This is a genomic window from Microbacterium sp. GXF0217 (genome assembly GCF_054798195.1).
This window is the reverse complement of sequence record NZ_JBSJZG010000001.1, coordinates 56,207-170,169: the sequence shown is the minus strand read 5'-3', so window position 1 is coordinate 170,169 and position 113,963 is coordinate 56,207. Positions and strand designations below refer to the sequence as shown.

Sequence of the window (113,963 nt, the reverse complement as noted above, 5' to 3'; positions counted from 1 at the left end):
GCCGGGGCGGGCGCCTCGACGATGACCTCGGCATCCGGAGTCTCGGACGGGACGGCACGCGTGGAAGCCGCGATCTGCGCGAGCGCCGACTTCGCACCCTCGGGGATGCTGTGCGTCGCGCCTGCCGCTGCCGGAGCGCTCTGCTGTCCCCCGCCGCGCTGACGGCGGTTCGACGGGGTCCCGCCGCTGCTGTTCGAGCGATGCTTGACGACCGGGTCGTGGTGCACGATGACGCCGCGGCCGGCGCAGACCTCGCACGGTTCGCTGAAGGTCTCCAGCAGACCGAGGCCCAGCTTCTTGCGGGTCATCTGCACGAGACCGAGCGAGGTGACCTCGGCGACCTGATGCTTCGTACGGTCGCGGCTGAGGCACTCCACCAGACGGCGCAGCACGAGATCCCGGTTGGACTCGAGGACCATGTCGATGAAGTCGACGACGATGATGCCGCCGATGTCGCGCAGACGCAGCTGGCGGACGATCTCCTCCGCGGCCTCGAGATTGTTCTTCGTGACAGTCTCTTCAAGGTTGCCGCCGGAGCCGACGAACTTCCCGGTGTTGACGTCGACGACGGTCATCGCCTCGGTGCGGTCGATCACGAGCGAGCCACCGGAGGGCAGCCAGACCTTGCGGTCCAGCGCCTTCTCGATCTGCTCGGTCACGCGGAACGCGTCGAACGGATCGGACTCGTCCTCGTAGGCCTCGACGCGCTCGAGGAGGTCGGGGGCGACGCTCTCGAGGTAGGCGCGGATCGTGCGCTGCGCCTCTTCACCCTGGATGAGCATCTTCGTGAAGTCCTCGTTGAAGACGTCGCGGACGATCTTGACGAGCAGGTCGGGCTCGGCGTGCAGCAGCGCGGGCGCCTGCTGGCTCTCGACCTGCTTGCGGATGTGCTCCCACTGGTTGGTGAGACGCTGCACGTCGCGCGTCAGCTGGTCCTCGGTGGCGCCCTCGGCAGCCGTGCGGACGATGACGCCGCTCGACTCGGGGAGCACCTCCTTGAGGATGCGCTTGAGGCGGGCGCGCTCGTTGTCGGGGAGCTTGCGCGAGATGCCGTTCATCGAACCGTTCGGCACGTACACCAGGTAGCGGCCGGGGAGCGAGATCTGGCTGGTCAGACGGGCGCCCTTGTGGCCGACCGGGTCCTTCGTGACCTGGACGAGCACGCGGTCGCCCGGCTTGAGCGCGAGCTCGATACGGCGCGGCTGGTTGCCCGTCTCGACGCCGTCCCAGTCGACTTCACCCGAGTACAGCACGGCGTTGCGCCCGCGTCCGATGTCGACGAACGCCGCCTCCATGCTGGGCAGGACGTTCTGGACACGGCCGAGGTACACGTTGCCGATGAGCGAAGCGTCCTGGTTGCGGGCCACGTAGTGCTCGACGAGCACCTTGTCCTCGATGACCGCGATCTGCGTGCGACCGTTCTTGGAGCGGACGATCATGTTGCGGTCGACGGATTCGCGGCGTGCGAGGAACTCGGCCTCGGTGACGACGGGGCGACGACGTCCGGCATCGCGGCCGTCGCGACGGCGCTGCTTCTTGGCCTCGAGACGCGTGGATCCCTTGATCGCCTTCGGCTCGGTGATGTACTCGACGACGCGCTGACGCTGACGCGGCTCCGAGCGCTGCTCGTCTTCGCCCTCAGCGCTGCCGCCGCGCCGGCGACGACCGCGGCGCGCGGACGAACCGGGCTCTTCCGCGTCCTGATCTCGGTCACGATCACGATCGCGATCGCGATCGCGGCCAGGGCGCGCCGGGAGCGGAGCGACCTCTGGTGCGTAGAAGTGCAGCTGCGTCGAGACGCGCGAGACGAACGTCTCCGGGATCAGCCCGAGGCTCACCGCCGTGATCGGCTCCGGCGTGGCCACGGGCTCTGCTTCGGGCTCCGTGGGCGCGGCGTTCGTGGGCTCGGCGACCGCGGCGGGGGCGTCGGACGGCGCGGCGGGTGCGTCGGACGGCTCGGCGGGAGCGTCTGCCGGAGCGGAAGCCTCTGCGGGAGCATCGACCGGCTCAGCGGCCGGCTGCTCGGAGGGCTCCGTCGCTGCCTCGGCATCGGCCGTCACGGACTCGTCGCTCGACTCGATCTCGGGCTCCGCCGATGCGGGCTCCGCCTCGGCGGGCTCGGGCGCGCCTTCCTCGACATCCGCAACGGATCCGTCCGCGACGTCTGCGGCCGGCGCATCCTCGATCCGGCCGTCGGCCGGTTCACGAGTCTGCTGCGTCGCGTCTAGCGCGAGCTCTGCATTCTCATCGTGGGTCGGCGTGTTGTTGTCATTGTTGTCATCGGCCATCTCTGGCGTACTCCCTGCACGGGCACTGTGTGCTCCGCGAAATCTCATGCGGCACGGGCCGCGAACTCACTCGGCATGCGATCGGCTCTTGTGCTCTGATCGCGTGGGGCGTGTGCCCCCAAGTCTTCGTCGATGCCTGTCTGCAGCGGCGCCGCGAGAAGCATCACAGGTCATTATCGCATCATGCGCGGGATATCGCGGCATCCGACGCATCGATTGTCCCGGCCGCCTCACGCGCGACCCATAGCAATCGCTGAGATACTGACGATATGACGGAGCAGCGCCCCCGCGACATCGGGTACGGAATCTGGTTGATCATCGCCAGCGTGATCGGGTGGTGGGCCGCATTCCAGCTCACGGTCGAGAAGTTCATCCTGCTCGAGAACCCCGGTGACCCGCTCGCCTGCGACATCAGCCCGTTCCTGCAGTGCAGCACGAATCTCGGCTCCTGGCAGGGTGCCGTGTTCGGATTCCCGAACCCGCTTCTCGGCCTGACCGGATGGATGGCGCCGCTCGTCGTCGGCGTCGCGATGATCGCCGGAGCGCGCTTCCCGCGCTGGTTCTGGGCCTTGTTCGGCGCCGGCATCACCTTCGCCTTCGGGTTCGTGTGCTGGCTGATCGGGCAAACGGTCTTCGAGCTCTTCGTCCTGTGCCCCTGGTGCCTGGTCACGTGGGCCGTCACGATCCCCACGTTCATCGCGACGATGGTGCATCTGCTGCGCAACGGCACGTTCAGTCGATCCGAGAAGGCCATGGCGCTCGGCCGGAAGCTCATGGCGTGGGTGCCGCTGGCCTCGATCGTCGGCTTGGCCTTCGTGATCTTCCTGCTCCAGGTGAACCACATGGACTTCCTCGGCGCTCTCGCCGACCTCTGGTTCTGACGCACCGGACGACGAAGGCCGCTCCCCTGCAGGGAGCGGCCTTCGTCGTTCGAGCGGTATCAGAACCAGATGCCGAGCTCGCGTGCGGCGGATTCGGGGCTGTCCGAGCCGTGCACGAGGTTCTGCTGAACCTTGAGACCCCAGTCGCGGCCGAAGTCGCCGCGGATCGTGCCCGGCGCGGCCGTGGTCGGGTCGGTCGTGCCGGCGAGCGAGCGGAATCCCTCGATCACACGGTTGCCCGCGAGGCGGATCGCGACGGACGGACCGGAGAGCATGAACTCCAGCAGCGGCTCGTAGAACGGCTTGCCCTCGTGCTCGGCGTAGTGCTCGGCGAGCAGGTCGCGGTCGGGCTCGACGAGACGGATGTCGACGAGCGCGTATCCCTTGGCCTCGATGCGCGCGAGGATCGCGCCCGTGAGTCCGCGAGCGACACCGTCCGGCTTGACGAGGACGAGGGTTTCTTCGGTGGCCATGTCATTCACTCTCTGTCGAAGAATCGGTTTCGGGCTGCGTCGGACGTCGTGCATCCACGCGAGCCCCCATGATCGTCGCATACGTCCACATGCCACCGAAAACCAGCACGACCATGAGCATCGCGGGCACGAGGAACGCGGACAGCGCGACGATCACCTGAACGACCCATCCCGCTGAGATCGCCCACGGCTTGGTGATGAGTCCGGCGATCGCGATGCACGCCAGTGCCACGACCGCGCCGCCGACGATCGCCCACCAGTCGGCGACGCCGTCCGGCAGGACGCGGAGTCCGAAGATCGTGAGGCCGCCGAGGAACACCACGATGGCCTCGAATCCCAGCACGATCGGCGCGAGCTTCTGCACAAGCGTGCGCTGCGCGCGCGGCCGGCCGTGCGCCGGCTGGGCTTCGCTCATGCGCGCCACCCTGATTTCCAGTCATCGTCCTCGGCGAGGGCGATGGCCTCACCGGCGAGGACCACGGACCCGGCGATCACGACGGCGCGACGTTCGGACGACGCCGCCCACTCCCGCGCGGCGTCCGCGGCCTCCGCGAGCGATGGATGCACGGTGGCGCGATACCCTGCCTGCTCGACGAGATCGGCGATCGCGTCGGCGTCGCTCGCGCGGTCGGACTCCGGGGCAGTGGCGAACACGTGCGCGGCGGTCGGGGCGAGCACCGAGACGATGCCGGCGGCATCCTTGTCGGACAGGATGCCGAGCACCAGCCCCCACTCGTCGAAGTCGAAGCTGTCGTCCAGCGCCTGAGCGAGCGCCTGCGCGCCGTGCGGGTTGTGCGCGGCATCCACGATCACGGTCGGTGCGATGCCGAGCAGCTGCAGGCGGCCGGGCGACGTCGCGCCCTGCAGCCCGTCGGTGATGATGTCGCCGGCGATCGGCTGAGAGCCGCCTCCGATCAGCGACTCGACGGCCGCGACCGCGAGCGCGGCGTTGTGGCCCTGGTGGGCACCGTACAGCGGGAGGTACTCCTCGACGTACTGACCGGCGATACCGCGGATCGTGAGCAGCTGCCCGCCGACGGCGAGTTTCTGCTCGGCAAGACCGAAGTCGGCCCCTTCGAAGGCGATCGTTGCGTTCTTCTCCGCGGCCACGCGGCGCAGCACCGCTGCGGCCTCGTCCGGCTGCTGCGCGGAGACGACGGCAGCGCCGTCCTTGATGATGCCGGCCTTCACCCCGGCGATCTCCGCGATCGTGTCGCCGAGACGGTCGGCGTGATCGATGTCGATCGGCGCGAAGACTGCGACATCGCCATCGGCGGTGTTGGTGGAATCCCACGCGCCGCCCATGCCGACCTCGAGCACCAGGACGTCGACCGGAGCATCCGCTGCCGCCACGAAGGCCAGCACGGTGAGCAACTCGAAGAAGGTCAGCGCCGCGTCTCCCGCCGCCTCGAGCTCCGCGTCGACGATGCCGACGAAGGGCTCGATCTCGTCCCAGGCATCCGCGATCGCCCCGTCGTCGATCGGCTCGCCGTCGATCATGATGCGCTCGGTGAAGCGCTCCAGGTGCGGGCTCGTGAACAGGCCGGTGCGCAGGCCGTGCGCCCGCAGCAGGCTCTCGATCATGCGCGCGGTCGAGGTCTTGCCGTTCGTTCCGGTGATGTGCACGACGCGGTACGTGCGCTGCGGGTCGTCCAGCAGGGTGAGGATGCGCTCGGTGCGCTCCTTGCGGGGCTGGACCCAGCGCTCCCCCGCGCGGGAGAGGAGCGCCTCGTAGACGGCGTCCGCTCGGCTGCGATCATCCATGCTCAGGCTCCGATCCGGGTGACGGCGATCGTGAATGCGCCGCGGTTGGCGTACGTTCCAGCGGCGACTTCCGCCTCGAACTCGGGTTGCCCGGCCTGCTCGCCGTCCTCGAGGAGGACGGCGCCGGCCGATCGTACGCTGTACGACAGCGCGAGGGTCTCGCCTGCCACCTCCGCGGTCTCGAATGCCGCGGCGACGGCTGCGGCATCCTGATCGTCCTGGAACGTCAGGGCGAGCCGGATGCGATCGCTCACGTCGAAGTCGGCGTTCTTGCGCGTCTCCTGCACGGCGCGGATGACATCGCGCGCCAGCCCTTCGGCTTCGAGCTCCGATGTCGTGGCGGTGTCGAGCAGGACGAACCCGCCGGTCGGGACGATCGCGAGCGCCTCCCCTTCCGGTCGACCGGTGGTCTCGAGTGCGAGCTCGTACTCGTGCGGCTCGAGTGCGATGCCGTCCGCGGTCACGACTCCGGCCTCCTCGGTCCAGAACCCGTCCTTCGCCGCACGGATCACCCGCTGCACCTCCTTGCCGAGGCGCGGACCGGCGGCGCGCGCGTTGACGCTCAGCCGGTGGCTGATGCCGTACTCCGCGGCAGCGGTGTCCGTGAGCGGCACGAGCTCGACGGTCTTGACGTTGAGCTCCTCGCGGAGGATGTCCTCGAACTGTCCGAGCGAATCGGCGAGAGGCGACACGACGGTCAGGCGCGCGAGCGGCAGGCGCACCCGCAGCTTCTCCTTCTTGCGGAGGGCGTTGCCGACGCTGGACAGCTCGCGCACGGCATCCATCGCGTCGCGGATCTCGTCCGCGGCGGGGAATGCCGAGGCATCCGGCCAGTCCTGAAGGTGGACGCTGCGTCCGCCCGTGAGTCCCTGCCAGACGCGCTCGCTGATCAGCGGGACCAGCGGGGCCGCGACGCGGCACAGCGTCTCGAGCACCGTATAGAGCGTATCGAACGCCTCGCGGCTCTTCGGGTCGCTCGTGACGCCGGTCCAGAACCGATCACGCGAGCGCCGGATGTACCAGTTCGTGAGCGTCTCGGCGAAGTCGCGCAGGCGCCCGGCAGCGGTCGTGGAATCGAGTCCTTCGAGGTCGACCTGGACCTCGCGCACGAGATCGCCCAGACGCGCGAGGACATAGCGGTCCAGTACATCCGTCGAATCGGTGCGCCAGGATGCTTCGTACCCGTCACCCGACGCGTTCGCATACGTCGCGAAGAAGTACCACGAGTTCCACAGCGGGAGCAGGAACTCGCGGACTCCCGAACGGATGCCCTCCTCGGTCACGGCCAGGTTTCCGCCGCGGAGCACGGAACTGGACATGAGGAACCAGCGCATGGCATCCGAGCCGTCGCGATCGAGCACCTCGGACACGTCGGGATAGTTGCGCAGGGACTTCGACATCTTGTATCCGTCGCTGCCGAGCACGATGCCGTGGCAGCTCACCCCCGTGAACGCCGGACGATCGAACAGGGCGGTCGAGAGCACGTGCATGACGTAGAACCAGCCGCGCGTCTGCCCGATGTACTCGACGATGAAGTCCGCCGGCGCGTGTGCGTCGAACCATTCCTGGTTCTCGAAGGGGTAGTGCACCTGCGCGTACGGCATCGAACCGGAGTCGAACCACACGTCGAAGACGTCCTCGATGCGGCGCATCGTGCTCCGGCCCGTTGGGTCGTCGGGGTTCGGGCGGGTGAGGTCGTCGATGTACGGGCGGTGCAGGTCGATCTCGCCCTCGGGGTTGCGCGGCAGCGCGCCGAAGTCGCGCTCGAGTTCCTCCAGCGAACCGTAGGCATCGACGCGCGGGTACTCCGGGTCGTCGCTCTTCCAGATCGGGATCGGCGAGCCCCAGTACCGATTGCGGCTGATCGACCAGTCGCGCGCGCCCTCGAGCCACTTGCCGAACTGACCGTGCTTGACGTTCTCGGGCACCCAGGTGATCTGCTCGTTGTTCGCGAGCATGTCGTCCTTGATGTCCGTGACGCGGATGAACCAGCTCGATACGGCTTTGTAGATCAGAGGGTTGCGGCAGCGCCAGCAGTGCGGGTACGAGTGCTCGTAGCTCTGCAACCGGATGAGCTTGCCCTGCTCGCGCACCAGGCGGACCAGCGGCGTGTTGGCGTCCATCCAGAGTTCGCCGGCGACGTCGGTGACGTTCGGGAGGAAGCGCCCTCCGTCATCGAGGGACAGGATCGTCGGGATGCCGGCGGCGGTCGTGACGCGCTGGTCGTCCTCGCCGTAGGCGGGTGCCTGGTGGACGACGCCGGTGCCGTCCGAGGTCGTGACGTAGTCATCGACGAGGATGCGCCAGGCGTTCTCGGTGCCGTATGTCGCGGCATCCGTGTAGTACTCGAAGAGCGGCTCGTAGCTCACGCCGGACAGCTCCGCGCCCGTGACGGTGCGCTCGACGGCGTCGGATGCGGCGGCGGCGTCCTCATAGCCGAGATCCTTCGCGTAGCCCGCGAGCAGATCCACGGCGAGCAGGTACCGGCCGGTGCTGCCATCCGCCGCGCCGTCGGGACCCGCCGGGAGCACCGCGTAGGAGATCGACGGCCCCACGGCGAGCGCCATGTTGGTCGGAAGGGTCCAGGGGGTCGTCGTCCAGGCGAGGACGCGAACGCCGTCGAGGCCCTTCGCCACGGCATCCGGCCCTGTCAGCGGGAAGGCGACCGTGACGGACGGGTCCTGACGCATCTGGTACACGTCGTCGTCCATGCGCAGCTCATGAGCGCTCAGCGGCGTCTCGTCGCGCCAGCAGTACGGCAGGACCCGGTAGCCCTCGTAGGCGAGGCCCTTGTCGTACAGCGTCTTGAACGCCCAGAGCACGCTCTCCATGTAGCCGAGGTCGAGCGTTTTGTATCCGCGGTCGAAGTCCACCCAGCGCGCCTGGCGGGTGACGTAGTCCTGCCACTCGCGCGTGTACGCCAGCACCGAGTTCTTCGCCTTCGCGTTGAAGACGTCGATGCCCATGTCCTCGATCTCGCTCTTCTCGGTGATGCCGAGCTGCTTCATCGCCTCGAGCTCGGCGGGAAGACCGTGCGTGTCCCAGCCGAAGACGCGGTCGACCTTCTTGCCGAGCATCGTCTGGAAGCGCGGGAAGAGGTCCTTCGCGTATCCGGTGAGGAGGTGCCCGTAGTGCGGCAGGCCGTTGGCGAACGGCGGTCCGTCGTAGAACACCCACTCCTCGGCGCCCTCGCGCTGCTCGATGGACGCGCGGAAGGTGTCGTCCGCCGTCCAGAACTCGAGGATCTCCTGCTCGATGGCCGGGAAGCGCGGGCTGGGCGTGACGGGTGCCTGCCCTGAGCTCGTCGAAGGGTCGGCGGCGGGACCGAAGGCGGAGGGGCGTGGATAGGTCATCGTGACTCGCAGTGTTCGTCGTGGCGGATGCTGCTGCGAGGACGATCCCGTCGTGCGAAGGACCGCGGTACCACCCCGCGTGCTCCGCCTCACGGCGGGGCCACTCTCACTGCGGCGATGACGGGCCTGCCCCGCTCGGTTCTAGTGACTTCTGCTTGCGAAGCGTTCTTCCGAGAGCTCCCCGGTGATGGCCGGATCAGTGCTTTGGGTCCATTCTACGCGGCCCCGGTGCATACGCGCGCGTCGATCGCCTGCACTTCGCTCGAAGATCGCGCGTTCGTCGGAGAGAAATGGTCGATCAGGTCCGACTGGCATGTTCTCCGACGCACGCGCGGCGGGATCACCCCTCGCGGTGGTAGCCGTGCAGGTGCTCCTGCACGCCGTTGATCCAGATCTCGTCGCCACCGTCGGGATCCGGGATGCGAATGGTCCGCGCGAACGCCTCGTCGACGACGGATGCGTCGAATCCGGCATCCCGCAGCCGCGCGGCGAGAGCATCCAGGTCGCCGCGTGCCTCGAAGCCCAGGCCGTTGCGGGCAGCTCCCGTATGGAGTCCGACGGTCCCGCCTTCCGCGCGCAGCTCGACCCACCCGCCCCGGTCCGCCGCGAGGCCGGCGCGAAGGCCGAGCGCCTCGAGGATCGCGCGCGGCTCGGCGAGATCCTCCTGGAACCAGATCGGCTGGACAGCGCTGTCTCCCGCAGCTCCTGTCGCCTGCTCGACCGCCTCAGGGCAGGAGCACGTCACGGCGGCTCCGGACTCCGACCGCACCGTGAGCATCTCGCCGACGCCGTCCATCCTGTCCCTTCTTGCACGCCCTCCGATCGCAAGTGTCGGCGGCGCCCCATACGCTCGACGCATGGCACGCTCCCGCGAATCCCCCGCCGCTCCGCGCGTCTCGCCTCCGGACCTCCCCGATCTGCTGACGCCGGCGGAGCCCGCTCGGCGCGCGGATCTGCTCGCATCGCGACTCGCTCTGATCGACGACGTGGACCTGGCGCACGCGACCCTCGAGCAGTGCGTCGTGACCGCCGACGCGGACACGATCGATATGACGGGTGCGGATGTGATGGATGTCGATATCACCGGCATTCGCGCCGCATCGTTCACGCTTCGAAATGCCGGGATCCGTCGGGTGCGGATCTCGTCAGGACGCATCGGCACGCTCGATCTCAGCACCACGCGGATCGCCGAACTGGAGTTGCGGGATCTGCACATCGACTACCTCACGCTCGGAGCCGCGAAGGCGATCGACGTCCTCATCGCCGACTGCACGATCCGCGCGCTCGACGTGCCCCAGGCGCAGCTGACGCGTGTGCGCTTCGTCGACTGCCGGAGCGATGAGGTCGATCCGCGGGGTCTGCGTGCCAACGACGTGGATCTTCGCGGCCTCGACGCATCGGCGTTCATCGACACCAACAGTCTGCGCGGCGTGACCTTGACGACGTTCCAGGTGCAGCAGCTCGCACCGGTCCTCGCCGCAGGCGTCGGCATCGAGGTGCGCGACTGACCGTGCGCTTCGCTTCGGGTGGCGCCCCCGCATCCCGCAGTGGATTCTTCATCCTGCAGTGCGAGTTCGCGCCCGGAACTCCTGCAGGATCGCGAATCCCCTGCAGGATGCGGGGCTCACACGACAGCCAGGCCCGCGAGCATCACCTCGCGGCCGCGAGCAGCTCCTGCGTGAACGGATGCTGCGGCGCGGCGAAGACCTCCGCGACTCTCCCCTGCTCGACGACCGCACCGTCCTTCATCACCAGCACGTCGTCCGCGACAGCGGCCACGACGTCGAGGTCATGAGAGATGAACAGCATCGTGAGGCCGCGATCGCGCTGCAGGCGCAGCAGAAGCGCGAGAACGCGCTCCCTGACCGTCGGATCGAGCGCGGACACCGGTTCGTCGAGCACGAGCACATCCGGATCGGCGGCCAGCGCCCGCGCGATCGCCGCGCGCTGGCGTTGCCCTCCCGACAGAGCCGCAGGGCGGCGGGCGGCCAGCTCCGGGTCGAGGTCCACCTCGGTCAGCAACCGGGCGATATGCGCGGCCCGCTCGCCGCGTGGCACTCCGGCCGCTTCGAGCGCCTCCCTGAGCGACCGCCCGATGCTCCACCGCGGATCGAAGGCCCCGAGCGGGTTCTGATGCACGTATTGAACGCGGTGTGCTCCGTACCACGTGAGCGATCCGGCATCCGCGTGCTCGACGCCGATGATCATGCGGGCGAGCGTCGTCTTCCCCGAGCCGGACTCTCCGACGATGCCGAGCGTGCGACCTCGCGGCACCGCGAACGACGCGTTCGACACGGCCGGGATCCCATCGAACGCCTTCGACAGTGCCGTGGCCATCAGCAACGGCTCCTCGCTCCCGTCCGGAACCGGTCGCGGTTCGTGCCGTGTCGCCGCCACCAGCGCCTTCGTGTACTCCTCACGCGGGGCGTCGAGGATCTGCGCGGTGTCGCCCTCTTCCACGACCCGGCCGCCCCGCATCACCACGACGCGATCCGCCACACGGCGCACTGCCGCGAGGTCATGACTGATGAACAGCACGGCGGTTCCCGAGTCCGCGATCTCACGGAGCAGATCGAGCACACGAGCCTGCACCGTCGCATCCAGGGCAGTGGTGGGTTCATCGGCGACGAGGACGGCCGGTGATCCGGCGAGCGCGGAGGCGATCAGCGCCCGCTGCCGCAGCCCGCCGGAGAGCTCGTGCGGGTACTGCCTGGCGCGGCGGTCCGCATCCGGCATCCACACGCGTCCCAGCAGACCGAGCACGCGCGACCGCAGCGGGTCACCGCGCAGACCGCGTTCGTGCAGGCGCAGCGGCTCGGCGATCTCGGAGCCGATCCGCTGCAGCGGATCGAGCGATACCAGGGCGTCCTGCGAGACGAGCGCGATCCTGTCTCCGCGCAGCCGGCGCCAGGAGCGTTCGCCCAGACCACGCGCATCGAATCCGGCGACGTCCAGCTTCTCCGCCTGCACACGCGCCTCAGCGGGTGTCAGCCCCAGCATGGCCCGCGCCGTGAGGGTCTTGCCCGCTCCGGACTCGCCGACGACAGCGACGCATCTCCCCGGCTCCACAGCGAAGGAGACGCCGTCGACGACGACACGTCCGTCGAACGCGATCCGCAGCCCCCGCACCTCCAGTGCCGTCATGCCCGCCGCCCTTCCGCACTCGCCCGCAGAACCCGGCCGACGACGGTCACCGCCATCACCGTGACCGTGATGGCGATCCCGGGGAAGACCGATACCCACCAGGCCTGACCGAGCACGTTGCGCCCACCGGCGAGCATCAGCCCCCACTCCGGGGTCGGCTCCGTCGGCCCGAGTCCCAGAAAACTCAGTCCTGCTGCGGCGAGGATGCTGGAGCCCACCCCGATCGTCGCGAGAACGCTGAGGGAGCCGAGCGCAGCCGGCAGCACGTGCCGCGTGAACGCCCGCACGCGAGGCACCCCGAGGATGCGGGCGGCCTCGACGTGCTCGGCGAGACGAAGCGTCCGCGTCTGCACCCTGGCGAGCCGCACGTACACCGGAATCGCGGCGAGGGTCACCGCGATCGCGACGTTCACGGGCCCCGGACCGAGGATCGCCACGACGACGAGTGCGACGAGGAACTCTGGGAAGGCCATCAGCACGTCGTTCACGCGCATGAATCCCGCGTCGATGACGCGCGGCGACGATCCGGACAGGGCACCGATGAGGAGTCCGACGCCGAGCGCGATCGCGGTGGCCAGCAGACCGACCCCGACCGACCGCGCCGTCCCGTGGACGACCCGCGCGTACACGTCGCGGCCGCTCTGGTCCGTGCCGAAGAGGTGCTCGGCGCTCGGCGGCAGCAGCGTCGAACGCACATCGACCTGGAGCGGATCGTGGCCGGCCAGCAACCAGGGCGCGACGGCGGCGAGCGCGATCACGACGAGCACGGCGACAGCGCTCGCCAGCAGCACGGCGCGTGCGGCCCTCATCGCCTGCTCCTCGCCGGACGCAGTCGCGGATCGAGGACCGGATGCAGCAGTTCGACGATGAGGCTGACGATCACGAAGACGAGAGCGCTGAGCAGGATCACTCCGGTGATCACCGGGAGATCGCGGTCGGTGATGGCCGCCAGCGTCACGCGTCCCACGCCGGGGCGCGCGAACACCGTCTCGACCAGCACCGCGCCGCCGAGGAGCGAACCGGTGAGGTACGCGGCGAGCGTGAGGGCACCGGCGGCACCGTGCCGGAGGCTGTGCCGGAGGGTGAGCCACGTGGGACCAGCCCCGCGGGCGCGCACGGTGTCGGCGAACGGCTGACGTTCGGCCGTCGATATGCCGTCGCGCAGCACCTGTCCGAGCAGCGCTGCCACGGGAAAAGCGAGCGTGATCGCGGGCAGCACGAGCGTCGCGGGATTGCGGGAGCCGGTGACCGGGAACCAGCCGAGCCCGAACGCGAACACGCTGAGCAGCACGATGCCGATCCAGAACACCGGGGACGACAGGATCACCAGCTCGATGCCGGTCGCGATCGCGCCCGCGACGCGGCCCCTGGCGAGCAGGGCGACCGCGAGTGCGAGGACCACAGCGATGACCAGCGCCGCCGCCGACAGCTGCAGCGTCGCGCCGAGCTGTCGGCCGATCACCTCCGACACCGGCATCCGCAGCTGGTACGACTCCCCCAGGTCGCCGCGCACGAGCCCGCCCAGGTAGGTCAGGTACTGCTCGAACGGCGGTCGATCCAGCCCCAGTTCCGCACGGATCGTGTCCTTGACGCTCTCGCTCACCTGCGCCTGAGGCCCGAGCATCACCGACACCGGGTCGCCTGGGATCACCCGGAACGCGAGGAAGGCGAGCGTCGCTGCGCCCCAGAGCACGAGGACAGCGGATGCCGCGATCCCCGCGATCCGGATCACGAGCGGAGTCCGCTCCGCCTTCTCACTCAACGAGCGCGCCGGGTCAGTCGACCGTTGTGCCGTAGAACAGCGGTCGACCGTACAGGTCGTACTCGAGACCGTGCACGGTGTCGTTCACCGCCGTGATCAGCGACGGACTGTACAGCGGGACGATGGCGGTGTACTCGGCGTTCCACTGCTGCAGCTGCTGGTACGCCTCCGTGCGGGCATCCTGGTCCGTCGTGGCGACGCCCTGTTCGAGGAGCGCATCGATCTCGGCATCCGACACCTGAGAGGCGTTCTGGAATCCGTCCGTGTGCAGGTGGCTGCGCAGCAGATCGGGGTCGACACCCGAGAAGCCCCAGTCCGTGAGATCGAACGTCTTCGGACCGTACTGCTCGTTGTACGCACCGGGTTCGAGCACCTCGCGCTGCACCTCGAAGCCGATCTCCGCCAGATCCGACTGGATCGCATTGCCCAGCGCCGCCCTGTCGTCGGGCACAGGGGTCCAGGCGATCCAGCGCACCGAGAGGCGCTGGCCGTCCTGCATGCGGATGCCATCGCTGTCGCGGTCGGTCCAGCCGGCCTCGTCCAGGAGACGGTTCGCCTCGTCCTGATCGAACGGCCAGCTGCCCTCGAGCGAGGCATCGTACGTCGGCGTCGTCGAACCGAGGATGCTCCATGCGCGCGGGAACTGTCCGAAGAAGATCTCCTCGACCGCGGAGTCGATGTCGATGCCGCGAGCGAACGCCTGTCGCACCTTCTCGTCCGCGAACACGCCGTACTTCTCATTGAGGTACAGCGAGTACGGCAGCCCCGGGTACTCGAGCGACTCGACCGTCAGAGTGTCCGGCAGACCGGCGGCGATGTTCGGCGGAAGCTGGCTCGCGAGATCCGCCTCCCCGCTCTCGACGACGCCGGCGCGCACGGATGCCTCGGGCAGGATCGAGACGCGCAGGGTCTCGAACTGCGCGGTACCGGCATCATCCGGCCCCCACGCGTAGTCCTCGTTCCGCGTGTACACGATCTCCTGATCAGGCGTGTAGTCGGTCAGCTCGAACGGCCCGGTGCCGACTGTGATGCCCGGCCCACCCGCTTTGAACTGGTCGGCGGAGGATTCGAGCACCGCGGGCGAGTAGAACCCGAGCAGCGGCGTGCTCGCCGCCTGCAGGAACGGCGCGTACGGCTGGCTGAAGTTCACCTGCACCTCGTAGTCTCCGAGCACTTCGGTGCCGGCGTACCACTCGCCGCCGAGCATGCTCGCGGCCTGGGCGGACGCGGTCTCAGGATCCGCGATGCGGTCGAAGTTCGCCTTCACGGCCGCGGCGTCGAACGGCTCGCCGTCGTGGAAGGTCACGTCGTCGCGGAGCTGGAACGTGTAGCTGGTGGCGTCATCCGACACCGTCCACTCCGAGGCCAGCCACGGCGTGAACGAGCCGTCCGCTTCTTGGAACACGAGCGAATCGAACACCACGCGCTGCACCATGCTCGCCACATCGAGCTGGCTGGTCTGCGGGTCCATGTGCCCGGCCGAGAGGTTGGCACCCTCAATCGCCCAGACCACTTCGCAGCCATCATCCGCGGAGCCGCCGCCCGGTGCGGCGCACGCACTCAATGCCAGGGCTGTTGCGGCTGCGAGTGCGGCGAGTGGCAGGATTCGACGGGTGAGAGCGGCAGGCATGCGGATCCTCAGAACGAGCGAAGGGGGACATATCAGTCTACGTCCGATTCTTGGACCGGGTCGATCTACGCCGTCGGCGCGCTCTGCGAGCAATCGGTAGACTGTCTGCACCACCCCACACTCAGGCACGCATACACCGTGCCGTATACATCGCTCGAGGAGACCTCCTATGTCCGTGATTCCCGACAAGCCCGCACTCGAAGGCCTCGAAGCGAAATGGGACGGCGTCTGGTCCGACCAGGGCACCTATCTGTTCGACCGTCTGCGCGCTGCAGAACTCGGCCGACAGGGCGTCTACTCGATCGACACTCCCCCGCCGACGGCATCCGGCTCGCTGCACATCGGACACGTGTTCTCGTACACCCACACCGATGTGAAGGCCCGCTACGAGCGCATGCGCGGCAAGGCCGTGTTCTACCCGATCGGATGGGATGACAACGGCCTGCCCACCGAACGGCGCGTGCAGAACTACTACGGCGTGCGGTGCGACCCGACGCTGCCGTACGACGCCGCGTTCGTCCCGCCGTTCCAGGGCGACGCGAAGAGCCTCAAGGCCGCCGACCAGATGCCCGTGAGCCGACGCAACTTCATCGAACTGTGCGAGAAGCTCACGGTCGAGGACGAGAAGCAGTTCGAGGATGTCTTCCGCCAGATGGGACTGAGCGTCGACTGGACCCAGACCTACCGCACCATCTCGGACGAGACGATCCGCCAGAGCCAGCTCGGCTTCCTGCGCAACGTCGACCGCGGCGAGGCCTATCAGGCGCTCGCGCCGACGCTGTGGGATGTGGACTTCCGCTCGGCGATCGCGCAGGCCGAGCTCGAGGACCGCGAGCAGCCCGCCGCCTTCCACCGCCTCGCGTTCCACAAGAGCGACGGCAGCGGCGACATCGAGATCGAGACCACGCGACCCGAGCTGCTCGCCGCCTGTGTCGCACTCGTGGCGCACCCCGATGACGAGCGCTACCAGCCGCACTTCGGCAAGACGGTGCGCACTCCGATCTTCGACGTCGAGGTCCCCGTCATGCCGCATCACCTCGCGCAGCAGGACAAGGGCTCCGGCATCGCGATGGTCTGCACCTTCGGCGACGTGACCGACATCATCTGGTGGCGCGAGCTGGATCTGCCCAACCGGACGATCCTCGGCCAGGACGGCCGCGTGATCGCCGAGGCGCCGGATGCGATCGCCTCCGCGGCCGGCAGGACCGCATACGCCGAACTGGCCGGCAAGACCGTGTTCAGCGCGCGCAAGCGGATCGTCGAACTCCTCGAGGCGTCCGGCGAACTGCTCAATGTCTCCAAGCCGTTCAACCACGCCGTGAAGTTCTTCGAGAAGGGCGACCGGCCGCTCGAGATCGTGTCGACGCGTCAGTGGTACATCCGCAATGGCGCCAGGGATGCCGAGCTCCGCGACCAGCTCATCGCCAATGGCCGCGAACTGGCCTGGCACCCCGACTTCATGCGCGTGCGCTACGAGAACTGGGTCGGCGGGCTCACCGGCGACTGGCTGATCTCGCGCCAGCGCTTCTTCGGCGTCCCGCTGCCGGTCTGGTACGGGCTCGATGAGAACGGCGACCGCGATCACGATCGCGTGATCTTCCCCGATGCCGCGGCGCTGCCGATCGATCCGACCTCCGATGTCCCTGACGGCTACACCGCCGAACAGCGCGGCGTGCCCGGTGGCTTCGAAGCCGAGACCGACATCCTCGACACCTGGGCGACGTCGTCGCTCACTCCGCAGTTGGCGGGCGGCTGGCAGCGCGACGAGGAGCTGTGGAACCTGGTCGCGCCGTTCGATGTGCGCCCGCAGGCGCAGGACATCATCCGCACCTGGCTGTTCTCGACCATGCTGCGCTCGACGCTCGAGGACGGCCGCTCGCCGTGGGCGCACGCCTCGATCTCGGGCTTCATCGTCGACCCCGACCGCAAGAAGATGTCCAAGTCCAAGGGCAACGTCGTCACGCCGGCCGACATCCTGGACAAGCACGGATCGGATGCCGTCCGCTACTGGGCCGCGTCCAGCCGCCTCGGTGTGGATGCCGCGTTCGATCCGCAGAACCCGACGCAGATGAAGATCGGCCGCCGCCTGGCGATCAAGATCCTCAACGCCGCGAAGTTCGTGCTCGGTTTCCCGGTTCCCGAAGGCGCCACCGTGACGCACGACCTCGACGCGTCGATGCTCGCCGCGCTCGACGATGTGGTCCGCGAGGCCACGAAGGCGTTCGACGCTTTCGACCACGCGCGGGCTCTGGAGCTCACGGAATCGTTCTTCTGGACGTTCTGCGACGATTACCTCGAGCTCGTCAAGGAACGCGCATACAACCAGTCAGACGTGGGCCAGCCCTCCGCCGCGCTCGCGCTGCGGATCGCACTGTCGACGCTGCTGCGTCTGCTGGCGCCGGTGGTCTCGTTCGCGACCGAAGAGGCGTGGAGCTGGTTCGAGGAGGGCTCGATCCACACAGCGGCATGGCCCGAGGCTCGGGATGCCGGTGGCGACCCCGCTGTTCTCGCAGCGGCCAGCGCGGCCCTCATCGGCATCCGTCGCGCGAAGACCGAGGCTAAGGCGTCCCAGAAGACCCCGGTCGCCCGTGCAGTCGTCGCCGCTCCCGCTGCGACGATCAGCGCGCTGCGCGCCGCCGCCGGAGACCTTCAGGCGGTCGGCCGTATCGCGGAGCTGTCGCTCGTGGAGGGCGAGGAGCTCGCCGTCACGGAGATCGAGCTGGCGCCGGTGGAGGAGAGCTGATGCAGCTGGGTACGCGCTGGGCAGCCAAGACTGAGCCGCCGGCGTCGGTCCCGGCGTCCCTGCGCCCCGGCATCGCCGCGGTCGAGGCGGATGGCCACACGGGATCGTGGACGCTGACCTGGCTCGAGGGCCGTCCGATCGCCGAGCTGGATGCCGGATGGGAAGTGCTCGCCACTGCATCCGGTGAGGTCGTCGTGCGGCCGTTCCAGGACTGACGCCGACCAGTACTGCGAAAACCCCCTGTCGCTGATGCGGCAGGGGGTTGTCGCGTCCGGCGGTCAGCGTCGCGGCAGTCCCAGCTGCGCGAGCATGTGGTCGACGGCCCTCGGGTCCTGCCGCCTGGCCTGCTGCTCACGCAGGAGGTCGAGGGCGAGTGCGCGCTTGCGAGCACGACGCTGGATGCGGTGCTGCACGAAGGCGGTGAGGAGTTCGGCAAGCCCCAGCAGCCTCTGTTCGGTCTGCGTGGGAGCGATGAGATGGATGGTCGCGCTGGTCATGATCTCTCCGTGTTCTCGTCTGCGTCATCGGACAGCACCGGGCCCGATTCCGGAAGGTCGAAGAGCTCGGTGCGCATGGACACCCGGCGCACATCCGGTCCGGTCTGCCCTCGGTAGCGGTCCACGGCCGCGTCCACCACCGCCATGAGCTCGGCCTTGAGATCCTCCATCTGTCCCGGCGTCATCTCGAGCATCGTCGTGGCAATCAGGCCGGTGTCCTCCCAGCCCACCGGCACGTCCGAGGTCGACCGATTCACCCACGCCATCAAGGTCTCGTGGCGCAGTCGGAAGAATTCGGAGGAGACGATCTGCGCTGCGGCGCGATTGGCCGGCGACATCGCATCGTTCGGCCCCGGGATGTCGATGCGCCCCTGCGGAAGCTCCCACCAGCGCTCACGCGCAGTCCCCCGACCCTCGACCTCCCTGATGAGGTCATGCGCGGAAAGCGTGCGCAGGTGGTAGCTGGTCGATCCGGAGGTCTCCCCCAGCATCGTCGCGAGCGAACTCGCCGTCTGCGGACCGTGGGCGCTCAGCAGATCGAAGATCCGCACCCGGAGGGGATGCGCGAGCGCCTTGAGGGCCCCTGGATCCAGTCGTCGCATTGCTTCGTCGTTCGCCATGCATGCAAATATACATTTGCAAAGGTATCTTTGCAAGGGTTTCTTTGCATGAAGTTGCCTTCCCACCACGCGTAGGCTCGATCCATGACCGACGACGCCAATCCGCTGCTCCTGCCGTCCACGCTCCCCTACGCGCTGCCGGACTACGCCGCCATCCGCCCAAAGCACTATCTACCGGCATTCCGGGCCGCGTTCGCCGAGCATCTGACGGAGATCCGGCGCATCACGGCATCCGAGGCCGAACCGACCTTCCAGAACACGATGCTGCCGCTGGAGCAGGCGGGCGGGATGCTGGAGAGCGTCGCGCACGCCTTCTACACCGTGAGCTCAGCCGATGCGACGACGGAGATCCAAGCGATCGACGAGGAGCTCGCGCCGCTCATGGCCGCGCATCAGGACGCCATCGGGCTGGACGCCGCGCTCTATGCGCGCATCGCGCGCCTCCATGAGAATCTCGACGAGCAGGGGCTCATCGGTGAGGACCGCTACCTTGTCGAGCGGCACTATCGCGAGATGACGCACGCGGGTGCGGCGCTCGACGATGAGGCGAAGACGCGCCTGACGGCACTGAACCAGAAGCTGTCCACGCTGACGAACACCTTCGAGAAGAATCTGCTCGCGGACACCAATGAACTGGCGGTGCTCTTCGCCGATGAGGGCGAACTCGACGGGCTGTCGACGGGCGAGCTCTCCGCCGCATCCCTTGCCGCTGTCGAGCGAGGTCTGGAGGGATGCCTCGTCACGCTGCCGCTCTTCACCGGCCACCCGTACCTCGCCTCGCTGACGAACCGCCACAGCCGTCGTCGCATCATGGAGGCGTCGCGCTCGCGCGGTTCCCGCGGGAACGCCAACGACAACCGCGCCGTGCTGACCGAGATCGTCCGCCTGCGCGCCGAGCGCGCGGCGCTGCTCGGCCACGATTCGCACGCGGCCTACGTGACCTCGGATGAGACCGCGGGGACCCCGGAGGCCGTGTCCGACCTGCTGCACCGCCTCGCCGTGCCGGCAGCCGCGAACGCCCGCCGCGAGGAGGCCGCGCTGCAGCGGATCATCGACGAGACCGAGGACGAGCCGTTCGCTCTCGAGGCGCACGACTGGGCGTTCTACACCGAGAAAGTGCGCTCCGCCGAGTACGACATCGACACCGCGGCGCTCCGCGCGTGGTTCGAGGCGGAGCGCGTCCTGACGGACGGCGTATTCTTCGCGGCCACTCAGCTCTACGGGGTCACGTTCGCCGAGCGTTCGGATCTCGTCGCCTACCACCCGGGCGCGCGGGTGTTCGAGGTGTCGAATGTGGATGGCGCACCCCTCGGGCTGTACATCCTCGACCTCTACACGCGCGATTCCAAGCGCGGAGGCGCATGGATGAACCCCATCGTGAGCCAGTCCCGGCTTCGGGGTACGGCGCCGGTGGTCGTCAACAACCTCAACGTCGCGCGGCCGGCGGCCGGAGAGCCGACACTGCTGACGCTCGACGAGGTCACCACCCTGTTCCATGAGTTCGGGCACGCACTGCACGGACTGTTCGCCACCGTCACGTACCCGCATTTCGCGGGAACGAACGTGTTCCGCGACTTCGTCGAATTCCCGAGCCAGGTCAACGAGATGTGGATTCTGTGGAACGAGGTCCTGGAGAACTACGCCCGCCATCACAAGACGGGTGAGCCCTTGGACGCCGGGGTCGTCGAACGGCTGAAGGCGACCGAGACATTCGATCAAGGGCACTCGACCAGCGAGTATCTCGCGGCCGCCTGGCTCGACCAGGCCTGGCATCGGCTCGGCGCGTCGGATGCCGTCGACGATGTGTCGGGTTTCGAAGCGGGCGCCTTGGCCGAGATCGGTTTGGACAACCCCGCCGTTCCGACGCGCTACTCGTCGACGTACTTCGCCCATGTGTTCTCGGGCGGTTACAGCGCCGGATACTACTCGTACATCTGGAGCGAGGTGCTGGATGCGGACACCGTGGAATGGTTCCGGGAGAACGGCGGCCTGACGCGAGAGAACGGCGATCGGTTCCGTTCGCGGCTGCTCGGCGTCGGCGGATCCGAGGATCCGCTCGAGGCGTATCGCGACTTCCGCGGGAGGGATGCCGAGATCGCGCCGCTGCTGAAGCGCCGCGGGCTCGAGGGATGAGCGCGGCCGCGGGTCGTCCAGCGCCTTGCGCTCATCATCGGTGCCGAAATGCGCGTGCGTCACGAGGATTCCCGCGACCTGCTCCGGATGCTCAGCCGCGATGAGATCACTGACGTTGGCCGATATGTCCTCGCCGTAGAACAGATACGTCTGGGGGCCGAGAACATCCGTCATCAGCTCGTGCATCATGTCCGCCATGACCTGTCCGGTCATCGTGCCGTCGTACGGCCGCGTCCGTCGACGCTCAGTAGCCGAGTTCGGGCTGCGGCGGGATCGGCTGCGGGATGACGAGCGAACCGTCGAGCAGCTCGCGGTCGCCGAGGGGCTCGGAGAGTTCGACGGTGAAGGATGTCGGCGGATTGCTCTGGCAGTTGAACGCTCCCTGCTGCGCTCGGACGCCGACGCGGATGATGACGGCGTCGGTCGTTTCCTCGAGCGACAGGAGGTCGATCCGCCCCTCGGCGTCCTGTCCGCTGTTGCACTCCCGCTCGGTGACCAGCAGCGCGACGCTCGTGCTGTCGGCGGCCGGCTCCGCGGACGGATCCAGTGCGACATTGGCCGAGGTCAACGGCGAGGGGTCGAGCGCGAGCGCGCACGATGCGCTGCTGGTCAGCATCCAGCCCGGCTCGCCGGTAGCAGGAACCTCGTCCATCCGATCGAAGATGACGACGTCGTACTCGCCTTCCACCTCGAGAGGATGCAGCAGCGTGACGCTGTCATCCTGCTGCACGGCGACGATCCACGAGGAGAGGTCGTCGGTCATGGCGCCGTCACCCGCATCATCGACCGCCACGGCAGTGCCCTCGACATCCTCTTCCGGCAGCTGATCCGCTGTCATTCCGTCGGCGTACGTCTCCGGATCGACGAAGCGGCCGTTGCACTCGTAGGCGTCCGCATCCGACGTCGTCGAGGTCGGAGCCGTGGCGCCCGAGCATCCGGCCAACAGCGCAACCGACAGCACCGCCGTGCCGAGCACGAACCATCGCTTCTGCGTCGTCGTCATACCCTCGAGTGTCGCCGGTGGGGCGTTCGTCTCAGGCCCGGGTCAGGCGCTCTTGCGCTTGCGCTCCATGATCACGGTGGGCGGCGCGCCCTCGTCGACCGCTGCGCGGGTGACGATCACCTTCGCGACGTCCTCGGCGGACGGGATCTCGAACATGATCGGCCCCAGGACGTCCTCGAGGATGGCGCGGAGCCCGCGGGCACCGGTCTTGCGCTCCACCGCGAGGTCGGCGATCGAACGCAGCGCGTCCTCTTCGAACTCGAGCTGGACGCCGTCGAGTTCGAACATGCGCTGGTACTGCTTGACCAGAGCGTTGCGCGGTCCGGTCAGGATGTCGATGAGGGCATCCTGATCCAGCGGCGAGACCGAAGCCACGACGGGCAGGCGTCCGATGAACTCGGGGATCAGACCGAACTTGTGCAGGTCCTCGGGCAGCACCTCGCTGAAGAGGTCGAGGTCCTTGGACTTGTCGTGAAGCGGGGCGCCGAATCCGACGCCGTGCTTGCCGACGCGCGACGAGACGATGTCCTCGAGACCGGCGAAGGCACCGGCCACGATGAACAGCACGTTCGTCGTGTCGATCTGCAGGAACTCCTGGTGCGGGTGCTTGCGACCGCCCTGCGGCGGAACGGATGCGACCGTGCCCTCGAGGATCTTCAGCAGCGCCTGCTGCACCCCCTCGCCGGACACGTCGCGCGTGATCGACGGATTCTCGGCCTTGCGGGCGATCTTGTCGATCTCGTCGATGTAGATGATGCCCTGCTCGGCGCGCTTCACGTCGTAATCGGCTGCCTGGATGAGCTTCAACAGGATATTCTCGACATCCTCGCCGACGTAACCGGCCTCGGTGAGCGCCGTGGCGTCGGCCACGGCGAACGGGACGTTGAGGCGCTTGGCGAGCGTCTGGGCCAGGTAGGTCTTGCCGCAGCCGGTCGGACCGATCATCAAGATGTTGCTCTTGGCGATCTCGATGTCCTCAGCCCGCTGCTCAGCGGATTGGAGCGTGCTCCGCGCGCGCACGCGCTTGTAGTGGTTGTAGACGGCGACCGACAGTGCCTTCTTCGCCGGCTCCTGACCGACCACGTACTCCTCGAGGAACGAGAAGATCTCGCGCGGCTTCGGCAGATCGAACTCGGCGACGCCGGAGGCCTCGGACTCGGCCATGCGCTCTTCGATGATCTCGTTGCACAGCTCGACGCACTCGTCGCAGATGTACACACCGGGGCCAGCGATGAGCTGCTGGACCTGCTTCTGGCTCTTTCCGCAGAACGAGCATTTGAACAGGTCGGCGCTCTCACCGATACGAGCCATGCGCATCCTCCTCAGGATCCGGAGATCTTCCTGACGAGCCTAACCCGTGCATCGGACACCGAGCCGCATTGCCACGATTCGGTGTCTGACGTCATCACACGAGACTCTTCGTGTGCCACACGGTCTTCGTCTCCGTGAACGCGGCGATGCGCGCCGGCGACGCGTCGACCGGCCCAGGAGGCAGCACGCGCTTGAGCGTGTCAGCCGCGCTGATCTCGAGATCGACCCAGTCGAGCGCGCCGGCACCGGCGAGATCGAGCGCATTGACGTCAGCGTGCGATGCCAGCCACGGAGCCATCTCGGCTGCTGAGCCGGTGAGGACGTTCACCACTCCGCCCGGCACGTCGCTCGTGGCGAGCACCTCGGCGAGACTGATCGCCGAGAGCGGGAAGCGCTCGCTGGCGAGTACGACGACGGCGTTGCCGGCGACGAGAGCGGGAGCGACCACGGAGATGAGGCCCAGCAGCGCCGAGTCCTGCGGCGCGACGATCGCGACGACGCCCGTGGGCTCCGGCACGGTGATGTTGAAGTACGGCCCGGCGACGGGGTTGGCATTGCCGGCGACCTGCGCGTACTTGTCGCACCATCCGGCGTACCAGACCCACAGGTCGATCGCGTCGTCGACCTGGGCGCCCGCCGCAGCGGCAGACACCCCTTCCTGTTCCACGATCTCGTCGATGAACTGCGCACGGCGACCCTCGAGGACCTCGGCGACGCGGTACAGCACCTGCCCGCGGTTGTAGGCGGTCGCGCCGGACCACCCCTTCACCGCTGCGCGCGCGGCGACCACGGCATCCCGAGCATCCTTGCGCGACGCCTTCGCGGCATTCGCGAGGAAGGCGCCCTTCGCCGAGACGACCTCGTAGGTGCGGCCGGACTCGCTGCGGGGGAATGCTCCGCCGATCGCGAGCTTGTAGGTCTTGGGGACGGAAAGCCGCTTGCTCATGCGGAGGCTCCCTTCAGGTAGGCGGTGAGCCCGTGACGGCCGCCCTCGCGACCGTAGCCGGACTCCTTGTAGCCGCCGAACGGACTGGACGGATCGAAGCGGTTGAAGGTGTTCGCCCACACAACACCGGCGCGCAGACGGTCGGCTACGGCCAGGATGCGGGAGCCCTTGTCGCTCCAGATCCCGGCCGAAAGCCCGTACGGCGTGTTGTTCGCCTTCGCGATCGCCTCGGCAGGCGTGCGGAAGGTGAGCACCGACAGCACCGGCCCGAAGACCTCGTCCCTGGCGATGCGGTGCGATGCCTCGACCCCGGTGAAGATGGTCGGTGCGAACCAGAAGCCCTTCTCGGGGATCGCACAGTCCGCTGTCCAGCGTTCCGCCCCCTCGGCCTCGCCGATGTCGCTGAGCTCGCGGATGCGGGCCAGCTGGGCTGCGGAGTTGATGGCCCCGATATCGGTGTTCTTGTCCAGCGGGTCGCCGAGCCGCAGTGTGGACAGACGGGTCTTCAGACGATCGATGACCTCATCGTGGATCGACTCCTGCACGAGCAGGCGGCTGCCTGCGCAGCAGACGTGGCCCTGGTTGAAGAAGATGCCGTTGACGATGCCTTCGACGGCCTGGTCGATCGGTGCGTCGTCGAAGACGATGTTGGCCGCCTTGCCGCCGAGCTCGAGCGTGAGCTTCTTCCCGCTGCCGGCGACGGCGCGAGCGATGTCGCGTCCGACTCCGGTCGATCCGGTGAACGCCACCTTGTCGACATCCGGATGCCGGACGAGATGCGCTCCGGTCGATCCGGCACCGGTGATGATGTTCACGACCCCGGCCGGCAGGTCGGCCTGCTGGAGGATCTCGGCGAAGATCAGCGCCGTGAGCGGCGTCGTCTCGGCGGGCTTGAGCACCACGGTGTTGCCCGCCGCGAGTGCCGGAGCGATCTTCCATGCCAGCATCAGCAACGGGAAGTTCCAGGGGATGACCTGGCCGGCGACACCCAGCGCTCGCGGATCGGCCCCGAGTCCGGCGTAATCGAGCTTGTCCGCCCACCCTGCGTAGTAGAAGAACCAGGCCGCGACCAGCGGCACGTCGACGTCGCGGCTCTCCTTGATCGGCTTGCCGTTGTCGAGGCTCTCGGCGACGGCGAGTTCGCGAGCCCGCTCCTGCACGAGCCGCGCGATGCGGAACAGGTACTTCCCCCTGTCGCGACCGCTCATCTTCGACCAGGTCTTCTCATAGGCGCGGCGGGCGGCGGCGACAGCGCGATCGACGTCCTCGTCCGAGGCGCCGGCGATCTCCGCGATGTGCGATTCGTCCGCCGGTGAGATCGTGGTGAAGCTCGCGCCCGAACTGTCGACGAACTCGCCGTCGATGAACAGCCCGTAGCTGTTCTTGAGGTTCAGGACCGCCTTCGACTCGGGTGCCGGAGCGTATTCCAGGAATGACATATCTCGTCCTCAGTCGATCGTGACGTAGTCGGGGCCGGAGTAGTGACCGGTGGCAAGCTTCTGACGCTGCATGAGCACATCGTTGAGCAGACTCGATGCGCCGAATCGGAACAGGTGCGGCTGGAGCCACTCCTCCCCCGTCGTCTCGGCGACCGTCACGAGGTACTTCACGGCATCCTTCGACGAACGGATGCCGCCAGCCGGCTTGACGCCGATCCGCTCGCCGGTGGCACGATGCCAGTCGCGCACGGTCTCGAGCATCAGGAGCGTCGTCGGCAGCGTCGCGGCCGGCTGCACCTTGCCCGTCGACGTCTTGATGAAGTCGCCTCCGGCCAGGATGCCGAGCCACGAGGCCCGCTTGATGTTGTCGTACGTGTTCAGCTCGCCGGTCTCGAGGATCACCTTGAGCGAGGCGTAGGTGCCGTCCTCGCGGCGGCAGGCCTCCTTCACACGGGCGATCTGCTCGAATACCAGGCCGTAGCGTCCGGAAAGGAACGCCCCGCGGTCGATGACCATGTCGATCTCGTCGGCACCCGCAGCAACCGCCTCAGCTGTGTCGGCGAGCTTGATGTCCAGCGACGACCGCCCGCTCGGGAAGGCCGTGGCGACCGCCGCGACCGAGATCCGGCCGTCGTCCGGGTCGCCATGGAGTCCGCCGAGCGCGTCGACGGCGTACGGAACCATATCGCCGTACACGCAGACCGCGGCGACGAGTGGTGTCGATGCATCCGCGGCATCCGGAGTCTTCGCCTTCGCGACCAGCGAGCGCACCTTGCCAGGGGTGTCCGCGCCCTCGAGCGTCGTCAGGTCGATGAGCGAGATGATCTTGTCGAGCGCCCATGCCTTGGATGCCGTCTTGATCGAGCGCGAGCCCAGGCCTGCGGCCCGCTGCTCGAGCCCGACGGCGTCGACTCCTGGCAGCCCGTGCAGGAAGCGGCGAAGCGTGGCATCGTCGGGTTCGGCCCCGAGCACGTCCACCGCCGTTCTGCGGGTGAGTTCCTTCGTGGTCACTGTTCCTCCAACAATGCTCTGGCTGTGGGCTCGTCGGTCACCAGCACGCGGCACAGGCCGCTGGTCACGACTGTACGCGCGATGTCGTGCTTGGCGGCACCCGCGGTGACGAAGACGGTGTGCTCGGCGGCGCGGATGCGGTCGAGAGAGACGCCCACCGTTCGGGCGTCGAGTTCAGGATCGACGACGTTGCCCTCGGCGTCGACATAGCGACCGAGAACGTCGCCGACGGCGCCGCGCCTGGCGAGCTCGGTGACGTCATCGACGTCGAGGTACCCGTTCTCGACGTGCGCGGACGTGTGGTCGCAGGGGCCGGCGCTGAAGAGGAACGCCTGCGCGTTCGCGGCTTGTTCCAGGACACCGGCGACGGTCCGATCGGACTCGATCGCGCGCTTGGTCTCGATGCGCTCGAGAATCGCGGGGCTCGGCAGGAGCGCGACCTGACCCCCAGCGCGCTGGGCGATCGTGGCGGCGAGCTGCGCGGCACCTCCGGATCGACGGCTCAGGCTCACGCCGCCGTTGAGCTGGACGACGGTCACGCCGTGCGCCCAGCCGTCGACGAGCGCCTCGGCCACCGCCGTGAGCGTGCGCCCCCAGCTGACGCCGAGAACACGCGGCACCGGCCGCATGGCTGCGAGGTGATCGGCAGCGCCCTGCGCGACTCGGTCGAGCGTTGCCGCGTCGTCGTCCGCCGCGGGCACCACGATGGCGTCGGCCAGGCCGAATCGTTCGGTGAGCAGGCGCTCGACGCTCAGGCGCCTCGCACGCGGATGCACGATCTCGATGCGGACGATCCCGCGCTCACGCGCCTGGGTCAGAAGGCGCCCGACCTTCCAGCGGGAGATCTTCAGGATGCCGCCGATCTCGTCCTGGGTCCGGTTCTCGTCGTAGTACAGCTCGGCCACGCGCACGGTGAGCAGATCGTCGTCCACGGCATCCTCCCTTCGTCTTCAGGCTATCGAGATGTCGACGCATGCGCACTTCACTGCTCACATGAGCACACGGATGCCGCAGGCATGCGCATCCGCGGCCATCTGTCGTTCCCCGTTCGTCGGAGAAGTCGCTCGCGTCGCAGGGGATCGCGCACACGCGGCATCCGCACGCACGAAGGGGCGACCCGGCGTGATGCCGGATCGCCCCTTCGAGCAGAATCGCTCAGGCGCGCTTGCGCGTGGTGAGCACCTGGTCGACGATGCCGTAGTCCTTGGCCTGGGCAGCCGAGAGGATGTTGTCGCGATCGATGTCGCGGTTCACCTTCTCGACAGGCTGACCGGTGTGGTGCGCCATGGTCTCCTCGAGCCAGGTGCGCATGCGGAGGATCTCCGCCGCCTGGATCTCGATGTCGGATGCCTGGCCCTGACCGGCCTCCCCCATCGCCGGCTGGTGCATGAGCACGCGGGCGTTGGGGAGCGCGAGACGCTTGCCCGGTGCACCGGCGGCGAGCAGCACGGATGCCGCCGAAGCCGCCTGACCGAGCACCACCGTCTGGATCTGCGGCGCGACGTACTGCATCGTGTCGTAGATCGCCGTCATCGCCGTGAAGGATCCGCCGGGCGAGTTGATGTACATCGTGATGTCGCGCTCGGAATCCTGGCTCTCGAGCACGAGAAGCTGCGCCATCACATCATCGGCCGAAGCGTCGTCGACCTGAACACCGAGGAAGATCACGCGGTCTTCGAACAGCTTGTTGTACGGGTCCTGGCGCTTGAAGCCGTAGGCCGTGCGCTCCTCGAACTGCGGGAGGACGTACCGGCTGGAGGGCAGGTTTCCTGCGGAGCGGAAAGTGGGAGTGTGCATGGGAATCCTTTCGCTTTCCGCTTACTTGTTGTCCGGCTCGGTGCCGCCGCCGCCGATGACGTCGGTCGCGGACTCGCGGATGTGATCCACGAATCCGTACTCGAGCGCCTCTTCCGCCGTGAACCAGCGGTCGCGGTCGCCGTCTTCGTTGATCTGCTCGACCGACTTGCCGGTCTGCGAGGCGGTGATCTCGGCGAGGCGCTTCTTCATCGACAGGATGAGCTGCGCCTGCGTCTGGATGTCGCTCGCGGTTCCGCCGAAGCCGCCGTGCGGCTGGTGCAGCAGCACACGGGCGTTGGGCGTGATGTAGCGCTTGCCCTTGGTGCCGGCGGTCAGCAGGAGCTGACCCATGGATGCCGCCATGCCGATGCCGACGGTGACGATGTCGTTCGGCACGAACTGCATGGTGTCGTAGATGGCCATGCCTGCCGTGATCGATCCACCGGGCGAGTTGATGTAGAGGTAGATGTCCTTCTCAGAGTCCTCTGCGGCGAGAAGAAGGATTTTCGCGCAGATCTCGTTGGCGTTCTGGTCGCGCACCTCTGAGCCGAGCCAGATGATGCGGTCCTTCAGCAGCCTGTCGAAGACGCTCGTCGCGACAAGGGGTTCTGCAGCCATTTCAGCTCCTGTTTCCGTGTTCGATGATTCGAATCTACCGGCGACGACGCGGCACTCAGGTCGTGTTCGCCGTCGGCATATCAGGTGTCGAGCTCGGCGATCTCGTGCGCGTATGCAGTCATCGAGCGGTGATAGCGCGGAAGACGCGGGATCAGCGCCAGCAGAGCGACCGACAGCCCGCGTGCCGGGGCGCCCGAGCTGGCGAGCACGAGTGCCTGCACGACCGCGACCGCGTCGCGGTACGCCGAATCGGGGTGCTCGCGCTGCTCCTCCGCGAGCAGGGCGAGCGCTTCATCGTGTTCGCCGATGTTCCGCAGCGAGCTCGCGAGCTGGATCACCGCCTGCGGACGATGCTCGTCGTCGAGCCCGAGCTCCAGCGCGCGCCGGTAGAACCCCACGGCCTCGGCTTCGCGTCCGGCCGAGTCCCTGGCGCCACCGCGTTCGAACTCGGCCCTGGCGTCCTCCGCTCCGCGTTCCGCCGCTATCGCGTCGATGCGCGAGATGACGTCCTCATCCGCGAGAGTGTTGCTCGCCGCCCACACGCCCCCGATGCGCTCTTCCCAGGTGTCCATACCGCTCTTCTCACGCAAGAAGGCGGATGCCGAAGCATCCGCCTTCTCGTCAGGATCGTCTCGCGATCACTCGGCCGTGGCGGCCTCGTCCTTCTTGGCGGCCGTCTTCTTGGCCGGTGCCTTCTTCGCGGCCGGCTTCTTGGCAGCAGGCTTCTCGGCCTCGGCCTCGTCAGCGTCCGCCGTCTTGGCCGGAGCCTTCTTCGCGGCGGGCTTCTTCGCGGGAGCCTTCTTGGCCGGCTTCTCCTCGGCGGGCGCCTCTTCGGCAGCCCCGTCCTCGTCGTCGACGGCGATGAAGTCGCTCAGGTCGACAGCCTTGCCGTTCGTGTCGACGACCGTGACCTTGCCCAGGGCGATCGCCAGAGCCTTGTTGCGGGCGACCTCGCCGACGAGCGCCGGGATCTGGTTCGACGACTGCAGCGCCTCGACGAACTCCTGCGGAGCCATGCCGTACTGGGCGGCCGACTGGATCAGGTACTGGGTGAGCTCGTCCTGCGAGACCTGAACGTCCGCCTGCTCGGCGATCGTGTCGAGCAGCACCTGCGTGCGGAACTGCTTCTCGCTCGCCTCGGTGACCTCGGCGCGGTGCTCGTCGTCCTCGAGGCGGTTCTCGGACTCGAGGTGGTTGTGCACCTCGTCCTCGATGAGCTGCGGCGGAACCGGGATCTCGATCTTCTCGAGCAGCGCCTCGACGAGCTGGTCGCGCGCCGCAGAACCCTGCGTGAACACGCCCTGCTGGCTGACGCGCTCCGCAACGCTGGCGCGCAGCTCTGCGATGGTGTCGAACTCGCTGGCGATCTGAGCGAAGTCGTCATCCGCCTCGGGAAGCTCGCGCTCCTTGACAGCCTTGACGCTGACGGAAACCTCGGCCTCGCTGCCGGCGTGGTCGCCACCGACCAGCTTGGAGCGGAACGTGGTGTCCTCACCGGCGGTGAGCGACTCGATCGCGTCGTCGATGCCCTCGAGCAGCTCGCCCGAGCCGACCTCGTAGGAGACGCCCTCGGCACGGTCGATCTCGGCGCCGTCGATCGTGGCGACGAGGTCGAGCTCGACGAAGTCGCCCTTCGCGGCGGGACGGTCGACCGGGATCAGCGTGCCGAAGCGGCCGCGCAGACGGTCGAGCTCCTCGTCGACGGCTGCCTCATCGGTCTCGATGGCGTCGACGGTCAGTGTGATGCCATCGAACGACGGAACCTCGATCTCGGGGCGGACGTCGACCTCGATGTCGACGAGCAGGTCACCCGTGAAGTCCTTCTCGTTCGGCCACTCGATGATCTCGGCCGACGGACGACCGACGATGCGGATCCTGTGCTCGCTGGCGGCGGCGCGGAAGAAGCCGTCGAGGCCCTCGTTCACGGCGTGCTCGATGACCGCGCCACGACCGATGCGCTGGTCGATGATCGGCGCGGGGACCTTGCCCTTGCGGAAGCCCGGGATCTGGACGTCCTGAGCGATGTGCTCGTAGGCGTGCTTGATGCTGGGCTTGAGGTCCTCGGGGGTGACCGTGATGCTGAGCTTGACCCGGGTCGGGGTCAGCTTCTCGACGGTGCTGTTCGCCATGCTGGTTCGTTCTCCTTGTGGTTCCCGCGCGGAAGCGCGGCGTGAAGCGTGTGGGACAGAGTCGGGGCGACAGGATTTGAACCTGCGACCTCCCGCTCCCAAAGCGGGCGCTCTACCAAGCTGAGCTACGCCCCGGGGAATCCGCACGCAGATTCAGCCCTAGGAAGTCTAACGGACATGAGAGCCCTGAACTGTCCGCTATGCTTGACCAGTCGGTTCCCGGCCCGCTGTACGGGCCGGATCCGGGGCTGTAGCTTAATGGTAAAGCCTCTGTCTTCCAAACAGATGACGCGAGTTCGATTCTCGTCAGCCCCTCCACTCCTGGAGTCCCCTAGAGGAGGTGCCGTGACCTGGCAGCACCTCGGTGGGGATCACGAACTCCCCGCGATTTTCTCCAGCCCGCCTGCGCCGTCCGCTCCCCCGGTTCGTCGGCGTCGCATCGCCTGGGTCATCTTCGCCGGAGCGCTCATCCTGGCTGTCGGAGCAGGACTCCACCTTGCCGCGAACCTGCACTACGACGACGCCCTCACCGCGTTCCAGGATGCCGAGACGTCCACCGAGAAAGAACAGCGCGATCTTGCAGCCGATGCCGAACAGCTCGGCACGGACGCGGCGACCGCGAGCGACATCGCCGCCGCCGACTCCGCGGTGCTGATGCCGGCCGCCGCACGCACGGACCTGGATGCCGCGATCGCCGCCGTGGAGCCGACACTGTCGGATGCGGAGGAAGCGAGCTCGGCATCCCTTCCCTCCGCCGGAGAGAAGCCGCAGTGGGCCTGGGAGCTGTTCGCGGAAAGCGGACGGCTCGCCGACGACACGCGCGATCTTGAGGACCAGGAGGCGGAACTGCGTGCGCTCAGCGACGACGTTGCGGAGCGCACGACGGCGGTCGACGAGAGCGCCGTCGAAGCCGTGCAGACGTCCGCAGCCGCTGCGGCCGACTTCGAAGCCGCGCATGTGAACGCCCGCAATCCCGAGATCATCGCGCTGCGCACCGCGGCCGCGGCCGCAGGTTCGATCTCCGACCTGGATGCCGAAGCCGTGCAGCAGTTCGTGACGCTGGAATCGGCGGCGGCGGGCGCGTTGACGAGCGAGCAGGCGGAGCTGGCCGAGAAGGCCGGAGCGCTGTACGGTCCGCGCGTCGAGATCGAGGCCTTCGCGCGTTCACTCGCCCCCGGCGTGCTGATCGATTTCGACTGGGCACCGACCGTCCCCGGCTACGACCGGCCGTCCTATGGCGGCTGGACCACCTGGTGGTACGGCGATCCCGGCTACTCGACCATCGCCCTGTCCGACTACATCGCGGAGTCCTGGCCGGCTGAATGGGCGAAAGCACTGGTCGCGCACGAGGTCGGACACGCCATCAGCGTGAAGTGCGAGTCGCTGTACGACTCGTCGGACCAGGACACCATCGAGGCCTGGGCGACAGCGTGGGCGATCAGCATGGGATTCACCGACAGCGGCAACGGCACCGACGTGTACGGTGCGCCTCCGCAGTCGATGATCGACGCAGCCGCGAACTGCCGCTGACGCGATCCGATATTCCGGTATCCAAACTCTTCAGAGCGCATTACGCTTGCGCAGAGGACGGGCGCGCCCCAGGCGCTCGATGGAGAGGGGCACTCATGAACAGCACCATCACGCGACCGGCGAATTCGCGGCGCACGAAGATCTACGCAGTCCTGGCGGGAGGCCTCGTCCTCGGCGTCGGCACCGCCGTGACGCTCGCGGCCTGGAACGACTCCGAGTTCGCCAGCGTCGACTTCGCGGCCGGAACGTTCGTCTTCCAGGGATCGACGGATGGCACCACATTCGCCGATCATGAGTCGGAGGCAGGCGCAGCCGAGCTCACGTTCACGGCGCCCTTCGACAACCTGAGCCCGGATGATGTGGTGTACGCGCCCTACGCGCTTCAGCTCGACGCAACCGATGCGGCCGATCTCACATCGGTCGCACCCGTGGTGACCGGCACGCTGAACGGCGACCTGACCTTCGCTGCCGTCGAGACCGCAGCATTCGGCTGCGACGAGGACTCGTTCACCGCCGGTACCGCCGTGCCGACCACAATCGCTGATGGTGAGATCATCAACCTCTGCCTCCAGGTGACAGCCGCATCCAGCATCGAGCAGGGTGAAACCGGCACCGCGGTGTGGCAGTGGAACGCCGTCTCGCAGTAGGACCGGTGCCCGAGGGCCGACGCCGCACGCGTATCGCTGGGCGACGCCGCCTGCGCTCCCTGCGCGTGCGCGCGGTGCTCGCTGGCGCCCTGGTGCTCGGAGTCGGCGGTTCGGCGACCCTTGCGGCCTGGACCGATCAGGAGCTCGCCTCGACCACCGTGACCGCCGGCACCTTCGCGCTCGCGTCACGGACCTCGACGAGCGATCCGTTCGTCTCGCACGGGGGCGGTGCCGAGGGCACGGCTGTCATGACCTTCAACGCAACCGGGCTGTACCCCGGTCAGGTCCGCTCCGCCTGGATCCAGATCCAGAACACCGGTTCGATCGCGGGCACCGTGAACCTCACGACGGTGGGCGTCACCGCATCTGGAACAGCGAGCACAGCCTTGCGGGACGCCGTGCAGGTTCGATACGTCCCGGTCGCCGCACCAGGAGACATGGCTTCCTGCACGACGAGCACCACGGGCGGAACGTCTGTGACGGGCCTCGCGAGCGTTCCCACTCTGACTGCACTGCCCATCGCGGCGGGGGCGACAGTCGGCTACTGCATCGTACTGACGCTGCCGACCACGACGCCGACGGGGGCACAGGGCGGCTCCGCTGTCCCCACCTGGACGTTCACCGGAACCACGGGGTGACACGCATGAGTACCGTCGCGGCGCGACTACTGGGGAGGGCCCTGCGAGAGACAGCCCTCACGCTCGCCGCGCTCGGCGGCGTGGTGTGCATCGTGCTCGCCGTGCTCGCCTTCAGCGGCGGATACACGCTGATCATGTTCAAGACGGGCTCGATGTCGCCGACGATCCCGGCAGGCTCCGTCGCGCTGGTTCAGCGGGTCCCGGCGTCCGATCTCGTCGTCGGGGACGTCGTCACCGTCGACCGGCCGAATGCCCTTCCTGTCACGCACCGCATCACCGGCGTGGCGGAGGGCAGCTTCGTCGATGAGCGGATCATCACCTTGAAGGGCGATGCGAACGAGAGCGAGGATCCCGCACCGTACGCCGTGACGGAGGTGCGGATCGTGCGCGCGTCCGTCCCCCACCTCGCGAATGTCCTCGTCTGGTTCGGCAATCCGATCGTCCTGGGGTGCCTCACGGTCGGCGCAGCCGCACTCGTCACGTGGGCGTTCTGGCCCAGGGGCCGGCAGAAGCAGGACGAGGGGAACGCCGTCGAAGATGCCGCCGGAGGTTCTGAGACGGACGAGGCACCGACAACTCGTCGTGGGCGTCGCGCCGCCCGAGTCCTCGGCGTGGTCGCGCTGATCGCTGCGGCGACATCGCCCTTCGTCTCGCCTGTGCCGGCGCACGCGGCCGGCACCCTCCGCCTCTCGTCGGACCTGTCCGGTACGCAGACACTGGATGCCGTCGATCCACTCAACTGGCACCTCGACGTCGATGGATCGAGTCTGCCCGCCGAGGGAGTTCTGACGATCGCACTCTCCGGTGCACAAGCGCAGCCGGGACTCCAGATCTCGGCCGAGGTCCGCTCATGCGCCTCGGCGTGGACGCCAGACGGCTGCGCGCGCGGCGAGAAGCTTCTGCGTCCAGCGTCGCCGGTCACATTGGACGGCACATGGGAGCGGGTCCATCGCATTGCGACCCCTGTGAGTGTCCACCTGCGGGTCCTGCTCACCGCCCCTGAGAATCGAACGGACTCCGCTTCGGCGACGCTCACCATCCGCGCGAACGCAGCGGGACAGACGGCGGAGGAGACCGTGAACGGCGAGGACGGCCTGGCAGACACGGGCGGCGTCTCCTGGGCGCTCTATGCTGCTCCCGGCGCCGTGCTCATCGGCCTCGGCATCGCCATGACGGCCCGTGCCCATCGCCGGAGCAGCCGATGAGAGCCGCGGTGCGGAGCACCCGACTCGGCGCCGCGGTGCTGGGCGTCGGTGTGCTGCTGCTCGGAGGTTCGCTGACGCCCGCACCGACCGAGGCCGCCTGGACGGATGCGGAGCTCGGCAGCAGCGCCGCCGTGACAGCGGCCGCTCTCGCTGTGCCGACAGCCACGACCTGTACGGCGCGCAGCGTGGTGGTCCTGGGGCTCCAGGACTTCACCCTCACATGGACGTCGGATCGGCCGGGCGCGCAGATGGTCCAGCTCACCCGTGGCACCACAACGGGCACGGACGTCCAGGGCGCATCGGGCAGCGTCATCACGCAGACCGGGAGCACGGGTGGCAAGTACCAGTATCGCGCGATCTACACACAGGAGAAGCTGCTGGGACTGCTCGACCTCGCAAACCTTCTCGGTGGTTCCTACGAGGTGCGCATATACAACGGCTACGCCGGGAGCTCCTGGGTTTCCGCGCCGGTCCGGTACAACCTGAACGTCGTGCTGCTCGGTCTCGGCTCGAGCTGCACCTTGGTGCCGTGACGCGGAAAGACCGCCGCGACTGAGACGTCACGACGGTCTTTCCGAGAAGAACTCGAGCTACTGCCCGCGGCGCTCGCGCAGCTGCGAGAGCGCGTCCTCGAGAAGCTGCTCCGCCTCGACGTCGGTGCGGCGCTCCTTCACGTACGCGAGATGCGTCTTGTAGGGCTCCGTCTTCGACAGGGCAGGCGGGTTCTCCTTGTCGCGCCCGGCAGGAAGACCGGAGTGCGGGTGATCGATGGTGTCCGGGATCTCCTCTTCGGGGAGACCGGCCGCGAAGTACCGCACGGTCTCGTTGCCGAGCCCGTCCCAGTACGACACCGCGATGCGGTCGGCGTGGTAGCCGTGGTCCTGTTCGCCCATCGGGCCGGAACCGACGCGGGTCCCTCGGATCGCATTGCCGCCGGTAGCCATCAGAGCGCCTCGAATTTCGTGATGAGGCCCAGTGCCACGATGGCGACGAACCAGGTCAGAGCCAGAACGACCGTGAACCGGTTGAGGTTGCGCTCGGCGAGACCGGAGGAGCCGACAGCCGTCGACATCCCGCCGCCGAACATATCGGACAGACCGCCGCCACGACCCTTGTGGAGAAGGATGAGGAGAGTCAGCAGGACGCTGGTGATACCCAGCACGACCTGCAGGACGAACTCGAGAACTTGCACGTGAAATGCCTTTCGCTCGGGCCGAAATGCCCGCGTAACGGTCAAGTATACGGTGCGGCGGGGCCGGAGCCCCGCCGCACACTCATACTCCGACGTGCTTCTGGAACCGGATGATCGCCGCGAACTCGTCGACGACGAGGCTCGCCCCACCGACCAGAGCGCCGTCCACATCGGGCTCGCGCATGAAGCTCGCGATGTTCGAGGACTTCACCGAACCGCCGTACAGGACACGCGTGCGTGCCGCGGCATCCGCATCGAGCACCTCAGCCAGCACACCGCGCAGCGCGGCGCAGACGTCCTGCGCCTGCTGCGGCGTGGCGGCCTGGCCGGAGCCGATGGCCCAGACCGGCTCGTACGCCACGACGATGTCGGCGGATGCCGGCACACCGTCGAGAGCAGCCTTGAGCTGACCAGCCGGAACCGCGCTGGCCCCGAACTTCTCCAGGTCCTCTGCCGTCTCGCCGACGCAGATCACCGGGACGAGACCGTGCTTGACCGCAGCCTTGACCTTCGCTGCGACGACGTCGTCGGATTCGGCGTGGTACTCGCGCCGCTCCGAGTGGCCGATGATGACGTACTTCGCGTCGAGCTTCGCCAGGAACGCTCCGGACACCTCACCGGTGTACGCACCGGAGTCGTGAGCCGAGACATCCTGCGCGCCGAGCGCGAACGGGATCTTGTCCGCATCGATCAACGTCTGGACGCTGCGGATGTCGGTGAACGGCGGGAAGACGGCCACCTCGACCGAGTCCCCTTCGTGTCCGGCATCCTTCAGGGTCCAGTGCAGCTTCTGCACCGTCGCGACCGCCTGAAGGTGGTCGAGGTTCATCTTCCAATTGCCCGCGATCAGCGGGGTACGGTTGGTCACGCCCATCCGAGCACCTCCAGGCCGGGGAGTTTCTTGCCCTCGAGGAACTCGAGGCTGGCCCCACCACCGGTGGAGATGTGGCCGAACTGGTCATCTGCGAACCCGAGCTGCCGAACGGCGGCGGCCGAGTCGCCGCCACCGACGACGCCGAGGCCGTCGACCTCGGTGAGCGCCTGTGCGACGGCCTGTGTTCCGTTGGCGAACGCGGGGAACTCGAACACGCCCATCGGCCCGTTCCAGAACACCGTCTTCGACCCGCGGATCGCCGAGGCGAAAGCGGCGGCCGTGTCCGGGCCGATATCCAGACCCAGGCCGGCAGCTCCGGCAGCCGTGCTCTCGATGGCGTCGACCGCCACCGTCTCGTGCGCAGCGTCGGCGGCGAAGGACGCCGCGACCACGACATCCGTCGGCAGGACGATCTCGACACCGCGCTCGGCGGCTTCGGCGATGTAGCCGCGGACCGTGTCGAGCTGGTCCTCTTCGAGAAGGCTCGATCCGACCGCATAGCCCTGCGCCTTGAGGAAGGTGAAGAGCATGCCGCCGCCGATGAGCAGGCGGTCGACCCGCGGAAGCAGGTGCGAGATCACACCGAGCTTGTCGCTGACCTTGGATCCACCGAGGACGACCGTGTAGGGCCGCTCCGGTGTCTCGGTGAGGCGGTCGAGGACGCCGAGCTCGGTGGCGATCAGAAGACCAGCCGCCGACGGCAGGATCTGGGCCAGATCGTAGACGCTGGCCTGCTTGCGGTGCACGACGCCGAATCCGTCGGACACCAGCACGTCGCCGAGACCGGCGAGCTGCTGCGCGAACGCCTGACGCTCTGCTTCGTCCTTCGACGTCTCCCCCGGGTTGAACCGGAGGTTCTCGATCACGGCGATACCGCCGTCCTCGAGAGCGGCGACCGCTTCGGAGGCCGACTCGCCGACGGTGTCTCGGGCGAAGGCGACCGGCTTGCCGAGCAGCTCTGAGAGACGCTGGGCGACCGGCTCGAGGCTGTACTTCGCATCGGGCGCGCCGTCAGGGCGGCCGAGGTGCGAGCAGACGATCACACGGGCGCCGGCGTTGAGCAGCGCGTTGAGGGTCGGCAACGAGGCGCGAACACGGCCATCGTCCGTTATGACGCCGTCCCGAAGGGGGACGTTGAGGTCACAACGGACGATGACGCGCTTGCCCTCGAGCGACCCCAGGGATTCCAGGGTGCGCAGAGACATGTTCGGTTCTCAGAGACGCTCTGCGACGTACTCGGTCAGGTCGACGAGACGGTTGGAGTAGCCCCACTCGTTGTCGTACCAGCTCGAGACCTTGACCAGGTTGCCGCTGACGTTCGTCAGCGTGGAGTCGAAGATCGAGGAGTGCGCGTTGTGCTGGATGTCGCTCGACACGATCGGGTCGGCGTTGTACTGCAGGTAGCCGGCGAGGCTGCCCTCGGAAGCGGCCTTGGCGTACGCCGCGTTGATCTCATCGACCGTCAGGTCGGTGCGGTCGGTGACCAGCGTCAGGTCGACGATTGAGCCGGTGGGAACCGGAACGCGGTACGAGGAGCCGCTCAGCTTGCCGTCGAGCTCGGGCAGGACCAGGCCGATGGCCTTCGCCGCACCGGTCGAGGCCGGGACGATGTTGATCGCCGCAGCGCGTGCGCGGTGCAGGTCGCCGTGCGGGCCGTCCTGCAGGTTCTGGTCTGCGGTGTAGGCGTGAGCGGTCATCATGAAGCCGCGCTCGATGCCGAAGGCGTCGTTGAACACCTTGGCGAGCGGGGCCAGCGCGTTCGTCGTGCAGGACGCGTTGGAGATGATGTGGTGGTTGGCCGGGTCGTAGGACTCTTCGTTCACACCGACGACGAAGGTGCCGTCCGCACCGGTCGCAGGAGCCGAGATGAGAACCTTCTTGGCGCCGGCATCGATGTGCTTCTTGGCGAGCTCGGCCTTGGTGAAGAAGCCGGTCGACTCGATGACGATGTCGACACCCAGCTCGGCCCAGGGCAGGTTGGCGGGGTCGCGCTCGGCGAACGCCTTGATGGTCTTGCCGTTGACGGTGATGCTCTCATCGTCGTAGCTGATCTCTGCGTCCAGCACGCCGCCGACGGAGTCGTACTTCAGCAGGTGTGCGAGCGACTTGTTGTCCGTGAGGTCGTTGACGGCAACGATCTCCAGGTCTGCGCCCTGCGCGAGAGCCGCGCGGAAGTAGTTTCGTCCGATGCGGCCGAAGCCGTTGATGCCGATCTTGACAGACACTCAGGTCTCCCTGTTTCTCGTGCGCTTGCGCGCTGTATTGATAGAGAATGCGTGGACAGCGGCGTCCCGACGGGCTGATCGTCCGTCGGGACGCCCGTCTTGTTTACGACAGTACCAGCAGGCCGTTCGTCTGCTTGCGGGCGATGTCGAGACGCTGGGCGACGTTCTCCCAGTTCGCGATGTTCCATGCCGCCTTGACGTAGTCCGCCTTGACGTTGAGGTAGTCGAGGTAGAAGGCGTGCTCCCACATGTCCAGCTGGAACAGCGGGATGGTCCCCTGGGCCGTGTTGGACTGCTGGTCGAACAGCTGCTGGATGATCAGACGCTGACCGATCGAGTCCCAGCTGAGCACCGACCATCCGGAGCCCTGGATGCCGAGGGCGTTGGCGGTGAAGTGCGCCTGGAACTTCTCGAACGAACCGAAGAACTCCTCGATCGCCGCCTTCAGCTCGCCCTCGGGCTCACCGCCGCCGTTCGGCGACAGGTTCGTCCAGAAGATCGAGTGGTTGACGTGGCCGCCCAGGTTGAAGGCGAGATCCTTCTCGAGCTTGTTCACGTTCGCGAGGTTGCCGCTCTCACGGGCCTCGGCGAGTCCGTCGAGCGCAGCGTTCGCGCCGGCGACGTAGGTCGCGTGGTGCTTGTCATGGTGCAGTTCCATGATCTTGCCGCTGATGTGCGGCTCGAGTGCTGCGAAGTCGTAGGGAAGGTCGGGAAGCGTGTATGTCGCCATGTCGATTCAATCCAATCCGCGCCGCGCCGCGGCGCTTTCCGGTCCTCCGCGATGCCGAGATGCAGCGCGGAGCAGACGGTTTCCATCCTAGTGACGGCAACGCGTCACGGCAGGGGAACCTTCCCCGGGATGGCGAAGATTTCCCTAAACGTCGAGGCCGGCCGGCACCGCGGCCTCGGTACCGGGGATGCCCTCGACCTGCGCACGCTTATCGGCCATCGCCAGGAGCCTGCGGATGCGTCCTGCGACGGCATCCTTGGTCAGCGGCGGGTCAGCGTGATGGCCGAGCTCGTCCAGACTCGCATCGCGATGCGACAGACGCAGTTCGCCTGCGACCTTGAGGTGATCGGGCACGTCTGGGCCGAGGATCTCCAGTGCGCGCTCGACGCGCGCGCACGCCGCGACGGCGGCCTGCGCCGAACGGCGGAGGTTGGCGTCGTCGAAGTTCACGAGCCGGTTGACGCCCGCGCGCACCTCGCGGCGCTGGCGCATCTCCTCCCACGCGGTCGCGGTCCCTGCCGCGCCCATCTGGGTGAGGATCGAGCGGATCGCCTCGCCCTCGCGGACGACGACCCTCGGCATCCCGCGGACCTCGCGCGCCTTGGCCGCGACGCCGAGGCGGTGTGCAGCGCCGACGAGAGCCATGGCGGCTTCGGACGAGGGGCAGGCCACCTCGAGCATCGCCGAACGGCCGGGTTCGGAGAGCGAACCGGCGGCGAGGAACGCGCCGCGCCAGAGGCCAGCGATCTCTTCACGCGACCCGGTGGTCAGGCGGTTGGGCAGCCCGCGGACGGGGCGCCGACGCTGGTCGAGGAGCCCGGTCTGGCGCGCAAGCGTCTCCCCCGCGCCGATGACGCGGACGGCCCAGCGCGCACCGTCGTTCGAGCTCGAGGACTGCACCTGAGCGATTTCGGGGCGCACGCCGTAGATCTCGGCGAGGTCCCTGGCGACACGACGCGCGAGCAGCTCGGCATCCACCTCGGCTTCGACGGCCACGCGGCCCGCGATCGAATGCAGACCACCGGCGAACCGGAGGATCGCAGTGACTTCCGCGACGCGCACCGTGGGTGGCGCGTTCCGGATGCTGACCAGCTCAGCCTTGACGTCGGTGGTTAGTGCCACGACACTCCTTCTCGCTCTTCGCGCCGGATCGCGGCGCGAAGGACTAGCCTACTCGGCTCCGTCGATCTCTACTCGCGGCCGAGGTCGCGGTGACGCACGTTGACGGCCACGCCTGGCACCTGCGCGAGGCGTTTCGCGAGCTCTTCGGACATCGCGACCGAGCGGTGCTTGCCCCCGGTGCAGCCGATCGCGACCGTCGAGTGGCTCTTGTTCTCGCGCTGGTAGCCCTCCAGAACGGGCACGAGCGCCTTCGCATACGCGTCGAGGAACTCCTGAGCGCCCTCGCGGGAGAGCACGTATTCGCGCACGGCCTCGTCCTGGCCGGTGAACCCGCGGAGCTCCTCGTTCCAGAACGGGTTCGGCAGGAAGCGCATGTCCGCGACGAGGTCGACGTCCGTCGGCAGCCCGTACTTGAAGCCGAAGCTCAGCAGCGTCAGCCGATGCCTCGCCGCTCCTTCTTCCGAGAAGAGCTCGTTGGTCTTCGTCGCGAGCTGATGGATGTTGAGGTTCGACGTGTCGATGACGATGTCGGCTGCTTCCCGCACGAGCATGAGCCGGGAGCGTTCGAGCCGGATGCCGTCCAGCAGCGTCCCGTCGTCCTGCAGCGGGTGCGGGCGGCGGACGGCCTCGAAGCGGCGGACGAGCACGTCATCCGAGGCATCCAGGAACAGCACCTGAACCGAGCCGCGCGAGCGCAGTGTCCTGGCGACATCGGGCAGGTCGTCTAGCAGGTTGCGGCCCCGCACGTCGACGACCGCCGCGACCTTGGGCAGCGCTCCCCCGCCGAGGTCGGTGAGATCGAGCAGCGGGCGCAGCATCTGCGGAGGCAGGTTGTCGACGACGTACCAGCCGAGATCCTCGAGCGCATTGCCGACCGTGGTGCGCCCTGCCCCGGACATGCCGGTCACGATCAGGAACTGGCTCTGGTCCTCGCCTGTCATCGGTTCTCCTCCCGTGGAACAACCCTATCGACTGGAGAGGTGCGCGTGGATTCCCTGCGCGAGGGCCGGCCCGATCCCAGGGACCTCCTCGATCTCCGCCGTGGTCGCTGCGCGCAGCCGCGTCACGGATCCGAAGTGCTTGAGCAGCACCTTGATGCGCGCGGCCCCGAGCCCCGGTACCTCGGCGAGCGTGCTCGAGATGTCGCGCTTGCGCCGTTTGCGCTGATGCGTGATCGCGAATCGGTGCGCCTCGTCCCGCAACCGCTGCAGCAGATACAGCGCCTCGCTCGTGCGGGGCAGGATCACCGGGAAATCGTCATCGGGGAGCCAGATCTCCTCGAGTCTCTTGGCGATGCCGCACAGCGCGATCTCGGTGTGCCCGGCATCCTTCAGCGCGCGCGCCGCCGCAGCGACCTGCGGCTGGCCGCCGTCGACGAGCAGCAGCTGCGGCGGATACGCGAAGCGGGGGCGACGACGCGTGGTCGTGACCTCCCCCTCGGCCAGCGGATCTGCCACGGCGTCGTCATCCTCTTCCGGGGAGTCGAGATGGGCCAGCCGTCGGCGCAGCACCTGATACATCGAATCGGTGTCGTCCGTCGTCTCGGCGATGTTGAACGAGCGGTACTGGTCCTTGCGAGGCAGGCCGTCTTCGAAGACGACCATCGACGCGACCACGTTCGATCCCTGGAGATGCGAGATGTCGTAGCACTCGATCCGCAGCGGGGCCTCCTCGAGGCCGAGCGCGTTCTGCAGATCGGTGAGCGCCTGCGTGCGCGCGACGTAGTCGCTCGTGCGCTTGGTCTTGTGCCGGATTAGCGCCTGCTGCGCATTGAGGGTCGCCGTGCGCATGAGCTCGGCGCGCTGCCCGCGCTGCGCCACGGCGATCTCCAGCTTGCGTCCGCGCCGCCCGCGCAACCACTCCTCGAGCTCGGTCGCATCGTCCGGCAGAGTCGGAACCAGGATGCGGCGCGGGATCTCGCCGTCGGCCGCTTCGCCGTAGACGCGCTGCAGGATCTGATCGACGAGCTCGCCGGAGGAGACATCGATCTCCTTCTCGATCGTCGACGCGCGCACACCACGAACGCGCCCGCCGCGGATCACGAACTGCTGCACCGCTGCGGAGAGCTCATCCTCGGCGATGCCGAAGAGGTCGGCATCCTCGTCCGCCGGTAGCACGAGCGCGCTCTTGCCGAGGACGGCATCGATCGCGGAGAGCTTGTCCCGGTACTTCGCCGCGGACTCGTAGTCCATCGCCGCGGATGCCTCGCGCATGCGCCTGGTCAGCTCGCGCGTGAACCGCTCGTCGCCCCCTGCCATGAAGGCGACGAAATCGTCGACCATCGCGCGATGTTCTGCGATGGTGCAGGTCATCGAGCACGGGCCCCCGCACTTGCCGATCTGGCCGGGGAAGCACGGGCGCCCGGTCTGCATCGCCCGTTTGTAGCTCGCGTCGCTGCAGGTGCGGATGGGGAACGCCTTGACCATCAGATCGATGGTCTCGTGCACCGCCCACACCTTCGGAAACGGGCCGAAGTAGCGCGCGCCGGGGATCCTGCGATTGCGCGTCACGATCACACGCGGGGCCTCGTCGGCCAGCGTGATCGCCATGAACGGGTACGACTTGTCGTCCTTGTAGCGGACGTTGAAGGGCGGATCGAACTCCTTGATCCACATGTACTCGAGTTGCAGAGAGTCCACGTCGGTCGGCACGACCGTCCACTCCACGGACGCCGCCGTCGTCACCATCCGACGCGTGCGCTCATGCAGCGTCCGCAGCGGTGCAAAGTAGTTCGACAGGCGCTGGCGGAGGTTCTTCGCCTTGCCGACGTAGAGCACCCGCCCCTGCGCATCACGGAAGCGGTACACCCCCGGATCGGTCGGAATCTCCCCCTGCTTGGGCTTGTACGGCAGGACGTCCGCCATCAGCCGGCCTTCCGCGCCTGGCGCCCTCCACCGAGGATCTCGGCGAGGAACTGCCCGGTGTGGCTGCCCTCGATCGCGGCGATGTGCTCCGGCGTCCCCGCCGCCAGGATCTCACCGCCTCCTGAGCCGCCCTCCGGGCCGAGATCGATGACCCAGTCCGCCGACTTGATCACGTCGAGATTGTGCTCGATCACGATCACCGTGTTGCCCTTCTCGACCAGGCTGTCCAGCACCTCGAGCAGCTTGCGGACGTCCTCGAAGTGCAGACCGGTCGTCGGCTCGTCGAGCACGTAGATGCTGCGACCGTTGCTGCGCCGCTGGAGCTCCGTCGCGAGCTTGACGCGCTGCGCCTCACCACCGGACAGCGTGGTGGCCGACTGCCCGAGGCGCACATAGCCGAGGCCGACGTCGACGAGCGTCTTCATGTAGCGATGGATGGCCTGGATCGGCTCGAAGAACTCGGCGGCCTCCTCGATCGGCATCTCGAGCACCTCGGCGATGTTCTTGCCCTTGTAGTGCACGGCGAGCGTGTCACGGTTGTACCGCTTGCCGTGGCACACCTCGCAGTCGACGTAGACGTCTGGCAGGAAGTTCATCTCGATCTTGATCGTGCCGTCGCCCGAGCACGCCTCGCAGCGCCCGCCCTTGACGTTGAAGCTGAATCGCCCTGGCTGGTATCCGCGTACCTTCGCCTCCGGCGTCTCGCTGAACAGCGTGCGGATGCGGTCGAAGACGCCGGTGTAGGTGGCCGGGTTCGATCGCGGAGTGCGACCGATCGGCGCCTGGTCGACGTGGATGACCTTGTCGAGGTTGTCGAGGCCGGTCACGCGCGTGTGCTTGCCCGCGAGCGAGCGGGCGCCGTTGAGCTTCGAGGCGAGCACCCGGTAGAGGATGTCGTTGACGAGCGAGGACTTGCCCGAACCGCTCACGCCGGTGACGGCCGTGAGGACGCCGAGCGGGAACTCGACGTCGACGTTCTTGAGGTTGTTCTCCCGCGCGCCGACGACCTTGAGCATGCGCCGCTTGTCGAGCTTGCGGCGCTTGCGCGGAGTCGGGATCTCGCGGCGTCCGGCGAGGTAGTCGCCGGTCATCGATTTCTTCTCGCCGAGCAGCGCCGTGTACGGACCGGAGTGCACGACGTCGCCGCCGTTGACGCCGGCGCCCGGTCCGATGTCGACGACCCAGTCGGCCGCTTCGATGGTCTCCTCGTCGTGCTCGACGACGATCAGCGTGTTGCCGAGATCGCGCAGAGTGAGCAGCGTTTCGATGAGGCGCCGGTTGTCGCGCTGGTGCAGTCCGATGGACGGCTCGTCGAGGACGTAGAGCACGCCGGTGAGTCCCGAGCCGATCTGCGTGGCCAGTCGGATGCGCTGAGCCTCACCGCCGGACAGCGAACCCGCAGACCGGCTCAGGTTCAGGTAGGACAGGCCGACCTGCAGCAGGAAGTCGAGTCGCAGTCGGATCTCGCGAAGCACCTGCGCTGCAATCTTCGCTTCGCGCTCCGTCAGCGTGAGCTCTTCCATGAACGCTCGCGCATCGGCCAGGCTGAGATGGGAGACCTCGGCGATCGAATGACCGTGCACCTGGACGGCGAGCACCTCCGGCTTGAGCCTGTTGCCGTCGCACACCGGGCACGGCACCTCGCGCAGATACTCGCCCCATCGTGCACGCTGGGTGTCGGTCTCGGCCTGCGCGTACTGCCGCTCGATGTACGGAACGACGCCTTCGAAACCGGACGCGTACCGCATCTCACGGCCGTACCGGTTCTTCCACTTGACCGTGACCTTGTAGTTGTCTCCGCGCAGGATCGCGTCCTGGACGTCGACGCGCAGGTCGCGCCATGGAGTGTCGAGGTCGAAGTTGAGGTCGCGCGCGAGTCCTTCGAGCAGGCGCTCGTAGTACTGGAACAGTCCCTTGCCCTGCGTCGTCCAGGGGATGATCGCGCCTTCGCGGATCGACAGCTGCTCATCACCGAGCATGAGCTCGACGTCCACCGACATCCGTGTACCGAGTCCGGAGCAGGACGGGCAGGCACCGAACGGGGCGTTGAACGAGAACGTGCGCGGCTCGATCTCGGTGAGCGTGATCGCGTGCCCGTTGGGGCAGGCCAGCTTCTCGGAGAAGGACTGCCACGCGGCATCCCCCTCCTCGTCGACGAAGTTGATCTGCAGCACGCCGCCGGCGAGACCGAGCGCGGTCTCGACCGAGTCGGTCACGCGCCCGAGGATGTCATCGGAGGCGACCAGGCGGTCGACGACCACGGCGATGTCGTGCTTGTAGCTCTTTTTGAGCGTCGGCGGCTCTGCGAGCTGGATCAGGTCGCCGTCGACGATCGCTCGCGAATAGCCCTTGGCGCCCAGCTCGCGGAAGAGGTCGACGAACTCGCCCTTCTTCTGCGACACCACGGGAGCCACGATCTGGTAACGGGTGCGGTCGGGGAGCTCCATGAGCTGGTCGGCGATCTGCTGGACGGTCTGCCGCTGGATGCGCTCTCCGCACTCCGGGCAGTGCGGGATGCCGATGCGCGCCCACAGCAGACGCATGTAGTCGTAGATCTCGGTGATGGTTCCCACTGTCGACCGCGGGTTGCGGTTGGTCGACTTCTGATCGATCGAGACCGCGGGGCTCAGACCCTCGATGAAGTCGACGTCCGGGCGGTCGACCTGACCGAGGAACTGACGCGCGTACGCGCTCAGCGACTCGACGTAGCGGCGCTGACCTTCGGCGAAGATCGTGTCGAACGCGAGGCTGGACTTGCCGGAACCGGACAGCCCGGTGAAGACGACGAGCGAGTCGCGCGGGATGTCGATGTCGACGTTCTTGAGATTGTGGACGCGCGCACCGCGAACACTGAGTTTTCCTGGGCTGGAGACGGGGACAATGGGCACCGGTCAAGTCTAAGAGGGGCCACGGACATTGGCTCCGATAGCGCTCTCAGGCTGGGCTCCGCAAGATGCTCACCGCCGCACGTGGCGCAGCAGCAGCACGGCAGCAGTCGCGACGGCGACCGCTCCGATCGGAGCGAGCCAGGCGACTCCGGTGCCTTCGGCGGACGGCAGCAGCACGGCGACGACGGCGACGGCCTGCGCGATCGCCTGGACCCAGACGAAGCGCACCCCCGTCGGCCGCAGCGCTCGCAGCGCGACCCGCGCCCGCAGGGGAATCGACAGGCTCATCGTCGCCAGTACGTGACCGAGGTGCACGATCAGCACGGCGAGGCACGCGCGCGCGGGATCCTCGGGCTGCGTGATGAGCGCGAACGGCACGACGATCAACGCGAACCAGGCACCGCCGGTCTGCGGCAGGACTGCTCCGGCGACGACGAGGATCAGGGCGATGCTCTGCCAGACGATGCCCGGCTCCAGCATCCATGCGCCGCCCGCAACTACCACGACGAGGGTGATCCGGATGAGCACCGCAGGGACCGCTGCACCGATGTCGAGTGCGTCGTCGCTCACCTGGGGCCGCCTGTCCTGGCCAGGGCGAGAGCGCCGATCTCGCCGGCGGCCGCGGCGTCCCACCGCACGATCTCGACCCCGGCGGCCCCGAGGTCGTGGAACATGTCGTCGCGCTCGGCGAGGACGATGCGCAGAGCGAGATGCTGCTCGCCGGACAGCCGCGCGCTGTCCAGCGTCGGAAGCGTGTCGATGGCGAGTACCCGATGCCCTGAGGCGCGCCACATCAGTGCGAGCTCGGCCGCGGCGCCGTCGAAGAACGTCGACAGCACCGCGATCACGGACCCGTGGGGCACCGGCGGCGTGCGCCGGTAGCGACTGTCGTCTCCTGCCTGACCCGTGCCTGATATCTCGGCGACGACCCGAGCGAGGTGTCGCGCGCCGGTTCCGCTGCGCAGCGACCGTCCACCCTGCACGAGTACGTGATAGGCGACGCGATCCCCCACCGAGATCGCGGCCGTCGCCAGTGAGCGCGCTGCCTCACGGGCGTTGTCGAGCGATGTCTTCCCGCTGCGCTCGAGGTCCCCGCTCCCCCACGTGGCGACGACTTCACCGAGGTCATCGGCCGCGTCGACGGCGATCACGACCGAGGCATCGCTGAGCGAATTCGTCCGGCGGACGAAGAGCTCGCCGGGTCGGCGGGCCGCTCGTGCGGTGGCGCGCCAGTCCACGCGCCGCAGCTCGTCGCCGGGGGCGAAGGGATGGATGTCGCGGAAGTCGCCGCCCTGCCCGGCCCGCGACCCTTCGTGCGCGCCGTGCAGCCCGGTCAGACGGGGAGCCGTCGGCAGCGCGGGCAGGTCTCTGGATGCCGGAGCCACCGCGCGACGCTGGATGACCGTCCCCCATGCTCCGCCAGTGAGGGCGCCGTCACCGCCGAGGCTGCGTCCGCTGACGCGGACGGCGTCGATCGGACCGGAATGCCGAGTCCGGCTGTGCGCGCGGATCGTCCCCCGGCCTGGCACGAACACGCGACGCCTGCGCCGTGCGGACTGCACGATGAAGAGCTCGGCGATCTCGGCATCCGTGTCGACCGTGATCACGTCGTCCAGCGCGCCGGCCGTCGCGTCCGTTGCCGCTCGTATGCTGATCGGAGCGTCCTCCCGGGCTGCGGGTCGGCGGCGTTCGCCATCCGCCGCCAGCAGCGACCAGATCGCCAGCGGAGCGGCGAGGGCGATCACGTCGGGGCGCGACAGCGCGAGACCGAGACCCGCCAGAACCACCGCGGCTCCGATTCCGATCAGGAACGCGGGCGTCCGCTGCCACCGGCGTGCAGGAGTGCGCTCGTCGTTCATGGTGCGGCGCTCACCGTCGGCGGGACCGCGACCTCGGAGAGCACCCCCTGCACGATCCGCGCCGGCTCGATGCCCTGGGCCCAGGCCTGTGGAGTGAGCGTGAGCCGGTGCGCGAGGACGGGAACCGCGATGCGCTTGATGTCGTCCGGGCGAACGTAGTCTCGGCCGTCCAGCGCCGCCAGGGCACGGCCGAGCAGCAGGAGCGACTGCGATCCGCGCGGCGATGCGCCGACCGCGACGTTCTGCGCCGTCCGCGTCGCGCGCGCCAGGTCGACGCAGTACCGCGCGACATCCGGATCGACGTGGATCGCCTCGACCGCTGCCTGGACCTCGCGCAGTCGCGCGGCGTCGATCACGGCATCCACGCTGGTCTCCTCGCGCTGCCGGCGCACCCGGCTGAGCAGGATCTCGGTCTCACCCGCAGGCTCGGGGTAGCCGACCGACAGTCGCACCATGAAGCGATCGAGCTGCGCCTCCGGCAGGGCGTAGGTGCCCTCGTACTCGATCGGGTTCGCGGTCGCGATCACATGGAAGGGGCGCGCGAGCTGATAACTGTTCCCCTCGACCGTGACCTGCCGCTCGGCCATGGCCTCGAGCATGGCCGACTGCGTCTTGGGCGTCGTGCGATTGATCTCGTCTGCCAGCAGCAGACCGGTGAAGATGGGGCCCGGTCGGAAGACGAAGTCGCCGGTGTCCGGCGCGTAGACATACGAACCGGTGACGTCGCCGGGGAGCATGTCGGGCGTGCACTGCAGCCGCCGGAAGTCGAGGCCCAGCGCCGAAGCCAGACTGCGTGCGGCCAGCGTCTTGCCGAGACCCGGCACGTCCTCGAAGAGGACATGCCCGCCGGCGAGGATCGTCGCGAGTGCGATCTCGAGAGTGTCGTCCATCCCGACGACGACCGTGCGGACGGCATCGAGGACACGCCGCCCGGTCTCCGCGATCTCAGTGGTGTTCGTCATGCGCGCTCCTGCTTTCTGGTCGTCGGCTGGGTGGGGCCTGTCGACGCGACCCCGGTCGATTCCTGCGGAGAAACGGATGCCGCGACCAGCCGATCCGCGGCATCCAGTGCACTCCTGATGTCGGCGTTCTGCACCTGGCGCCCGTTCAGTCGCTGCCAGAGGCCGACGCCGAGCACCCCGTTCACGCGCGCGGTCTGAGCCGGGTCATCGACGTCGATGCCGCGCCGCGCGAGCCGCCGACGCAGCAGAGCGCGGACGCGTCGACTGACGATCTCGCCTGCGACGCCGGTGCGAGGGTTGAACGCCCAGGCGAGACGAGAGATCTCCGATCCCCGCGTCGCCGGTGCACGTTCCTCGCGCGGCCCCTCCTCGCTGACGGCTTCTGCTCCGCGCAGCGCCGCCAGCAGAATCACCGCCCCCGCCAGCACCCCACCACTCAGGGCGAAGACGGGCTCCAGCCCGAAGAAGATCAGCGCGGCGCTGGCGGCGACAGTGACGACGCCGGCCGTGATCCATCGTCGCAGCGTCATCGCCAGCCCTCCTGGATCGCGGCGAGCGTCTGTCGCGCCTGCGCGCGATCCGCTTCGTCCGCGGTGCGGCCCGCGAATCGCACTCGTTCGTACAGGCCCAGCAGCGTCCGTGCGTCCGCCGCCACATCCGCGCGGTGGGTGATGACCCGCAGCGTGAACTCCGCCGGTGTCTCGGTTCGACCGCGGGTGATGCCCGCCTCCGCGGCGCTCTCCTCCAGCCCCACCCACGCCGCAATGATGGCGTCCGATGGCGCGGCGTGCTCGTCGATCACGCGCAGCGCGGCCGCGATGCCGCGGCGGATCGCCGGCGCCGCCGTCTCTGGATCGGGATCGGACGATACCGCGAAGCTCTCGTCGCCAGCCTGATCGACCTCGCGACGCGGGATCCGCGCGGCCCACGCCCGCAACAGTGCGCGGATGACGAGGAACAGCAGCAGTGCCCCGACGACAGCGGTGATCACCAGGAGAATGATCGAGACCACGGTCGCAGCAGTCTCGTTGGTCGACAACGGCGTCTGCGTGGGCAGCGGCAGCGGAGTCTGCGCCGGATCATCCGCCATCGTCGGCAGCGGAGCCGGTGCCGCGTCGAAGTCCGGCGGTTCGAACCGAGCGTGCCCCTGCAGGGATGCCGCGACCATCACGACCAGCAGCAGCGCGACGATGGCGCCGATCCCCAGCACTCGTCTCATGCGTGCTCGAGACGGAGACGAAGCGCGGGCATGACTCCACCCTAGAAGAAGGACGGTCCGGTCGACCGGCCTGTGGACAGGTCGGATGCCGTGGCGCGGCGGCCCCCTAGGGGCGCCGTCCGGCGAAAGGCTGCAGAGCGTCACGCAGGGCCGCGATCTGCGCGATGTCCATCCCCACCGCATCCATGACCTGCGGCGGGACCTCGAGCGCCTTCTCGCGCAGGGCGAGACCGGCGTCGGTGAGGAGGATGTCCAGGCGACGCTCGTCCTCGGGGCTGCGGCGACGGGCGAGGAGACCGTCTGCTTCGAGCCGCTTGACCAGGGGCGAGACGGTCGCCGGCTCCAGCGCCAGGTCGGCAGCCAGGTCGTTCAGGCTCCGCGGCGCCCGTTCCCACAGCGCGAGCATCACGAGATACTGCGGATGCGTGAGTCCGAGCGGCTCGAGGATGGGCCGGTAGATCGCGACGACGTTGCGCGCCGCGGTCACCAGCGCGAAGCAGAGCTGGTTGTCGAGCTGGAGCAGATCATCGGCATCGGTCACGGCTCGATTATACGAGTGCACGAATACTTAGTACACTAAGCTCTATGACCAGGAAGCCCGACCGCCCTCCGCTTCGCACCCGCATCCGCGAGGCCGGAGGGCTGTACGCATGGGCCAACTCGAACCTCATCCGCTTCGCCGGCCCCGCGTCGGTCGGCCCGTACGAGCCGACGCCCCCACCGAGTGCGGCTGAGCGCGCGGAACGCGCATGCCCGCTGTGCGGGGCCCCGATGACGCAGCACGAGATCGACCGCTCCGGTCCGAAGCCGCTGATCCACTGCCCCTGACCCCGTCTCGCCCCCGAAGCGATGCGCGGCGGATTCAGGCGTGCCCGGCGTTCTCCATCGCGCGGAGTTCCTTTTTGAGGTCTTGCACCTCGTCCCGCAATCGCCCGGCGAGTTCGAACTTCAGCTCTTCCGCCGCGGCGAGCATCTGATTCGACAGGTCCTCGATCATCGCCTCGAGCTGTTCGGCGCCCTCGGCAGCGATGCCCTCACGGCGCAGGTTCGGCGTCGGCGACTTGCCCTTGCCGCTCTTGCCCGCCTTGGTGCGCCCTGAGCGCATGTCGGCCGTGTCGGCCGCCTCGCGCGCGAGCACCTCGGTGATGTCGGCGATGCGCTTGCGCAGCGGCTGCGGATCGATGCCGTTCTCGGTGTTGTACGCGATCTGCTTCTCGCGTCGGCGATCGGTCTCCTCGATCGCCTTGGCCATCGAATCGGTGATGCGGTCGGCGTACATGTGCACCTGGCCGGACACGTTTCGCGCCGCTCGACCGATCGTCTGGATCAGTGATGTGCCCGACCGCAGGAACCCCTCTTTATCGGCATCCAGGATCGCGACCAGCGACACTTCGGGAAGGTCGAGACCCTCGCGAAGCAGGTTGATGCCGACGAGGACGTCGTAGACACCGGAGCGCAGTTCGCTGAGCAGTTCGACGCGGCGCAGCGTGTCGACGTCGGAGTGCAGGTAGCGCACTCGGACGCCGTGCTCGCCGAGGAAGTCGGTGAGCTCTTCGGCCATCTTCTTCGTGAGCGTCGTGACGAGCACGCGCTCGTCACGGGCCGCGCGCAGCCGGATCTCCTCGAGCAGATCGTCGATCTGGCCCTTGGAGGGCTTGACGACGATCTCGGGGTCGACGAGTCCTGTCGGGCGGATGATCTGCTCGACCACCCCGTCGGCGATGCCCATCTCGTACTTGCCCGGGGTTGCGGACAGATACACGGTCTGGCCGATGCGGTTCTTGAACTCGTCCCAGCGCAGCGGCCGGTTGTCCATCGCGCTCGGCAGCCGGAAGCCGTGCTCGACGAGGGTGCGCTTGCGCGAGGCATCCCCTTCGTACATCGCACCGATCTGCGGCACAGTGACGTGCGACTCGTCGATCACCAGCAGGAAGTCATCGGGGAAGAAGTCCAGCAGTGTGTGCGGCGGCTCACCCGCCTCACGGCCGTCCATGTGCCGCGAGTAGTTCTCGATGCCGGAGCAGAAGCCGAGTTGCTGGAGCATCTCGAGATCGAAGGTGGTGCGCATGCGCAGCCGCTGGGCCTCGAGGAGCTTGCCCTGGCGCTCGAACTCGGCAAGACGCTGCTCGAGTTCGGTCTCGATCGTCCCGATCGAGCGCTGGATGACGTCGGTTCCGGCGACGTAGTGGGAAGCGGGGAAGATCGGTACGGCGTCGAGGCGCTCGATCACGTCACCGGTCAGCGGGTGCAGCGAGTACAGCGCCTCGATCTCGTCGCCGAAGAGCTCGATGCGGATCGCGTGCTCTTCGTACACCGGAATGATCTCGATCGTGTCGCCGCGGACGCGGAAGTTGCCCCGGGAGAAGTCGACGTCGTTGCGGTTGTACTGCATCGCGATGAAGTGCCTGATCAAGGCGTCGCGGTCGTACCGCTCCCCCACCTGCAGCGCCACCATCGCACGCAGATACTCTTCCGGCGCACCGAGACCGTAGATGCACGAGACCGTGGAGACCACCACGACGTCGCGCCGCGACAGCAGCGAGTTGGTCGTGGAGTGCCGCAGCCGCTCGACCTCGGCATTGATGGACGAGTCCTTCTCGATGAAGGTGTCCGTCTGGGGGACGTACGCCTCTGGCTGGTAGTAGTCGTAGTACGAGACGAAGTACTCGATGGCGTTGTTCGGCATGAGGTCGCGGAATTCGTTGGCGAGCTGCGCGGCCAGCGTCTTGTTGTGCGCGAGCACGAGGGTCGGACGCTGCACCTGCTCGATGAGCCATGCCGTGGTCGCCGACTTGCCGGTACCCGTCGCACCGAGCAGCACGATGTCGGTCTCACCCGCGTTGATGCGCGCGGCGAGATCGGCGATCGCCTTCGGCTGATCGCCGGCCGGAACGTACTCGCTGACGACCTCGAAGGGTCGGACGCTGCGGGTCGGTTGCATGCTTCCAGCGTAGGACGCCCATCGGACATCGGGGGCTGAGCGGGCGATCGCCCCTCGCGGCGGCGTCGCCGCCCCGCCCTAGAGTGGAGCCGTGCTCGAGTTCCTGATCGGCTCCACCCTCGCCGCATCCGCAGGGCTGAATGCCTGGATGCCGCTGTTCCTGCTCGGTCTGGCTGATCGTTTCCTGCCCGCGGTGGAGCTCCCGACCGGGTGGTCATGGCTGTCGAGCGACATCGCGCTGTGGATCCTCGGCGCGATGCTCGTGCTCGAGATCATCGCCGACAAGATCCCTGCGCTCGATTCGATCAACGACGTGATCCAGACCCTGCTGCGCCCGGCATCCGGCGGCATTGTGTTCGGCGCCGGCGCGAGCGCTCAGACCGTCGCGGTCGACGACCCGTCCGCGTTCTTCAGCGAGAGCACCTGGATCCCGATCATCGCCGGTGTCGTGATCGCGCTCATCGTGCATGCGACCAAGGCCACGCTGCGCGTCGCCGCGAACACGATGACCGGCGGTCTTGCGGCACCGGTGCTGAGCACTGCTGAGGACGGCGCATCCTTCACTCTCGCAGCCCTGGCGATCCTCGTTCCCGCGCTCGCCGTACTCGTCCTGATCGGCCTCGTCGTCGTGGTGATCGTCTTCTTCCGCCGCCGCTCGATCCGCACCCGCACGGCGTCACCACGCCTGCCCGCTGGTCCGCCGCCCGCCGCACCCTGACTCCCGACACAGATCCTCAGGAAGACCTGAGGCGATCCTGAGGTGGTCCTGACCGACGGCTGAGGTCGGCTCCATACGTTCGAGGCATGACATCGAACACGACTGAAACCGCACCAGCCCCGCAGCGTCGCCGCCGACCCTTCGTCGCCTTCGGCCTCGCCGCACTCGCCATCGGCGGCATCGGCGCCGCTGCCACGAGCGCCGCCTGGACCGACAACACCTTCTTCGCCGCACCGGCCGTCGCCGCGACCTTCGACCTTCAGGGTTCGCTCGACGGCGCAACCTGGACCCAGTCCTCGACGGCGGACGCCATCCAGCTGACCGTCCCGGCCAGCACCTTCGCCGACCTGCTCCCTGGCCAGACCCGCACGATCGACCTGTGGGTGCGCAACGAGAGCTCGGTCAAGGCCGCTCTGACCTCGACGGCCGCCTTCGCCTCGGGAACCACGTTCACCGCACAGCCCTCCGTCGCCATCTCGGACCTCGCAACCTCGCTGACACCGGCTGGAGGCACCGCCGCCAAGGACAAGTTCCAGCTGACCATCACCACGCCGTCGGACTGGGCCGCATCCAACCAGGGCAAGACCGGAAACGTCGTCGTCACGATCTCCGCGACCGCGACGTCCTGATCCACCCGAACCGCGAAACGAGCAGGACTCACCACGATGCACATCATGCGCAACCTCTCCCTCATCGCCCTCTGGGCGCTCGCCGTCGTCGGCGGCGCGTGCGGCGTGATCTGGGGCGCGACCGCGATGGGCATCATCAAGCCGCTGGTGGTGATCTCGGGCTCCATGGAGCCCGAGATCATGACCGGCGACCTCATCATCGACACCAGGGTTCCCGCGGAAACTCTGGTGGTCGGCGATGTCATCAGCGTTCCGAGCGAGCTCACCGGCGACCTCGTGACGCACCGGATCGAGGCGATCGTGCCGGATGGGAGCGCCGGATACACGATCACCTTGAAGGGCGACAACAACGCCTTCTCCGACGCGCTGGACTACACGGTGTCAGGAGACGTCTGGCAGCCGTCGCTGCAGTTGGCCGGTTGGGGATCGGCCATCATGCGGATGACGACTCCCGCCGTCGCACTGCCGCTGCTCGTGGGTCTTCTCGGCCTGCTGGGTCTGGCGACGTGGGCACCCGGGCAGATCCGGATGCCTCGGAAGGCGGTCGCCGCATGAGGACCGGGCGCGGTATCACCTGGTCACTCGCACTTCTGATCGGCGGCGCGCTGGGGATCGTCGCCGCCGGTCAGGGGTTCATCGGCACCACGTCGGCCGCCTGGTCGGATCAGGTGAACGTCACCGCCACGGCAACGGCCGGAACCTGGCAGACACCGACCACCGGAAGCACCTGCATCGCCTACGGACAGAACGGCGCCGCACTCGCCGGCTGCAAGGTGAGCCGCATCGACTACTTCGGATGGGGCCCTTCCGGAAACCAGACACGCAACTACTACCTCTCGTTCGCGACGCCGTTGGGGACCCGCTCGGTGAGCTTCGACGTCGATCTGACCGGCGCAACCGGAAACGGCGGGTCCTGGTCCTGGGAACGCGCCGGAGTGCTTGCCGGTGCGCAGTTCAGTGCACGGGACGGCTGGAACTGCGGGCAGCTGCCGCGCGTGCGCGGCACGGGCGCCGACTGGCAGACCACGACGGTGTTCTTCCAGGTCGTCGAGAAGCGCAACAGCGCGGGGATGCTGTGCTCGTGAACACGGCTCACACGACGGGGAGGCACGATGCCCGGTGAGGCGTTCACGCGTGTCTTCTGCGATATCATCTCCGAAGTTCCGCCGACCATCGGCGGACTCGGAGCACCGGAGAGTGAGGGGCAGCCGACTATGCGCGTCGCCGTGGTCATCGAGGATGAACCCGACATCCGCTCGTTGCTGTCCGACATCCTGGAGCAAGCCGGCTTCGTCGTCCACTCCGCCGGCACAGGACTCGACGGCGTCGAACTCGTTCGGACCCATGATCCTGTGGTCACGACCCTCGATGTGAGCATGCCCGGCATGGACGGGTTCGAGACCGCGAAGCGCATCCGCGCGTTCAGCACGACCTACCTGCTCATGCTGACCGCGCGATCCGACGAGATCGACACCCTCCAGGGTCTGCAATCCGGGGCGGATGACTACGTCACCAAGCCGTTCCGCCCTCGTGAGCTGCGCGCAAGGATCGAGGCCATGCTGCGTCGACCCCGAGCGGTGTCCGATGCGACGACCGCCCTTGCGCCATCACCTGCTCCGCCGACAGAGCCGAATCACGACGAATGGCAGGAGCACAAGGGCCTTCGAGTGCACCCCGGCATGCGCATCGCAGACGCGAACGGCAGCACTATCGATCTCACGCGCAGCGAGTTCGACATCCTCGCCGAACTCCTCGACGCGGGACGGCGGGTCATCAGCAAACGCGAACTCGCACTCGTCGTTCGCGGAGAGCGCGGAATGGCGAGCGACTTCATCAGCGAGCACGATGTCCGCGCCATCGAGGTGCACGTCGCGAATCTGCGTCGCAAGCTCGGCGAGTCGCCCGCGGACCCGCGGTGGATCGAGACGGTGCGCGGCGTGGGCTACCGCCTCACCGCCTGATTGACGCTGGACGCTCAGTCCGCGACGACGACGCTGCTGTCTTCGCTGATCGCTGCCTCAGCGGCGGCCGCCCTGGCCGCGAGAACGAGATCCGCCGGGCCCCGATCGGAAGCGTCGCTCATCACCACTCCCACTCCGATCACCGGAATGACGCTGCCGTGCACCGCCTCGAGGGCTTCATGGACCCCCCGGCGCAGGCGCTTCGCGATCCGCCGGGCTCCGGTGGCGTCGGCGACGACCGAACTGACTACCAGTCCCCCGGCGCCGTCGTCGCCGATCCACGCCTGAGTCGGGACGCTGGTGCGCATGGCCTCCCGCCAGGCCGATCGGAGCTCGTCGGCCTCCTCCGCCCCGAACGCGGTCGACACCTGGTCGAGATCGTCGATGCGCACCGAGATGACTCCGATTCGCTCGCCGTGCAGTTGCGCTCGACGCACGGCGTCCCGCAGGAAACGCTGGAACGAGCGGGCCTCCAGCACCGCTCCACCGGTGAGGACCGGAGCCGTGAGCGTCTCGCGTCCTCGAAGCCCCGCTCTTTCGGCGCGCAGCACGGATGCGACGACGACCGCGACCACCATCAGCGTGATCGTGACGATGCTGGTCGACACCGTCCCCCACCAGGTCGTGAACACATCACTGTCGGTGCCGAACACCAGCGACACGATCGTGCGTCCCAGGTAGTAGAGACTCTGCATCCCCAGCACCAGAGTGAACCCGAGTGTGGTCTTGATCCGCCCCAGCTGGCCGCGAAGAGCTTCGATCGCGGCGGCCCCCGGCAGGACGAACAGCGAGACGAACATGACGTTCGCACCCGCCCATGCTCCGCCATCAGGACCTTCGATGATGACGGTGACGCACGCAGCGGCCGTGAGGAAGCCCACGACGCCCAGCGGCCAGCCGATCGCCCTGTCGTTGAACGCGCGGCATCCGAGCCACATGAAGCCGCCGCTGGCGACGAAGGCGGCGTTCCCGATCGCGACGGCCCACCAGGTCTGCGGCGCGAGAGCCCAGATCATGTACGCGAGCGATGTCAGGATGCCGCTCAGGAACGCGAGCGACCACAGCCGACTCACGATGTCATCCTCCCTGAGCAGGGTCTCTGCGATGAACACGACTCCGGCCACGACCACGACCAACGAAGTCAGGGCCGAAACGGTCACGAGATCGAATTCCATCAGCTGCGTCTCCCTTTGCCCTGCAGCGGCAACCGGACGACGAATGTCGCCCCCTTGCCGAGCTCTGATTGCACGGTGATCTCGCCTCCGTGCGCGCGCACGATGTCCCTGCTGATCGACAGACCGAGTCCGCTGCCGTGCATCGATGTACGACGGACCGCGTCGGCGCGGAAGAACCGCTCGAACAGGCGCGGAAGCTCGGTCGGCGAGATGCCTGGGCCGTGGTCGCGGATCACAATCCAGGCATGGTCGCCGTCGTGGGTCGCGCCGATCTCGACACGACCGCCGTCCGAGTTGTACTTCACCGCGTTTCCGATCACGTTGTCGACCACCTGCCTGATGCGGAGCGGATCCGCGATGGCGGTGACCTCCTCGATGCCGCTGCCGTCCAGCTCGATCCGGCGTTCGGACGCGCGTGCCTCGAGCGCCTCGATGGCAGACCGGACGATCTCGTCGATGCGCACCTGCTCCGGCGCGATCGACAGGACGATGCCGCCGTGGTCGTCTGCAGCGACCGAAAGCAGATCGGCGATGATGTCGAGCAGTCGACCCGCGTTGCGCTCGGCGACTTCGAGGCCGCGCCGCGCCCGCGGCGAAAGGTCGTCGGTGTCCAGCACGAGCTCCAGGTAGCCGAGGATCGACGTCAGCGGAGTCCTCAGTTCGTGCGACACCGACGCGACTAGGTCGTCTCTCGCCCGCAGCGCCATGACCTCGTCCGTCACATCACGGGAGATCAGGATGCCCCCGACCCGTTCGCCCGACGGCCCCTCGAGCGCGCGGGCTGTCACGCTCAGCGCACGGCGTCCCTCTCCTGGCGCGCCGTACCAGATCAGTTCCCGCTCGAACGTCTCGCCGCGGCGGGCACGCGTCAGCGGGATGCTCTCCTGCGGCAGTTCGGTCAGTCCGTCATCCGCATATACGAGCGATTCGCGTCCCTCCGATCCGAGCAGCTGTTGCATGCGTGCGTGCGCCTCGTTGCGCACGGAGGTGTCGCCGTCTGCGCCGAAGCGGATGACGCCGAAGTCGACGGCGTCGAGCACTTCTGTCACGGTGTCCTCCTGGCGCCGTGCCCGCTCGACCGCGCGGGTGAGCAGGCGCGCCTGCGTCGCGAGGAGCGAGCGCTGCGCGGCGGCCCGACGGGCCGAGAGGTAGGACGTCACCGATACCGCGATGATCATGATGGGGACGAGGAAGACCACCGGACCGATCGACTGCCGCGGATCCAGCAGGACCGTCAGCGAATACAGTCCGTTCGTGAGCACCGTCGCTACGACGAGCCCCATGAGTCCGAATGCTCCCGAGATCCACATCGCCGGAAAGATCCACAGCAGCGAGAACCCGGCGCTGGGGTTCGCTTCGCGCATGAGGGTGATCGCGAGGATGTCGCCGATCGGCAGGAGCATGCTCCAGAGCGCAGGGATCCGATTCCACGGCACCGCGACAGCGACGGCCGTAAGTGTCACGATCACGAGCATCGCGATGAGCAGGAGATCCAGACGCATCTCCAGGTTCATGCTCAACGCGATGACCGTGGCGATGAGCGCAACGAAGCACAGCAGCAGCTGATTGAGCATCGTCGTGCGCTCACGGGTGCGATCCACGGAGAGGATCTTCACGGGATCACCGCGTCGCTGAGCATGTGGATGAGGCTATCGTGTCCTGGGGCGCTCACCCGCGGAGCCGCTGCCAGAGCGCGTCGACCTGCTCGCTCGTCTGCGCCCTGCTGCCGGCGGTATCGATGATCACGTCGGCGATCGCGAGTCGCTGCTCGTCGGGCACCTGTGCGTCGATCCGCGCTCGCGCGGCATCCGCGGACATTCCTCGCAACTCCAGGAGCCGGCTCAGCCGCACCTCCGCCGGAGCGTGAGCCACCACGATCAGATCCCACGGGTCGTCGACGCGCGCCTCCACCAGCAGAGGGACGTCGTAGACCACCACGGCTTCCGGATCCGCGGCGAATGCCTCATCGAAGCGCCGCTGCGATTCGGCGCGCACCGCCGGGTGCACGATCGCGTTGAGTCGCGCGAGCGCGTCGGCATCGCCGAAGACGATGTCACCGAGCGCCGCTCGCTCCAGCGATCCGTCCTGGGTGATCACCGTGTCACCGAACTCCGCGGCGATCTCCGTCAGCACCGGTGATCCGACCGCCTGCACGTCCCTGACGATCTGATCCGCATCGACCACGACCGCTCCGTGCTCAGCGAGTCCACGAGCGATCGTGGACTTTCCGGACGCGATTCCGCCGGTGAGCGCGATGAGAGGCATGCGCACCATCCTGACATGCCTGCGGTGTCGGTCCTCGGCGCGTCATGCCGCTCGTGGCGCATCCTTCATCATCCCCGCGACGACGAGGGCGCCAGCACCCACCAGCACGAGCAGCCACAGTCCCAGCCAGTACGAGTTCGTCTCGGCGTTATAAGTCGCCCCCATGACCAGTGGGGGGAAGTAGCCGCCGAGGCCACCGGCCGCGGCCACGACTCCGCTGACGGCGCCGACCTTCTCCTTCGGCGTTGACGGTCCGATCCAGCCGAAGACGGCACCCATCCCGAGTCCCATCGCCGCCGCCATGCCGAGAAACGTGACCCCGGTGAGGATGCCCTCCGGCGGCTGCTGCCCGACGATGTACGCCAGCGCGACTATGCCCGCGAGCGAGACGAGCGAGACGACCTTCGGGCCGAACCGGTCCGCGAGCACGCCGCCGATCGGACGTGCGATCACCGCGGCCACGGCGAACATCGCCGCGCGCGTTCCGGCGCCGACAGCATCCACCTCCCCCGCATAGATCGTCGTGAGGTACTTCGGAAGGAAGGTCGAGAACGCGACGAAGCCGCCGAAGACGATGCCGTACAGGAACGACATCCGCCATGTGATGCTCAGGCGCAACGCCCCCCTCACCTTCGGTACGAGCGGGATCCTGCTGGGTTCCCAGACCGGCGAGTCCCTGAGGAACAGCCAGCTGAGAACGGCGAAGAGAACCATGATGCCCGCGATCACGAAGTGCGTCGGGAGATATCCGATCCACTCCACCAGGCGAGGGGTCAGGAACGCCGACACCGCGGTGCCGATCATGCCCATGCCGAACACGCCGTTGGCGAAACCGCGCCGTGCTGGGGCGTACCAGGCACTGGCGAACGGCACACCGGCCGCAAAGATCGTACCGGCGACGCCGAGGTAGAAACCCGCGATCAGCAGGAGCGGAAAACTGCGGATGCTCCCGGCGAGCGCGACGAGCAGCACGGCGGGGACCGATCCGAGCAGCACCACCGTGAACATGACTCGTCCACCGAATCGGTCGGTCATGGCGCCGACGACGATGCGTCCCAGCGCACCGACGAGCACTGGGGTCGCGAGCATGAGCGAGATCTGCCCCTCATCGAGACCCATCTCCGCCGCATAGCTGCCCTGCAGCGGAGCAATGCACATCCAGGCCCAGAACCCGACCGTCGACGCGAGCGTCGCAAGCAGTACCTGTGGCAGTTGACCCCGCAGCTCGGGCTGGCTCGTGGCGGAAGCGGTCGTCATGACCGCGAGCGTAGCCATCAAAACCCGGTCGCGGAAGTGCTGTTCGGCCGTCATTAATCGTCCCTTCTCCGTGCGTGCGCGCCGTTCTGGCCGAACTCGAATAAAAACGGCAGAAGGGGTGGCAGAGCGGCCACCCGAGGCACCATGCTGAGTGGCAACGACTGAGGAGGCGCCCCATGAGCCCCGAGACGCGAACACGCAGGACACCGGCGACCGACGGGCCGCTGGCGGATTCGCTGCTGTCGATGGGGCGGTTCCTCAGACAGGGAGAGACCAGCGAGGATCTTCGCTCGCTGTTCCTCGAGGGCGGGAGATCGGGCGACGCGTTCTACCGCGACCGCTGGTCGCACGACAAAGTCGTGCGTTCGACGCACGGGGTGAACTGCACCGGTTCGTGCTCGTGGAAGGTGTACGTCAAGGACGGCATCATCACCTGGGAGGCGCAGCAGACCGACTATCCCAGCGTCGGCCCCGACTCCCCGGAGTATGAACCGCGCGGCTGCCCGCGGGGTGCCGCTTTCAGCTGGTACACCTACTCGCCAACGAGGGTCCGCTATCCGTACATCCGCTCGGTGCTGGCCGCACTGTACCGCGATGCGAAGAAACGGCATCCTGACCCCGTCGATGCGTGGGCGAGCATCGTCGACGACCCCGAAGCCTCGGCGCAGTACAAGCGCGCTCGCGGCAAGGGCGGGTTGATCCGCACCAGTTGGGACGAGGTGCTCGAGATCGTCGCGGCGGCCCATGTGCACACCGTGAAGGCGTACGGCCCGGACCGGATCGCCGGGTTCTCCCCCATCCCCGCGATGTCGATGGTCTCGCACGGCGCCGGCTCCCGGTTCCTGAGCCTGTTGGGCGGGACGATGCTCTCGTTCTACGACTGGTACGCCGATCTGCCGGTCGCGAGTCCGCAGGTGTTCGGCGACCAGACGGACGTTCCTGAATCGGCGGACTGGTTCAACGCCGGGTACCTGATCATGTGGGGTTCGAACGTGCCGGTCACCCGTACGCCTGACGCGCATTTCATGACCGAGGCGCGCTACCGCGGACAGAAGGTCGTCACGGTATCGCCCGACTACACCGACAACACCAAGTTCGCCGATGAATGGGTATCGCCGCATCCGGGCACGGATGCGGCGCTCGCGCTCGCGATGGGGCACGTGATCCTCACGGAGCACTTCGTCCACAAGCGCACGCCGCGCTTCGAGGACTACATGCGGCGGTACACCGACGCGCCATTCCTGGTCTCGCTCGAGCGCAACGGCGACACGCTCGTGCCGGGCAAGTTCGTGACGGCGAGCGATCTCGATTCGGATGCCGCGGCTACCGCGCATGCCGATTTCAAACCGGTGCTGCTGAACGCCGACGGGGCGCCGGTCGTACCCAACGGCTCGCTCGGACATCGCTTCAGCGCGGAGGACCGGGGGCGCTGGAACCTCGACCTCGGCGATGTCGTTCCTCCGCTGTCGATCGCCGATCTGGACGGCGCTGCCGAGACGGCGCCGATCAGCCTGCCCCGCTTCGACGTCGCTCCCGAAGCCGGCCAGGAGCATGCGGGCGGTTCGGGCACCATCGTGCGCGGGGTTCCCGTGATGACGGTGGCCGGCAAGACGGTGACCACGGTCTTCGACCTGATGCTGGCCCAGTACGGCGTCGGCCGCGATGGCCTCCCAGGGGTATGGCCGACCGGCTACGACGACGCCACCAGCCCAGGCACGCCGGCGTGGCAGGAGGAGCTGACCTCTGTGCCGGCGGTGCAGGCCACGCGTATCGGCCGCGAGTTCGCCGAAAATGCCGAACGCAGCGGTGGACGCTCCATGATCCTGATGGGCGCGGGAACGAACCACTGGTTTCACTCCGACACGATCTACCGCACCTTCCTGGCACTAACGACGATGACCGGATGCCAGGGCGTGAACGGCGGCGGCTGGGCGCACTACGTCGGTCAGGAGAAGGTCCGCCCGATCACGGGATACTCGCAGTACGCGACGGCGGCGGACTGGAACAGGCCGCCGCGCCTCGCGATCGGCACGGGCTTCTGGTATCTGGCGACAGATCAGTGGCGCTACGACGGTCTGCCGGCGGATCAGCTGTCATCGCCGCTGGCGCGCGGGGTGTTCGAAGGACGCACGACGGCGGACTGCTTGGTGGAGTCGGTGAAGCGCGGGTGGATGCCGGCATTCCCCACCTACTCGCGCAACCCTCTTGACCTGTGCGACGAGGCAGAGGCCGTCGGGAAGGAACCAGCGCAGCACGTCGTCGACTCGTTGGAGGACGGGTCGCTCGAGTACGCGATCGAGGATCCGGACGCCCCGGCGAACTTCCCTCGCATCGTCCTGGTCTGGCGCGCCAACATCCTCGGGTCCTCTGGCAAGGGGAACGAGTACTTCCTCAAGCATCTCCTCGGCACCGATTCGGCTGTGCGCGCCTCGGAGAGCGCCCCCGATGCCCGCCCCAGGGACATGCGCTGGCGAGAGCGGGCACCGGAGGGGAAGCTCGATCTGCTGGTGACGAGTGATTTCCGCATGACCAGCACGACCCTGTTCAGCGACATCGTCCTGCCGACGGCCACGTGGTACGAGAAGTACGACCTGTCCTCGACCGACATGCATCCGTTCATCCACTCGTTCAACCCCGCGATCGCGCCGCCGTGGCAGACCAAGACCGACTACGACACGTTCCGGTTGCTGGCGGAGAAGTTCTCTGAGCTCGCCCGCACGCATCTCGGCGTCCGGCGTGATCTCGTCGCCGTGCCGCTGCAGCACGACACATCGGACGTCATGGCGACGCCGCACGGACGCGTCGAGGATCTGCCGCTGAAGCCCGGCGTGACCATGCCGAAGCTCGCCGTCGTGGAGCGCGACTATCCGAACCTCGCCGAGAAGTGGAAGGCACTCGGTCCTCTGACCGGCACGCTGGGGCTCACGACCAAGGGCATCACGTATCACGCCGAGCCCGAGCTGCAGCGTCTGGCGCATCAGAACGGAACGATCGATTCCGGCCCCTACCGCGGCGCTGTCCGGTTGGACACCGACCAGCGTGCATGCGAGATGATCCTTGCGCTGTCCGGCACCTCTAACGGGCGTCTCGCGACCCAGGGGTTTCGCTCGTTGGAGGAGCACACCGGCCAGAAGCTGGCGTTCCTCGCCGAAGAGCACGAGGGGTCGCACATCTCCTTCGCAGATGTCCAAGTGCAGCCGCGCAGCGTCATCACGTCCCCGGAATGGTCCGGATCCGAGCATGGCGGTCGACGCTACACCGCGTTCGCGATCAACGTCGAGCATCTGAAGCCCTGGCACACGCTGACCGGCCGGCAGCACTTCTATCTCGATCACGACTGGATGGAGGAGCTCGGTGAGAACCTCCCCATCTATCGGCCTCCGCTGGACATGGCGCGTCTGTTCGACTCCCGCCCGGTCGGCGATGTGCGCAACGAAGGACGCGGCACCGAGGTCTCCGTGCGGTACCTCACGCCGCATTCGAAATGGTCGATCCACTCGGAATATCAGGACAACCTGTTCATGCTCGCCCTCTCCCGCGGCGGTCCCACCATCTGGATGAGCATCGAGGACGCGGCGAAGGCCAGCATCGCCGACAACGACTGGATCGAGTCGTACAACCGCAACGGCGTCGTCGTCGCGCGCGCGATCGTCTCGCATCGGATGCCGGAGGGCACGGTCTTCATGTACCACGCGAAGGACCGCACGGTCGATGTGCCCATCGCGGAGACCAGCGGCCTGCGCGGCGGCATCCACAACTCCCTCACCAGGATCCTTCTCAAGCCCAGTCACCTCATCGGCGGCTACGCGCAACTGGCCTGGGCATTCAACTACCTCGGCCCCACCGGAAACCAGCGCGACGAGATCACGACGATCCGTCGCCGCAGCCAGGAAGTGGAGTACTGATGGAGACCACCGCTGTCGCGTCGAGCACCCTGCCGAGGAGAGCGCACCGATGAAGGTCATGGCGCAGATGTCGATGGTGATGAACCTCGACAAGTGCATCGGATGCCACACCTGCTCCGTCACGTGCAAGCAGGCATGGACGAATCGCACCGGCGTGGAGTACGTCTGGTTCAACAACGTCGAGACCCGACCGGGCGTCGGCTATCCCCGGGGCTACGAGGACCAGGACCGGTGGGAGGGCGGCTGGGTCCGCGACAAGCGCGGACGGCTGAGGCTGCGCAGCGGCGGGCGGCTGGCGAAGCTCATGCGGATCTTCTCGAATCCGAACCTCCCCGAGCTCCATGACTACTACGAGCCCTGGACGTACGACTACGACATGCTGATCAGCGCGCCGGCCGGTGCGCAGACCCCGGTAGCGAAGCCGAAGAGTCTGCTGACCGGAAAGGACATGAAGATCTCGTGGTCGGCGAACTGGGATGACGACTTGGGCGGATCCCAGGCGACGATGCGCAACGATCCGATCCTGAAGAAGATGAGCGAGGACGTCTCGGCGGAGTTCGAGAAGGCCTTCATGTTCTATCTTCCGCGCATCTGCGAGCACTGCCTGAATCCGTCCTGCGTGGCGTCGTGCCCGTCAGGGGCGATGTACAAGCGAGCCGAGGACGGCATCGTGCTGGTCGATCAGGATGCCTGCCGCGGCTGGCGGATGTGCGTGTCCGGTTGCCCGTACAAGAAGGTCTACTTCAACCACCGCACCGGCAAGGCCGAGAAGTGCACGATGTGCTATCCGCGCATCGAGGTCGGCCTTCCGACGGTGTGCTCGGAGACCTGCGTCGGACGACTGCGATACCTCGGGCTGGTGCTTTACGACGCCGATCGCGTGGCCGAGGCCGCATCCGTCGAGGACGAGCACGCTCTGCTCGCCGCGCAGCGTTCGGTCCTCCTCGACCCGAACGACCCCGCGGTCATCGAGCAGGCACGCGCCGACGGCATCCCCGAGGACTGGCTCGAAGCCGCCCAGCGCAGTCCGATCTGGCGGTTGATCCAGCAGTACGAGGTCGCGCTTCCCCTGCACCCGGAGTACCGCACCATGCCGATGGTCTGGTACATCCCGCCGCTGTCCCCCGTGGTGGATGTCGTGACCGGCTCCGGCAACGACGGAGAGGACGCGAGGACGCTCTTCGCGGCGATCGACAAGCTGCGCATCCCGATCGAGTACCTCGCCGAACTCTTCACCGCCGGTGACACGCGTCCCGTCGACCACGCGCTGCGACGACTAGCCGCGATGCGCTCCTACATGCGCGGTGTCAACCTCGACGACGAGCGGGAGGAGCGCATCGCGACCGCCGTGGGAATGACCGGCATCGAAGTCGAAGAGATGTACCGGCTGCTCGCCATCGCGAAGTACGAAGAGCGCTACGTCATCCCCGCCGCGCACACCGAGCGCGCGCATGAACTGGAGGAGATGGCCTGCTCGCTGGACTACGAGGATGGTCCAGGAATGGGCGGCGCCGGTCCCTTCGGGTCCTCGAGCGGGCGCCAGGTACCCGTGGCCGTGGAGAACTTCCACGTGCTGCAGAACCGGCAGACGGCCGATCGACCGTCATCGCCCGGGCGCGTCAACCTGCTCAACTGGGACGGCAACGGTTCGACAGACGGACTATTTCCGCCCGCGACGGATCGGGAGTCGTGATGCCCTCGCTGCTGAAAGCGCGTGTGACCCCGCGAAAGGCGCTTCCGGACGCGCTGACCGCGGTGGCCATGACCCCGCCCACGCGTGCGCGCGCACACATGCTCGCCTCCCTGCTGCTGGACTATCCCGATGATGTGTGGTTCGCGCGCCTCGATGAGCTCCGCGCTCACACCGTTGCGCTGCCGACTGCGATCCGCGATCCGCTGGTCGCCTTCATGGATGCGGCGGCGGATGCCGGGGCGGATGCTCTCCAGCGGACGTACGTCGAGACGTTCGACCTCAAACGCAAGTGCAGTCTGTACCTCAGCTACTACGCCACCGGAGACACCCGCAAGCGGGGCACTGCGCTCGTGACGTTCCTCGAGGCGTACCGGGCCGCCGGGTGGGAGTTCGATGCCGCCGAGCTCCCGGACTACTTCCCCGCGGTACTCGAATTCTCGGCACGGTCGGACTCCCCGGTCGCCGAGGCCCTGCTGGCGGCGCATGTGGAAGGCATCGAAGTGCTGCGGGCCGCGCTGGAGGACATGGGCAGTCCCTGGGCCGGCGTGGTCCGCAGCGTCACCCGGTCGCTCCCGCCCGTCTCCGCGGCGACGCGTGAGAGGATTCTCGATCTCGTCACCGAGGGCCCGCCGGTGGAGAGTGTCGGGTTGAGCTTTCTCGGGAATCTCGCCCCGTTCACGCCGACCACTTCCCAGCAGGAGCGGTCATGACCGCCCTGAACGTTCTCGTCTGGGTGGCGCTGCCCTACGTGTGCTTCGCCGTCTTCGTCGTCGGTCACATCTGGCGGTACCGCTACGACAAGTTCGGCTGGACGACTCGATCCAGCCAGGTCTACGAGAACCGGCTGCTTCGGTGGGGTTCGCCGATGTTCCACCTCGGCATCCTCATGGTGATAGCCGGGCACGTCGTCGGCCTGCTGATCCCCCGCGAGTGGCTGTACGCGATCGGGATCAGCGAGGAGATCTACCACGTGGGCGCGACCGTGCTCGGGACGTTCGCCGCCGCTCTCACGCTCGCAGGCTTGGCGATCCTGATCTATCGTCGCCGTGTCGTCGGGCCGGTGTTCCTCGCCACCACGCGCATGGACAAGTTCATGTACGTCGTCCTCGGTGCGACGCTCCTGTTCGGCACGGCCGCGACCGTCGTCCACCAGGTCTTCGGCGGCGGCTTCCACTACCGCGAGACCATCTCGCCCTGGATCCGCAGCCTGATCCTGCTGCAGCCGCAACCCGAGCTCATGATCGGCGTCCCGCTGCTCTTCCAGCTGCACATCATCACCGCCAGCCTGCTCTTCGCCCTCTGGCCGTTCACCCGGCTCGTGCACGTCTTCTCCGCCCCGGTCGGATACCTGTTCCGTCCGTACATCGTCTACCGCTCACGCGATGACGTGCGCGGTTCTCGCGCGGCCAAGCGTGGCTGGGACCCGGTCGCGGCGCCTGATCCGGAGAAGCTGCACAAGCTGTAACGGCCGGCCGGTCGTACGCGTCCTAGACTGGCGAGAACAACAGGATGGCGCGACGACAGGAGGCCGGCATGAGCAGGACCGCACGTGTCATCACCGTCTCCGACCGCTCGGCGGCGGGCACACGCGAGGATCTCTCCGGTCCCACCGGCGCCGACCTGCTGACGGCCACCGGCTGGCAGGCTCGCGTCGTGATCGTCGCCGACGAGCGAGAGCAGATCGGATCCGCCATCCGCGCCGCTGTCGCTGAGGGCGCACGCCTGGTCGTCACGACCGGCGGCACCGGCGTCGGACCGCGCGACGTCACCCCGGAAGCCACGCTTCCGCTGCTGGATCCCGTCATCCCCGGCATCGCGGAGGAACTTCGTCGCCTCGGAGCGGCGAAGGTCCCGACGGCCCTCCTCTCGCGCGGAGTCGCCGGCATCTACGAGGGCGCGCTGGTGGTGAATCTCGCCGGCTCCCCCGGCGCGGTTCGCGACGGCATTCCCGTGATCCTCGATCTCGTCGACCATGTGCTGTCCCAGCGCGCCGGAGGCGATCACGCATGATCGTGCTCACCACGATCTCCGACGAGGATCTCGACCCCACCGCCCATCTGGATGCCGTCGCTCACGACGCGGCCGGTGCGACCGCGCTCTTCGTCGGCACGGTGCGCGACCACGATCCCGGAGCATCCGGTGAGGTGACCCGCCTGGAGTACAGCGCCCATCCGGATGCCGCCACGACCCTGCTTTCCCTGGCGGAGACGGTCGACGCCGACGACCTGCGCATCGCGATCAGCCACCGCATCGGCGCGCTCAGCGTCGGGGAGATCGCCATCGTGTGCGCGGTCTCCAGCGCGCATCGCGCGGAGGCGTTCGACATCTCCCGTGCGCTCGTCGAGAAGGTCAAGGCCGAACTGCCGGTGTGGAAGCGCCAGATCACGGTCGACGGCACCACGAACTGGGTCGGGCTGTGAGCGCGTTCGACGGCCCGCTGGTCGATCGCTTCGGCCGCGTGCACCGCGACCTGCGGATCTCGCTGACCGACCGCTGCAACCTCCGCTGCACGTACTGCATGCCCGCCGAAGGTGTGCCATGGCTCGCGAAACAGAACATCCTCACCACCGATGAGATCGAACGCGTCGCGGGGATCCTCGCCAGGCTCGGCATCGTCGAGGTGCGCTTGACGGGCGGCGAGCCGCTGCTGCGGCCCGACCTCGTCGATGTGGTTCGTCGTCTCGCCAGGATCCGGGGTGTCGACGGCCCGCTGGAGGTGTCGCTGACGACCAACGGAATCCGGCTCGAGAAGATCATGGACGACCTCGTCGAGGCCGGCCTGCAGCGGCTCAACATCAGTCTGGACACCGTCCGTCCCGATCGCTTCACCGATCTGACCAGACGCGACCGGTTCGAAGACGTGGTGCGCGGCATCCGCGCGGCCCAGGCGAGCCCGCTGCGCCCGCTCAAGCTCAACACCGTGGCGATGCGCGACGTCAACGACGACGAGTTCTGCGACCTGCTCCGCTTCGCGCAGGAGCACGACGCCGAGCTGCGCTTCATCGAGCAGATGCCCTTGGATGCCGGGCACATCTGGTCTCGTCAGACCATGGTGCCCGCGGAGGAGATCCTTGAGAAGCTGTCCGCGGAGTTCACGCTGACCGCGGTCGGCGAACGGGGTTCGAGTCCGGCCGAGATCTACACGGTCGACGGCGGGCCCACCACGGTCGGTGTGATCGCGTCCGTCTCCGCGCCTTTCTGCGGCTCCTGCGACCGGGTGCGCATCACCGCGGACGGCCAGGTGCGCAACTGCCTGTTCGCCCGCGAGGAGTCCGACCTGATCTCCCTGCTGCGCGGCGATGCCGACGACGAGGCGATCGCGGGGATGCTGCGGCAGAACATCGAGGGCAAGCGAGCCGGCCACGGCATCGACGACCCCGGATTCCTGCAGCCGTTGCGCCCGATGTCCGCGATCGGCGGCTGACCGCGCCCTCACCTGGCCGGCAGCTCAGCCTCCGGCGAACGGCGGCAGCACGTCGACGGTCGCCGTCTCCGCGATCACGTGGTCGTCATCGACCGCTGCGCCATCCACACGGATCGCGCAGCGGGCGAGTACCCGCGTGAACTCCGCACCGTGCTCGCTGCGCAGGTTCGCGAGCAGTGCGCCGAGCGTACTCGCCGTCGCGATGTCCTGTTCCTCGCGCCCCGCGGCCTCCGCTGCCGCGGCGAAGAACCGGACCCTCACGCCCGGTCCGCGATCTGCGCCTGGACGACAGCGATCGCCTGCTCGATCGGAAGCCCCTGCGCGACAGCACGGCCGACGAGATACGTGGAGATCGGACCAGCCGGGCGGGTCACGCCGTGCGCCACCTCTCGCGTCACATCCAGCAGTGCGGCGATCGGCACATCATCCCGCACACCCAGTGCGGCGGCGAGCGACGCGGCCCAATCGGTGAGCTCGTCCGGTGTATCGGTCATGCTGTCTCCTTCATCGCGTGCCCAGTCAGTCGGGTCGATCGGATGCCGCGCGGTACTCGAACACATCATCCCAGGTGTCGAGGTCGACCGAGACCCCCTCCGGGTCATCGATCTCCGATACCCGCAGCGCTTCGGTCAGGCGCCGCATCGCCGCGCCGTCCGTACGGGGCAGCGCATCCACCGCGCGGCGAAGCGGCCCGACGCGGTAGCGCCCAGCGAGCGGCTGCGCGCGGCCGTCCGCATCGCGCAGCACCAGAGCATCTACGTCGTCCGGCAGATCGACAGCCGACAGGAGATCGATGACGCCGGCGGCCCGCGGCAGGTCGCACGCGAGCACCCAGGTCTCCGACACGTCATCGGTCAGGGACCTGAGCGCCGCCGCCAGCGCCGCCACGGGGCCGCCGAACGGCGGATCCTCACGCGCGACGTGCACTCCTGGTCGCGCGAGATGATCCGGGCCGACGAGGACGATCGGATCGCACGGCGAGACCGCCTGCAGGACGCCGTCGATGAGCATCCGGCCGCCGATCTCGATCTGCGCCTTGTCCGCGCCGCCCAGCCGTGTCGCCCGCCCACCGGCGAGGACGATGGCGGCGCGGCGCGGCGCGGGAGTCACCGCGTCCATTCCCCGCTCTTGCCGCCGGTCTTGCGCACGAGGCGCACGTTCTCGATCTCCACGGTCTTGTCCATGCCCTTGACCATGTCGATCACGGTCAGTGCCGCGATGCTGACGGCCGTGAGAGCCTCCATCTCGACGCCGGTGCGGTCGGCGGTGCGCACCGTCGCGGTGACCCGGACGCCCGTGTCGATCACGTCGAGGTCGACCGTCGCTCCGTGCACGCCGATGATGTGCGCGAGCGGAATCAGCTCGGCCGTGCGCTTGGCTCCCTGGATGCCGGCGATGCGCGCCACAGCGAGCACGTCGCCCTTGGGCGCCGAGCCGTCGCGCAGGGCGGCGACGACGTGCGCGGGGCAGCGAACGAGGCCGGTGGCCGTCGCGCTGCGAACGGTGGGCTGCTTCTCGGTGACGTCGACCATGCGTGCGTGGCCGTGCTCGTCCAGATGCGTGAAGCTCACGGAATCGTCCTCTCTGTCGCGACCAGCATCACGTCGACGAGGTCGCCGGTCTCCACCCGCTCGGTGTCGGCGGGAATGATGGCGAAGTCTGTGGCGTGCGCGAGCGAGGTCACCAGGTGCGATCCGCTTCCGCCTGCGGATGCCGGGATCACCCTGTCCCCCTCGATCACCACCGGTAGCACCTGTGCGCGTCCCGGCGGGCAGCGCCAACTCGTTCCCGCCGTCAGCGTGACGTGCGGCCGACGCCCATCGGATCTCCCCGCCAGGGCGCGGACGGCCGGTCGCACGAACATCTCGAAGGACACAGCGACGCTGACGGGGTTGCCCGGCAGGCAGAACAGCAGCGTGCCATCATCCGCGATGCCGAAGCCCTGCGGCTTGCCGGGCTGCATCGCCACCGCGTCGAAGCGCACCGGCCCGCGTCCGGGACCGGCCGCGTCCAGCACCGCCTTCACGACGTCGAACGCACCGACGCTGGCCCCGCCGGACAGCACCACGAGATCCGCGTCGATCGCCGCGAGCTCTGCGCGGAGCGCCGTCTCGTCGTCCGGCACCGTGGTGATGCGGACGACGTCAGCACCGGCATCCTGCAGCGCTGCAGCGAGCAGGTGCCCATTCGACTCCGGGATCTGGCCGCGCTGCGGTTCGGTGCCCGGCCGCACGAGCTCGGACCCCGTCGAGATCACGGCAGCCCGCGGCGCGGGGTGAGCGAACACGTGGTCATGCCCGGCCGATGCGATCGCGGCGAGCTGCCAGGGGCCGAGGACGGCACCGGCGTCGACGACGACCGTGCCTGCTGCAGCGTCCTCGCCGCGGCGACGGATGTGGGCGGTGGCAGCCGGCGCGCGCGTGATCGTGATCGTCTCGGGCGGGACGGCACCGGTGAACAGCCCGAGATCGGTGTGCTCGACGGGCACGATGGCATCGGCATCCGTCGGCACGGCCGCCCCCGTCATGATGCGCACCGCCTCGCCCTCACCGAACCGGGGGTCCTCGCCTGAGCCGGCCGGCACGTCTGCGACGATGCGCAGCACGGCTCCCTGAACGGCCTCGGCCGCCCGCACCGCGTAGCCATCCATCGCCGAGTTGTCGAACAGCGGGACCGGCCATCGCGTCGAGATCGGCGATGCGAGGACGAGTCCACGGGCATTCTCGAGCGTGTGCTCACGGGGCGCGAGCGGAGCGGCCGCCGTCAGAATGCGGTCGCGGTGCTCCTCGAGCGAGATCACGCGCCCGCCGTGGCGATCTGCTCGGACCATGCCTGGTACCCGCCGTCGAGCAACAGGATCTCCGCATCCGGCTCTGCCGTCGCGAGCACCGCGGCCGCCGCCCTGGCGCGCGGTCCGATCTGGCAGAACACCACGATCGGACGGGTTGTTCCGACCTGCGACGGGTTCTCCCGAAGGCGACCGAGCGGAATCGAGCGGGCACCGGGGATGCTTCCCGCACGGAACTCCTCGTCCTCGCGCACGTCGAGCAGCAGGATGTCCCCGAGCTCGGCGAGTGCCCGAGGTGCAACAGTGCGCGGGGCCGTTCGCGGCTCGCGGTGCGGTGCGGCATCCGCGGGCACCGTCGCGGATGCCGGAACCAGCGGCACCTCGCGGGTGCGAGCCGAGAGCGCGTCGATCACGAGCATCCTCCCGAGGATCGGATCTCCGAGACCGCAGATGAGTTTGACGGCCTCGGCAGCCATGAGCGCACCCAGCTGCCCGCAGAGCGCGCCGAGCACGCCGGCATCCGCGCAGGACAGGACCTCTTCGGGCGGCGGGGCGGAGGGGAACACATCGCGCAGCCGCACGGGCGCCCCCACGGGCGGGCGAGACCAGAACAGCGTCGCCTGCGCGTCGAATCGCAGAACCGATCCCCAGACCAGCGGAACGCCCAGCGCGTCGCACGCGTCGGCGACCGCGTACCGCGTGTCGAACGTGTCGCTGCCGTCGATGACGAGGTCGTAGCCGGTCAGCATCCGCTCCGCGTTCTCGGCGGTGAGGCGCTCCTGCGCACGGATCACCGTGGTGTGCGGCGAGAGGGCCCTGATGCGCTCGGCGGCAACGCGACCCTTCGGACGGCCGACATCGGCCGTGCCGAAGAGCACCTGGCGCTGCAGGTTCGATGCGTCCACGACGTCGTCATCGACGACGCAGATGACGCCGACGCCGGCGGAAGCCAGGTAGAGCAGGACGGGTGACCCGAGGCCTCCGGCGCCGATCACGCAGACGCGCGCGGCGAACAGCCGACGCTGGCCGTCGGCGCCGATCTCGGGCAACCGGATCTGCCGTGCCGCACGCTCCATCTCTCCCTCGGGCAGAGCGGATGCCGGGGGCAGAAGCGGGGGAAAGGGCATGTCTCCCACGGTACCGCCCTGGTGAGATCGCGACCGTGTCGTGTCCGAGAGAGACGCGCGGCCGCTCGCCTCGCGCGAGGATCTTACGATCCGCAAATGCGGCCTTGCATTCGCTCTAGGCACGTGCTTGCGGCACTATTCTCTAATTCATGACGCTATTCCGGATCAAAGAGGCCGCTCAGCTGCTGTCGGTGAGCGATGACACCGTCCGGCGATGGATCGACACCGGGCAGCTTCCAGCGCAGACGGATGCATCCGGACGCCGCGTCGTGGCCGGTACCGACCTCGCCGCGCACCTCACCCGGTCCCCCGGCGGTCTCGACGACCCGCTCGAGCGCGCGTCGAGCGCGCGCAATCGCTTCGTGGGGATCGTCACGAACGTCGTGTCCGACACCGTCATGTCGCAGGTCGAGCTGCAGTGCGGTCCGCACCGCGTCGTGTCCCTGATGTCGACGGAGGCCGTTCACGATCTCGGCCTGGAGGTCGGGAGCCTGGCGACGGCGATCGTGAAGGCGACGACCGTGATCGTCGAGACGGCACCCGCCGAGGTCGCACGATGAGGCGCGCCGGCGTGCTGGCGGCTTCCGGACTCCTGCTCGCGCTGGTCGGCTGCACCGCCTCGGTGCCGGATGCGGCGGAGTCGCAGGGCTCGCAGAGCGAACCGGTGATCGTGTTCGCCGCGGCCTCCCTGAGCGGCGCGTTCGATGAACTCGCCAAGAGGTTCACGGTCGAGCATCCCGAGTACCCGATCGCCCCCATCCGGTACGACGGTTCGCAGGCACTCGCCACGCAGATCATCGATGGCGCGGACGTCGACGTGATCGCGTTCGCGAACGAGGACAGCCTTGCGCCCGTCATCGAGGCCGGACGCAGCACCGAGGGGGACATCTTCGCCACCAACACGCTGCGCATCGCCGTGGCCCCAGGGAACCCGCACGACATCTCCGATCTGAGCGACCTCGCCGATCCGACCCTCGCCGTCGTGCTGTGCGCCCCAGAGGTGCCGTGCGGTGCCGCCGCGCAGACGCTGCTGCAGAACGCCGGAATTGATCTCACACCGGTGAGCGAGGAGACGAACGTCACGTCGGTCCTGACCAGGGTGGCCGACGGCGAAGCGGATGCGGGACTCGTGTACGCGACCGACGTCGCCGCGGCGGATGCGGATGTCGACGGCATCGTCCCCGAGGGTGCGGATGCCGTGGTCAATCGCTATCCGATCACGGTCGCCGATTCGGCACCGTCCGCGGAGGCCGCTCGCGCGTTCGTCGACTACGTGCTGTCGGACGAAGGTCAGGAGATTCTCTCGGAGTTCGGATTCGAGGCGCCGTGACGATCCCTCGCGGGCTGTACGTCCCCGCGATCGCGGCGATCGCGCTGCTCGTGCTGCCGATCGTCGGGCTGCTGTCGCGCGTGCGATGGGACCGACTCGGCGATGATCTGCTCTCCCCCGCCGCTCTCATCGCCCTCGGGCTCTCGCTGAGCACAGCCGCGGGGGCGACCGTTGTGTGCCTAGTGCTGGGCGGTCCGCTCGCGATCGTCATCGCGCGAGCGCCGCGCCGCGCCGCCGCTGTCCTGCGCACGATCGTGCTCGTGCCGCTCGTGCTGCCGCCGATGGTGGGCGGGCTCGCCCTCCTCGCCCTGCTCGGTCGCAGCGGTCTCGTCGGCAAGCCGCTGTTCGAGGCGACCGGTTTCAGCCTTCCGTATACGACCGCAGCGGTGGTCGTATCGCAGGCGTTCGTCGCGCTGCCGTTCCTCGTCATCGCGCTGGAGGGAGCGCTGCGCACGTCGGGGATCGGGCACGAGCAGGTGGCCGCCACTCTGGGCGCCGGCCGGTGGCGGGTACTCACACGCGTCACGCTGCCGCTCGTACTTCCCGGTCTCGTCGCAGGCACGGTGCTGTGCTTCGCCCGTGCGCTCGGTGAGTTCGGAGCGACGGCACTGTTCGCCGGCAACGCCGAGGGAATCACCCGCACGATGCCGCTCGCGATCTACACCGCGTTCAACGGCGTCGGGGTGACGCAGGATTCGGCCGTCGCGCTGTCGTTGCTTCTCTTGGTCAGCGCAGCCGTGATCGTGAGCGGTCTGCGCTCGTGGCGAGAGGATGCCGTGCGATGACCCCTGCACGGACCGGGGGCCTTGTGGCCGACATCGCCGTGGAGCGGGATGGCTTCCGTGCGGTCGCATCGATCGAGGTGGAGCCGGGGGGACGACTCGCCGTGCTCGGCCCCAATGGATCGGGCAAGTCCACGCTCCTGGGAGCGATCGCCGGGCTGATTCCGATCGCGCGCGGCGCGGTCGTCCTCGACAGTCGCCCGGTCGAGGACAGAGGTGTGCTGCGACTGCGTCCGGAACAGCGGCAGATCGGCCTGCTCGATCAGAAGCCCCGCCTGTTCCCGCATCTCAGCGTCGGTGAGAACATCGCGTTCGGACCCCGGGCTCGGCGTGCGGGGCGCGCAGAGACGCGCGAGCTCGTGCGCACCTGGCTCGACCGCCTCGGCCTCGCCGATCGCGCCGATGCCGCGGCACATGAGCTCTCCGGCGGGCAACAGCAGCGGGTCGCGATCGCGCGCGCCTTCGCCGCGGAGCCCCGGCTTCTGCTCCTGGACGAGCCGTTCGCTGCGCTGGATGCCGAGAGCGCTCCGCAGGTGAGGCGGCTGCTGTCCGACGAGCTGGCGCGGACGGGCACGGCGGCGATACTCGTGACGCACGACCTCGCTGATGCGTGGCAGTTGGCCGATGATTGCCTCGTGCTGCACGGCGGCCATGTCATCGAGCGCGGGTCACCCGCTGAACTCGCCGCTCACCCACGGCAGACATTCACCGCACGGCTGGCCGGCTTCGCCGTCATCGAGGGATGCTGGACAGGCACAGCCCTCGACATCGGCGACGGTATCCTGCTGCCGGGGCGAGCGGACGGAGAGGTGTCGCCGGGCGATGCCGCGTTCGCGGTGGTGGCCCCGCAGGATGTCAGCGTGCTGCCGCGTGACGACGCGCGCCGATCCGGCGTCGCGGCGCCCCTGGTCTCGGTGTCGTCGCAGGCCGGCTCACTGCGACTCGAGCATCGTTCTGGGCTCGCCGCCGTCGCACCGGTGGCCGACTTCGCCGAACAGGCACTCCCGCGGGTCGGCGATGTCGTGCGGTTCGCGCTCGGTCCCGTCGCCGTGCGGCGCGCGGCGGAGGCACCAGCGCACCGGTGAAACGCGGAACGGGCCGCCACCCGAAGGTGACGACCCGTTTCTTTGAAGCGATGCTTACGCGTTGCCGCCCGAGAGCTTCTCGCGCAGAGCCGCGAGAGCCTCGTCGTCAGCGAGCGTGCCGGCGCCGGAGTCGCTGGTGAACGACTGCGCAGCGGCGAAGTCGTCGCCTGCGGCGGCCTCGGCCTCGGCTGCCTTGGCAACCGCGACCTTGTGAGCCTCCCAGCGCGTCTGGGCTGCAGCGTACTCCTGCTCCCAAGCCTCGCGAGCGGCGTCGAAGCCTTCCTTCCACGCACCGGTCTCGGGGTCGAAGCCCTCCGGGTACTTGTACTCGCCGTTCTCGTCGTACTCGGCGAGCATGCCGTACAGGGCCGGGTCGAACTCGGTGCCGAACGGGTCGACCGACTCGTTCGCCTGCTTCAGCGACAGCGAGATGCGGCGACGCTCGAGGTCGATGTCGATGACCTTGACGAAGACCTCTTCGCCGACCGACACGACCTGCTCAGCCAGCTCGACGTGCTTGCTGGAGAGCTCGGAGATGTGGACCAGACCCTCGATGCCGTCTGCGACGCGCACGAACGCACCGAACGGAACGAGCTTGGTGACCTTGCCCGGTGCGATCTGACCGATCGCGTGGGTGCGGGCGAAGACCTGCCACGGGTCCTCCTGCGTCGCCTTCAGCGACAGGGAGACGCGCTCGCGGTCGAGGTCGACCTCGAGGATCTCGACGGTGACCTCCTGGCCGACCTCGACGACCTCGGAAGCGTGCTCGATGTGCTTCCAGGACAGCTCGGAGACGTGCACGAGGCCGTCAACGCCGCCCAGGTCGACGAACGCACCGAAGTTGACGATCGAGGACACGACACCCTTGCGGACCTGACCCTTGTGCAGGTTGTTGAGGAAGGTCGTGCGGGACTCGGACTGCGTCTGCTCCAGCAGGGCGCGGCGCGAGAGGACCACGTTGTTGCGGTTCTTGTCGAGCTCGAGGATCTTCGCCTCGATCTCCTGGCCGAGGTACGGCGTGAGGTCGCGGACGCGGCGCAGCTCGATCAGCGACGCCGGCAGGAAGCCACGGAGTCCGATGTCGACGATGAGGCCACCCTTGACGACCTCGATGACGGTGCCGGTGACGACCCCGTCGTTCTCCTTGATCTTCTCGACGTCGCCCCAGGCGCGCTCGTACTGCGCACGCTTCTTGGAGAGGATCAGTCGGCCTTCCTTGTCCTCCTTCTGGAGAACGAGGGCCTCGACCAGGTCGCCGACAGCGACGACCTCGTTGGGGTCGACGTCGTGCTTGATGGAAAGCTCGCGCGAGGGGATGACGCCCTCGGTCTTGTAACCGACGTCCAGCAGAACCTCGTCGCGGTCGATCTTGACGATCGTGCCCTCGATGATGTCGCCGTCGTTGAAGAACTTCAGGGTCTTCTCGACCGCGGCCAGGAAGTCCTCGGCAGATCCGATGTCGTTGATCGCGACCTGCTTGGTGGCCGGGGCGGTCGTTGCGGTAGTCATTTAGTGGGTTGTCCTTGTTGAATGGGTGCTCGGGCTTCCGACCCACGTGCGCACACGTGTCTGATGGTGGGAAAGCGAATGGATTTTGGAGTGCTGTCTCGAAGGCACGCGCCAGCGCGCCACAAGTGACACTTCAGATTATCAGGTTCGGCGGCAGATGTCTCCTGTGGATAACTCCTGCGGATGCCGAGCCGTTGGCGTTAGCGTGATCGGGTGATCTTCCCCCGCTCCCGCCATCGTGGTCTGACCGTCCTCGGCGTCGTCGCTCTGGCCGCCGGCTGCCTCGTCGGATGCGCACCGGGACCCGAGCCGACGCCCACGCCGACATCCGCTTTCGCGTCCGAGGAGGAGGCGTTCGCCGCCGCGGAAGAGGTGTACCGGGCGTACACACACACGCTCAACGAACAGCGGTCAGGTGTTGCCGGAGCCGATCCCATGGACTATCTCACGGGAACAGCGTTGGAAGACGAACTCCAGAGCCAACGAGACCTGGAGTCAGCCAAGATCTCAATACAAGGAGCGACAGAGGTTGTGAAGTTCGCTCCAGACAGCGCCGAGATCGAATGCACCCCGGAGGTCGCTGGGGTCGTTTGTCTAGATCTGTCGGGCACCGTTGTTCTGGGCGACGATGGTTCCGACATCACCCCCGATGATCGTAGTGAGGTCGCGGCGCTCCAGGTCGCGTTCACATGGAACGGTTCTAGTCTGCTCATCTCCGAGTCCTCTCTTTCGGACGCGCGATGTTGAGTGAACTCATCGTCGCGGCACTTCTTTCGGGGACGCTCGTCGGATTCGGCGCAAATGGATGCAGCCAGACCGAGGTCATCACCGGTGCGTGCGGGAAAGTCGAGGGCGGTGAGGTCGTCGTCGGCGGCACCGGGAACGAGGACGGCTCCGATGGCCGAGACGGACGCGACGGTGACAACGGTTCGCGTGGCCGCGATCATGACTTCGACGGCGGTCCAGCACAGCCCGACGCACCGTCCGAGTTCGAGCAGTGCCTGGACGACTGGAATCGCTACATCGGCTGCTTCGAACGCGGGGATCCCACGGATCCCGCAGACCCGGCAGACCCCGGGGTTCCGGCGATCCCGGTCGTCACGATCACCGACGTCGCTCGCTTCGCCCCGTCCGGTGCACTCGTCACGGCCGAACCGGACAACGTCGGAGTCGTCGGTCTCCCGACGAACTTCGTCGCCTCGGCATCCGCTCAGACCGTCGGCGGAGAGCTCTTCGGCTACCCGATCTCCGTGCGCTTCACGCCCGTCGGGTTCGACTTCGACTACGGCGACGGCGTCACCGCGACGACTCCCGACGGCGGCGCGAGCTGGGCGACGCTGAACCAGGCGCAGTTCACGCCCACCCCGACGAGCCACGTGTACGCGCAGCGCGGGGAGTACACCGCGACCGTCGACGTCCGCTACACCGCCGAGATCGACCTGGGCATCGGCTGGTTCCCGATCGACGGCGAGCTCACCAGCGCTGGACAGGGACAGCAGGTGCGGATCTTCGAGGCGCACACCGCTCTCGTCGCCCACACCTGCGAACAGGCGCCCTCCTCCCCCGGCTGCTGACGCAGGTCACGGCGCGAAGATCCAGACCCGCGAGTCCCTCATCCCCTCCCACCCCGACCAGTCGGTGCCGCCGACGACCACGAGCTGCTCACCCGCCCAAGCTGTGACGCCGACGACGTCCGGTGCGTCCGCCGGAGTCGTCGTCACGGTCCAGCTCTCTTCGGCGTCATCGAAGATGTAACCGCCGCCGGTTCCGCCTCCGACGGGGAGAGCTCCGGGTCCGGCGCAACCTCAGTGCATCCGGCGAGCAGCAGCACTACGGCCACGGCGACGCCCGTCACGGTCCTCATACCCACGGGTGTCACCGCCCGGGCGTCCGTCTCGAAACACGCCTGTGCCATGCTGATCCCATGAGCGACAGGCTGATGCTGCTGGACACCGCGAGCCTCTATTTCCGTGCCTTCTACGGGGTGCCCGACAAGGTGAAAGCACCCGACGGCTCCCCCATCAACGCCGCGCGCGGACTGCTCGACATGATCGCGAAGCTCGTCTCGACGTACCAGCCGACGCATCTCATCGCCTGCTGGGACGACGACTGGCGCCCGCAGTGGCGCGTGGACCTCATCCCCAGTTACAAGGCGCATCGCGTCGTCGAGGTCGTGCCGAACGGCGCAGACGTCGAAGAGGTCCCCGACCCGCTCGAAGTGCAGATTCCGCTCATCCGGGCGGAGCTCACGGCCCTCGGCATCCCGATCATCGGCGTCGCGGAGCACGAGGCCGACGACGTGATCGGCACCCTTGCGACCCACGCCACGATGCCGGTCGACATCGTCACGGGCGACCGCGATCTCTTCCAGCTCATCGATGACGAACGCGATGTGCGCGTCATCTACACCGCGCGCGGCATGAGCAACCTCGACACGCTCACCGATGCGAGCGTCGTCGTGAAGTATGGGGTTCTGCCGTCGCAGTACGCGGACTTCGCCACCATGCGCGGCGACGCATCCGACGGACTCCCCGGTGTGGCCGGCGTCGGCGAGAAGACCGCGGCGACGCTGCTCCAAACCCACGGCGATCTCGACGGCATCCGCGCCGCCGCGCGCGCAGGAGAGGGCATGTCCGCCGGCCTCCAGGCCAAGGTCCTCGCCGCGTCCGACTACCTCGACGTCGCGCCGACAGTCGTCAGAGTCGCCCGCGATCTCGAGATCACGGCCCCCACCGTTCCGCTCGGCCATCTCGACGACGCTGCGAAGGATGCCGCTGTCGCCCTCGCCGAGACCTGGAATCTCGGCACGTCCATGACGCGCGCGCTGGCCGCGCTGCCCGGCTGATCCTCAGCCCGCCCACGCGAGCAGGCGGTCCACTCCCCAGGTCGTGATGATCCGCGCCGCCGGAACGCCTGCGTGCTCGGCGCGCAGGGCGCCGTGGTCGAGCAGCGACAGCTGGCCCGGCGCATGCGCGTCCGAATCGATCGAGAACAGACAGCCTTCCTCCAGCGCGATCGCGATCAATTCGTCCGGCGGATCCTGTCGCTCCGGCCGCGAGTTGATCTCGACCGCGACACCGTGCTCCGCGCACGCCGCGAACACGGCGCGGGCGTCGAACTCGGATGCCGGTCTCGTCCCCCGCTCCCCCTGCACGAGCCGCCCGGTGCAGTGCCCGAGGACGTTGACGCGGCCCGAGCGCACCGCCGTGAGCATGCGCTCGGTCATCGGCGCGGCATCCATGCGGAGTTTGGAATGCACGGATGCCACCACGATGTCCAGCTCTTCGAGCAGATCCGGTTCCTGATCGAGCGCACCGTCTTCGAGGATGTCCACCTCTATGCCTGCCAGCACCCGCAGCCCGGCATCCGACTCGGCCCGCACCAGCGGGATCTGCTCGCACAGCCGCTCGGCACTCAGGCCCCGAGCCACCCGCAACCGCGGCGAGTGGTCCGTGATGGCCAGGAACTCGTGCCCGAGTGCGCGAGCCGCGTCCGCCATGGTGCGGATCGGAGTCGTACCGTCCGACCAGTCGGTGTGAGCGTGCAGGTCGCCGCGCAGCAGACCGCGGAGCGTCGAGGCGATCTCCGGCTCGACCTCGCCGCGCAGCTCGACGAGGTAGCGCGGCACGTCGCCAGCCTGAGCCTGCGTGATCACTTCGAACGTCGAGGCGCCGATGCCCTTCGCCGCGCGCAGCCGCGTCGGATCCGCCCGCACATCGTCCGGCAGCGAGTCCCAGGTCGCCGCGGCCTGACGGAACGCCTTGGCCCGGTATCGCGAGGCGCGCTCGCGCTCCAGCAGCGCGGCGATCTCGAGGAGCGCGGCCGCCGGATCCATGATCAGGCCGTGGCCAGCTCGCGGGAGACCGACACCCACGCGTCGAGCTTCGCGGACGCGCGCCCGTCGTCCACCGCCGCCGCCGCCGCCGCGTAGCCATCGCGCAACCGGTCCAGAATCGGACGCTGCACCTGCGCCGCATCCTGCGACAGCTCGTACGCCACGATTCCGGCGGCCGCATTCAGAAGCACGATGTCCCGCACAGGGCCCTGTTCGCCGCCAAGCGTCCGTCGGAGGATGTCGGCGTTGTGCTCTGGCGTTCCGCCGATGAGGTCAGACAGATCGGCCAGCGGGATGCCGAGATCGCGCGGGTCGAGATCGTGCTCGTGGATGTCGCCGCGCGACACCTCCCAGATCCGGCTGTGGCCGGTGGTCGTGAGTTCGTCCAGACCGTCGTCACCGCGGAAGACGAGCGCGGTCGCGCCGCGCGTGCGGAAGACACCCGTGATGAGCGGCACCCGCTCGAGCTGTGCCACGCCGACCGCGTTGGCCTCGGCGCGGGCCGGGTTGCAGAGCGGTCCGAGCATGTTGAACACGGTCGGGATGCCGAGCTCGGCGCGCGCGGCGCCCGCGTGCTTGAACCCGGGGTGGAAGGCCGCGGCCCACGCGAAGGTGATCCCGGTGCGAGCGAGCACGGACGCGACGTGGTCGGGCGACAGCGAGAGTTCGAGTCCCAGCGCCCCCAGGACGTCGGATGCTCCGGATGCCGAGCTCGCAGCGCGGTTGCCATGCTTGACGACCGGGACGCCGGTGGCACCGATGATGACCGCAGCGGTGGTCGAGATGTTGACGGTGCCGACGCGATCGCCGCCGGTCCCGACGATGTCGAGCACGTCGGGAGAGACCGGCAGCGGGACCGCGGCTTCGAGGATCGCGTCACGGAAGCCGACGATCTCGTCGATCGTCTCGCCCTTGGCACGCAGGGCGACGAGGAAACCTGCCAGCTTCGCGTCCGACACGTTCCCGTTCATGACCTGGCGCATGGCCCACGTCGATTCCCAGACGCTGAGATCGCGTCGCTCGAGAAGCGTGGTGAGCACATCGGACCAGGTCAGGGATTCAGCCATGTGTGCGATCCTATCGGCGCGCAGAAATTCCTTATGTCGCCGCCACCTGTCCCGGCATCCGCAGTTTCCCTTGTATTCACCGCAGATTCGCAGGCGTTTCTTAGGTTGCCCTAAGTGCCATGCGAGCGAATCGGGGGCCGGCGATGCAAGAATCGCGCCCCGGGATCGGCCATAATGGAGGGGTGACGACCTCAGCGACGTATGCCTCGGCGGCAAGAACGATCAAGCGCCCCAATCCGGTAGCTGTCGGCACCATCGTGTGGCTCGGCAGCGAGGTGATGTTCTTCGCGGGCCTGTTCGCGATCTACTTCACTCTCCGCAGCACTTCCCCGGAGCTGTGGGCGCAGGAGACCGAACTGCTCAACGTCCCGTTCGCGGCGATCAACACGGCTATCCTGGTGCTGTCCTCCGTGACATGCCAGATGGGCGTCTTCGCCGCCGAGGACCTGCAGCCCTACCGCATCGCCAAGGGGCAGCTGAACCCGTCCGGCCGTCGCCGCCTGTTCGGCTGGGGCATGGTCGAGTGGTTCTGGCTCACCTTCGCGCTCGGCGCGATCTTCGTCTCCGGCCAGGTCTGGGAGTACGCCCAGCTGGTCGCCGAGGGGCTGCCGATCCAGGCCAACTCCTACGCTTCGGCGTTCTACATCACCACGGGCTTCCACGCCCTGCACGTCACCGGTGGCCTCATCGCGTTCCTGCTCGTCATGGGCCGCGCGTTCGCCGTCAAGAACTTCACGCATAAGGAGGCGACCTCCTCGATCGTGGTGTCCTACTACTGGCACTTCGTCGACGTCGTCTGGATCGTGCTGTTCTTCGTCATCTACTTCCTGAAATAAGAGCGGAGCTGATCCCTGAGATGGCACGAGAGAAGAAGCGCCGTTCGAACGGTCGCCGCAGCCCCTTCGCGGCAGCGGCACTGATCGGAGCAGGACTCCTCATCACCGGCGGCGTGTACGCCGGTGCATCAGCGGCGATCGCCGCGACCGAGACACCGACCGTCGCCTCGGCAGCCCTGACCGTCGAGGACGGCGAGAAGCTGTTCCAGGCAAACTGCGCCACCTGCCACGGTCTCGACATGCAGGGAACCGACAACGGCCCCAGCCTGGTCGGCGTCGGTGAACTCGCCACCGAGTTCCAGCTGTCGACCGGTCGCATGCCGCTGCAGATGCAGGGACCGCAGGCGCCGCAGAAGCCGGTGCAGTTCACGGAGGACCAGATCCAGGCGATCTCCTCCTACGTGCAGTCCGTGGCCCCCGGCCCGACGTACCCCGCCGACTGGATCACCTCCGGTGAGGCGAACCCCGAGAACGCCGAGGACGAGGCGAGCGTCTCGCACGGTGCAGAGCTGTTCCGCGTGAACTGCGCGATGTGCCACAACGTCGCCGCCGCCGGTGGCGCGCTCACTGAAGGCAAGTACGCTCCGGCGCTCACCGAGACCAGCGCGCTGCACATCTACGCCGCTATGGTCACGGGTCCGCAGAACATGCCCGTGTTCGGCAACATGAACCTGTCCGACGAGGACAAGCGCGACATCATCGCCGCACTGGTCTTCCAGCAGGAGTCGGTGCAGCCGGGCGGCTTCTCGCTCGGATCCCTTGGCCCGGTCTCCGAGGGCCTGTTCGTGTGGATCTTCGGCATCGGCGCGCTTGTCGCCATCACCGTGTGGATCACGGCGAAGTCCAACTGACGCATATTCATCGAAGAGGAACGTACGAGGAGCACCATGGCACACGACGACGACTCGCAGGCTCTTGACAGGGCCTACCAGCCCTCTCCTGGGCTGGGTGTCGCAGTCAGCGATCCCGTGCAGAACCCGGGGCTGCCGCCGCACCGCGAGCGGATGACCGACAAGGACCCGCGCGCTGAGAAGCGCGCCGTCCGCACGGTCTACACGCTCTTCTACCTGTCGCTGGCCGGGTCCATCTGGGCGGTCGCCGCCTACATGCTGTTCCCGATCGAGGACCAGTCGCTGGTGTCGATCCGCTACAACAACCTGTTCATCGGTCTCGGCATCGGCCTCGCGCTGCTGTCGCTCGGCCTCGGAGCCATCCACTGGTCCAAGGCCCTGATGAGCGACAAGGAATTCACGGAGCACCGCCACCCGACGCGCGGCAAGGACTCCACCCGTGAGGCCACGATCAAGGCCTTCGCGGACGCGAACGAGGAGTCCGGGTTCGGACGACGCGTGATGATCCGCAACTCGCTGTTCGCAGCGCTCGTCGCATCGATCATTCCCGGCGTCATGCTGTTCCGCGGCCTCGCACCGCACTCGACTCCGGACGACCCGACCGCCGGCGATCCCGTCGTGCTGCTTCAGCACACGATGTGGGCCGAAGGCCAGCGTCTTGTGCGCGACCCGGATGGCACTCCCATCCGTGCGGCTGACGTCACTCTCGGTTCGGCGTTCCACGTCATCCCCGAGGACCTCGCGACGCTGTCCCACCACGACGGCTACCTCGAGGAGAAGGCCAAGGCGATCGTGCTGATGATGCGCCTGCGCCCCGAGCAGCTGATCGAGGCCGAGGACCGCAAGGACTGGTCGTACGACGGCATCGTCGCGTACTCGAAGGTCTGCACGCACGTCGGCTGCCCCGTCGCCCTGTACGAGCAGCAGACGCACCACCTGCTGTGCCCGTGCCACCAGTCGCAGTTCGACGTCACGGACCACGCCAAGGTCATCTTCGGCCCGGCCGCGCGTCCGCTGCCGCAGCTGCCCATCACCGTCGACGACGAGGGATATCTCGTCGCACGCAGTGACTTCCACGAACCCGTCGGCCCGAGCTTCTGGGAGCGCCATTGAGCACCGCAACGCTGTCCAACGAGGACAAAGACACCAAGGCACCCCTCGGCGGCCGCTTCGTCGGCGCCGCGTCGAACTACATCGATGAGCGCACCAGCCTCTCCGGGTTCGTCAAGGAGCTCGGTCGCAAGATCTTCCCCGACCACTGGTCGTTCATGCTCGGCGAGATCGCGCTGTGGAGCTTCGTCGTCGTGTTCCTCTCCGGAACCTTCCTGACGTTCTTCTTCCAGGCGTCGATGGTCGAGACGCACTACACCGGTGCGTACGCCCCGATGCGCGGCATCGAGATGTCAGCGGCTCTCGAGTCGACTCTGAACATCTCGTTCGACGTGCGCGGCGGACTGCTGGTGCGCCAGATCCACCACTGGGCGGCTCTGGTGTTCATCGCCGGCATCGGCGTGCACATGCTGCGCATCTTCTTCACGGGTGCGTTCCGCAAGCCGCGCGAGCTCAACTGGGTCATCGGCTTCGTGCTGTTCGTCCTGGCGCTCGCTGAGGGCTTCACCGGCTACTCCCTGCCGGACGACCTGCTCTCCGGAAACGGCCTGCGCATCATCGACGGCATGGTGAAGGGTCTCCCGCTGATCGGCACGTGGACGTCGTTCCTCGTGTTCGGCGGCGAGTTCCCGGGCACCGACATCGTCGGCCGCCTGTACACCCTGCACATCCTGCTGCTGCCGCTGCTGGTCATCGCCTTCATCGTGCTGCACCTGATGCTCATGGTGATCAACAAGCACACGCAGTTCGCCGGCCCCGGCCGCTCGAACGACAACGTCGTCGGCTACCCGATGATGCCGGTCTACATGTCGAAGATGGGCGGCTACCTGTTCATCGTCTTCGGCACGATCGTGCTGATCGCGACGTTCTTCCAGATCAACCCGATCTGGAACTACGGCCCGTACGACCCGTCCCCCGTCTCCGCCGGAACCCAGCCGGACTGGTACATCGGCTTCGCGGACGGCGCTCTGCGTCTGGCCCCATCGAACTGGGACATCGTCTTCCTCGACCGCACCTGGTCGTTCGGCATCATCGTCCCGGTGCTGGTGCTCATGGTGTTCCTCGTCGCGGTCGCGCTCTACCCCTTCATCGAGGCATGGGTCACCGGCGACAAGCGCGAGCACCACATCGCTCAGCGCCCCCGCAACGCGGCCACGCGCACGGCGATCGGTGTCGCCGGCGTCCTCTTCTACGCGGTCATGTGGGCTGCGGCATCCTCCGACCTCATCGCGACGCACTTCATGCTCACGATGGAAGGTGTGATCCACACGCTCCAGGCGCTGCTCTTCCTGGCGCCGATCCTCGGCTACTTCGTCACGAAGCGCATCTGCATCGCGCTGCAGAAGAAGGACCGCGAGATCGTTCTGCACGGATACGAGTCCGGTCGCATCGTGCGCCTGCCCGGCGGCGAGTTCATCGAGGTGCACCAGCCCGTCGACAAGTACGACCGCTGGAAGCTCATCGACGTCGACGGCTACGAGCCGCTGGTCGTGCGCCCGAACGCCAAGGGCCGCATCCCGTGGACGGAGAACCTGCGTTCGGCCATGTCGCGCTGGTTCTACGAGGACCGTCTCGCTCCGCTCACGCAGGCAGAGGTGGATGCGGCGGATGCGCATCAGCACCACGTCACCGCCCACATGGACGAGACCGAGGCCGAGGAGATCCGCGGCGCTCACGAGCGCGCCGGTGCTCCGGACGCCCCGCTCATCGCCTCGGAGGACCACGTCGGCGAGACCGCGAACACGCCGAGCACGGTCATCGCAACCGACCCGGTGAAGCCCAAGAAGAAGTCGGAGGACGGCGAGTAGCACCGCCGCCCTCCCCCGGCCCCGTCGCGATTCGCGGCGGGGCCTTCTTCGTGTCGCGAATCGCACGAGAGGTGACCGCTGCACGACGGCGGCAGGGCCACGGCATCCGTACGCTGGGATCATGATCGATCGTGCCGCCTTCTTCGCCTCCAAGCTCGCCTGCGAAACAGACCCCAGCGACCTGTACGCCCGTCTGAGGGCGAGCGACGACGTCGTGGTCATCGATGTCCGCTCCGACGAGGCATGGGCGCAGGGCCGTGTCGCCGGGGCCGTGCACATGCACTACAACGACATCGCCGGGCGTGCGCCTGCGGAGATCCCCGCCGGCACCGAGGTCGTCGTGTACTGCTGGAGCCCCGGATGCAACGCCGGAGCCAAGGGCGCACTGGAGTTCGCCAAGCTGGGCTACGACGTGCGCGAGATGATCGGCGGGTTCGAGTACTGGGTGCGCGAGGGCTATCCCGTCGAGAACGCCGATGGCGTCCATCGCCGCCCCATCGATCCGCTCACGGGAGTCCCCCGCATCCGGACGCGCGCCTGACCGCGCATCCATCTGATAGCCTCGCGCCACGAGCCTGCAGGACGTGACGACGACGCCGGATACCCTCCGGCGTGCTCGCTAGCAGACTCAGCGAACCAGAGCCCCGGGGAGTTGTTCCCGGGGCTTCGTCGTCGTCTCACGATCATCTCCTCGATCGACATTCAAGGTGGACCGATCCGGCTGCCAGCGCATCTTCACCCCGAGCTCGAGAGCGCACTGCAGCAGGTGGGTGTCGCGTTCCGGCGTGCGCCGGGCGAAGCGGCGTTCTACGGCCCGAAGATCGACGTCCAGGTACGGGATGCAGCCGGGCGCGAGGAGACCCTCGCCACGATCCAGATCGATCGCGTTATGCCCGAACGCTTCGGACTGAGCTACATCATCGAAGCCGTGAGCGTGGAGATCGCCACGAGAGCGCTGCACAAGCCGTTCTGACCGGCAGTCCCCCCCGCACGACGATGGCCCCCGGGAGAACCGGGGGCCATCGTCGTTCACAACGGTGTCAGCGGGCGAAGTTGCCGCGGTAGTACTCGTACACCCAGCCCACGATCGCGACCACGAAGACCGCGAGGCCGATCGGCAGGAGGAAGTGTCCGACCGCGAGGCCGACGACGAAGATCGCCGCGGAACCCGCGAGGACGATCGGCCACCACGACCACGGGCTGAACTCACCGAGCTCGGGGTCTCCGTCGTCGATGTCGCTGGTCAGGATGTCTTCCGGCAACTCCCCACCCTGCGCGCGGTGCGTGCGGTGCAGATAGAAAGCGACCATCGCGCCCATGAAGGCGGTGAACAGCAGAGCGATCGTTCCGACCCACTCGATCGCGGTGACGACAGGGCGGTCCTGGTGCTCCAGGATGTTCCAGGCCGTGTAGATCACGGCCACGACGGCGAAGAAGGCGGTCAGCACCCACCACAGGATGACGTTGTCGCGCATGTTACTTGGCCTCTCCGTTCGCGCCGACCAGGACGGGCTCCGGAGCCGCGACCGGGTGCTCTGCAGCCTCCGGGTGGTTCAGGTCGAACGCAGGACGCTCGCTGCGGATGCGAGGGATGGACGTGAAGTTGTGACGCGGCGGCGGGCAGCTGGTCGCCCACTCGAGCGATGCGCCGTAGCCCCACGGGTCGTTCACGGTGACCTTTGGCGCCTTGCGTGCCGTGATCCAGACGTTCAAGAAGAACGGCAGCATCGACGCACCCAGGATGATGGCACCGATCGTCGAGACCTGGTTCTGCCAGGTCCAGCCCTCGGCCGCGGAGTAGTCCGCGTAGCGGCGGACCATGCCGTCGACGCCCAGCCAGTGCTGGATGAGGAAGGTCATGTGGAAGCCGATGAACAGCATCCAGAAGTGCACGTACCCGAGACGCTCGTTCAGCATCCGCCCTGTCCACTTCGGCCACCAGAAGTAGAAGCCGGCGAACATGGCGAACACCACCGTGCCGAAGACCACGTAGTGGAAGTGCGCAACGACGAAGTACGAGTCGGACAGCGCGAAGTCGAGCGGCGGCGAGGCGAGGATCACACCGGTCAGACCACCGAAGACAAACGACACGAGGAAGCCGAGGGCGAAGACCATCGGTGTCTCGAACGTGACCGATCCGCGCCACATCGTACCGATCCAGTTGAAGATCTTCACACCCGTCGGAACCGCGATGAGCATGGTCATCAGTGAGAAGAACGGCAGCAGCACGGAACCCGTGACGTACATGTGGTGCGCCCACACGGCGACGGAGAGGGCCGCGATCGCGATCGTCGCGTAGACGAGGGTCTTGTACCCGAAGATCGGCTTGCGGCTGAAGACCGGGAAGATCTCGGAGACGATGCCGAAGAACGGCAGCGCGATGATGTACACCTCGGGGTGACCGAAGAACCAGAACAGGTGCTGCCAGAGGAGCACGCCGCCGTTGGCCGGGTCGTAGATGTGGGCACCGAGGATGCGGTCGGCTGCGGCGGCGAAGATCGCGGCGGCGAGAACCGGGAAGGCCATCAGGATCAGCAAGCTGGTGATGAGCGTGTTCCAGCTGAAGATCGGCATGCGCCACATCGTCATACCGGGGGCCCGCATCGTGATGACGGTGGTGATGAAGTTCACCGCGCCGAGGATCGTTCCGAAACCGGAGATGCCGAGTCCGACCATCCACAGGTTCCCACCGGCGCCGGGAGAGAACGAGGCGTTGGCAAGCGGCTGATACGCGAACCAGCCGAACGAGGCAGCACCCTGCGGGGTGAGGAAGCCGGCGACGGCGATCGTCGAGCCGAACAGGAACAGCCAGAAGGCGAACGCGTTCAGACGCGGGAAGGCGACATCGGGAGCACCGAGCTGCAGCGGCAGGATCGCGTTGGCGAAGCCGGCGAACAGCGGCGTCGCGAACATGAGCAGCATGATCGTGCCGTGCATGGTGAAGAGCTGGTTGTACTGCTCCTTCGTCGGGATGATCTGCATACCCGGGGCGAAGAGCTCAGCGCGGATGACGAGAGCCATCACGCCGCCGAGGAGGAAGAACAGCACGGACGCGATCAGGTACATGTACCCGATGGTCTTGTGGTCGGTGGAGGTGATCCACTTGACGACGATGTTGCCCTTCTGCTCCACGCGCGAGGAGCTCATGAGAGCGGCCTGGCGTGCAGGCAGTGCGCTGGTGCGGTGAGCTGCGGCGTCACCGGATGCGGGAGTGGTGGACATGAGGATTACTCTCCCTCTTCCTCGGAGCCCGCCTCGGACGAGCCAGTGGTGCCCGGGAGGTTCGACAGGCGGTCGTAGGCATCGGCGATGTCGCCGGTGTTGCCCTTCTCACGCAGTTCTTCGACGTAGTCGTCGTACTCGTCCTGCTCGACGACCTTGACGTTGAACAGCATCATCGAGTGGTACTCGCCGCAGAGCTCTGCGCACTTGCCGGCGTACTCGCCGACACGCGTCGGAGTGAAGGACCAGGTGTTGTCCTTCCCGATGTACATGTCCTTCTTGTAGAGGAAGTCGATGATCCAGAACGAGTGGATGACGTCGCGCGACTGAAGGTGGATCGTGACGTCCTGGTCGACGGGAAGAACCAGCGTCGGGAGCTGCTCCTCATCGACGTTGCCGTCCTTGTCCGGCTGAGCCTGGATGCCCATGGTCCACACGGCATCCGACATGTCGTCGTCCTCGCCGGCGTACATGAAGTCCCACGACCACTGCTTGCCGATCGCGGTGATCTCGACGTCGGGCTCTTCCCACTGCGTCTCGATGGCCGTCTGGTCGCGAGCCGTGAAGAAGAACATCCCCAGGACGAGCAGCAGCGGCACGATCGTGTAGAAGATCTCGATCGGCATGTTGTAGCGCAGCTGCACCGGCAGACCGGTCTGCCCCTTGCGGCGGCGGTAGGCGATCGCCGCCCAGGCCATGAGGCCCCAGGTGATGATGCCGACGGCGAGGAGCACGATCCAGGAGTTCACCCAGAGACCGGAGACCCGCTCGGTCTGGTTGGTGGCGGCCGGGCCGTCTTCGACGAAGCCAGGAAGGAAGCCGTTCAGCTCGGTGGGAGTACATCCCGCCAGGGCCACGGCTGCCGCGATTCCCAGAGGAATGGCGGCCCAACGAAGGCGGCGTTTCGAGGGCACGATGCACCTTTCAGATCGCGGACAGGGCCTACCCAGTCTAGGGCAACCTCACACCTGATTCACGCCAACCACGCAGGTTGACGTGTGCGTCGGGGTCAGTGGAAGCTGTCGCCGCAGGCGCAGCTGCCCGCCGCGTTCGGGTTGTCGATCGTGAAGCCCTGCTCCGAGATCGTGTCCTTGAAATCGATCGATGCACCGTCGAGGTACGGGACGCTCATGTTGTCCACGATGACCTCGACGCCATCGAAGTCGACGGTCTCGTCGCCGTCGAGGTAGCGCTCGTCGAAGTACAGCTGGTAGATCAGGCCGGAGCAGCCGCCGGGCTGGACAGCGACGCGCAGACGGAGGTCGTCGCGTCCCTCCTGCTCGAGAAGGTTCTTGACCTTGATCGCCGCAGCGTCGGTCAGCTTCACCCCGTGTGCGGTGGTGGTCTCGTTGGTCAGTGTGGTGTCGCTCATCTCACTCCTAGGGGACGGGCCGCATGCGGCACGGCGTTCTTCAGATTCTACCGCCGGGTGCGCCGGCCGGGCGTGTCAGCGCGCGATGCGGTTCATGCGCGTCAGCATCAGCGCCTCGGTGCGCACCGCATGCCGGAACGTATCCAGGTGCAGCGACTCGTTCGGGCTGTGCGCGCGTGCGTGCGGATCCTCGACACCCGTGACCAGGATCTGGGCCTCCGGAAACTCGCGGACGAGGTCTGCGATGAACGGAATCGATCCACCGACGCCGAGATCCACGGGTTCGACGCCGTAGCCGTCGGCCATCGCCGCACGGGTGAGCGCCACCGCCCAGCCGCTCGTGTCGACGAGGAATCCGTCTCCGAGGTCGACATCCGAGAACGTCAGCTGTGCACCGAACGGCGCGTTGGCCCTGAGGTGCTTCTCCAGCGCGGCATACGCATCCGCACCGCTCTGGCCCGGTGCAACGCGTGCGCTGATGACGACGGTCACCTCGGGCGAGAGCGTGTTGGATGCCGAGGCCACGCTGGTCGCGTCCACGCCGATCACCGTGACGGACGGCTTGTTCCAGATCCGGCTGAGGATGCTGTCCCGACCGATCGGCGATACGCCGTCCGGAAGACCCGCCTCGTCGCGGAGCGTGTCCTCGGAGTACTCGGGGGTGACCGCATCCCGCTGCGCGAGCCCGTCGACGGCGACGGCACCGTCGGCATCCCACAGCGAGTCCAGGAGTTTGATCGTCGCCATCATCGCGTCCGGGACCGCGCCGCCGTACATACCGGAGTGCGACGCGTGCTCGAGCGTGCGCACGGTCAGCGTGAAGCGGGCGTTGCCGCGCAGCGAGACCGTCAGACCAGGGGTACGGGCATCCCAGTTGCCCGAGTCGGCCACCACGATCGCGTCCGCGCGGAGGGCGTCGGCGTTGTCGCTCAGGAACTGACCGAACGAGCGGGAGCCGTACTCCTCCTCCCCCTCGATGAACAGCGCGACGCCGAGGTCGAGGTCGGCGCCGACGGCATCCGCGACGGCACGCAGCGACGCGATGTGCGCCATGATCCCTGCCTTGTCATCGGCCGCGCCGCGGCCGTACATGCGGCCGTCACGGACGGTGGGCTCGAACGGAGGCGTCTCCCACAGCGCGTCGTCCCCGGGAGGCTGCACGTCGTGATGCGCGTAGAGCAGAATCGTGGGGCGGCCGTTGCGGGCGGCCTTCGTGGCGAGGATCGCCGGCTGGCCGACCTCATCGGTCCCTGGGACCGCCGCCCGCAGCACGCGCACGTCGTCGAAGACTCCGGTGTCGCGCACGAGCGACGAGATCGCATCCGCGCTGCGCTCGAGCTGCGACTGATCGAAGGACGGCCAGGCGATGCCGGGGATGCGGACGAGATCGCCCAGATCGCCGAGCGCGCGCGGCAGGCCGGTCGCGACGGATTCGAGCACCGCCTCTTCGACGGCGAGGTCTTCAGGTGTCTGCGAATCAGAAGAGGTCATGCGGGTAATCTTAAGGGCGAACCCCTTCACGTGACCGAGGAGCCCTGTGGCCATTCCGACCCCTGAGACGAACGACGACGCCGCAAAGACGCCCGCCGTCGGCAAGGGGCGCGCGACCCCGTCGCGCGCCGAGCAGGAAGCGGCCCGCCGCCGCCCGCTGGTGGCGAACACCAAGGAGGCGAAGGCCGCGGCCAAGGCGCAGCTGAACGAGCAGCGCGAGAAGGCCCGGGTCGGCATGGCGAACGGCGACGACCGGTACCTGCCGCCGCGCGACAAGGGTCCGCAGCGCCGTTGGGTGCGCGACTACGTGGATGCCGGTTGGCACCTGTCCGAGTGGATCATGGCGCTGATGCTGGTCGTGATCCTGGTCTCGCTCGTGCCGAACGCCGCCGTGTCGTTCTACGCGTTCGTCGGCCTGTGGGCGTACCTGCTCATCTCGATCCTCGACATGGTGCTGCTCGCGAACCGCGTGAAGCGCAAGGCCGCTGCGAAGTTCGGCAAGGACAAGCTCGAGAAGGGCCTCGGCTGGTACGCGGCCATGCGCGCCCTGCAGATGCGCTTCATGCGCCTGCCCAAGCCGCAGGTCAAGCGCCGCCAGTACCCCGCCTGATTCCGCGCGGCTCAGTGTCCGCCGCGCGGCTCAGCGCCCGCGGCGCGGCTCAGCGCCCGCGGCGCAGGCCGCGGGTGATCTGGCGACCCCAGAACGGTCCGCGGTACAGGAAGCCGGTGTAGCCCTGCACGAGCGTGGCCCCGGCATCCAGACGCGCGCGCACGTCATCGGCCGTCTCGACGCCGCCGACCGCGATCACGCAGAACTCGGCGGGGACGGCAGCACGCACGACCTTCAGCACCTGCATCGAGCGTTCCCGTAGCGGAGCGCCCGAGAGTCCGCCCGCCCCCGCGGCCTCGACCTTGGCCGGATCGGTCTTCAGCCCATCACGCGAGATCGTCGTGTTGTGCGCGATGATTCCCGCGAGCCCTTCGGACACGGCGAGCTGAGCGATCGCGGCGATCTCCTCGTCCGGCAGATCGGGGGCGATCTTCACGAGCAGAGGCGTGTCGCCAGCGGCATCCTTGACCGCGCGCAGCAGCGGAGCGAGCGTTTCCACGGCCTGCAGACCGCGCAGGCCCGGCGTGTTCGGGGATGAGACGTTGACGGCGAGATAGTCCGCGAGCGGGGCGAGCTTCGTCGCGCTCGTGACGTAGTCCGCGGTCGCGTTCTCGACCTCGACGACACGGCTCTTGCCGATGTTGACGCCGATGACGGTGTTCGGCTTACGTCGGCGGAGCTTCGCGAGACGCTTCGCCGCGGCATCCGCTCCGGCGTTGTTGAAGCCCATCCGGTTGATGACCGCGCGATCGGGGATCAGGCGGAACAGGCGCGGTTTGGGGTTGCCATCCTGCGGGATCGCCGTGATCGTGCCGACCTCGACATGTCCGAAGCCGAGCGCCGCGAGACCACGCACACCGACGGCGTTCTTGTCGAATCCAGCGGCGATGCCGAAGGGCGACGGGAACTCCAGTCCGAGCGCGCTGACGCGCTGCTCGGCCGGTGGCGCCGTCAGCGCACGAGTCGCCCACGAGAACGGCGGAACGCCGAGCACGCGGATCACCGCCATGCCGGCATGGTGGGCGAATTCGGGATCGAGGCGCGACAGGACGACGCGGAAGAGCAGCGGATACATCCCTGCCAGATTACCGGTCGTCTGCCGCGTTCCCCGCGCGCTCGTGGTCGGCGCGCAGATCGGTGATGGCGCTCTCGAAGTCCTCGAGTGAATCGAACGCCTGGTAGACGCTCGCGAATCGCAGGTAGGCGACCTCGTCGAGCTCGCGCAGCGGTCCGAGGATCGCGAGTCCGATCTCATTGGCGTCCAACTGCGAGACGCCCGTCGCGCGAACGTTCTCCTCCACGCGCTGCGCCAGGACGGCCAGGTCCGAGTCGGTCACCGGGCGCCCCTGGCAGGCCTTGCGCACGCCGGAGATGACCTTGTCACGACTGAACGGCTCCATGACGCCGCTGCGCTTGATGACGTTCAGGCTCGCAGTCTCAGTCGTCGAGAACCGGCCACCGCACTCGGGGCACTGTCTGCGGCGACGGATCGACAGACCGTCGTCGCTGGTGCGCGAGTCGATGACGCGGGAATCCGGATGCCGGCAGAACGGACAGTGCATTTGAGTCAGCGTACCCGGTCAGTCGGCAGTCGCTTCGGAGGTGAAGCGCGCCTCGATCGCTTCGCCGTGAGCCGGCAGCACCTCGGTGTTCGCGAGCGCGACGACGCCGGAGCGCACCTGCGCCAGCGCGGCGTGATCGTAGCGGATCACCTGCTGCGGACGCAGGAACGTGTAGGCACCGAGCCCCGGGGCGTAGCGCGCCTGACCGCCGGTCGGAAGTACGTGGTTGCTCCCGGCCATGTAGTCGCCGAGGCTGACCGGGGTCTGGTCCCCCACGAACACCGCTCCGGCACTGGTGAATTCGGATGCCGCGGCATCCGCGTCCTCGAGGTGCAGCTCGAGGTGCTCCGGTGCGTAGGCGTTGCTGAAGGCGGTCGCCATGGCCCGATCGTCGACGAGCACGATCGCGGACTGCTCACCGTTCAGGGCGGCGGCGACGCGCTCGGCGTGCCGGGTGGATGCCGCCTGCTGCTCGACCTCAGCCGCGACGCGCTCGGCGAGATCAGCGGAGTCGGTCACGAGCACCGCAGACGCCTGCTCGTCGTGCTCGGCCTGGCTGATCAGGTCCGCCGCGATGAGGCGCGCGTCCGCCTCGGCATCCGCGACGATGAGGATCTCGGTCGCGCCGGCTTCCGAGTCCGTGCCGACGACACCGGCGACGACGCGCTTTGCGGAGGCGACGTAGTTGTTGCCCGGTCCGGAGACCACATCGACCGGGTCGAGTCCGATGCCGGCGACGCCGTGGGCGAAAGCCCCGATCGCACCGGCGCCGCCCATCGCGTACACCTCGTCGATGCCGAGCAGGCCGGCGGCGGCGAGGATCGTCGGGTGGATGCGTCCGTCCTGATCCGCCTGCGGCGGCGAGGCGAGCGCGATCTGCTCGACGCCGGCAACCTGCGCGGGCACGACGTTCATGATCACGCTCGACGGGTAGACGGCCTTGCCGCCGGGAATGTAGACGCCGACGCGCCTGACCGGCTGCCACCGCTGCATGATACGCGCACCGGGACCGATGTCGGTCGTCTGCTCGGCGGGGACCTGTGCGGCAGACGCCTGTCGCACGCGACGGATGGTCTCCTCCAGCGCGAAGCGGATCTCCGGGTCGAGTGCGGCCACGGCCTCGGCGATGTGCTCGGCCGGCACCGTCACATCGTGTCCGGTGACACGATCGAAGCGCTCGGCCTGGTCGCGCAGAGCCGCCTCGCCGTCGGCGCGGACGTCTTCGACGACGCGGGCGGCCGTGTCGAGTGCCTCGGCGCGCGCCTGCGCCGCGCGCGGGACGGCCGCGAGCATGTCGGATGCCGAGAGCTCTCGCCCTCGGAGATCGATGGTGCGCATGTCAGCCCTTCGTGATGTCGTCGATGTCGTGCAGATAGCCGATCCGGCCATCATCATGTCGCACGACGAATGCGCCACCACGATCCTCGATCACGAGGGCCCAGGCATCGGGGCCGATGCGGAACAGCAGCTCGCCCCGCTCGTCCACGACATCGCGGTCGCTCGGTGCCAGCGCCCAGAACGGCTGAGCCGCTGGCGCGAAACGGGGGTTGGTCGCGTCGACGTCGAAGACCTGTTCGACGACGACCTGCTCCTCGGCAGCTGGCGACTCGGCGACTTGCGCTTCCCCGACCTCGACATCGACGATCTCCACATCGACTTCCTCGACCGCGTCGGACTCCGGTGCGAGGCCGGCTGCGCTGATCGGTGCGATCTCCGGTGCGTCGTCATCGAGACGTGCGTGCTCGGCATCCTCTCCGCGCGAACGGCGCGCGTAGCCGGGCACGTACTCCTCCTGTGTCAGCACGGAACCCGTGTCTCCGCCGGATGCGTGCGCGGAGAGCGGCACCTGACCGGCCAGGCCGAGAGCTGCGATCTCATCTGTGGTGTTCTCACCGGAGAGCTCGGCATCCAGCACGGGAGCGGCTGGCGCGTCCGACGCGGTCGCTGCGGCGGACCGGGGCTCGCGCGGCTTGGCGATCACCGGGCGGACGGGGTTGGCGTTGCGGTGGGCCAGCGTCTCGAGACGACCGATGAAGTCCTCACGCAGCCCGGGGATCAGCGGCGCGAACACGGTCAGCACGACCAGGGCAAGGGCGGCGACGAGCTCGACCCACGGCACCCATGCCGCGGGGGCGATGCCGGTGGCGATCCAGGACCCAACGAGCGACCAGCTCACCTGCGCCCACGAGATCGCCGCGACCGCGAACGCCACAGAGGCGAACTGGTCGATCCCGAGCGAGCCGACGCGCCGGATGCCGTCCGGCGAGAACCGGCGCAGCACGATCAGGAACACGGCGACCGTCGGCAGGCCGATCGGCAGCACCCAGGCGATCCCCTGGGACCAGACGGACCCGCTCCCGCCGACGAGCGGGAAGAACGACACCACGAAGGCGACCAGCCAGGCACCGACGATGATGAGCTCGCGCAGCGTGAATCCGAGGATCCCGTACTCCGGCGTCACCTGGTCCTCGTAGAGGACGGAGCCATCCTCCACCGTGAACGTCTCATCGTCGGTGGTCGGTGTCGCGGACTCGGTGTCGCCCTCGAACGGGTGCTGGTTACTCATCCTGTTCCTTTCGTCACGGGACGCGACCGTGTCGGCCGACGTCCCTAACGCGTCCCGATATTACCTGCGGGTGCGCGCGGCACCCTTATCGAGAACGTAACCGTCATGACATTCTCATGAACCGCGTCAGCCGAGGCAGGCGGGTCCGAGCAGCGACTTCAGATCGCCGAAGAGATCAGCGGAGACGGTGACCGGCATGGGAACTTCGAACACTTTGGCGGTCTGCCCCCGGTGCACGCGGAGCATCACTTCGGTGTCGCCGTTGTGCCGGCGCAGCACCTCGGCGAGATCGTTCATGACCCGCTCGGTGGCGCGCTGCTCCGCCACGACGAGCGACAGCGGCCCGGCTGCATCGAACGAACCGATGTCCGGGGCGAACGCCGACTGCGCGTGCAGATTGAGTCCGTCATCGCGACGCGACACGCGTCCGCGGACAGCGAGGATCGCATCCTGCTGCAGCACGTGCTGGAACTCGGTGTACGTCTTCCCCATGAACATCACGGTGACCTCGCCGTTGAAGTCCTCGACGGTGATCATGCCGTACGGATTGCCGCTGGCCTTGGCGACACGGTGCTGCACGCTGGTCACGAGTCCGGCGACTGTAACCTGGTCGCCGTCCTGAAGGTCCTCGGACGCCAGCAGATTGTGGATCGAGATCGAGGCGTGCTTGGCGAGCGGCACCTCGAGGCCTGCGAGCGGGTGATCGGAGACGTACAGACCGAGCATCTCGCGCTCGAACGCCAGCTTGTCCTTCTTGGTCCACTCCGGGCGCTCGGGCACCTTGGCCGGTGCGGCCTCCTCCATGTCGTCGTAGAGGCTGTCGAAGTCGAACCCGATCGCGCCCTGCGCCTCGTTGCGCTTGCGATCCACGGCGGCCTCGACGGCATCCTCGTGGATCTCCATCAGTGCACGACGCGTGTCGCCCATCGAGTCGAAGGCCCCGGCCTTGATCAGGGATTCGACCGTCCGCTTGTTCGTGACGTGCAACGGCGCCTTGTGCAGGAAGTCGTGGAACGAGTCGAACTTCTCCTTCTTGCGCGCCTGGACGATGCCCTCGACGACGTTGCTGCCGACGTTGCGCACGGCCCCGAGTCCGAAGCGGATGTCCTCGCCGACGGCGGCGAAGAAGTTGATCGACTCCCCCACATCCGGCGGAAGCACACGGATGCCCATGCGACGGCATTCGTTCAAGTACAGCGCCATCTTGTCCTTAGAGTCGCCGACGCTGGTCAGCAGCGCGGCCATATACTCGGCGGGATAGTGCGCCTTGAGATACGCGGTCCAGTACGAGACCAGCCCGTACGCTGCCGAGTGGGCTTTGTTGAACGCATAGTCCGAGAACGGCAGCAGGATGTCCCACAGCGCCTTGATGGCACCCTCACCGAACCCACGCTCGATCATGCCGTCGTGGAAGCCCTCGTACTGCTTGTCCAGCTCGGACTTCTTCTTCTTGCCCATCGCGCGGCGCAGGATGTCTGCTTGACCGAGCGAGAACCCGGCCACCTTCTGCGCGATCGCCATGACCTGCTCCTGATAGATGATCAGGCCATAGCTGATGTCGAGGATGTCCTTCAGCGGCTCCTCGAGCTCCGGGTGGATCGGGGTGACCGGTTGCAGACCGTTCTTGCGCAGCGCGTAGTTCGTGTGCGAGTTCGCGCCCATGGGGCCGGGGCGGTACAGCGCGATCACGGCCGAGACGTCTTCGAAGTTGTCCGGCTTCATCAGTCGCAGCAGCGAGCGCATCGGGCCGCCGTCGAGCTGGAAGACGCCGAGCGTGTCACCGCGGGTGAGCAGCTCGTACGCGGCGGCATCGTCGAGTTCGAGATGCTCGAGATCGAGTTCCTCTCCCCTGTTCGTGCGGATGTTGTCGAGCGCGTCCGAGATGATCGTGAGGTTGCGCAGCCCCAGGAAGTCCATCTTGATGAGGCCCAGCGTCTCACACGACGGATAATCGAACTGCGTGACGATCTGGCCGTCCTGCTCGCGGCGCATGATCGGGATGATGTCGAGCAGCGGCTCGGACGACATGATGACGCCGGCGGCGTGCACACCCCACTGGCGCTTCAGCCCCTCGAGCCCGAGTGCGCGGTCGAAGACCGTCTTCGCCTCTGGGTCGGTCTCGATGAGCGCCCGGAACTCGCTCGCCTCCTTGTACCGTTTGTGCTCGGAGTCGAACATGCCGCCGAGCTCCATGTCCTTGCCCATGACGGGCGGCGGCATCGCCTTCGTGAGACGCTCGCCCATGCTGAACGGGAATCCGAGGACGCGCCCGGCATCCTTCAGCGCCTGCTTGGACTTGATGGTGCCGTACGTCACGATCTGAGCGACGCGCTCGGAGCCGTACTTCTCGGTGACGTAGTCGATCACCTCGCCACGGCGACGGTCGTCGAAGTCGACGTCGAAGTCGGGCATCGAGACGCGGTCAGGGTTGAGGAAGCGCTCGAAGATGAGTCCGTGCTCGAGCGGGTCGAGGTCGGTGATCTTCATGGCGTAGGCGACCATGGATCCTGCACCGGAACCACGACCAGGACCGACCCGGATGCCGTTGTCCTTGGCCCAGTTGATGAAGTCGGCGACGACGAGGAAGTACCCCGGGAAGCCCATCTGCAGGATGATCCCGGTCTCGTACTCGGCCTGCTTGCGGACCTTGTCGGGGATGCCGGCCGGGTAGCGGTAGTGCAGGCCCTGCTCGACCTCCTTGATGAGCCAGCTGTCCTCGGTCTCTCCGTCGGGTACGGGGAAGCGCGGCATGTAGTTCGCCGACGTGTTGAACTCGACCTCGCAGCGCTCGGCGATGAGCAGCGTGTTATCGCACGCCTCCGGGTGATCGCGGAAGAGCTGGCGCATCTCCTGCGCGGTCTTCACGTAGTAGCCGTCGCCGTCGAACTTGAAGCGGTTCGGGTCGTCCAGTGTCGACCCGGACTGCACGCAGAGCAGGGCCGCGTGCGCGTCGGCCTCGTGCTGGTGCGTGTAGTGCGAGTCGTTGGTCGCCACCAGCGGGATGCCGAGATCCTTCGACAACCGCAGCAGATCGGTCATGACCCGGCGCTCGATCGACAGGCCGTGGTCCATGATCTCGGCGAAGTAGTTCTCCTTGCCGAACAGATCCTGGAACTCGGCGGCCGCCGCACGCGCGGCATCGTACTGCCCGAGGCGCAGTCGGGTCTGGATCTCGCCGGACGGGCAGCCGGTTGTCGCGATCAGTCCCTTGCCATACGTCTGCAGCAGGTCGCGGTCCATACGGGGTTTGAAGTAGTAGCCCTCCATGCTCGAGAGCGAGCTCAGCCGGAAGAGGTTGTGCATGCCCTCGGTACTCTGACTCCACATGGTCATGTGGGTGTACGCACCGGATCCGGAGACGTCGTCGCTCTTCTGATCGGGCGAGCCCCACTGCACGCGCGTCTTGTCGCTGCGGTGCGTGCCGGGGGTGACGTAGGCCTCCAGACCGATGATCGGTTTGATGCCTGCGTTGCGCGCCGCGTTGTAGAACTCGAAGGCCGCGAACGTGTTGCCGTGGTCGGTCACCGCGATGGCCGGCATGCCGTAATCCGCCGCCGCCTGGGTCATCGCCGCGATCTTCGCCGCACCGTCCAGCATCGAGTACTCGCTGTGGACATGGAGGTGCACGAAGGAGTCGGATGCCATGCTTCGAGTCTACTTTCGGGTACCGACGTCGGGTGCCGGAGGGGTCGAGATCGGTCAGTCGCCGCGTAGCACCTCCGGGGCACCGGCGAGGTCGGCCTGGTCTCTCACGGCACGGCATCGACCACGGAGAACGTGAACGTTCTCCGCACATCGGGAATCTCGTCACCGACAAGCGCCGATCCGGACCCCGCCACCGTGGAGACGATCTCGGTGGCCCGACCGGGCTCGTCATAGTAGGGCCGGCGGAAGGACACCGTCACGACACCGCCGTCCTGACCCACGCTCTCCGTGCCGTCGAGTAGCCAAGGGCCTGCGCGGCGCCCTCGCCGGAACACGGAGGCCGGCCCGCACCCGTGCACGTGACGACGCGATGATCGACTCGCTCAGGGTCACGTCAGGGCGATGTCACGCACGAGATCCAACGCATCCATCGTTCTCTCCTTCCTTCGTCACGTGTGCAGCCGTACGGCTCGAGCGGTGCGGGTCGAGCATCCAGAGGCCACCCGCGGCGTGACCGAACGCACAGACCGTGACCCCAGATCAGGTGGTTCGCCCGAGATCAGGAAGAGAACCACGAATCCGTCCGGTTCTCGGGAGAACCTCCTGATTTCGGGCGCAGGTCAGTCGGGCTCGCGCTCAGTCGCCGCGCAGCATCTCCAGCGCGCTGGCCAGGTCCGCCGGATAAGGCGAAGCGAACTCGACTCGGTCGCCGGTCGCCGGGTGCGCGAAAGCGAGCTTGTGCGCGTGCAGCCACTGCCGCGTCAGCCCCAGCCTCGCCGCCGTCGTCGGGTCGGCTCCATAGAGGGGATCGCCGACGCACGGATGCCGGTGAGCAGCCATGTGCACGCGGATCTGATGGGTGCGCCCCGTCTCGAGATGAACCTCCAGCAGCGACGCACCGGGGAACGCCTCGAGCGTCTCGTAGTGCGTCACCGAGTCCTTGCCCTCCGGTGTGACGGCGAACTTCCACGAATGGTTCGGATGCCGCCCGATCGGGGCGTCGATGGTTCCCGCCAGGGGGTCGGGGTGCCCCTGCACGACGGCGTGGTAGATCTTGTCGACCGTGCGCTCCTTGAAGGCGCGCTTGAGCAGCGTGTACGCGCGCTCGGTCTTCGCGACGACCATGAGGCCGGATGTGCCCACGTCGAGGCGATGCACGATGCCCGCGCGCTCGGCCGCACCGCTCGTGGCGATGCGGAATCCCGCGCCGGCCAGCGCGCCGAGCACTGTCGGTCCGTCCCAGCCCAGCGAGGGGTGGGCGGCGACGCCGGTGGGCTTGTCGACGACGACGATCTCGTCGTCGTCATGGATGATGCCGAGCTCGGGGACGTCCACCGGAACGATGCGCGGCTCCTCCTTCGGCCGCCATTCGACACTCAGCCAGCCGCCGGCGTGAAGCCGATCCGACTTGCCGAGCGTCATGCCGTCGACGCTCACGCCCCCGGCTTCGGCGACCTCGGCCGCGAACGTGCGCGAGAAGCCGAGCATCTTGGCGAGTGCGGCATCAACACGCACGCCCTCGAGGCCGTCCGGAATCGGAAGGTGACGGGACTCCACGATCAGGATGCCGCGCCGGACGACGCCGGGCGGCCGGCCTCGTCGTCTTCCGCACGCGTCGGATCCGACGGCTCATCTGCGACGTCGACGCGGTCGGCATCCGCCGTGCCCTCAGCGCCCTCGGCCTGCTGCGCGGCGGCGGCCTTCTCCGCTTCGATGTGGTCCCGCTCGCGCGTGCCGTCGAAGCGCAGACCGAACACGACGAGCAGGGCGACGGAGATCATGCCGGTGACGATGAAGACGTCGGCGATGTTGAAGATCGCCGGCATCATCCACGGCATCGAGATCATGTCGACGACTTCGCCCATCGCGAAACCGGGCTCACGGAAGAAGCGGTCGCCCAGGTTGCCGAGCACGCCGCCCAGCAGGCATCCGAGCACGACCGCCCACAGGCGCGACTGCACGCCGACAGCCTTCCAGATGATGACCATGGCGACGACGCTCAGCGCGATTGTGAAGATCCAGGTGTGGTCGGCGCCGATGGAGAACGCGGCACCAGGGTTGCGCACGAAGAGGAGCTGGAGGAACTCCCCCAGCACCGGAACAGGCTCCCCGTAGGGAAGGTTCTCGACCGTGAGGTACTTCACGAACTGATCGGCGGCCAGCACGACGATCGCGAGAATCGCGACGATCGCGCCGGCCGCCGACCGACGAAGGGGACGACGTCCTGACAAGAGGATGCCTTAGAGACCGATGGCGGAGACCGGCGTCGAATCCGCCGACGTGGCCTTCTCGTCCAGGTCTCGCAGCTGACCCTCGATGTAGCCGCGCAGCTGTGTGCGATAGTCGCGCTCGAACGTGCGCAGCTCGGTGATGCGGGCTTCGAGCGTGTTGCGCTCGCGCTCGAGACGTGCGGACTCCTCGCGCTGCTTGGCCGCGGCCTCGCTGCGGATCTTCTCGACCTCGGTCTCAGCCTCGGCGATGAGCGCAGCACGCTTCGACTCGCCCTCGGCGACGTGCTCGTCGTGCAGACGCTGGGCCAGCTCGATGATGCCAGCGGTGGTCGTGGTGGCCACAGGCGCCGCCGCAGGAGCGGGCGTCTCGACGGGCGCGGGAGCCGCGGCGACCGGCGCCGGAACCTCGGCGACGACCGGAGCCTCGGGAGCCTCGGCGGCCTTCTTCTCACCGGACTCGTACGCGGCGAGCTTGGCTTTTAGCTCGGTGTTCTCCTCGAGGGCCTTGCGCCACTCGACGACGATCTCGTCGAGGAAGTCATCCACCTCGTCCGGGTCGAAGCCGTCCTTGAAGCGGACGTGCTGAAACTGCTTGGTGACGACGTCATCCGGGGTCAGTGCCATGGGTAGGCTCCTCTTTCGATGAGTTTGTGGATCTGGCGCGGACCCTGGGGGCGCACCTGGGAGCCAAGCATAGTCCCCGGACCTGATCGCCGCGACGGCGGACGCTCACTCCGGCGTGCCGGTGCTCAGCTCGCGGCGCCGCCGATCGCGCGCACGACGGCCATGAGGATGAGGACGACGAACATCGTCAACGCGAACCCGAAATCCAGCGACAGTCCGCCGATCCGCAAGGGCGGAATGATTCGACGGAAGAACCGGATCGGCGGATCGGTGATGGTGTAGATCGCCTCTGCGACCACCAGGCCGAAGCCCTTCGGTCGCCACTCCCGATTGAACAACGGGATGTAGTCGAGGATCAGTCGCGCGAAGAGCACGAAGATGTAGATCAGCAGCACCAGATGAACGATGCTGGCGATGAGAGAGACCAGCGAACCCACGGTTTATGCGTGGTCGAAGGCGGCGGACTCCGCGTCCGCCTGAGCGATTCCCCCGTGTCCGGACACGGCGATGTTCTCCGGCGAGAGCAGGAACACCTTGGAGGTGACGCGCTCGATGCGGCCGTAGAGACCGAGGGAAAGACCGCTCGCGAAGTCGATGAGGCGACGAGCCTCGGCATCCGACATCTGCGACAGGTTGATGATCACCGGAATGCCCTCGCGGAAGCTCTCGGCGATGAGCTGCGCATCGCGGTACTGCTTCGGGTGCACGGTGAGGATTTCGTTCACGGCGCCTCCAGCCGGCTGGCGCACGGCCACGGGACGACGAAGCGGGGTCACCGGCGCGGGTGCCTGCTCCTCGACCTCGCGGTCGCGCTCGCGGTGTGCACGAGCAGGCGCCTGGGACGCCTCCTCTTCGTAGACCTCTTCCTCGTCGGCGAGGCCGAGATACACCATGGTCTTCTTCAGCGGGTTTCCCATCGTGTCCTCCGGAAACGTATCGGGGCTGGTCTGGTTCGAGGTTATCCCCGCACAGGGCGGGGACCGGTGATTGCGGATCCGATCCGCAGGTGTGTCGCGCCAGCCGCGATGGCCTGCGCGAAATCGGCCGTCATACCCGCCGAGATCCAGGCGGCATCCGGATGCTGTGCGCGCACGGCATCCGCCACCGCTCGCAGTCGGGCGAAGGCAGAAGCGGGCTCCTCGTCCAGAGGAGCGACCGCCATGACGCCACGCAGACGCAGTGAACCCAGGGCGGCGACGTGGTCGGCGAGGCCGACGGCCGCCTCGGGGGCGACTCCCCCTCGTCCGGCATCCTCGGTGAGGTTGACCTGCACGAGGACATCGAGCACGGCATCCGAATCCGCCGCGCGATGCAGCGCATCCGCGAGGCGGCCCCGGTCGAGCGAGTGCACCACGTCGGCGCTACGACGGATCGCCGCTGCCTTGTTCGTCTGTGCCTGGCCGATGAAGTGCCAGCGCAGTTGCTTCAGCTCATCCGACTCCTGAGCCTGTCGCAGCTCGTCCCGCTTCGCGGTGAGCTCCTGCTGACGGTTCTCGCCGACGTCGGCCACCCCGAGCGCGGCGAGATCGGCGACCAGGGAGGCCGGGTGGAACTTCGTGACGACGATGCGTGTGATCTCGTCGGCGTTGCGCCCCGACGCGCGCGCGGCGTCGGCGATCTGCTCATCGATCGCCGACAGCCGTGCCGCCAGGGTCATCGTGTGGTCGTCCTCGAGGTCACTTGAGGAACTCGGGGATGTCGAGGTCGTTGTCGTCCGCGAACGCCGGCTCGTAGCTGCTGGTCGCCGAGATGGGCGCCACCGGCTCGCGCTTCTCCTCGACCACCGGGACCTCGATGCTCTTCTCCTCGGCCACCGTCTGCTCGGTCAGCGGCTCGGGGCGGGAGAGGAACGTCGGGTCCAGTCGCAGCGACGGCTCGCCGCTGTCGAACCCGGCCGCGATCACGGTCACGCGCACCTCGTCGCCGAGCGTGTCGTCGATGACGGTACCGAAGATGATGTTCGCCTCGGGGTGCGCGGCTTCCTTGACCAGATCCGCCGCGTCGTGGATCTCGAAGATGCCGAGGTTCGAGCCGCCCTGGATCGACAGCAGCACACCGTGCGCGCCTTCGATGGATGCTTCCAGAAGCGGCGACTCGACGGCGAGCTCAGCGGCCTTGATCGCCCGATCGGCGCCGCGCGCGGACCCGATGCCCATGAGCGCGGAGCCGGCACCCTGCATGACCGACTTGACGTCGGCGAAGTCGAGGTTGATGAGACCCGGGGTCGTGATGAGGTCGGTGATGCCCTGCACACCGGCGAGGAGCACCTGGTCGGCCGTGGCGAAGGCCTCGATCATCGAGATGCCGCGGTCGCTAATCTCGAGGAGTCGGTCGTTCGGCACCACGATGAGGGTGTCGACCTCTTCCTTCAGCTTCACGACCCCCGCCTCGGCCTGGCTCTGGCGACGGCGGCCCTCGAACGAGAACGGCTTCGTGACGACACCGATCGTGAGCGCGCCGATGGACTTCGCGATGCGCGCGACGACGGGGGCACCACCGGTTCCGGTGCCACCGCCCTCACCGGCGGTGACGAAGACCATGTCGGCGCCGGTGAGCGCCTGCTCGATCTCCTCCGCGTGGTCCTCTGCGGCGCGACGGCCCACCTCGGGGTCGGCGCCTGCGCCGAGTCCGCGCGTGAGTTCGCGACCGACGTCGAGCTTGACGTCGGCGTCGCTCATCAGCAGCGCCTGCGCGTCGGTGTTGACGGCGATGAACTCGACGCCGCGCAGGCCGAGTTCGATCATGCGGTTGACGGCGTTGACACCGCCACCGCCGACGCCGACGACCTTGATCACGGCGAGGTAGTTCTGGTTCTGGCTCATGGCCGGCCTCCGATATGTCGAGCCTGAAAATCTGTTCTGCGAGTGTGTGAACCTTAAACCTCAACTAGAGGTGTAAAGTATTTCCCGGTATTGCGTTCTCTTGATCGAAGGTATGCGCCCATCCGGCGCGGACGCGCAACGACACGGGCGTGTCTCGCAATCGCTCTCGCAGAAGCCGCTGAGAGGGCCCCGGGTGCGATCAGCCCGCGATGCCGACGGCGGGAGTCGAGACGTCGAAGGTCTGCGCTTCCGGATTGGCGGCGACGAGCCGCGACAGCACGAGCGCCTTGAGCGCCGAGTCCTCGGAGCTCCCCCACATGACCGACTTCTCCCCGAGCGTGAGAGTCACGTCGTCGGTCGACGACGCCACGACGCGTGTGAGCTGCGCGCGCAGATCGGCCGGCAGCGACCGGACGACGAGACCGGCAGCTTCGAAGGCCGCTGATTCGGTCCCGCCCTCGATCTCGAGCAGCGGCTGCCCGGCCGGCTGGGCGTCGGTCGTCGCGAGTGCCACGCCGGCGGCATCCACGAGGGTGTATCCGGCATCCGAACTGAGGACCCCGACCGGTGTGCGCTCGACGATCCGCACTGTGAGCTCGTGCGGGGGCTTCGCCTCGAGCGCGTAGGTCTCGATGAGCGGGAAGGCGATGAGCGCTGCTTTGACCTCGCTCGCGTCCACCGATGCCAGCGGCGTACCCATCTGGCCGGCCAGAGCGGCTTCGATCTGCGCCGGATCGAGTGACGACGCCCCGATCACCGTCACCTTCTCGACGGCGAACAGCGGGCTGTATGCCGCCAGCGCCGTGCCGCCGATCAGCAGCACGAGCGCGCCGAGCGTGCCGAGCCAGATCATGCGCCGACGGCGCGAGCGCTGGGTGAATCGGCGGATCTCGGTCTTGAGCGCCTTGCGGCGCGCACGGGCGGCGCGCCAGACGTCCCGCTGGGTCAGCGTCGGCTCGCGCGGTTCCTCCTGGATGCCGGCATCCGCCTCGCCGGATGTGTCGGCGGCGTCGGTCGGAGCGATCGTCGAGACGACCGCCTCCGACTTCTCGTCACGCGTGCGGCCGCCGCGGCGGACCGGCGGCTGGTCATCGGACGGCTGCTCGTCCGGTGCGACCGGAAGGGGCGCTGGCCGGCGCATCCGTTAGTCCTCTGGTGTCTGCCGGAGCGCGTCCAGCACCTGCGGGATGATCTGGTAGACGTTGCCGCAGCCGAGGGTCAGGACGTAGTCGCCCTCGCGCGCGATGCTCGCCGTGTAATCGGCGGCCTCCTGCCAGTCCGCGACGTAGTGCACGTTGCCCTGGTCGGCGAAGGCGCCGCTGACCAGTTCGCCCGTGACGCCGGGCACCGGGTCTTCGCGCGCGCCGTAGACGTCGAGCATGACGGTGTGATCGGCGCCCTGCTCGAGCACTTCGGCGAACTCGCGGAACATGTGCTGCGTGCGCGAATACGTGTGCGGCTGCTGGATCGCGATGACCCGGCCGCTGCCGACGACGCTGCGGGCAGTGGCGAGGGCGACCTGCACCTCAGCGGGGTGATGCGCGTAGTCGTCGAACACGCTCACGCCGCGCTCGGTGCCGTGCAGCTCGAAGCGCCGCACCGTGCCCGCGAAGCCCTCCAGCGCGTGCGCCGCATCGGCGAGCGAGTAGCCGAGGGACTGCAGCACCGCCACGGCGCCCGCGGCGTTGATCGCGTTGTGCGCACCCGGCACCGCCAGCTGCAGCCGAACGGACTCGCCGCCTCGGGAGAGCGTCGCCGAAACGGGACCGGTGGTGTCGATGTCGGTGATCCGGAGATCCGCGCTGTCGGCGAGGCCGAATGTGATGACGTTCGCATGCGACATGCCCGCTGCGACGCGGAGCGCGCCCGGGTCGTCGCTCGAGATGACGACGGCTTCGGTCGCAGCATCCGCGAACCGGACGAAGGCGTCGTGGAACGCCTCGTCCGAGCCGTAGAAGTCGAGGTGGTCGGGGTCCACGTTCGTGATGAGCGCGACGGCCGTGTCGTACAGCAGGAAGGTGCCGTCCGACTCATCGGCCTCGATCACGAACAGCTCATCGGCGCCGGTAGCGCTGGATGCGCCCAGCTGCTCGATGACTCCGCCGTTCACGAAGCTCGGGTCGGCACCGAGCGCGCGCAGAGCCGTGATGATCATGCCCGTCGACGTGGTCTTGCCGTGCGCGCCGGCGACCGAGACCAGACGGCGCGAGCCGATCAGCCAGTGCAGCGCCTGCGAACGGTGGATGACGTGCAGGCCGCGCTCCTTGGCGGTGACGAACTCCGGATTCTCCGGCCAGATCGCGCCGGTGTGGATCACGGTGTCCGCATCGCCCAACTGTGCGGCGTCGTGGCCGATGTGGACGGTGGCCCCGGCATCCGCGAGGGCACGCAGCGCAGCGCTGTCCGCGCGGTCCGAACCGGACACCCGGATGCCGGCATCGAGGAACATCTTCGCGAGTCCGCTCATGCCGGAGCCGCCGATGCCGATGAAGTGCGCGGCGGTGATGGACTCCGGAATCGGGAGGGTGAGGTCAGGTCTGATCATGTCGTTCCCAGTTTAGGCGGGGCTGCCGAGTGCACGGTCGACCAGTGCGATGACGTTCTCCGTGCCGGCTCGCGTGCCGACCCGGTCGGCAGCCGCGGCCATGGCCGCGATGCGATCGGCGTCGCCCAGCAGCGGAACCACGACGTCGCGCACAGTCGCACCCGAGAACGTCGGATCGTCGAGCAGACGGGCCGCGCCCGCAGCGACCGCGGATGCCGCGTTCAGCCGCTGCTCGCCGTTGCCGACCGAATAGGGCACGTACAGCGCCGGCAGGCCGAGCGCGCTGATCTCGCTGACCGTCGCGGCGCCGGAACGCGAGACGACGAGATCGGCCAGCGCGAAGGCGAGATCCATCCGATCCACGTAGCGGCGCATGGCATACCCCTCGGCGCCGGGGTCGGCGAGGTCGCTGCGCTCCCCCGTCACGTGCAGCAGCTGCCAACCGGCATCCAGGATGTCCTGCCAGGAGTCCGCCAGCGCGTCGTTAAGGCGCTGCGCGCCGAGCGAGCCTCCGAACACGAGCAGCACAGGGCGATCGGCATCCAGCCCGAAGGCCGCCGCGGCCTCGGCGCGGACGGCCCGCCTGTCGAGTTCGATGACCTCACGGCGCAGCGGCATGCCGACGACGTCCGCTCCGCGCATCGGCGTGCCGTCGAAGGCGACCCCGACCGCGGCCGCACGACGCGCACCGAGCTTGTTCGCGAGCCCAGGCTTGGCGTTGGCCTCGTGCACGACATACGGAATCCCCTCGCGGCGGGCGGCGACGTACGCGGGAGCTGCCGCGTAGCCGCCGAAGCCGATCACGACATCGACGCCGCGCGTGCGGATGTGCTCGCGCACCTGGCGGACGGCTCTGCGGAACTTCGCAGGGAACGCGGCGGCCTGCTTGTTGGGACGGCGGGGGAACGGGACCTTGTCGACGATCAGCAGTTCGTAGCCGCGCTCGGGCACCAGACGGGCCTCGAGCCCCTCAGCGGTGCCGAGCACCAGAAGGTCGGCGTCCGCGTCGCGCAGACGGAGACCGTCGGCCACGGCGAGCAGGGGGTTCACATGTCCGGCGGTGCCTCCGCCGGCGAGCAGGTACGTGGTCACCTGGTGACCCTACCCCGTCCGTCTGCAGGGATCGTGCGCGCGAAGGCCAGCAGCACACCGCAGGCGAGCAGCACCGACAGCAGCGCTGTACCGCCCTGCGACATGAACGGCAGCGGCACGCCCATGACCGGGAAGACGCCGATCACGACGCCGATGTTGATGAGCGCCTGACCGATGATCCAGACCGTGATCCCGCCGGCGGCGACCCGGATGAACGGGTCGTCCGTCTTGCGGATGATGTGGAACGCACCGATCGCGAACACGGTGAACAGCGCCATCACGACGATGCAGCCGATGAGGCCGAGCTCCTCGCCGACGATCGCGAAGATGTAGTCGTTCGCGGCGGCGGGCAGCCAGCCGTACTTCTCCTGCGAGTTGCCGAGGCCCAGGCCGAAGATGCCGCCCGTCGCCATGCCCCAGAAGCCGTGGATGGCCTGATAGCAGATGTTGTCGAACGTCTCGCGGTCCGCCACGGGGTCGACGTTCGCGCACAGCGCCGTGATGCGCTTCATGCGGTTGTCGCTGGAGAGCGCGTAGAACAGCACGGCGCCGGCGCCGGCCAGCAGCGGCAGGATGAACAGGCGCAGC

Annotated in this window: 112 protein-coding genes and 2 tRNA genes (2 of these 114 running past the window's edge); 38 read left to right on the top strand and 76 right to left on the bottom strand. The window is 67.9% G+C overall.

The features are described from left to right. Positions 1-2,288 carry the 5' portion of an Rne/Rng family ribonuclease gene (locus ACWAT3_RS00840; RefSeq protein ID WP_460795094.1) on the bottom strand. The gene continues 238 nt to the left of window position 1, outside the view, so only the first 2,288 of its 2,526 coding nucleotides appear in the window; the start codon lies at positions 2,286-2,288; the stop codon falls past the left edge of the window. 269 nt (positions 2,289-2,557) lie between these two features. Between ACWAT3_RS00840 and ACWAT3_RS00835 the strand changes: the two genes are divergently transcribed. After that, positions 2,558-3,169, top strand: a complete 612-nt coding sequence (locus tag ACWAT3_RS00835) for a vitamin K epoxide reductase family protein (protein ID WP_460795092.1) — start codon at positions 2,558-2,560, stop codon at positions 3,167-3,169. A gap of 59 nt (positions 3,170-3,228) precedes the next feature. Here the strand turns inward: ACWAT3_RS00835 and ndk are convergent, their stop codons facing one another. The 5 genes from ndk to ACWAT3_RS00810 form a co-directional block, all read right to left on the bottom strand. Then, a complete protein-coding gene (gene ndk, locus ACWAT3_RS00830) occupies positions 3,229-3,642 on the bottom strand; it encodes a nucleoside-diphosphate kinase (RefSeq protein WP_460795090.1) in 414 nt (137 codons plus the stop codon). A 1-nt stretch (position 3,643) separates the two neighbouring features. Continuing rightward, positions 3,644-4,057 carry a DUF4233 domain-containing protein gene (locus ACWAT3_RS00825; RefSeq protein WP_460795088.1) on the bottom strand — a complete coding sequence of 138 codons (414 nt, stop codon included), beginning with the start codon at positions 4,055-4,057 and terminating at the stop codon, positions 3,644-3,646. Then, positions 4,054-5,406 carry a bifunctional folylpolyglutamate synthase/dihydrofolate synthase gene (locus ACWAT3_RS00820; protein WP_460795086.1) on the bottom strand — a complete coding sequence of 451 codons (1,353 nt, stop codon included), beginning with the start codon at positions 5,404-5,406 and terminating at the stop codon, positions 4,054-4,056. The genes ACWAT3_RS00825 and ACWAT3_RS00820 overlap by 4 nt, the downstream gene beginning before the upstream one ends. Positions 5,407-5,408: 2 nt before the next feature. Beyond that, positions 5,409-8,759: an isoleucine--tRNA ligase gene (gene ileS, locus ACWAT3_RS00815; RefSeq protein ID WP_460795084.1), complete on the bottom strand. Its 3,351-nt coding sequence runs from the start codon at positions 8,757-8,759 to the stop codon at positions 5,409-5,411. Positions 8,760-9,099: 340 nt separating this feature from the next. Next, entirely contained in the window at positions 9,100-9,555 is a 456-nt protein-coding gene (locus tag ACWAT3_RS00810; RefSeq protein WP_460795082.1) for a VOC family protein, read from the bottom strand. 61 nt (positions 9,556-9,616) lie between these two features. Between ACWAT3_RS00810 and ACWAT3_RS00805 the strand changes: the two genes are divergently transcribed. After that, positions 9,617-10,267, top strand: a complete 651-nt coding sequence (locus tag ACWAT3_RS00805) for a pentapeptide repeat-containing protein (protein ID WP_460795080.1) — start codon at positions 9,617-9,619, stop codon at positions 10,265-10,267. A 142-nt stretch (positions 10,268-10,409) separates the two neighbouring features. Here ACWAT3_RS00805 and ACWAT3_RS00800 read toward each other — a convergent pair whose 3' ends face one another. From ACWAT3_RS00800 to ACWAT3_RS00785, 4 genes are read right to left on the bottom strand one after another with little or no spacing between them, the layout of a single operon-like run. Continuing rightward, positions 10,410-11,903, bottom strand: coding sequence for an ATP-binding cassette domain-containing protein (locus tag ACWAT3_RS00800; protein WP_460795078.1), 1,494 nt, complete (start codon positions 11,901-11,903; stop codon positions 10,410-10,412). After that, on the bottom strand, positions 11,900-12,712 hold the full coding sequence (locus ACWAT3_RS00795; protein ID WP_460795076.1) for an ABC transporter permease: 813 nt from the start codon (positions 12,710-12,712) through the stop codon (positions 11,900-11,902). The genes ACWAT3_RS00800 and ACWAT3_RS00795 overlap by 4 nt, the downstream gene beginning before the upstream one ends. After that, positions 12,709-13,665, bottom strand: coding sequence for an ABC transporter permease (locus ACWAT3_RS00790; protein WP_460795074.1), 957 nt, complete (start codon positions 13,663-13,665; stop codon positions 12,709-12,711). Before ACWAT3_RS00790 ends, ACWAT3_RS00795 begins: the two co-directional genes overlap by 4 nt. 13 nt (positions 13,666-13,678) lie before the next feature. Then, positions 13,679-15,295 (bottom strand): ABC transporter substrate-binding protein, encoded by a 1,617-nt coding sequence (locus ACWAT3_RS00785; RefSeq protein WP_460795073.1) that lies wholly within the window; start codon positions 15,293-15,295, stop codon positions 13,679-13,681. A 169-nt stretch (positions 15,296-15,464) separates the two neighbouring features. Here ACWAT3_RS00785 and valS point away from each other — a divergent pair, with 169 nt between their 5' ends. Beyond that, complete coding sequence (gene valS, locus ACWAT3_RS00780; RefSeq protein WP_460795071.1) at positions 15,465-18,038, top strand: valine--tRNA ligase; 2,574 nt, start codon at positions 15,465-15,467, stop codon at positions 18,036-18,038. After that, positions 18,038-18,253, top strand: a complete 216-nt coding sequence (locus tag ACWAT3_RS00775; RefSeq protein ID WP_460795069.1) for a hypothetical protein — start codon at positions 18,038-18,040, stop codon at positions 18,251-18,253. The genes valS and ACWAT3_RS00775 overlap by 1 nt, the downstream gene beginning before the upstream one ends. A 63-nt stretch (positions 18,254-18,316) precedes the next feature. Here ACWAT3_RS00775 and ACWAT3_RS00770 read toward each other — a convergent pair whose 3' ends face one another. Next, entirely contained in the window at positions 18,317-18,535 is a 219-nt protein-coding gene (locus ACWAT3_RS00770; RefSeq protein WP_460795068.1) for a hypothetical protein, read from the bottom strand. Continuing rightward, a complete protein-coding gene (locus tag ACWAT3_RS00765) occupies positions 18,532-19,155 on the bottom strand; it encodes an ArsR/SmtB family transcription factor (RefSeq protein WP_460795066.1) in 624 nt (207 codons plus the stop codon). Before ACWAT3_RS00765 ends, ACWAT3_RS00770 begins: the two co-directional genes overlap by 4 nt. 84 nt (positions 19,156-19,239) lie before the next feature. Here ACWAT3_RS00765 and ACWAT3_RS00760 point away from each other — a divergent pair, with 84 nt between their 5' ends. Further along, positions 19,240-21,288, top strand: a complete 2,049-nt coding sequence (locus tag ACWAT3_RS00760) for a M3 family metallopeptidase (protein WP_460795064.1) — start codon at positions 19,240-19,242, stop codon at positions 21,286-21,288. A gap of 244 nt (positions 21,289-21,532) precedes the next feature. Here ACWAT3_RS00760 and ACWAT3_RS00755 read toward each other — a convergent pair whose 3' ends face one another. The 11 genes from ACWAT3_RS00755 to ACWAT3_RS00705 form a co-directional block, all read right to left on the bottom strand. Next, the gene (locus ACWAT3_RS00755) at positions 21,533-22,291 is read right to left on the bottom strand and encodes a hypothetical protein (protein ID WP_460795062.1); all 759 of its coding nucleotides are present in this window, start codon (positions 22,289-22,291) and stop codon (positions 21,533-21,535) included. 42 nt (positions 22,292-22,333) lie between these two features. Next, positions 22,334-23,602 carry an ATP-dependent Clp protease ATP-binding subunit ClpX gene (gene clpX / locus ACWAT3_RS00750; RefSeq protein WP_460795060.1) on the bottom strand — a complete coding sequence of 423 codons (1,269 nt, stop codon included), beginning with the start codon at positions 23,600-23,602 and terminating at the stop codon, positions 22,334-22,336. Positions 23,603-23,696: 94 nt separating this feature from the next. Beyond that, a complete protein-coding gene (locus ACWAT3_RS00745) occupies positions 23,697-24,548 on the bottom strand; it encodes an aldehyde dehydrogenase family protein (protein ID WP_460795058.1) in 852 nt (283 codons plus the stop codon). Beyond that, entirely contained in the window at positions 24,545-25,987 is a 1,443-nt protein-coding gene (locus ACWAT3_RS00740) for an aldehyde dehydrogenase family protein (protein WP_460795056.1), read from the bottom strand. Before ACWAT3_RS00740 ends, ACWAT3_RS00745 begins: the two co-directional genes overlap by 4 nt. A 9-nt stretch (positions 25,988-25,996) precedes the next feature. Next, positions 25,997-26,965 carry a deoxyribose-phosphate aldolase gene (gene deoC, locus ACWAT3_RS00735; RefSeq protein WP_460795845.1) on the bottom strand — a complete coding sequence of 323 codons (969 nt, stop codon included), beginning with the start codon at positions 26,963-26,965 and terminating at the stop codon, positions 25,997-25,999. A gap of 29 nt (positions 26,966-26,994) precedes the next feature. Beyond that, positions 26,995-27,930 carry a sugar-binding transcriptional regulator gene (locus ACWAT3_RS00730; protein ID WP_460795054.1) on the bottom strand — a complete coding sequence of 312 codons (936 nt, stop codon included), beginning with the start codon at positions 27,928-27,930 and terminating at the stop codon, positions 26,995-26,997. A gap of 223 nt (positions 27,931-28,153) precedes the next feature. After that, positions 28,154-28,795, bottom strand: coding sequence for an ATP-dependent Clp protease proteolytic subunit (locus tag ACWAT3_RS00725; RefSeq protein WP_460795052.1), 642 nt, complete (start codon positions 28,793-28,795; stop codon positions 28,154-28,156). A 21-nt stretch (positions 28,796-28,816) separates the two neighbouring features. Then, the gene (locus tag ACWAT3_RS00720; protein ID WP_460795050.1) at positions 28,817-29,413 is read right to left on the bottom strand and encodes an ATP-dependent Clp protease proteolytic subunit; all 597 of its coding nucleotides are present in this window, start codon (positions 29,411-29,413) and stop codon (positions 28,817-28,819) included. Between the two features lie 80 nt (positions 29,414-29,493). Next, on the bottom strand, positions 29,494-29,985 hold the full coding sequence (locus tag ACWAT3_RS00715; protein WP_460795048.1) for a tetratricopeptide repeat protein: 492 nt from the start codon (positions 29,983-29,985) through the stop codon (positions 29,494-29,496). Between the two features lie 66 nt (positions 29,986-30,051). After that, the gene (gene tig, locus ACWAT3_RS00710) at positions 30,052-31,542 is read right to left on the bottom strand and encodes a trigger factor (protein WP_460795047.1); all 1,491 of its coding nucleotides are present in this window, start codon (positions 31,540-31,542) and stop codon (positions 30,052-30,054) included. A 61-nt stretch (positions 31,543-31,603) separates the two neighbouring features. Next, positions 31,604-31,677, bottom strand: a tRNA-Pro gene (locus ACWAT3_RS00705). A gap of 109 nt (positions 31,678-31,786) precedes the next feature. Here ACWAT3_RS00705 and ACWAT3_RS00700 point away from each other — a divergent pair. From ACWAT3_RS00700 to ACWAT3_RS00675, 6 genes are all read left to right on the top strand, one after another. Then, positions 31,787-31,860, top strand: a tRNA-Gly gene (locus ACWAT3_RS00700). A gap of 27 nt (positions 31,861-31,887) precedes the next feature. Next, complete coding sequence (locus ACWAT3_RS00695; RefSeq protein WP_460795045.1) at positions 31,888-33,072, top strand: hypothetical protein; 1,185 nt, start codon at positions 31,888-31,890, stop codon at positions 33,070-33,072. Positions 33,073-33,167: 95 nt separating this feature from the next. After that, positions 33,168-33,719 (top strand): SipW-dependent-type signal peptide-containing protein, encoded by a 552-nt coding sequence (locus ACWAT3_RS00690; RefSeq protein ID WP_460795043.1) that lies wholly within the window; start codon positions 33,168-33,170, stop codon positions 33,717-33,719. Positions 33,720-33,724: 5 nt separating this feature from the next. Next, positions 33,725-34,357, top strand: coding sequence for a SipW-dependent-type signal peptide-containing protein (locus ACWAT3_RS00685; protein ID WP_460795041.1), 633 nt, complete (start codon positions 33,725-33,727; stop codon positions 34,355-34,357). Positions 34,358-34,362: 5 nt separating this feature from the next. Beyond that, positions 34,363-35,562, top strand: coding sequence for a signal peptidase I (locus ACWAT3_RS00680; RefSeq protein WP_460795039.1), 1,200 nt, complete (start codon positions 34,363-34,365; stop codon positions 35,560-35,562). 8 nt (positions 35,563-35,570) lie between these two features. Then, entirely contained in the window at positions 35,571-36,095 is a 525-nt protein-coding gene (locus ACWAT3_RS00675; RefSeq protein ID WP_460795037.1) for a hypothetical protein, read from the top strand. A gap of 57 nt (positions 36,096-36,152) precedes the next feature. Here ACWAT3_RS00675 and ACWAT3_RS00670 read toward each other — a convergent pair whose 3' ends face one another. The 16 genes from ACWAT3_RS00670 to ACWAT3_RS00595 form a co-directional block, all read right to left on the bottom strand. Then, positions 36,153-36,506, bottom strand: coding sequence for an RNA polymerase-binding protein RbpA (locus tag ACWAT3_RS00670; protein ID WP_460795035.1), 354 nt, complete (start codon positions 36,504-36,506; stop codon positions 36,153-36,155). Then, positions 36,506-36,754: a preprotein translocase subunit SecG gene (secG, locus tag ACWAT3_RS00665; RefSeq protein ID WP_429462264.1), complete on the bottom strand. Its 249-nt coding sequence runs from the start codon at positions 36,752-36,754 to the stop codon at positions 36,506-36,508. The genes ACWAT3_RS00670 and secG overlap by 1 nt, the downstream gene beginning before the upstream one ends. 82 nt (positions 36,755-36,836) lie before the next feature. Continuing rightward, complete coding sequence (gene tpiA / locus ACWAT3_RS00660; protein ID WP_460795033.1) at positions 36,837-37,628, bottom strand: triose-phosphate isomerase; 792 nt, start codon at positions 37,626-37,628, stop codon at positions 36,837-36,839. Further along, on the bottom strand, positions 37,619-38,833 hold the full coding sequence (locus ACWAT3_RS00655; protein ID WP_460795031.1) for a phosphoglycerate kinase: 1,215 nt from the start codon (positions 38,831-38,833) through the stop codon (positions 37,619-37,621). The genes tpiA and ACWAT3_RS00655 overlap by 10 nt, the downstream gene beginning before the upstream one ends. A 9-nt stretch (positions 38,834-38,842) precedes the next feature. After that, positions 38,843-39,853, bottom strand: a complete 1,011-nt coding sequence (gene gap, locus ACWAT3_RS00650) for a type I glyceraldehyde-3-phosphate dehydrogenase (RefSeq protein WP_460795029.1) — start codon at positions 39,851-39,853, stop codon at positions 38,843-38,845. Between the two features lie 103 nt (positions 39,854-39,956). Further along, a complete protein-coding gene (locus ACWAT3_RS00645; protein WP_460795027.1) occupies positions 39,957-40,583 on the bottom strand; it encodes a superoxide dismutase in 627 nt (208 codons plus the stop codon). Positions 40,584-40,727: 144 nt separating this feature from the next. Continuing rightward, entirely contained in the window at positions 40,728-41,705 is a 978-nt protein-coding gene (gene whiA / locus ACWAT3_RS00640) for a DNA-binding protein WhiA (protein WP_460795026.1), read from the bottom strand. A gap of 68 nt (positions 41,706-41,773) precedes the next feature. Next, on the bottom strand, positions 41,774-42,646 hold the full coding sequence (rapZ, locus tag ACWAT3_RS00635) for an RNase adapter RapZ (protein WP_460795024.1): 873 nt from the start codon (positions 42,644-42,646) through the stop codon (positions 41,774-41,776). Between the two features lie 24 nt (positions 42,647-42,670). Then, complete coding sequence (uvrC, locus tag ACWAT3_RS00630; RefSeq protein ID WP_460795023.1) at positions 42,671-44,569, bottom strand: excinuclease ABC subunit UvrC; 1,899 nt, start codon at positions 44,567-44,569, stop codon at positions 42,671-42,673. After that, complete coding sequence (gene uvrA, locus ACWAT3_RS00625; protein WP_460795022.1) at positions 44,569-47,457, bottom strand: excinuclease ABC subunit UvrA; 2,889 nt, start codon at positions 47,455-47,457, stop codon at positions 44,569-44,571. Before uvrA ends, uvrC begins: the two co-directional genes overlap by 1 nt. A 69-nt stretch (positions 47,458-47,526) precedes the next feature. Then, positions 47,527-48,027 carry a hypothetical protein gene (locus ACWAT3_RS00620; RefSeq protein ID WP_460795020.1) on the bottom strand — a complete coding sequence of 167 codons (501 nt, stop codon included), beginning with the start codon at positions 48,025-48,027 and terminating at the stop codon, positions 47,527-47,529. After that, positions 48,024-49,316 carry a DUF58 domain-containing protein gene (locus tag ACWAT3_RS00615; protein WP_460795019.1) on the bottom strand — a complete coding sequence of 431 codons (1,293 nt, stop codon included), beginning with the start codon at positions 49,314-49,316 and terminating at the stop codon, positions 48,024-48,026. Before ACWAT3_RS00615 ends, ACWAT3_RS00620 begins: the two co-directional genes overlap by 4 nt. Continuing rightward, the gene (locus ACWAT3_RS00610) at positions 49,313-50,278 is read right to left on the bottom strand and encodes an AAA family ATPase (RefSeq protein WP_460795018.1); all 966 of its coding nucleotides are present in this window, start codon (positions 50,276-50,278) and stop codon (positions 49,313-49,315) included. The genes ACWAT3_RS00615 and ACWAT3_RS00610 overlap by 4 nt, the downstream gene beginning before the upstream one ends. Then, the gene (locus ACWAT3_RS00605; RefSeq protein ID WP_460795016.1) at positions 50,275-50,808 is read right to left on the bottom strand and encodes a hypothetical protein; all 534 of its coding nucleotides are present in this window, start codon (positions 50,806-50,808) and stop codon (positions 50,275-50,277) included. The genes ACWAT3_RS00610 and ACWAT3_RS00605 overlap by 4 nt, the downstream gene beginning before the upstream one ends. Continuing rightward, the gene (locus ACWAT3_RS00600) at positions 50,805-51,497 is read right to left on the bottom strand and encodes a DUF4129 domain-containing protein (protein WP_460795014.1); all 693 of its coding nucleotides are present in this window, start codon (positions 51,495-51,497) and stop codon (positions 50,805-50,807) included. Before ACWAT3_RS00600 ends, ACWAT3_RS00605 begins: the two co-directional genes overlap by 4 nt. A gap of 106 nt (positions 51,498-51,603) precedes the next feature. Further along, positions 51,604-52,038, bottom strand: coding sequence for a MarR family winged helix-turn-helix transcriptional regulator (locus tag ACWAT3_RS00595; RefSeq protein ID WP_460795012.1), 435 nt, complete (start codon positions 52,036-52,038; stop codon positions 51,604-51,606). Between the two features lie 44 nt (positions 52,039-52,082). Here ACWAT3_RS00595 and ACWAT3_RS00590 point away from each other — a divergent pair, with 44 nt between their 5' ends. Continuing rightward, the gene (locus tag ACWAT3_RS00590; protein WP_460795010.1) at positions 52,083-52,325 is read left to right on the top strand and encodes a hypothetical protein; all 243 of its coding nucleotides are present in this window, start codon (positions 52,083-52,085) and stop codon (positions 52,323-52,325) included. 34 nt (positions 52,326-52,359) lie between these two features. Here the strand turns inward: ACWAT3_RS00590 and uvrB are convergent, their stop codons facing one another. Then, positions 52,360-54,438, bottom strand: a complete 2,079-nt coding sequence (uvrB, locus tag ACWAT3_RS00585) for an excinuclease ABC subunit UvrB (protein WP_460795008.1) — start codon at positions 54,436-54,438, stop codon at positions 52,360-52,362. A gap of 91 nt (positions 54,439-54,529) precedes the next feature. Between uvrB and ACWAT3_RS00580 the strand changes: the two genes are divergently transcribed. The 5 genes from ACWAT3_RS00580 (at position 54,530) to ACWAT3_RS00560 (ending at position 57,746) form a co-directional block, all read left to right on the top strand. Next, the gene (locus ACWAT3_RS00580; protein WP_460795006.1) at positions 54,530-55,156 is read left to right on the top strand and encodes a DUF4126 domain-containing protein; all 627 of its coding nucleotides are present in this window, start codon (positions 54,530-54,532) and stop codon (positions 55,154-55,156) included. Between the two features lie 86 nt (positions 55,157-55,242). Next, complete coding sequence (locus tag ACWAT3_RS00575; protein WP_460795004.1) at positions 55,243-55,785, top strand: hypothetical protein; 543 nt, start codon at positions 55,243-55,245, stop codon at positions 55,783-55,785. Positions 55,786-55,830: 45 nt separating this feature from the next. After that, positions 55,831-56,340, top strand: coding sequence for a signal peptidase I (locus tag ACWAT3_RS00570; RefSeq protein ID WP_460795002.1), 510 nt, complete (start codon positions 55,831-55,833; stop codon positions 56,338-56,340). Beyond that, the gene (locus ACWAT3_RS00565) at positions 56,337-56,870 is read left to right on the top strand and encodes a hypothetical protein (protein WP_460795000.1); all 534 of its coding nucleotides are present in this window, start codon (positions 56,337-56,339) and stop codon (positions 56,868-56,870) included. The genes ACWAT3_RS00570 and ACWAT3_RS00565 overlap by 4 nt, the downstream gene beginning before the upstream one ends. 27 nt (positions 56,871-56,897) lie before the next feature. Then, positions 56,898-57,746, top strand: a complete 849-nt coding sequence (locus ACWAT3_RS00560; protein ID WP_460794998.1) for a response regulator transcription factor — start codon at positions 56,898-56,900, stop codon at positions 57,744-57,746. 14 nt (positions 57,747-57,760) lie between these two features. Here the strand turns inward: ACWAT3_RS00560 and ACWAT3_RS00555 are convergent, their stop codons facing one another. From ACWAT3_RS00555 to ACWAT3_RS00540, 4 genes are all read right to left on the bottom strand, one after another. Beyond that, positions 57,761-58,921: a diguanylate cyclase domain-containing protein gene (locus tag ACWAT3_RS00555; RefSeq protein WP_460794996.1), complete on the bottom strand. Its 1,161-nt coding sequence runs from the start codon at positions 58,919-58,921 to the stop codon at positions 57,761-57,763. Next, entirely contained in the window at positions 58,921-60,522 is a 1,602-nt protein-coding gene (locus ACWAT3_RS00550) for a sensor histidine kinase (RefSeq protein WP_460794994.1), read from the bottom strand. Before ACWAT3_RS00550 ends, ACWAT3_RS00555 begins: the two co-directional genes overlap by 1 nt. Positions 60,523-60,589: 67 nt before the next feature. Next, positions 60,590-61,186, bottom strand: coding sequence for a dephospho-CoA kinase (gene coaE / locus ACWAT3_RS00545; protein ID WP_460794992.1), 597 nt, complete (start codon positions 61,184-61,186; stop codon positions 60,590-60,592). 42 nt (positions 61,187-61,228) lie between these two features. Continuing rightward, positions 61,229-62,443, bottom strand: coding sequence for an MFS transporter (locus ACWAT3_RS00540; RefSeq protein ID WP_460794990.1), 1,215 nt, complete (start codon positions 62,441-62,443; stop codon positions 61,229-61,231). Positions 62,444-62,619: 176 nt separating this feature from the next. On the opposite strand from ACWAT3_RS00540, the gene ACWAT3_RS00535 reads away from it, so the two are divergent. The 7 genes from ACWAT3_RS00535 (at position 62,620) to moaA (ending at position 71,465) form a co-directional block, all read left to right on the top strand. Then, positions 62,620-66,348, top strand: a complete 3,729-nt coding sequence (locus tag ACWAT3_RS00535; RefSeq protein ID WP_460794988.1) for a nitrate reductase subunit alpha — start codon at positions 62,620-62,622, stop codon at positions 66,346-66,348. 49 nt (positions 66,349-66,397) lie between these two features. Next, on the top strand, positions 66,398-68,041 hold the full coding sequence (gene narH / locus ACWAT3_RS00530) for a nitrate reductase subunit beta (RefSeq protein ID WP_460794986.1): 1,644 nt from the start codon (positions 66,398-66,400) through the stop codon (positions 68,039-68,041). Next, positions 68,041-68,751: a nitrate reductase molybdenum cofactor assembly chaperone gene (gene narJ / locus ACWAT3_RS00525; protein ID WP_460794984.1), complete on the top strand. Its 711-nt coding sequence runs from the start codon at positions 68,041-68,043 to the stop codon at positions 68,749-68,751. Before narH ends, narJ begins: the two co-directional genes overlap by 1 nt. Continuing rightward, complete coding sequence (gene narI / locus ACWAT3_RS00520; RefSeq protein ID WP_460794982.1) at positions 68,748-69,506, top strand: respiratory nitrate reductase subunit gamma; 759 nt, start codon at positions 68,748-68,750, stop codon at positions 69,504-69,506. The genes narJ and narI overlap by 4 nt, the downstream gene beginning before the upstream one ends. A 68-nt stretch (positions 69,507-69,574) precedes the next feature. Further along, positions 69,575-70,051: a MogA/MoaB family molybdenum cofactor biosynthesis protein gene (locus ACWAT3_RS00515; RefSeq protein ID WP_460794980.1), complete on the top strand. Its 477-nt coding sequence runs from the start codon at positions 69,575-69,577 to the stop codon at positions 70,049-70,051. Continuing rightward, positions 70,048-70,461: a molybdenum cofactor biosynthesis protein MoaE gene (locus ACWAT3_RS00510; RefSeq protein WP_460794978.1), complete on the top strand. Its 414-nt coding sequence runs from the start codon at positions 70,048-70,050 to the stop codon at positions 70,459-70,461. The genes ACWAT3_RS00515 and ACWAT3_RS00510 overlap by 4 nt, the downstream gene beginning before the upstream one ends. Beyond that, positions 70,458-71,465, top strand: a complete 1,008-nt coding sequence (moaA, locus tag ACWAT3_RS00505; RefSeq protein WP_460794976.1) for a GTP 3',8-cyclase MoaA — start codon at positions 70,458-70,460, stop codon at positions 71,463-71,465. The genes ACWAT3_RS00510 and moaA overlap by 4 nt, the downstream gene beginning before the upstream one ends. Positions 71,466-71,489: 24 nt before the next feature. Here moaA and ACWAT3_RS00500 read toward each other — a convergent pair whose 3' ends face one another. From ACWAT3_RS00500 to ACWAT3_RS00475, 6 genes are read right to left on the bottom strand one after another with little or no spacing between them, the layout of a single operon-like run. Beyond that, a complete protein-coding gene (locus ACWAT3_RS00500) occupies positions 71,490-71,726 on the bottom strand; it encodes a MoaD/ThiS family protein (protein ID WP_460794974.1) in 237 nt (78 codons plus the stop codon). Next, the gene (locus ACWAT3_RS00495) at positions 71,723-71,959 is read right to left on the bottom strand and encodes a DUF6457 domain-containing protein (RefSeq protein ID WP_460794972.1); all 237 of its coding nucleotides are present in this window, start codon (positions 71,957-71,959) and stop codon (positions 71,723-71,725) included. Before ACWAT3_RS00495 ends, ACWAT3_RS00500 begins: the two co-directional genes overlap by 4 nt. Positions 71,960-71,984: 25 nt before the next feature. Next, positions 71,985-72,584 carry a molybdenum cofactor guanylyltransferase gene (gene mobA, locus ACWAT3_RS00490; protein WP_460794970.1) on the bottom strand — a complete coding sequence of 200 codons (600 nt, stop codon included), beginning with the start codon at positions 72,582-72,584 and terminating at the stop codon, positions 71,985-71,987. Further along, positions 72,572-73,036, bottom strand: coding sequence for a cyclic pyranopterin monophosphate synthase MoaC (moaC, locus tag ACWAT3_RS00485; protein WP_460794968.1), 465 nt, complete (start codon positions 73,034-73,036; stop codon positions 72,572-72,574). Before moaC ends, mobA begins: the two co-directional genes overlap by 13 nt. Continuing rightward, positions 73,033-74,295 carry a molybdopterin molybdotransferase MoeA gene (locus ACWAT3_RS00480; RefSeq protein WP_460794966.1) on the bottom strand — a complete coding sequence of 421 codons (1,263 nt, stop codon included), beginning with the start codon at positions 74,293-74,295 and terminating at the stop codon, positions 73,033-73,035. The genes moaC and ACWAT3_RS00480 overlap by 4 nt, the downstream gene beginning before the upstream one ends. Next, positions 74,262-75,380, bottom strand: coding sequence for a ThiF family adenylyltransferase (locus ACWAT3_RS00475; RefSeq protein WP_460794964.1), 1,119 nt, complete (start codon positions 75,378-75,380; stop codon positions 74,262-74,264). The genes ACWAT3_RS00480 and ACWAT3_RS00475 overlap by 34 nt, the downstream gene beginning before the upstream one ends. A gap of 149 nt (positions 75,381-75,529) precedes the next feature. Here ACWAT3_RS00475 and ACWAT3_RS00470 point away from each other — a divergent pair, with 149 nt between their 5' ends. The 4 genes from ACWAT3_RS00470 to ACWAT3_RS00455 are packed head-to-tail and all read left to right on the top strand — an operon-like array spanning position 75,530 to position 78,577. Next, entirely contained in the window at positions 75,530-75,940 is a 411-nt protein-coding gene (locus ACWAT3_RS00470; RefSeq protein WP_460794962.1) for a TOBE domain-containing protein, read from the top strand. Next, positions 75,937-76,710, top strand: a complete 774-nt coding sequence (gene modA, locus ACWAT3_RS00465) for a molybdate ABC transporter substrate-binding protein (protein ID WP_460794960.1) — start codon at positions 75,937-75,939, stop codon at positions 76,708-76,710. The genes ACWAT3_RS00470 and modA overlap by 4 nt, the downstream gene beginning before the upstream one ends. Then, the gene (gene modB / locus ACWAT3_RS00460) at positions 76,707-77,495 is read left to right on the top strand and encodes a molybdate ABC transporter permease subunit (RefSeq protein WP_460794958.1); all 789 of its coding nucleotides are present in this window, start codon (positions 76,707-76,709) and stop codon (positions 77,493-77,495) included. The genes modA and modB overlap by 4 nt, the downstream gene beginning before the upstream one ends. After that, complete coding sequence (locus tag ACWAT3_RS00455) at positions 77,492-78,577, top strand: ABC transporter ATP-binding protein (RefSeq protein WP_460794956.1); 1,086 nt, start codon at positions 77,492-77,494, stop codon at positions 78,575-78,577. Before modB ends, ACWAT3_RS00455 begins: the two co-directional genes overlap by 4 nt. A 54-nt stretch (positions 78,578-78,631) precedes the next feature. Here ACWAT3_RS00455 and rpsA read toward each other — a convergent pair whose 3' ends face one another. Next, positions 78,632-80,086 (bottom strand): 30S ribosomal protein S1, encoded by a 1,455-nt coding sequence (gene rpsA / locus ACWAT3_RS00450; protein ID WP_406245608.1) that lies wholly within the window; start codon positions 80,084-80,086, stop codon positions 78,632-78,634. Positions 80,087-80,299: 213 nt separating this feature from the next. Between rpsA and ACWAT3_RS00445 the strand changes: the two genes are divergently transcribed. Next, entirely contained in the window at positions 80,300-80,833 is a 534-nt protein-coding gene (locus ACWAT3_RS00445; protein ID WP_460794954.1) for a hypothetical protein, read from the top strand. Then, positions 80,827-81,660, top strand: a complete 834-nt coding sequence (locus ACWAT3_RS00440) for a hypothetical protein (RefSeq protein ID WP_460794952.1) — start codon at positions 80,827-80,829, stop codon at positions 81,658-81,660. Before ACWAT3_RS00445 ends, ACWAT3_RS00440 begins: the two co-directional genes overlap by 7 nt. Before the next feature lie 6 nt (positions 81,661-81,666). Here the strand turns inward: ACWAT3_RS00440 and ACWAT3_RS00435 are convergent, their stop codons facing one another. Next, positions 81,667-81,807 carry a hypothetical protein gene (locus tag ACWAT3_RS00435; protein WP_460794950.1) on the bottom strand — a complete coding sequence of 47 codons (141 nt, stop codon included), beginning with the start codon at positions 81,805-81,807 and terminating at the stop codon, positions 81,667-81,669. Between the two features lie 203 nt (positions 81,808-82,010). Here ACWAT3_RS00435 and ACWAT3_RS00430 point away from each other — a divergent pair, with 203 nt between their 5' ends. Then, entirely contained in the window at positions 82,011-82,931 is a 921-nt protein-coding gene (locus ACWAT3_RS00430; protein ID WP_460794949.1) for a 5'-3' exonuclease, read from the top strand. Positions 82,932-82,934: 3 nt separating this feature from the next. Here the strand turns inward: ACWAT3_RS00430 and ACWAT3_RS00425 are convergent, their stop codons facing one another. Further along, a complete protein-coding gene (locus tag ACWAT3_RS00425) occupies positions 82,935-83,921 on the bottom strand; it encodes a PHP domain-containing protein (RefSeq protein WP_460794948.1) in 987 nt (328 codons plus the stop codon). A gap of 2 nt (positions 83,922-83,923) precedes the next feature. Then, on the bottom strand, positions 83,924-84,988 hold the full coding sequence (trpD, locus tag ACWAT3_RS00420; protein ID WP_460794946.1) for an anthranilate phosphoribosyltransferase: 1,065 nt from the start codon (positions 84,986-84,988) through the stop codon (positions 83,924-83,926). A gap of 143 nt (positions 84,989-85,131) precedes the next feature. Between trpD and ctaE the strand changes: the two genes are divergently transcribed. The 6 genes from ctaE to ACWAT3_RS00390 all read left to right on the top strand — a co-directional run bounded on the left by ctaE (position 85,132) and on the right by ACWAT3_RS00390 (position 90,566). Beyond that, positions 85,132-85,824: an aa3-type cytochrome oxidase subunit III gene (gene ctaE / locus ACWAT3_RS00415; protein WP_460794944.1), complete on the top strand. Its 693-nt coding sequence runs from the start codon at positions 85,132-85,134 to the stop codon at positions 85,822-85,824. 20 nt (positions 85,825-85,844) lie between these two features. Then, positions 85,845-86,675 (top strand): cytochrome bc1 complex diheme cytochrome c subunit, encoded by an 831-nt coding sequence (qcrC, locus tag ACWAT3_RS00410; RefSeq protein ID WP_460794942.1) that lies wholly within the window; start codon positions 85,845-85,847, stop codon positions 86,673-86,675. A gap of 36 nt (positions 86,676-86,711) precedes the next feature. Then, positions 86,712-87,788 (top strand): cytochrome bc1 complex Rieske iron-sulfur subunit, encoded by a 1,077-nt coding sequence (gene qcrA / locus ACWAT3_RS00405; protein WP_460794940.1) that lies wholly within the window; start codon positions 86,712-86,714, stop codon positions 87,786-87,788. Next, positions 87,785-89,593 carry a cytochrome bc1 complex cytochrome b subunit gene (gene qcrB / locus ACWAT3_RS00400; protein WP_460794938.1) on the top strand — a complete coding sequence of 603 codons (1,809 nt, stop codon included), beginning with the start codon at positions 87,785-87,787 and terminating at the stop codon, positions 89,591-89,593. Before qcrA ends, qcrB begins: the two co-directional genes overlap by 4 nt. Before the next feature lie 121 nt (positions 89,594-89,714). Beyond that, a complete protein-coding gene (locus ACWAT3_RS00395; protein WP_460794936.1) occupies positions 89,715-90,134 on the top strand; it encodes a rhodanese-like domain-containing protein in 420 nt (139 codons plus the stop codon). Positions 90,135-90,245: 111 nt separating this feature from the next. Further along, positions 90,246-90,566 carry a hypothetical protein gene (locus ACWAT3_RS00390; protein WP_460794934.1) on the top strand — a complete coding sequence of 107 codons (321 nt, stop codon included), beginning with the start codon at positions 90,246-90,248 and terminating at the stop codon, positions 90,564-90,566. Between the two features lie 67 nt (positions 90,567-90,633). Here the strand turns inward: ACWAT3_RS00390 and ACWAT3_RS00385 are convergent, their stop codons facing one another. From ACWAT3_RS00385 to ACWAT3_RS00365, 5 genes are all read right to left on the bottom strand, one after another. Then, the gene (locus tag ACWAT3_RS00385; protein ID WP_460794932.1) at positions 90,634-91,068 is read right to left on the bottom strand and encodes a cytochrome c oxidase subunit 4; all 435 of its coding nucleotides are present in this window, start codon (positions 91,066-91,068) and stop codon (positions 90,634-90,636) included. A gap of 1 nt (position 91,069) precedes the next feature. Next, on the bottom strand, positions 91,070-92,815 hold the full coding sequence (gene ctaD / locus ACWAT3_RS00380) for an aa3-type cytochrome oxidase subunit I (protein ID WP_460794930.1): 1,746 nt from the start codon (positions 92,813-92,815) through the stop codon (positions 91,070-91,072). A 5-nt stretch (positions 92,816-92,820) separates the two neighbouring features. Continuing rightward, on the bottom strand, positions 92,821-93,729 hold the full coding sequence (gene ctaC, locus ACWAT3_RS00375) for an aa3-type cytochrome oxidase subunit II (RefSeq protein WP_460794928.1): 909 nt from the start codon (positions 93,727-93,729) through the stop codon (positions 92,821-92,823). Positions 93,730-93,824: 95 nt separating this feature from the next. Continuing rightward, positions 93,825-94,187, bottom strand: a complete 363-nt coding sequence (erpA, locus tag ACWAT3_RS00370; protein ID WP_460794926.1) for an iron-sulfur cluster insertion protein ErpA — start codon at positions 94,185-94,187, stop codon at positions 93,825-93,827. Positions 94,188-94,262: 75 nt separating this feature from the next. Next, positions 94,263-95,678, bottom strand: a complete 1,416-nt coding sequence (locus tag ACWAT3_RS00365; RefSeq protein ID WP_460794924.1) for a M20/M25/M40 family metallo-hydrolase — start codon at positions 95,676-95,678, stop codon at positions 94,263-94,265. Between the two features lie 46 nt (positions 95,679-95,724). Here ACWAT3_RS00365 and ACWAT3_RS00360 point away from each other — a divergent pair, with 46 nt between their 5' ends. Continuing rightward, positions 95,725-96,288, top strand: coding sequence for a DUF3043 domain-containing protein (locus ACWAT3_RS00360; RefSeq protein WP_460794922.1), 564 nt, complete (start codon positions 95,725-95,727; stop codon positions 96,286-96,288). A 49-nt stretch (positions 96,289-96,337) separates the two neighbouring features. On the opposite strand, the gene ACWAT3_RS00355 is transcribed toward ACWAT3_RS00360, so the two are convergent. The 17 genes from ACWAT3_RS00355 to ACWAT3_RS00275 form a co-directional block, all read right to left on the bottom strand. Next, the gene (locus ACWAT3_RS00355; protein ID WP_460794920.1) at positions 96,338-97,363 is read right to left on the bottom strand and encodes a quinone-dependent dihydroorotate dehydrogenase; all 1,026 of its coding nucleotides are present in this window, start codon (positions 97,361-97,363) and stop codon (positions 96,338-96,340) included. A 10-nt stretch (positions 97,364-97,373) separates the two neighbouring features. Beyond that, positions 97,374-97,850: a transcriptional regulator NrdR gene (gene nrdR, locus ACWAT3_RS00350; RefSeq protein ID WP_460794918.1), complete on the bottom strand. Its 477-nt coding sequence runs from the start codon at positions 97,848-97,850 to the stop codon at positions 97,374-97,376. Between the two features lie 18 nt (positions 97,851-97,868). After that, positions 97,869-99,188: a histidinol dehydrogenase gene (hisD, locus tag ACWAT3_RS00345; RefSeq protein ID WP_460794916.1), complete on the bottom strand. Its 1,320-nt coding sequence runs from the start codon at positions 99,186-99,188 to the stop codon at positions 97,869-97,871. Between the two features lies 1 nt (position 99,189). Then, entirely contained in the window at positions 99,190-100,416 is a 1,227-nt protein-coding gene (locus ACWAT3_RS00340) for a hypothetical protein (protein ID WP_460794914.1), read from the bottom strand. Between the two features lie 126 nt (positions 100,417-100,542). Further along, on the bottom strand, positions 100,543-104,061 hold the full coding sequence (gene dnaE / locus ACWAT3_RS00335) for a DNA polymerase III subunit alpha (RefSeq protein ID WP_460794912.1): 3,519 nt from the start codon (positions 104,059-104,061) through the stop codon (positions 100,543-100,545). Positions 104,062-104,165: 104 nt separating this feature from the next. After that, positions 104,166-104,321, bottom strand: coding sequence for a hypothetical protein (locus tag ACWAT3_RS00330; protein WP_460794910.1), 156 nt, complete (start codon positions 104,319-104,321; stop codon positions 104,166-104,168). Positions 104,322-104,697: 376 nt separating this feature from the next. After that, complete coding sequence (locus ACWAT3_RS00325) at positions 104,698-105,618, bottom strand: RluA family pseudouridine synthase (RefSeq protein WP_460794908.1); 921 nt, start codon at positions 105,616-105,618, stop codon at positions 104,698-104,700. 2 nt (positions 105,619-105,620) lie between these two features. After that, complete coding sequence (lspA, locus tag ACWAT3_RS00320; RefSeq protein ID WP_460794906.1) at positions 105,621-106,292, bottom strand: signal peptidase II; 672 nt, start codon at positions 106,290-106,292, stop codon at positions 105,621-105,623. Positions 106,293-106,301: 9 nt separating this feature from the next. Continuing rightward, positions 106,302-106,916, bottom strand: coding sequence for a DivIVA domain-containing protein (locus ACWAT3_RS00315; RefSeq protein WP_460794904.1), 615 nt, complete (start codon positions 106,914-106,916; stop codon positions 106,302-106,304). A gap of 125 nt (positions 106,917-107,041) precedes the next feature. Then, complete coding sequence (locus tag ACWAT3_RS00310; protein WP_460794902.1) at positions 107,042-107,353, bottom strand: YggT family protein; 312 nt, start codon at positions 107,351-107,353, stop codon at positions 107,042-107,044. Between the two features lie 3 nt (positions 107,354-107,356). After that, positions 107,357-107,833, bottom strand: a complete 477-nt coding sequence (locus ACWAT3_RS00305; protein ID WP_429462139.1) for a cell division protein SepF — start codon at positions 107,831-107,833, stop codon at positions 107,357-107,359. A 41-nt stretch (positions 107,834-107,874) separates the two neighbouring features. Then, the gene (locus ACWAT3_RS00300) at positions 107,875-108,573 is read right to left on the bottom strand and encodes a YggS family pyridoxal phosphate-dependent enzyme (RefSeq protein ID WP_460794900.1); all 699 of its coding nucleotides are present in this window, start codon (positions 108,571-108,573) and stop codon (positions 107,875-107,877) included. A 19-nt stretch (positions 108,574-108,592) separates the two neighbouring features. Beyond that, complete coding sequence (gene ftsZ, locus ACWAT3_RS00295) at positions 108,593-109,738, bottom strand: cell division protein FtsZ (RefSeq protein ID WP_460794898.1); 1,146 nt, start codon at positions 109,736-109,738, stop codon at positions 108,593-108,595. A 199-nt stretch (positions 109,739-109,937) separates the two neighbouring features. Further along, positions 109,938-110,879 carry a cell division protein FtsQ/DivIB gene (locus ACWAT3_RS00290; protein ID WP_460794896.1) on the bottom strand — a complete coding sequence of 314 codons (942 nt, stop codon included), beginning with the start codon at positions 110,877-110,879 and terminating at the stop codon, positions 109,938-109,940. 3 nt (positions 110,880-110,882) lie between these two features. Further along, on the bottom strand, positions 110,883-112,283 hold the full coding sequence (murC, locus tag ACWAT3_RS00285; RefSeq protein WP_460794894.1) for a UDP-N-acetylmuramate--L-alanine ligase: 1,401 nt from the start codon (positions 112,281-112,283) through the stop codon (positions 110,883-110,885). Positions 112,284-112,295: 12 nt separating this feature from the next. Beyond that, on the bottom strand, positions 112,296-113,375 hold the full coding sequence (locus tag ACWAT3_RS00280) for a UDP-N-acetylglucosamine--N-acetylmuramyl-(pentapeptide) pyrophosphoryl-undecaprenol N-acetylglucosamine transferase (protein ID WP_460794892.1): 1,080 nt from the start codon (positions 113,373-113,375) through the stop codon (positions 112,296-112,298). Next, a protein-coding gene (locus ACWAT3_RS00275) for an FtsW/RodA/SpoVE family cell cycle protein (RefSeq protein WP_460794890.1) crosses the window boundary here: on the bottom strand, positions 113,372-113,963 show its end. Its footprint extends 608 nt past the window's final position; the window shows 592 of its 1,200 coding nt (coding positions 609-1,200); its start codon lies beyond the right edge, outside the window; its stop codon occupies positions 113,372-113,374. The genes ACWAT3_RS00280 and ACWAT3_RS00275 overlap by 4 nt, the downstream gene beginning before the upstream one ends.

Coding starts and splice junctions, on each gene's coding strand:
- narJ (WP_460794984.1), top strand. CDS start 68,041: ATGCCCTCGCTGCTGAAAGCGCGTGTGACCCCGCGAAAGGCGCTTCCG.
- coaE (WP_460794992.1), bottom strand. CDS start 61,186: ATGCCTCTCATCGCGCTCACCGGCGGAATCGCGTCCGGAAAGTCCACG.
- dnaE (WP_460794912.1), bottom strand. CDS start 104,061: ATGGCATCCGACTCCTTCGTGCACCTCCATGTCCACAGCGAGTACTCG.
- narI (WP_460794982.1), top strand. CDS start 68,748: ATGACCGCCCTGAACGTTCTCGTCTGGGTGGCGCTGCCCTACGTGTGC.
- trpD (WP_460794946.1), bottom strand. CDS start 84,988: ATGGCTGAATCCCTGACCTGGTCCGATGTGCTCACCACGCTTCTCGAG.
- ACWAT3_RS00315 (WP_460794904.1), bottom strand. CDS start 106,916: ATGGCACTGACCCCGGATGACGTCGTCACCAAGCAGTTTCAGCACGTC.
- ACWAT3_RS00555 (WP_460794996.1), bottom strand. CDS start 58,921: ATGGAATTCGATCTCGTGACCGTTTCGGCCCTGACTTCGTTGGTCGTG.
- ACWAT3_RS00300 (WP_460794900.1), bottom strand. CDS start 108,573: ATGACCCTGGCGGCACGGCTGTCGGCGATCGATGAGCAGATCGCCGAC.
- ACWAT3_RS00770 (WP_460795068.1), bottom strand. CDS start 18,535: ATGACCAGCGCGACCATCCATCTCATCGCTCCCACGCAGACCGAACAG.
- ACWAT3_RS00835 (WP_460795092.1), top strand. CDS start 2,558: ATGACGGAGCAGCGCCCCCGCGACATCGGGTACGGAATCTGGTTGATC.
- ACWAT3_RS00795 (WP_460795076.1), bottom strand. CDS start 12,712: ATGAGGGCCGCACGCGCCGTGCTGCTGGCGAGCGCTGTCGCCGTGCTC.
- ACWAT3_RS00755 (WP_460795062.1), bottom strand. CDS start 22,291: ATGACGACGACGCAGAAGCGATGGTTCGTGCTCGGCACGGCGGTGCTG.
- ACWAT3_RS00745 (WP_460795058.1), bottom strand. CDS start 24,548: ATGAGCAAGCGGCTTTCCGTCCCCAAGACCTACAAGCTCGCGATCGGC.
- rpsA (WP_406245608.1), bottom strand. CDS start 80,086: ATGACTACCGCAACGACCGCCCCGGCCACCAAGCAGGTCGCGATCAAC.
- ACWAT3_RS00800 (WP_460795078.1), bottom strand. CDS start 11,903: ATGACGGCACTGGAGGTGCGGGGGCTGCGGATCGCGTTCGACGGACGT.
- ACWAT3_RS00290 (WP_460794896.1), bottom strand. CDS start 110,879: ATGCGCCGGCCAGCGCCCCTTCCGGTCGCACCGGACGAGCAGCCGTCC.
- ACWAT3_RS00670 (WP_460795035.1), bottom strand. CDS start 36,506: ATGGCTACCGGCGGCAATGCGATCCGAGGGACCCGCGTCGGTTCCGGC.
- ACWAT3_RS00690 (WP_460795043.1), top strand. CDS start 33,168: ATGAACAGCACCATCACGCGACCGGCGAATTCGCGGCGCACGAAGATC.
- ACWAT3_RS00570 (WP_460795002.1), top strand. CDS start 55,831: ATGCGCAACCTCTCCCTCATCGCCCTCTGGGCGCTCGCCGTCGTCGGC.
- ACWAT3_RS00425 (WP_460794948.1), bottom strand. CDS start 83,921: ATGGATCCGGCGGCCGCGCTCCTCGAGATCGCCGCGCTGCTGGAGCGC.
- ACWAT3_RS00725 (WP_460795052.1), bottom strand. CDS start 28,795: ATGCACACTCCCACTTTCCGCTCCGCAGGAAACCTGCCCTCCAGCCGG.
- ACWAT3_RS00805 (WP_460795080.1), top strand. CDS start 9,617: ATGGCACGCTCCCGCGAATCCCCCGCCGCTCCGCGCGTCTCGCCTCCG.
- ctaD (WP_460794930.1), bottom strand. CDS start 92,815: ATGTCCACCACTCCCGCATCCGGTGACGCCGCAGCTCACCGCACCAGC.
- qcrA (WP_460794940.1), top strand. CDS start 86,712: ATGGCACACGACGACGACTCGCAGGCTCTTGACAGGGCCTACCAGCCC.
- ACWAT3_RS00825 (WP_460795088.1), bottom strand. CDS start 4,057: ATGAGCGAAGCCCAGCCGGCGCACGGCCGGCCGCGCGCGCAGCGCACG.
- ACWAT3_RS00810 (WP_460795082.1), bottom strand. CDS start 9,555: ATGGACGGCGTCGGCGAGATGCTCACGGTGCGGTCGGAGTCCGGAGCC.
- uvrB (WP_460795008.1), bottom strand. CDS start 54,438: ATGCAACCGACCCGCAGCGTCCGACCCTTCGAGGTCGTCAGCGAGTAC.
- ACWAT3_RS00600 (WP_460795014.1), bottom strand. CDS start 51,497: ATGAGACGAGTGCTGGGGATCGGCGCCATCGTCGCGCTGCTGCTGGTC.
- ACWAT3_RS00605 (WP_460795016.1), bottom strand. CDS start 50,808: ATGACGCTGCGACGATGGATCACGGCCGGCGTCGTCACTGTCGCCGCC.
- hisD (WP_460794916.1), bottom strand. CDS start 99,188: ATGCGCACCATCGATCTCCGAGGGCGAGAGCTCTCGGCATCCGACATG.
- ACWAT3_RS00615 (WP_460795019.1), bottom strand. CDS start 49,316: ATGAACGACGAGCGCACTCCTGCACGCCGGTGGCAGCGGACGCCCGCG.
- erpA (WP_460794926.1), bottom strand. CDS start 94,187: ATGAGCGACACCACACTGACCAACGAGACCACCACCGCACACGGGGTG.
- nrdR (WP_460794918.1), bottom strand. CDS start 97,850: ATGCACTGTCCGTTCTGCCGGCATCCGGATTCCCGCGTCATCGACTCG.
- ACWAT3_RS00760 (WP_460795064.1), top strand. CDS start 19,240: ATGACCGACGACGCCAATCCGCTGCTCCTGCCGTCCACGCTCCCCTAC.
- tpiA (WP_460795033.1), bottom strand. CDS start 37,628: ATGGGCGTGACCAACCGTACCCCGCTGATCGCGGGCAATTGGAAGATG.
- ACWAT3_RS00395 (WP_460794936.1), top strand. CDS start 89,715: ATGATCGATCGTGCCGCCTTCTTCGCCTCCAAGCTCGCCTGCGAAACA.
- mobA (WP_460794970.1), bottom strand. CDS start 72,584: ATGGACGCGGTGACTCCCGCGCCGCGCCGCGCCGCCATCGTCCTCGCC.
- ACWAT3_RS00470 (WP_460794962.1), top strand. CDS start 75,530: ATGACGCTATTCCGGATCAAAGAGGCCGCTCAGCTGCTGTCGGTGAGC.
- ndk (WP_460795090.1), bottom strand. CDS start 3,642: ATGGCCACCGAAGAAACCCTCGTCCTCGTCAAGCCGGACGGTGTCGCT.
- ACWAT3_RS00515 (WP_460794980.1), top strand. CDS start 69,575: ATGAGCAGGACCGCACGTGTCATCACCGTCTCCGACCGCTCGGCGGCG.
- ctaE (WP_460794944.1), top strand. CDS start 85,132: ATGCAAGAATCGCGCCCCGGGATCGGCCATAATGGAGGGGTGACGACC.
- ACWAT3_RS00385 (WP_460794932.1), bottom strand. CDS start 91,068: ATGCGCGACAACGTCATCCTGTGGTGGGTGCTGACCGCCTTCTTCGCC.
- ACWAT3_RS00430 (WP_460794949.1), top strand. CDS start 82,011: ATGAGCGACAGGCTGATGCTGCTGGACACCGCGAGCCTCTATTTCCGT.
- uvrC (WP_460795023.1), bottom strand. CDS start 44,569: ATGGCGGACGTCCTGCCGTACAAGCCCAAGCAGGGGGAGATTCCGACC.
- ACWAT3_RS00720 (WP_460795050.1), bottom strand. CDS start 29,413: ATGGCTGCAGAACCCCTTGTCGCGACGAGCGTCTTCGACAGGCTGCTG.
- ACWAT3_RS00340 (WP_460794914.1), bottom strand. CDS start 100,416: ATGAGTAACCAGCACCCGTTCGAGGGCGACACCGAGTCCGCGACACCG.
- ACWAT3_RS00365 (WP_460794924.1), bottom strand. CDS start 95,678: ATGACCTCTTCTGATTCGCAGACACCTGAAGACCTCGCCGTCGAAGAG.
- narH (WP_460794986.1), top strand. CDS start 66,398: ATGAAGGTCATGGCGCAGATGTCGATGGTGATGAACCTCGACAAGTGC.
- ACWAT3_RS00680 (WP_460795039.1), top strand. CDS start 34,363: ATGAGTACCGTCGCGGCGCGACTACTGGGGAGGGCCCTGCGAGAGACA.
- ACWAT3_RS00740 (WP_460795056.1), bottom strand. CDS start 25,987: ATGTCATTCCTGGAATACGCTCCGGCACCCGAGTCGAAGGCGGTCCTG.
- ACWAT3_RS00495 (WP_460794972.1), bottom strand. CDS start 71,959: ATGACCGATACACCGGACGAGCTCACCGATTGGGCCGCGTCGCTCGCC.
- ACWAT3_RS00305 (WP_429462139.1), bottom strand. CDS start 107,833: ATGGGAAACCCGCTGAAGAAGACCATGGTGTATCTCGGCCTCGCCGAC.
- tig (WP_460795047.1), bottom strand. CDS start 31,542: ATGGCGAACAGCACCGTCGAGAAGCTGACCCCGACCCGGGTCAAGCTC.
- ACWAT3_RS00645 (WP_460795027.1), bottom strand. CDS start 40,583: ATGGCGACATACACGCTTCCCGACCTTCCCTACGACTTCGCAGCACTC.
- rapZ (WP_460795024.1), bottom strand. CDS start 42,646: ATGACAGGCGAGGACCAGAGCCAGTTCCTGATCGTGACCGGCATGTCC.
- ACWAT3_RS00785 (WP_460795073.1), bottom strand. CDS start 15,295: ATGCCTGCCGCTCTCACCCGTCGAATCCTGCCACTCGCCGCACTCGCA.
- murC (WP_460794894.1), bottom strand. CDS start 112,283: ATGATCAGACCTGACCTCACCCTCCCGATTCCGGAGTCCATCACCGCC.
- ACWAT3_RS00535 (WP_460794988.1), top strand. CDS start 62,620: ATGAGCCCCGAGACGCGAACACGCAGGACACCGGCGACCGACGGGCCG.
- ACWAT3_RS00355 (WP_460794920.1), bottom strand. CDS start 97,363: ATGTATCCGCTGCTCTTCCGCGTCGTCCTGTCGCGCCTCGATCCCGAA.
- ACWAT3_RS00655 (WP_460795031.1), bottom strand. CDS start 38,833: ATGTCTCTGCGCACCCTGGAATCCCTGGGGTCGCTCGAGGGCAAGCGC.
- ACWAT3_RS00715 (WP_460795048.1), bottom strand. CDS start 29,985: ATGGACACCTGGGAAGAGCGCATCGGGGGCGTGTGGGCGGCGAGCAAC.
- qcrC (WP_460794942.1), top strand. CDS start 85,845: ATGGCACGAGAGAAGAAGCGCCGTTCGAACGGTCGCCGCAGCCCCTTC.
- ACWAT3_RS00510 (WP_460794978.1), top strand. CDS start 70,048: ATGATCGTGCTCACCACGATCTCCGACGAGGATCTCGACCCCACCGCC.
- ACWAT3_RS00775 (WP_460795069.1), top strand. CDS start 18,038: ATGCAGCTGGGTACGCGCTGGGCAGCCAAGACTGAGCCGCCGGCGTCG.
- ACWAT3_RS00560 (WP_460794998.1), top strand. CDS start 56,898: ATGCCCGGTGAGGCGTTCACGCGTGTCTTCTGCGATATCATCTCCGAA.
- clpX (WP_460795060.1), bottom strand. CDS start 23,602: ATGGCTCGTATCGGTGAGAGCGCCGACCTGTTCAAATGCTCGTTCTGC.
- ACWAT3_RS00540 (WP_460794990.1), bottom strand. CDS start 62,443: ATGACGACCGCTTCCGCCACGAGCCAGCCCGAGCTGCGGGGTCAACTG.
- valS (WP_460795071.1), top strand. CDS start 15,465: ATGTCCGTGATTCCCGACAAGCCCGCACTCGAAGGCCTCGAAGCGAAA.
- ACWAT3_RS00610 (WP_460795018.1), bottom strand. CDS start 50,278: ATGACGAACACCACTGAGATCGCGGAGACCGGGCGGCGTGTCCTCGAT.
- ileS (WP_460795084.1), bottom strand. CDS start 8,759: ATGACCTATCCACGCCCCTCCGCCTTCGGTCCCGCCGCCGACCCTTCG.
- ACWAT3_RS00480 (WP_460794966.1), bottom strand. CDS start 74,295: ATGGTCCGAGCAGATCGCCACGGCGGGCGCGTGATCTCGCTCGAGGAG.
- ACWAT3_RS00440 (WP_460794952.1), top strand. CDS start 80,827: ATGTTGAGTGAACTCATCGTCGCGGCACTTCTTTCGGGGACGCTCGTC.
- ACWAT3_RS00475 (WP_460794964.1), bottom strand. CDS start 75,380: ATGCCCTTTCCCCCGCTTCTGCCCCCGGCATCCGCTCTGCCCGAGGGA.
- ACWAT3_RS00575 (WP_460795004.1), top strand. CDS start 55,243: ATGACATCGAACACGACTGAAACCGCACCAGCCCCGCAGCGTCGCCGC.
- ACWAT3_RS00765 (WP_460795066.1), bottom strand. CDS start 19,155: ATGGCGAACGACGAAGCAATGCGACGACTGGATCCAGGGGCCCTCAAG.
- ACWAT3_RS00455 (WP_460794956.1), top strand. CDS start 77,492: ATGACCCCTGCACGGACCGGGGGCCTTGTGGCCGACATCGCCGTGGAG.
- ftsZ (WP_460794898.1), bottom strand. CDS start 109,738: ATGAGCCAGAACCAGAACTACCTCGCCGTGATCAAGGTCGTCGGCGTC.
- ACWAT3_RS00820 (WP_460795086.1), bottom strand. CDS start 5,406: ATGGATGATCGCAGCCGAGCGGACGCCGTCTACGAGGCGCTCCTCTCC.
- ACWAT3_RS00565 (WP_460795000.1), top strand. CDS start 56,337: ATGAGGACCGGGCGCGGTATCACCTGGTCACTCGCACTTCTGATCGGC.
- modA (WP_460794960.1), top strand. CDS start 75,937: ATGAGGCGCGCCGGCGTGCTGGCGGCTTCCGGACTCCTGCTCGCGCTG.
- ACWAT3_RS00590 (WP_460795010.1), top strand. CDS start 52,083: ATGACCAGGAAGCCCGACCGCCCTCCGCTTCGCACCCGCATCCGCGAG.